Source organism: Microbacterium sp. KUDC0406 (genome assembly GCF_021582875.1).
GTDB lineage: Bacteria > Actinomycetota > Actinomycetes > Actinomycetales > Microbacteriaceae > Microbacterium.
On sequence record NZ_CP091138.1, the window covers coordinates 1,025,219 to 1,139,150 of the forward strand.

The 113,932-nt window shown below is 69.3% G+C and carries 105 protein-coding genes, 2 tRNA genes and 12 pseudogenes (2 of these 119 cut by a window edge); 70 read left to right on the forward strand and 49 right to left on the reverse strand.

Annotated elements, in window-relative coordinates:
• From aroC to nusB, 9 genes are all read left to right on the forward strand, one after another.
• Positions 1-546 carry the end of a chorismate synthase gene (gene aroC, locus L2X99_RS05215; protein ID WP_236124711.1) on the forward strand. The gene continues 681 nt to the left of window position 1, outside the view, so only the last 546 of its 1,227 coding nucleotides appear in the window; its start codon lies beyond the left edge, outside the window; the stop codon is at positions 544-546.
• A gap of 6 nt (positions 547-552) precedes the next feature.
• Positions 553-1,074, forward strand: a complete 522-nt coding sequence (locus L2X99_RS05220; RefSeq protein WP_236124709.1) for a shikimate kinase — start codon at positions 553-555, stop codon at positions 1,072-1,074.
• A complete protein-coding gene (gene aroB / locus L2X99_RS05225) occupies positions 1,071-2,150 on the forward strand; it encodes a 3-dehydroquinate synthase (protein WP_236124708.1) in 1,080 nt (359 codons plus the stop codon). The genes L2X99_RS05220 and aroB overlap by 4 nt, the downstream gene beginning before the upstream one ends.
• The gene (locus L2X99_RS05230; RefSeq protein WP_236135719.1) at positions 2,147-2,656 is read left to right on the forward strand and encodes a GNAT family N-acetyltransferase; all 510 of its coding nucleotides are present in this window, start codon (positions 2,147-2,149) and stop codon (positions 2,654-2,656) included. The genes aroB and L2X99_RS05230 overlap by 4 nt, the downstream gene beginning before the upstream one ends.
• A gap of 12 nt (positions 2,657-2,668) precedes the next feature.
• Positions 2,669-3,109 carry a type II 3-dehydroquinate dehydratase gene (gene aroQ / locus L2X99_RS05235; RefSeq protein WP_236124704.1) on the forward strand — a complete coding sequence of 147 codons (441 nt, stop codon included), beginning with the start codon at positions 2,669-2,671 and terminating at the stop codon, positions 3,107-3,109.
• Positions 3,110-3,126: 17 nt separating this feature from the next.
• Positions 3,127-3,804, forward strand: a complete 678-nt coding sequence (locus tag L2X99_RS05240; protein ID WP_236135720.1) for a tetratricopeptide repeat protein — start codon at positions 3,127-3,129, stop codon at positions 3,802-3,804.
• Positions 3,805-3,832: 28 nt separating this feature from the next.
• The gene (locus tag L2X99_RS05245) at positions 3,833-4,051 is read left to right on the forward strand and encodes a HEAT repeat domain-containing protein (protein ID WP_236135721.1); all 219 of its coding nucleotides are present in this window, start codon (positions 3,833-3,835) and stop codon (positions 4,049-4,051) included.
• A 183-nt stretch (positions 4,052-4,234) separates the two neighbouring features.
• A complete protein-coding gene (efp, locus tag L2X99_RS05250; RefSeq protein ID WP_236124701.1) occupies positions 4,235-4,798 on the forward strand; it encodes an elongation factor P in 564 nt (187 codons plus the stop codon).
• 2 nt (positions 4,799-4,800) lie between these two features.
• Positions 4,801-5,211 (forward strand): transcription antitermination factor NusB, encoded by a 411-nt coding sequence (nusB, locus tag L2X99_RS05255; RefSeq protein WP_236126904.1) that lies wholly within the window; start codon positions 4,801-4,803, stop codon positions 5,209-5,211.
• A 24-nt stretch (positions 5,212-5,235) separates the two neighbouring features.
• Here nusB and L2X99_RS05260 read toward each other — a convergent pair whose 3' ends face one another.
• Positions 5,236-6,222 (reverse strand): DUF4349 domain-containing protein, encoded by a 987-nt coding sequence (locus L2X99_RS05260; protein ID WP_236135722.1) that lies wholly within the window; start codon positions 6,220-6,222, stop codon positions 5,236-5,238.
• Positions 6,223-6,340: 118 nt separating this feature from the next.
• Here L2X99_RS05260 and L2X99_RS05265 point away from each other — a divergent pair, with 118 nt between their 5' ends.
• The 4 genes from L2X99_RS05265 to L2X99_RS05280 all read left to right on the forward strand — a co-directional run bounded on the left by L2X99_RS05265 (position 6,341) and on the right by L2X99_RS05280 (position 12,348).
• Positions 6,341-7,333, forward strand: a complete 993-nt coding sequence (locus L2X99_RS05265) for an SWIM zinc finger family protein (RefSeq protein ID WP_236124700.1) — start codon at positions 6,341-6,343, stop codon at positions 7,331-7,333.
• Positions 7,327-9,585, forward strand: a complete 2,259-nt coding sequence (locus L2X99_RS05270; protein ID WP_236124699.1) for a DEAD/DEAH box helicase — start codon at positions 7,327-7,329, stop codon at positions 9,583-9,585. Before L2X99_RS05265 ends, L2X99_RS05270 begins: the two co-directional genes overlap by 7 nt.
• 13 nt (positions 9,586-9,598) lie before the next feature.
• The gene (locus L2X99_RS05275; protein WP_236124697.1) at positions 9,599-10,690 is read left to right on the forward strand and encodes a DNA glycosylase AlkZ-like family protein; all 1,092 of its coding nucleotides are present in this window, start codon (positions 9,599-9,601) and stop codon (positions 10,688-10,690) included.
• 89 nt (positions 10,691-10,779) lie between these two features.
• Positions 10,780-12,348: a Rieske 2Fe-2S domain-containing protein gene (locus tag L2X99_RS05280; protein WP_236124695.1), complete on the forward strand. Its 1,569-nt coding sequence runs from the start codon at positions 10,780-10,782 to the stop codon at positions 12,346-12,348.
• A gap of 170 nt (positions 12,349-12,518) precedes the next feature.
• On the opposite strand, the gene L2X99_RS05285 is transcribed toward L2X99_RS05280, so the two are convergent.
• Both L2X99_RS05285 and L2X99_RS17820 read right to left on the reverse strand, forming a co-directional pair.
• Complete coding sequence (locus L2X99_RS05285; RefSeq protein WP_236124694.1) at positions 12,519-13,007, reverse strand: histidine phosphatase family protein; 489 nt, start codon at positions 13,005-13,007, stop codon at positions 12,519-12,521.
• 114 nt (positions 13,008-13,121) lie between these two features.
• Positions 13,122-13,250: a hypothetical protein gene (locus L2X99_RS17820; protein WP_268928552.1), complete on the reverse strand. Its 129-nt coding sequence runs from the start codon at positions 13,248-13,250 to the stop codon at positions 13,122-13,124.
• 176 nt (positions 13,251-13,426) lie between these two features.
• On the opposite strand from L2X99_RS17820, the gene L2X99_RS05290 reads away from it, so the two are divergent.
• The 30 genes and pseudogenes from L2X99_RS05290 to L2X99_RS05435 all read left to right on the forward strand — a co-directional run bounded on the left by L2X99_RS05290 (position 13,427) and on the right by L2X99_RS05435 (position 45,030).
• Positions 13,427-13,684 carry a hypothetical protein gene (locus L2X99_RS05290; protein ID WP_236124692.1) on the forward strand — a complete coding sequence of 86 codons (258 nt, stop codon included), beginning with the start codon at positions 13,427-13,429 and terminating at the stop codon, positions 13,682-13,684.
• Positions 13,681-14,085, forward strand: coding sequence for a type II toxin-antitoxin system VapC family toxin (locus L2X99_RS05295; protein ID WP_236124691.1), 405 nt, complete (start codon positions 13,681-13,683; stop codon positions 14,083-14,085). Before L2X99_RS05290 ends, L2X99_RS05295 begins: the two co-directional genes overlap by 4 nt.
• 58 nt (positions 14,086-14,143) lie before the next feature.
• Positions 14,144-14,674, forward strand: a complete 531-nt coding sequence (gene pyrR, locus L2X99_RS05300) for a bifunctional pyr operon transcriptional regulator/uracil phosphoribosyltransferase PyrR (RefSeq protein ID WP_236124689.1) — start codon at positions 14,144-14,146, stop codon at positions 14,672-14,674.
• Positions 14,671-15,651 carry an aspartate carbamoyltransferase catalytic subunit gene (locus L2X99_RS05305; RefSeq protein ID WP_236135723.1) on the forward strand — a complete coding sequence of 327 codons (981 nt, stop codon included), beginning with the start codon at positions 14,671-14,673 and terminating at the stop codon, positions 15,649-15,651. The genes pyrR and L2X99_RS05305 overlap by 4 nt, the downstream gene beginning before the upstream one ends.
• Complete coding sequence (locus tag L2X99_RS05310) at positions 15,648-16,949, forward strand: dihydroorotase (RefSeq protein ID WP_236124686.1); 1,302 nt, start codon at positions 15,648-15,650, stop codon at positions 16,947-16,949. The genes L2X99_RS05305 and L2X99_RS05310 overlap by 4 nt, the downstream gene beginning before the upstream one ends.
• Positions 16,946-17,452, forward strand: a complete 507-nt coding sequence (locus L2X99_RS05315; protein WP_236124685.1) for a PH-like domain-containing protein — start codon at positions 16,946-16,948, stop codon at positions 17,450-17,452. Before L2X99_RS05310 ends, L2X99_RS05315 begins: the two co-directional genes overlap by 4 nt.
• Entirely contained in the window at positions 17,449-18,660 is a 1,212-nt protein-coding gene (gene carA / locus L2X99_RS05320) for a glutamine-hydrolyzing carbamoyl-phosphate synthase small subunit (protein WP_236124684.1), read from the forward strand. Before L2X99_RS05315 ends, carA begins: the two co-directional genes overlap by 4 nt.
• On the forward strand, positions 18,660-21,959 hold the full coding sequence (gene carB / locus L2X99_RS05325) for a carbamoyl-phosphate synthase large subunit (protein WP_236124683.1): 3,300 nt from the start codon (positions 18,660-18,662) through the stop codon (positions 21,957-21,959). The genes carA and carB overlap by 1 nt, the downstream gene beginning before the upstream one ends.
• Before the next feature lie 15 nt (positions 21,960-21,974).
• Positions 21,975-22,813 (forward strand): annotated as a pseudogene (gene pyrF / locus L2X99_RS05330) (orotidine-5'-phosphate decarboxylase).
• 10 nt (positions 22,814-22,823) lie between these two features.
• Positions 22,824-23,714 carry a guanylate kinase gene (gene gmk / locus L2X99_RS05335; protein WP_442923514.1) on the forward strand — a complete coding sequence of 297 codons (891 nt, stop codon included), beginning with the start codon at positions 22,824-22,826 and terminating at the stop codon, positions 23,712-23,714.
• Between the two features lie 77 nt (positions 23,715-23,791).
• The gene (gene rpoZ, locus L2X99_RS05340) at positions 23,792-24,046 is read left to right on the forward strand and encodes a DNA-directed RNA polymerase subunit omega (RefSeq protein ID WP_116242108.1); all 255 of its coding nucleotides are present in this window, start codon (positions 23,792-23,794) and stop codon (positions 24,044-24,046) included.
• A gap of 87 nt (positions 24,047-24,133) precedes the next feature.
• Positions 24,134-25,330, forward strand: coding sequence for a methionine adenosyltransferase (gene metK / locus L2X99_RS05345; protein WP_236124681.1), 1,197 nt, complete (start codon positions 24,134-24,136; stop codon positions 25,328-25,330).
• 8 nt (positions 25,331-25,338) lie between these two features.
• Positions 25,339-27,309, forward strand: coding sequence for a primosomal protein N' (locus L2X99_RS05350; protein ID WP_236135909.1), 1,971 nt, complete (start codon positions 25,339-25,341; stop codon positions 27,307-27,309).
• A gap of 26 nt (positions 27,310-27,335) precedes the next feature.
• Positions 27,336-28,253 (forward strand): methionyl-tRNA formyltransferase, encoded by a 918-nt coding sequence (gene fmt / locus L2X99_RS05355; RefSeq protein WP_236124680.1) that lies wholly within the window; start codon positions 27,336-27,338, stop codon positions 28,251-28,253.
• The gene (locus tag L2X99_RS05360) at positions 28,250-29,692 is read left to right on the forward strand and encodes an RsmB/NOP family class I SAM-dependent RNA methyltransferase (protein WP_236135724.1); all 1,443 of its coding nucleotides are present in this window, start codon (positions 28,250-28,252) and stop codon (positions 29,690-29,692) included. The genes fmt and L2X99_RS05360 overlap by 4 nt, the downstream gene beginning before the upstream one ends.
• Positions 29,689-30,357: a ribulose-phosphate 3-epimerase gene (rpe, locus tag L2X99_RS05365; RefSeq protein WP_236124679.1), complete on the forward strand. Its 669-nt coding sequence runs from the start codon at positions 29,689-29,691 to the stop codon at positions 30,355-30,357. Before L2X99_RS05360 ends, rpe begins: the two co-directional genes overlap by 4 nt.
• Entirely contained in the window at positions 30,354-30,617 is a 264-nt protein-coding gene (locus L2X99_RS05370) for a phosphoribosyl-ATP diphosphatase (RefSeq protein ID WP_236124678.1), read from the forward strand. The genes rpe and L2X99_RS05370 overlap by 4 nt, the downstream gene beginning before the upstream one ends.
• A gap of 39 nt (positions 30,618-30,656) precedes the next feature.
• Positions 30,657-31,499: an ATP phosphoribosyltransferase gene (hisG, locus tag L2X99_RS05375; RefSeq protein WP_236124677.1), complete on the forward strand. Its 843-nt coding sequence runs from the start codon at positions 30,657-30,659 to the stop codon at positions 31,497-31,499.
• A pseudogene (hisF, locus tag L2X99_RS05380) lies at positions 31,499-32,259 on the forward strand (imidazole glycerol phosphate synthase subunit HisF). Before hisG ends, hisF begins: the two are co-directional and overlap by 1 nt.
• Positions 32,256-32,612 (forward strand): phosphoribosyl-AMP cyclohydrolase, encoded by a 357-nt coding sequence (hisI, locus tag L2X99_RS05385; protein WP_236124676.1) that lies wholly within the window; start codon positions 32,256-32,258, stop codon positions 32,610-32,612. Before hisF ends, hisI begins: the two are co-directional and overlap by 4 nt.
• A gap of 166 nt (positions 32,613-32,778) precedes the next feature.
• Entirely contained in the window at positions 32,779-33,192 is a 414-nt protein-coding gene (locus L2X99_RS05390) for a Trp biosynthesis-associated membrane protein (RefSeq protein ID WP_236124675.1), read from the forward strand.
• A 43-nt stretch (positions 33,193-33,235) separates the two neighbouring features.
• Entirely contained in the window at positions 33,236-33,466 is a 231-nt protein-coding gene (locus tag L2X99_RS05395) for a DUF6704 family protein (RefSeq protein ID WP_236124674.1), read from the forward strand.
• Entirely contained in the window at positions 33,466-34,242 is a 777-nt protein-coding gene (gene trpC, locus L2X99_RS05400; RefSeq protein WP_236124673.1) for an indole-3-glycerol phosphate synthase TrpC, read from the forward strand. The genes L2X99_RS05395 and trpC overlap by 1 nt, the downstream gene beginning before the upstream one ends.
• On the forward strand, positions 34,242-35,450 hold the full coding sequence (trpB, locus tag L2X99_RS05405; RefSeq protein ID WP_236135910.1) for a tryptophan synthase subunit beta: 1,209 nt from the start codon (positions 34,242-34,244) through the stop codon (positions 35,448-35,450). The genes trpC and trpB overlap by 1 nt, the downstream gene beginning before the upstream one ends.
• Positions 35,447-36,250 carry a tryptophan synthase subunit alpha gene (gene trpA, locus L2X99_RS05410; RefSeq protein ID WP_236124672.1) on the forward strand — a complete coding sequence of 268 codons (804 nt, stop codon included), beginning with the start codon at positions 35,447-35,449 and terminating at the stop codon, positions 36,248-36,250. The genes trpB and trpA overlap by 4 nt, the downstream gene beginning before the upstream one ends.
• A gap of 10 nt (positions 36,251-36,260) precedes the next feature.
• Complete coding sequence (gene lgt, locus L2X99_RS05415) at positions 36,261-37,265, forward strand: prolipoprotein diacylglyceryl transferase (protein ID WP_236124671.1); 1,005 nt, start codon at positions 36,261-36,263, stop codon at positions 37,263-37,265.
• 156 nt (positions 37,266-37,421) lie between these two features.
• Positions 37,422-41,923, forward strand: a pseudogene (gltB, locus tag L2X99_RS05420) (glutamate synthase large subunit).
• Positions 41,916-43,381: pseudogene (locus L2X99_RS05425) on the forward strand (glutamate synthase subunit beta). The pseudogenes gltB and L2X99_RS05425 overlap by 8 nt, the downstream one beginning before the upstream one ends.
• A gap of 57 nt (positions 43,382-43,438) precedes the next feature.
• Positions 43,439-44,887 carry a pyruvate kinase gene (gene pyk, locus L2X99_RS05430; protein WP_236135911.1) on the forward strand — a complete coding sequence of 483 codons (1,449 nt, stop codon included), beginning with the start codon at positions 43,439-43,441 and terminating at the stop codon, positions 44,885-44,887.
• Between the two features lie 59 nt (positions 44,888-44,946).
• Positions 44,947-45,030 (forward strand) — tRNA-Leu (locus L2X99_RS05435).
• Positions 45,031-45,191: 161 nt separating this feature from the next.
• Here L2X99_RS05435 and L2X99_RS18515 read toward each other — a convergent pair.
• Positions 45,192-45,494 (reverse strand): annotated as a pseudogene (locus L2X99_RS18515) (MarR family transcriptional regulator); the annotation flags it as partial.
• Between the two features lie 73 nt (positions 45,495-45,567).
• Between L2X99_RS18515 and L2X99_RS05440 the strand changes: the two are divergent.
• Together L2X99_RS05440 and L2X99_RS05445 are read left to right on the forward strand one after the other, a co-directional pair.
• Entirely contained in the window at positions 45,568-46,395 is an 828-nt protein-coding gene (locus L2X99_RS05440; protein WP_236124670.1) for an alpha/beta fold hydrolase, read from the forward strand.
• Between the two features lie 78 nt (positions 46,396-46,473).
• Entirely contained in the window at positions 46,474-47,091 is a 618-nt protein-coding gene (locus tag L2X99_RS05445; RefSeq protein WP_236124669.1) for an ANTAR domain-containing response regulator, read from the forward strand.
• Positions 47,092-47,178: 87 nt separating this feature from the next.
• On the opposite strand, the gene L2X99_RS05450 is transcribed toward L2X99_RS05445, so the two are convergent.
• On the reverse strand, positions 47,179-47,550 hold the full coding sequence (locus L2X99_RS05450; protein ID WP_442923515.1) for a hotdog fold thioesterase: 372 nt from the start codon (positions 47,548-47,550) through the stop codon (positions 47,179-47,181).
• Between the two features lie 96 nt (positions 47,551-47,646).
• Between L2X99_RS05450 and polA the strand changes: the two genes are divergently transcribed.
• From polA to L2X99_RS05475, 5 genes are read left to right on the forward strand one after another with little or no spacing between them, the layout of a single operon-like run.
• Positions 47,647-50,277 (forward strand): DNA polymerase I, encoded by a 2,631-nt coding sequence (gene polA, locus L2X99_RS05455; RefSeq protein WP_236124668.1) that lies wholly within the window; start codon positions 47,647-47,649, stop codon positions 50,275-50,277.
• A gap of 10 nt (positions 50,278-50,287) precedes the next feature.
• The gene (locus L2X99_RS05460) at positions 50,288-51,958 is read left to right on the forward strand and encodes a DUF885 domain-containing protein (protein WP_236135726.1); all 1,671 of its coding nucleotides are present in this window, start codon (positions 50,288-50,290) and stop codon (positions 51,956-51,958) included.
• Positions 51,959-51,999: 41 nt separating this feature from the next.
• Positions 52,000-53,352 (forward strand): MFS transporter, encoded by a 1,353-nt coding sequence (locus tag L2X99_RS05465; protein ID WP_236135727.1) that lies wholly within the window; start codon positions 52,000-52,002, stop codon positions 53,350-53,352.
• 32 nt (positions 53,353-53,384) lie between these two features.
• Entirely contained in the window at positions 53,385-54,143 is a 759-nt protein-coding gene (locus L2X99_RS05470) for an SGNH/GDSL hydrolase family protein (protein ID WP_236124666.1), read from the forward strand.
• A gap of 35 nt (positions 54,144-54,178) precedes the next feature.
• Positions 54,179-54,922 (forward strand): formylglycine-generating enzyme family protein, encoded by a 744-nt coding sequence (locus L2X99_RS05475; RefSeq protein WP_236124665.1) that lies wholly within the window; start codon positions 54,179-54,181, stop codon positions 54,920-54,922.
• A gap of 3 nt (positions 54,923-54,925) precedes the next feature.
• On the opposite strand, the gene L2X99_RS05480 is transcribed toward L2X99_RS05475, so the two are convergent.
• From L2X99_RS05480 to L2X99_RS05490, 3 genes and pseudogenes are all read right to left on the reverse strand, one after another.
• Positions 54,926-55,342: a GNAT family N-acetyltransferase gene (locus L2X99_RS05480; RefSeq protein WP_236124664.1), complete on the reverse strand. Its 417-nt coding sequence runs from the start codon at positions 55,340-55,342 to the stop codon at positions 54,926-54,928.
• Between the two features lie 17 nt (positions 55,343-55,359).
• Positions 55,360-56,606, reverse strand: a pseudogene (locus L2X99_RS05485) (MFS transporter).
• A gap of 85 nt (positions 56,607-56,691) precedes the next feature.
• Positions 56,692-57,243 carry a GNAT family N-acetyltransferase gene (locus L2X99_RS05490; RefSeq protein ID WP_236124663.1) on the reverse strand — a complete coding sequence of 184 codons (552 nt, stop codon included), beginning with the start codon at positions 57,241-57,243 and terminating at the stop codon, positions 56,692-56,694.
• Between the two features lie 77 nt (positions 57,244-57,320).
• On the opposite strand from L2X99_RS05490, the gene L2X99_RS05495 reads away from it, so the two are divergent.
• Positions 57,321-57,965: a hypothetical protein gene (locus tag L2X99_RS05495; RefSeq protein WP_236135728.1), complete on the forward strand. Its 645-nt coding sequence runs from the start codon at positions 57,321-57,323 to the stop codon at positions 57,963-57,965.
• A 90-nt stretch (positions 57,966-58,055) separates the two neighbouring features.
• On the opposite strand, the gene L2X99_RS05500 is transcribed toward L2X99_RS05495, so the two are convergent.
• The 5 genes from L2X99_RS05500 to L2X99_RS05520 all read right to left on the reverse strand — a co-directional run bounded on the left by L2X99_RS05500 (position 58,056) and on the right by L2X99_RS05520 (position 61,486).
• Positions 58,056-58,793, reverse strand: a complete 738-nt coding sequence (locus L2X99_RS05500) for an alpha/beta hydrolase (protein ID WP_236124661.1) — start codon at positions 58,791-58,793, stop codon at positions 58,056-58,058.
• A gap of 156 nt (positions 58,794-58,949) precedes the next feature.
• A complete protein-coding gene (locus L2X99_RS05505; RefSeq protein ID WP_236135729.1) occupies positions 58,950-59,735 on the reverse strand; it encodes a class I SAM-dependent methyltransferase in 786 nt (261 codons plus the stop codon).
• 17 nt (positions 59,736-59,752) lie between these two features.
• Entirely contained in the window at positions 59,753-60,235 is a 483-nt protein-coding gene (locus tag L2X99_RS05510; RefSeq protein WP_236135730.1) for an HIT family protein, read from the reverse strand.
• A gap of 43 nt (positions 60,236-60,278) precedes the next feature.
• Complete coding sequence (locus L2X99_RS05515) at positions 60,279-60,956, reverse strand: class I SAM-dependent methyltransferase (RefSeq protein ID WP_236135731.1); 678 nt, start codon at positions 60,954-60,956, stop codon at positions 60,279-60,281.
• On the reverse strand, positions 60,932-61,486 hold the full coding sequence (locus L2X99_RS05520; protein WP_236124657.1) for a GNAT family N-acetyltransferase: 555 nt from the start codon (positions 61,484-61,486) through the stop codon (positions 60,932-60,934). The genes L2X99_RS05515 and L2X99_RS05520 overlap by 25 nt, the downstream gene beginning before the upstream one ends.
• Positions 61,487-61,706: 220 nt before the next feature.
• On the opposite strand from L2X99_RS05520, the gene L2X99_RS05525 reads away from it, so the two are divergent.
• Positions 61,707-62,438 (forward strand): Type 1 glutamine amidotransferase-like domain-containing protein, encoded by a 732-nt coding sequence (locus L2X99_RS05525; RefSeq protein ID WP_236124656.1) that lies wholly within the window; start codon positions 61,707-61,709, stop codon positions 62,436-62,438.
• A gap of 82 nt (positions 62,439-62,520) precedes the next feature.
• Here L2X99_RS05525 and L2X99_RS05530 read toward each other — a convergent pair whose 3' ends face one another.
• Both L2X99_RS05530 and L2X99_RS05535 read right to left on the reverse strand, forming a co-directional pair.
• Positions 62,521-62,925, reverse strand: coding sequence for a TA system VapC family ribonuclease toxin (locus L2X99_RS05530; RefSeq protein WP_236126903.1), 405 nt, complete (start codon positions 62,923-62,925; stop codon positions 62,521-62,523).
• A 20-nt stretch (positions 62,926-62,945) separates the two neighbouring features.
• Positions 62,946-63,092, reverse strand: coding sequence for a hypothetical protein (locus tag L2X99_RS05535; RefSeq protein ID WP_236124655.1), 147 nt, complete (start codon positions 63,090-63,092; stop codon positions 62,946-62,948).
• Positions 63,093-63,385: 293 nt separating this feature from the next.
• Here L2X99_RS05535 and L2X99_RS05540 point away from each other — a divergent pair, with 293 nt between their 5' ends.
• The 3 genes from L2X99_RS05540 to L2X99_RS05550 all read left to right on the forward strand — a co-directional run bounded on the left by L2X99_RS05540 (position 63,386) and on the right by L2X99_RS05550 (position 65,409).
• Positions 63,386-63,625: a hypothetical protein gene (locus L2X99_RS05540; RefSeq protein ID WP_236124654.1), complete on the forward strand. Its 240-nt coding sequence runs from the start codon at positions 63,386-63,388 to the stop codon at positions 63,623-63,625.
• A gap of 251 nt (positions 63,626-63,876) precedes the next feature.
• Positions 63,877-65,241, forward strand: a complete 1,365-nt coding sequence (gene aspS / locus L2X99_RS05545) for an aspartate--tRNA(Asn) ligase (RefSeq protein WP_236135732.1) — start codon at positions 63,877-63,879, stop codon at positions 65,239-65,241.
• A gap of 24 nt (positions 65,242-65,265) precedes the next feature.
• Positions 65,266-65,409, forward strand: coding sequence for a hypothetical protein (locus L2X99_RS05550; RefSeq protein WP_236124653.1), 144 nt, complete (start codon positions 65,266-65,268; stop codon positions 65,407-65,409).
• A 46-nt stretch (positions 65,410-65,455) separates the two neighbouring features.
• Here L2X99_RS05550 and L2X99_RS05555 read toward each other — a convergent pair whose 3' ends face one another.
• The 8 genes and pseudogenes from L2X99_RS05555 to L2X99_RS05590 all read right to left on the reverse strand — a co-directional run bounded on the left by L2X99_RS05555 (position 65,456) and on the right by L2X99_RS05590 (position 71,584).
• Positions 65,456-65,911 (reverse strand): NUDIX domain-containing protein, encoded by a 456-nt coding sequence (locus tag L2X99_RS05555; RefSeq protein ID WP_236135733.1) that lies wholly within the window; start codon positions 65,909-65,911, stop codon positions 65,456-65,458.
• Positions 65,912-65,938: 27 nt separating this feature from the next.
• Entirely contained in the window at positions 65,939-66,592 is a 654-nt protein-coding gene (locus tag L2X99_RS05560) for a GNAT family N-acetyltransferase (protein ID WP_236124651.1), read from the reverse strand.
• 117 nt (positions 66,593-66,709) lie between these two features.
• A complete protein-coding gene (locus tag L2X99_RS05565; RefSeq protein WP_236124650.1) occupies positions 66,710-66,862 on the reverse strand; it encodes a hypothetical protein in 153 nt (50 codons plus the stop codon).
• Between the two features lie 116 nt (positions 66,863-66,978).
• Positions 66,979-67,503: a class I SAM-dependent methyltransferase gene (locus L2X99_RS05570; protein ID WP_236124649.1), complete on the reverse strand. Its 525-nt coding sequence runs from the start codon at positions 67,501-67,503 to the stop codon at positions 66,979-66,981.
• A 9-nt stretch (positions 67,504-67,512) separates the two neighbouring features.
• Positions 67,513-68,325: a TrmH family RNA methyltransferase gene (locus L2X99_RS05575; RefSeq protein WP_236124648.1), complete on the reverse strand. Its 813-nt coding sequence runs from the start codon at positions 68,323-68,325 to the stop codon at positions 67,513-67,515.
• Positions 68,326-68,329: 4 nt separating this feature from the next.
• Positions 68,330-70,676: pseudogene (locus L2X99_RS05580) on the reverse strand (ATP-binding cassette domain-containing protein).
• A 16-nt stretch (positions 70,677-70,692) separates the two neighbouring features.
• A complete protein-coding gene (locus L2X99_RS05585) occupies positions 70,693-71,103 on the reverse strand; it encodes a VOC family protein (protein WP_236126901.1) in 411 nt (136 codons plus the stop codon).
• Positions 71,104-71,113: 10 nt separating this feature from the next.
• Complete coding sequence (locus L2X99_RS05590) at positions 71,114-71,584, reverse strand: helix-turn-helix transcriptional regulator (RefSeq protein ID WP_442923516.1); 471 nt, start codon at positions 71,582-71,584, stop codon at positions 71,114-71,116.
• Between the two features lie 90 nt (positions 71,585-71,674).
• Here L2X99_RS05590 and L2X99_RS05595 point away from each other — a divergent pair, with 90 nt between their 5' ends.
• Positions 71,675-72,265, forward strand: a complete 591-nt coding sequence (locus L2X99_RS05595; RefSeq protein ID WP_236124646.1) for an HdeD family acid-resistance protein — start codon at positions 71,675-71,677, stop codon at positions 72,263-72,265.
• A 66-nt stretch (positions 72,266-72,331) separates the two neighbouring features.
• Here the strand turns inward: L2X99_RS05595 and L2X99_RS05600 are convergent, their stop codons facing one another.
• Positions 72,332-73,096, reverse strand: a complete 765-nt coding sequence (locus L2X99_RS05600; RefSeq protein WP_236135734.1) for an SDR family oxidoreductase — start codon at positions 73,094-73,096, stop codon at positions 72,332-72,334.
• Positions 73,097-73,701: 605 nt separating this feature from the next.
• Here L2X99_RS05600 and L2X99_RS05610 point away from each other — a divergent pair.
• The 3 genes and pseudogenes from L2X99_RS05610 to L2X99_RS05620 all read left to right on the forward strand — a co-directional run bounded on the left by L2X99_RS05610 (position 73,702) and on the right by L2X99_RS05620 (position 75,916).
• Positions 73,702-74,606: pseudogene (locus L2X99_RS05610) on the forward strand (SPFH domain-containing protein).
• 83 nt (positions 74,607-74,689) lie between these two features.
• A complete protein-coding gene (locus L2X99_RS05615) occupies positions 74,690-75,376 on the forward strand; it encodes a glycerophosphodiester phosphodiesterase family protein (RefSeq protein WP_329608136.1) in 687 nt (228 codons plus the stop codon).
• A 157-nt stretch (positions 75,377-75,533) separates the two neighbouring features.
• Positions 75,534-75,916 (forward strand): annotated as a pseudogene (locus L2X99_RS05620) (RNA polymerase-binding protein RbpA).
• Here L2X99_RS05620 and lnt read toward each other — a convergent pair.
• From lnt to L2X99_RS05665, 10 genes are read right to left on the reverse strand one after another with little or no spacing between them, the layout of a single operon-like run.
• The gene (lnt, locus tag L2X99_RS05625) at positions 75,917-77,446 is read right to left on the reverse strand and encodes an apolipoprotein N-acyltransferase (protein WP_236135735.1); all 1,530 of its coding nucleotides are present in this window, start codon (positions 77,444-77,446) and stop codon (positions 75,917-75,919) included.
• Positions 77,359-79,926: a DEAD/DEAH box helicase gene (locus tag L2X99_RS05630; protein ID WP_236135736.1), complete on the reverse strand. Its 2,568-nt coding sequence runs from the start codon at positions 79,924-79,926 to the stop codon at positions 77,359-77,361. Before L2X99_RS05630 ends, lnt begins: the two co-directional genes overlap by 88 nt.
• The gene (gene tatC, locus L2X99_RS05635; protein WP_236126900.1) at positions 79,923-80,684 is read right to left on the reverse strand and encodes a twin-arginine translocase subunit TatC; all 762 of its coding nucleotides are present in this window, start codon (positions 80,682-80,684) and stop codon (positions 79,923-79,925) included. The genes L2X99_RS05630 and tatC overlap by 4 nt, the downstream gene beginning before the upstream one ends.
• A 59-nt stretch (positions 80,685-80,743) precedes the next feature.
• Complete coding sequence (gene tatA / locus L2X99_RS05640; protein WP_236124644.1) at positions 80,744-80,986, reverse strand: Sec-independent protein translocase subunit TatA; 243 nt, start codon at positions 80,984-80,986, stop codon at positions 80,744-80,746.
• A gap of 35 nt (positions 80,987-81,021) precedes the next feature.
• The gene (locus L2X99_RS05645; protein WP_236124643.1) at positions 81,022-82,005 is read right to left on the reverse strand and encodes a helix-turn-helix transcriptional regulator; all 984 of its coding nucleotides are present in this window, start codon (positions 82,003-82,005) and stop codon (positions 81,022-81,024) included.
• Positions 82,002-82,121, reverse strand: coding sequence for a hypothetical protein (locus L2X99_RS18520; RefSeq protein ID WP_442923517.1), 120 nt, complete (start codon positions 82,119-82,121; stop codon positions 82,002-82,004). The genes L2X99_RS05645 and L2X99_RS18520 overlap by 4 nt, the downstream gene beginning before the upstream one ends.
• Positions 82,069-82,998: a helix-turn-helix transcriptional regulator gene (locus tag L2X99_RS05650; RefSeq protein WP_268928554.1), complete on the reverse strand. Its 930-nt coding sequence runs from the start codon at positions 82,996-82,998 to the stop codon at positions 82,069-82,071. Before L2X99_RS05650 ends, L2X99_RS18520 begins: the two co-directional genes overlap by 53 nt.
• On the reverse strand, positions 82,998-83,894 hold the full coding sequence (locus tag L2X99_RS05655; RefSeq protein ID WP_236124642.1) for a hypothetical protein: 897 nt from the start codon (positions 83,892-83,894) through the stop codon (positions 82,998-83,000). Before L2X99_RS05655 ends, L2X99_RS05650 begins: the two co-directional genes overlap by 1 nt.
• A gap of 10 nt (positions 83,895-83,904) precedes the next feature.
• A complete protein-coding gene (locus L2X99_RS05660; protein WP_236135737.1) occupies positions 83,905-84,915 on the reverse strand; it encodes a tRNA (adenine-N1)-methyltransferase in 1,011 nt (336 codons plus the stop codon).
• Positions 84,912-85,616 (reverse strand): HAD family hydrolase, encoded by a 705-nt coding sequence (locus L2X99_RS05665; RefSeq protein WP_442923518.1) that lies wholly within the window; start codon positions 85,614-85,616, stop codon positions 84,912-84,914. The genes L2X99_RS05660 and L2X99_RS05665 overlap by 4 nt, the downstream gene beginning before the upstream one ends.
• A gap of 60 nt (positions 85,617-85,676) precedes the next feature.
• Between L2X99_RS05665 and L2X99_RS05670 the strand changes: the two genes are divergently transcribed.
• Positions 85,677-86,522, forward strand: coding sequence for a PAC2 family protein (locus L2X99_RS05670; RefSeq protein WP_236135738.1), 846 nt, complete (start codon positions 85,677-85,679; stop codon positions 86,520-86,522).
• A 48-nt stretch (positions 86,523-86,570) separates the two neighbouring features.
• Here L2X99_RS05670 and L2X99_RS05675 read toward each other — a convergent pair whose 3' ends face one another.
• Together L2X99_RS05675 and L2X99_RS05680 are read right to left on the reverse strand one after the other, a co-directional pair.
• A complete protein-coding gene (locus tag L2X99_RS05675) occupies positions 86,571-87,398 on the reverse strand; it encodes an undecaprenyl-diphosphate phosphatase (protein ID WP_236124640.1) in 828 nt (275 codons plus the stop codon).
• A gap of 48 nt (positions 87,399-87,446) precedes the next feature.
• On the reverse strand, positions 87,447-88,742 hold the full coding sequence (locus L2X99_RS05680) for a M20/M25/M40 family metallo-hydrolase (protein ID WP_236135739.1): 1,296 nt from the start codon (positions 88,740-88,742) through the stop codon (positions 87,447-87,449).
• A gap of 111 nt (positions 88,743-88,853) precedes the next feature.
• On the opposite strand from L2X99_RS05680, the gene L2X99_RS05685 reads away from it, so the two are divergent.
• From L2X99_RS05685 to L2X99_RS05705, 5 genes are all read left to right on the forward strand, one after another.
• A tRNA-Leu gene (locus L2X99_RS05685) sits at positions 88,854-88,939 on the forward strand.
• Positions 88,940-89,802: 863 nt separating this feature from the next.
• On the forward strand, positions 89,803-90,501 hold the full coding sequence (locus L2X99_RS05690; RefSeq protein ID WP_236135740.1) for a hypothetical protein: 699 nt from the start codon (positions 89,803-89,805) through the stop codon (positions 90,499-90,501).
• Positions 90,498-91,220, forward strand: coding sequence for a GAP family protein (locus L2X99_RS05695; protein ID WP_236124638.1), 723 nt, complete (start codon positions 90,498-90,500; stop codon positions 91,218-91,220). Before L2X99_RS05690 ends, L2X99_RS05695 begins: the two co-directional genes overlap by 4 nt.
• The gene (locus L2X99_RS05700; protein WP_236124637.1) at positions 91,217-92,902 is read left to right on the forward strand and encodes a SulP family inorganic anion transporter; all 1,686 of its coding nucleotides are present in this window, start codon (positions 91,217-91,219) and stop codon (positions 92,900-92,902) included. Before L2X99_RS05695 ends, L2X99_RS05700 begins: the two co-directional genes overlap by 4 nt.
• An 11-nt stretch (positions 92,903-92,913) precedes the next feature.
• On the forward strand, positions 92,914-95,475 hold the full coding sequence (locus tag L2X99_RS05705; protein WP_236135741.1) for a LuxR C-terminal-related transcriptional regulator: 2,562 nt from the start codon (positions 92,914-92,916) through the stop codon (positions 95,473-95,475).
• Positions 95,476-95,508: 33 nt separating this feature from the next.
• Here the strand turns inward: L2X99_RS05705 and L2X99_RS05710 are convergent, their stop codons facing one another.
• The 4 genes from L2X99_RS05710 to L2X99_RS05725 all read right to left on the reverse strand — a co-directional run bounded on the left by L2X99_RS05710 (position 95,509) and on the right by L2X99_RS05725 (position 99,371).
• Positions 95,509-95,859, reverse strand: a complete 351-nt coding sequence (locus tag L2X99_RS05710) for an SHOCT domain-containing protein (protein WP_236124634.1) — start codon at positions 95,857-95,859, stop codon at positions 95,509-95,511.
• Between the two features lie 21 nt (positions 95,860-95,880).
• Entirely contained in the window at positions 95,881-96,324 is a 444-nt protein-coding gene (locus tag L2X99_RS05715) for a DUF6325 family protein (RefSeq protein WP_236124633.1), read from the reverse strand.
• Positions 96,325-96,395: 71 nt separating this feature from the next.
• Positions 96,396-97,493: a VIT1/CCC1 transporter family protein gene (locus tag L2X99_RS05720; RefSeq protein WP_236124632.1), complete on the reverse strand. Its 1,098-nt coding sequence runs from the start codon at positions 97,491-97,493 to the stop codon at positions 96,396-96,398.
• A gap of 135 nt (positions 97,494-97,628) precedes the next feature.
• On the reverse strand, positions 97,629-99,371 hold the full coding sequence (locus L2X99_RS05725) for a DEAD/DEAH box helicase (RefSeq protein WP_236124631.1): 1,743 nt from the start codon (positions 99,369-99,371) through the stop codon (positions 97,629-97,631).
• 103 nt (positions 99,372-99,474) lie between these two features.
• Between L2X99_RS05725 and L2X99_RS05730 the strand changes: the two genes are divergently transcribed.
• The gene (locus L2X99_RS05730; RefSeq protein WP_236124630.1) at positions 99,475-100,308 is read left to right on the forward strand and encodes an SGNH/GDSL hydrolase family protein; all 834 of its coding nucleotides are present in this window, start codon (positions 99,475-99,477) and stop codon (positions 100,306-100,308) included.
• A 36-nt stretch (positions 100,309-100,344) separates the two neighbouring features.
• On the opposite strand, the gene dxs is transcribed toward L2X99_RS05730, so the two are convergent.
• The 5 genes and pseudogenes from dxs to dut form a co-directional block, all read right to left on the reverse strand.
• Entirely contained in the window at positions 100,345-102,291 is a 1,947-nt protein-coding gene (gene dxs / locus L2X99_RS05735) for a 1-deoxy-D-xylulose-5-phosphate synthase (protein WP_236135742.1), read from the reverse strand.
• A gap of 139 nt (positions 102,292-102,430) precedes the next feature.
• Positions 102,431-105,312, reverse strand: a pseudogene (acnA, locus tag L2X99_RS05740) (aconitate hydratase AcnA).
• A gap of 111 nt (positions 105,313-105,423) precedes the next feature.
• The gene (locus L2X99_RS05745; RefSeq protein ID WP_236135912.1) at positions 105,424-106,167 is read right to left on the reverse strand and encodes a DUF3159 domain-containing protein; all 744 of its coding nucleotides are present in this window, start codon (positions 106,165-106,167) and stop codon (positions 105,424-105,426) included.
• A pseudogene (locus L2X99_RS05750) lies at positions 106,164-106,767 on the reverse strand (DUF3710 domain-containing protein). Before L2X99_RS05750 ends, L2X99_RS05745 begins: the two are co-directional and overlap by 4 nt.
• A complete protein-coding gene (gene dut / locus L2X99_RS05755; RefSeq protein WP_236124628.1) occupies positions 106,764-107,210 on the reverse strand; it encodes a dUTP diphosphatase in 447 nt (148 codons plus the stop codon). Before dut ends, L2X99_RS05750 begins: the two are co-directional and overlap by 4 nt.
• An 18-nt stretch (positions 107,211-107,228) precedes the next feature.
• On the opposite strand from dut, the gene L2X99_RS05760 reads away from it, so the two are divergent.
• Positions 107,229-107,708: a DUF3093 family protein gene (locus L2X99_RS05760; protein ID WP_236124627.1), complete on the forward strand. Its 480-nt coding sequence runs from the start codon at positions 107,229-107,231 to the stop codon at positions 107,706-107,708.
• 28 nt (positions 107,709-107,736) lie between these two features.
• On the opposite strand, the gene L2X99_RS05765 is transcribed toward L2X99_RS05760, so the two are convergent.
• Entirely contained in the window at positions 107,737-108,030 is a 294-nt protein-coding gene (locus L2X99_RS05765; protein ID WP_236124626.1) for a DUF4193 domain-containing protein, read from the reverse strand.
• A gap of 197 nt (positions 108,031-108,227) precedes the next feature.
• On the opposite strand from L2X99_RS05765, the gene sepH reads away from it, so the two are divergent.
• On the forward strand, positions 108,228-109,253 hold the full coding sequence (sepH, locus tag L2X99_RS05770; protein WP_236124625.1) for a septation protein SepH: 1,026 nt from the start codon (positions 108,228-108,230) through the stop codon (positions 109,251-109,253).
• Here the strand turns inward: sepH and L2X99_RS05775 are convergent, their stop codons facing one another.
• A complete protein-coding gene (locus L2X99_RS05775; protein ID WP_236135743.1) occupies positions 109,254-110,381 on the reverse strand; it encodes an alkaline phosphatase family protein in 1,128 nt (375 codons plus the stop codon). It abuts the gene before it with no gap.
• 66 nt (positions 110,382-110,447) lie between these two features.
• Here L2X99_RS05775 and L2X99_RS05780 point away from each other — a divergent pair, with 66 nt between their 5' ends.
• Together L2X99_RS05780 and L2X99_RS05785 are read left to right on the forward strand one after the other, a co-directional pair.
• A complete protein-coding gene (locus tag L2X99_RS05780) occupies positions 110,448-112,886 on the forward strand; it encodes a DNA gyrase/topoisomerase IV subunit A (RefSeq protein WP_236124624.1) in 2,439 nt (812 codons plus the stop codon).
• 144 nt (positions 112,887-113,030) lie between these two features.
• Positions 113,031-113,552, forward strand: a complete 522-nt coding sequence (locus tag L2X99_RS05785) for an AAA family ATPase (protein WP_329608171.1) — start codon at positions 113,031-113,033, stop codon at positions 113,550-113,552.
• A gap of 110 nt (positions 113,553-113,662) precedes the next feature.
• Here L2X99_RS05785 and L2X99_RS18210 read toward each other — a convergent pair.
• Positions 113,663-113,911, reverse strand: a pseudogene (locus L2X99_RS18210) (GIY-YIG nuclease family protein); the annotation flags it as partial.
• On the reverse strand, positions 113,865-113,932 hold the 3' end of the coding sequence (locus L2X99_RS05790; RefSeq protein WP_236126899.1) for a GNAT family N-acetyltransferase. The gene runs 421 nt beyond the window's last position; only the last 68 of its 489 coding nucleotides appear in the window; the start codon falls outside the window, past its right edge; it ends in the stop codon at positions 113,865-113,867. The pseudogene L2X99_RS18210 and the gene L2X99_RS05790, both read right to left, overlap by 47 nt.

The window sequence follows — 113,932 nt, forward strand, 5'->3', positions numbered from 1 at the left end:
GGTCTGCCCCCGGGGCTCGGATCGCATGTGCACTGGGACCGCCGGCTGGACGGGCGTCTCGCGCAGGCGCTGATGAGCATCCAGGCCATCAAGGGAGTCGAAGTCGGAGACGGTTTCGAGACCACCCGCCGCCGCGGCTCCGCCGCCCACGACGAGCTCTTCGAGGCCGATGGCGGCATCACCCGCGGTTCCGACCGCGCGGGCGGCACGGAGGGCGGCATGTCCACCGGCACCGTGCTGCGCGTGCGCGCCGGTATGAAGCCGATCGCCACGGTGCCGCACGCGCTGCGCACGATCGATGTCGCGACCGGCGAGCAGGCCACCGCACACCACCAGCGCTCCGACGTGTGCGCGGTGCCGGCGGCCGGGGTCGTCGCAGAGGCCATGGTCGCGATCGAGCTCGCGAACGCCGTGCTGGAGAAGTTCGGCGGCGACAGCGTCGGCGAGACCCGCCGCAATCTGCAGTCCTACCTGCAGGCGATCCCGGAGTCGCTGCGCACCGCGCCGGCGTCCGAGGCGGCCCTGATCGCACAGGACGGGGCCTGATCGCCGATGACGAGCTCGGCTGAACATCCGCTCACGCTGGTGCTGGTCGGACCGATGGCGGCGGGGAAGACCAGCGTGGGACGCCGGGTGGCGCGCGCCCTCGAGGTGCCGTTCATCGACACCGACAAGCGCATCGTCGCCGACCACGGCCCGATCCCGGAGCTGTTCCAGGCTCACGGAGAGGCGCACTTCCGCGCGCTCGAACGCGACGCGGTGGCCGCAGCGCTCCACGAGGGCGGCGTGGTGTCGCTCGGCGGCGGTGCGGTGACCGATGCCGGCACGCGGACGCTGCTGTCCGGGCATCCGGTCGTCTACCTGACGGTGACGGTGGCGGCCGTGGCCGCGCGGATCACCGGAAGCGGCCGGCCGCTGCTGGCCGGAGAGGATCCGGTCGCGCGCTGGGAGGAGATCTTCCAGGCACGGCGCGGATGGTACGAGGAGGTCGCCGACCTGACGGTCGACACCTCGAAGCGTCCGATGCGGAAGATCGCGGACGAGATCGCCCAATGGCGGAGGGAACAGGAATGAGCACGACGACGATCGGTGTCACGGGACGCGAGAACTATGAGATCACGGTCGGTCGCGACATCCTCGACCGGGTCGCCGCCGCGCTGGATCCCGCGGTGCGCAAGGTGCTCGTCGTGCACCCGCCGACGCTCTCCGCGCGCGCCGCGCAGCTGCGTGAGCGTCTCATGGCGGACGGCTCGCTCGAGGTGCTGCTCGCCGAGATCCCGGATGCCGAGCAGGGCAAGCGCGTCGAGGTGGCGGCCTTCTGCTGGCAGGTCATGGGCCAGGCCGACTTCACCCGCACCGACGCGGTGATCGGCTACGGCGGAGGGTCGGTCACGGATCTCGCGGGCTTCGTCGCGGCGACGTGGCTGCGCGGTGTGCAGGTCGTGCAGGTACCGACCACGGTGCTGGGCCTCGTGGACGCCGCAGTCGGCGGCAAGACCGGGATCAACACCGCCGAGGGCAAGAACCTGGTCGGTGCGTTCTGGGCCCCTCGTGCCGTGATCGGCGATCTCGACGAGCTGACCAGCCTCAGCGCGAACGAGGCGACCGCGGGCTATGCCGAGGTCGTCAAGGCCGGCTTCATCTGGGCGCCCGAGATCCTCGACATCATCGAGGCGGCGCCGGAGCGGGCGATCGATCCGGCGGCGGACGAGTTCCGCCGCACGATCGAACTCGCGATCGACATGAAGGCGAAGGTCGTCTCGGAAGACTTCCGTGAGGCCGGACTGCGCGAGATCCTGAACTACGGCCACACCCTCGGACACGCCATCGAGCACGCCGAGCGCTACCAGTGGCGCCACGGCGCGGCGATCTCGGTCGGCATGATGTACGCCGCCGAGCTCTCCCGGCTCGCGGGCCGGCTCTCCGACGAGGCCGTCGATCGGCACCGTTCGATCCTGGAGACCCTCGGCCTGCCGACGACCTACCGGTCGGGCGCCTGGTCGCAGCTGCTGGCGACCATGCAGCGCGACAAGAAGGCCCGCGGCGGCATGCTGCGCTTCATCGTGCTCGACGACATCGCCAAGCCGACCGTGCTGCAGGCACCGGACGAGTCTCTGATGTTCGCGGCGTACCAGGAAGTGGGCGCATGAGCTTCGCTGTCCGTCGCGTCGCGCCGGGGGAGTGGGCCGAGGTGCGCGCGCTGCGGCTGCGCGCTCTCGCCGACCCGGTCGCACACCTCGCCTTCCTGGACACCCTCGAGCACGCCTCGGAGCAGCCCGAGGAGTTCTGGCAGGACCGCACGCGCAATGCGGCGTCCGGCGATCAGGCGGCGCAGTTCGTCGCGGTCTCCGAGGACGGCGACTGGTTCGGAACGGCGACCGTGCTCGACAATCGTGATCGCCCCGGGGCGGGACTGGTCGTGGGAGTGTACGTCGCCGACGGGTATCGCGGCGCCGGGGCGATCGAGGGGCTCTTCGATGCCGCGGCGACCTGGGCGGGGCAGACCGGCCGCGCGGCGCTGTATCTCGAGGTGCACGTCGACAACCACCGCGCTCAGCGCGCTTACGAGCGCTGCGGTTTCGTGCGCACCGGCGAGATCACCACGCTGGACAACGGGCAGGAGTACGTGATGGTCCGCTCTCTCACCACCCGCTGATAGCGTGTGGTCGTGACTCAGCCCCACCGCCTGCTGCTCGTGAACGGCCCGAACCTGAACCTGCTCGGCACTCGCGAGCCGGGGATCTACGGCACTGAGACGCTGGCGGATGTGGAGCGGATCACGGCGGACGCCGCCTCCGCTCTCGGGTACGACGTGCGCGCCGTGCAGAGCAATCACGAGGGCGTGCTGATCGATGCGATCCACGCCGCCCGTGAGGACTGCACCGGTATCGTCATCAATCCCGGCGGCCTGACTCACACGTCGGTGGCGCTGCGGGACGCGCTGACCGGCGTCGGTCTGCCGTTCGCCGAGGTGCACATCTCGGACGTGTATCGGCGGGAGGAGTTCCGGCACTTCTCCTATCTGCACGATGTCGCCACTGTGCGCGTGGTCGGGCGCGGCGTGCAGGGCTACGCCGAGGCCGTGCGCGAGCTCGTCTCGAAGCTTTAGGAACGGAGCCGGACGTCATGTCACTCGACGTCGAGCTGGACCGCATCGTCGCCGCCAGGAACCGCGACGACATGCAGCCCACGATCGATGCGCTGCTGCCCTACCTCGAGACTCATCCCGGCGCGGCCCGCGTGCTGTACGAGGTCGGTGGCGCCTACGACACGGCAGGGGAGGAGGAGATCGCGCGGGGCTTCTACGAGCGCGCTCTCGACGCCGGGCTGCAGGGCGACGTCCTGCGGCGCTGCTACCTGCAGTACGGGTCGACGCTGCGGAACCTGGGCGAGCTGGAGCGGTCGCTCGAGGTCTTCGACCAGGGGCTGCGCGCCTTTCCCGGCTCGCCGTCGCTGGCGGTGTTCCGCACGCTGACCCTGCACGCTGCCGGCCGGGCGGATGCCGCGATCGCCGGCCTGCTCGAGGTGATCGCCGAAGAGGCGAGCGCGCCGGACCTTGACCGCTATCGCCTGGCGATCCGCCGGCAACGCGGAGTATATCGCCTCGCTCGGCGGCAACGACGTCTGACGGCTCATGGTGCAGGACTCGACCCCGCGGAGGAGGATCGTGACGGCGAGCGCTCGTCGCGGGAAGAGCGAGTTCGTCGGCAGATGCGTTCGGATCCTCGATGGCACGATCCCGGATGCGGAGCTTCTCGAGGTGCTCGGTGGGAGCAGCGCGCGTTCGGTGTTCGCCGGACGTGAAGGGGGCGTCGGCGGATACTGGCCCCGCGTGTGGGCTCTGCGGGCGTTCCTGTACGTCTGGGATCCGACCGCGGAGCCGGCGGTGCTGGCTGCCGGTCATGACGAGCACTGGCGCATCCGGGAGATGGTGGTGAAGGTGATCCGGGCGAACGCACTCACGTCCCGGGAATCGGAGCTTCTGCTCGAGCAGCTGACGACCGATGAGAACCATCGGGTGAGGACGGCTGCACAGCGCGCTCTCCGCTAGGGAATCGATGGGACCCCGGCGGCACGCCTGCTCAAGTATGGAACGTATCTTCGAATGGGGCAAGAGATCCGTCCCGTTCTCAGGCCGAATCTCGCGCATCCCGTAGAATCGACTCCTGGCCGACTCTCGAGCGCATCAGCGCGAGGCCGAACACACTTCGATAACGAACGGACTTCCACCAGCATGGCATCCACCGCAGACATCAAGAACGGCGTCGTCCTGTCGATCGACGGGCAGCTCTGGAGCGTCATCGAGTTCCAGCACGTCAAGCCCGGCAAGGGCGGCGCATTCGTGCGCACCAAGCTCAAGAACGTCGTCAGCGGCAAGACCGTCGACCGCACCTACAACGCCGGCACCAAGGTCGACATCCAGAACGTCGACCGCCGCGACTTCACCTACCTCTACACCGACGGCGACAGCTTCGTCTTCATGGACGTCGAGGACTACGATCAGCTCTCCGTCAGCGCTGCCACGGTCGGCGACGCGAAGAACTTCCTGCTCGAGAACCAGCAGGTGCAGATCGCGCTGCACGACGGCAACCCGCTGTACATCGAGCTCCCCGCGTCGGTCGTGCTCGAGATCACCTACACCGAGCCGGGCCTGCAGGGCGACCGCTCGTCGGCCGGGACCAAGCCCGCGACCGTCGAGACCGGCTACGAGATCCAGGTTCCGCTCTTCCTCGAGACCGGCACCAAGGTCAAGGTCGACACCCGCACGGGTGACTACCTCGGCCGCGTCAACGACTGATCTTGAGCGCACGGAGCAAGGCGCGCAAGCGCGCCCTCGACATCCTGTTCGCCGCAGACGTGCGCGACGAGGACATCGCGACCACGCTGGCCGCAGCGGCCAAGCGTGCTGCCAGCGAGCCGGCCCGCGAGGCCTCCTGGCTGTATGCGCGCGAGATCGTCGACGGCGTCGTCGACCACCGCGACGAGATCGACGAGCAGATCACCACGCACAGCCGTGACTGGCGACTCGAGCGCATGCCCGCCGTCGACCGAGCCGTGCTGCGCATCGCCGCCTGGGAGATCCTGTTCAACGAGCAGGTGCCCACGGCCGTCGCCATCGACGAGGCGGTCGAACTCGCCAAGGAGCTCTCCACGGACGAGTCCGGCGCCTTCGTGCACGGCGTCCTCGCACGCCTCGCCCGCGCCGCCTGACGGGTCTTCGACGCCCCGCGCCGGTCAGCGCGGGGCGTCGTGCTGTGCGGGCGGCTCCGTCTCAGCCGAGTCGGATGCCGCGGGGCCGGCGACCACGGGCGCGGCAGTCGCATCCTGCTCCCGAGCAGCCAGCCACGGCATCGCCTCGGCAGGAGCGGGTGTCTGCGGCGCCGGCATCCCCCTCCGCCGACGCCGTGACAGCCACAGCACGACGAGGACGATCGCGGCGATGACGACGAGCCAGGGCAGCAGGAACGCGAGCGCGATCCCGGCCGCAGACCAGAACCCGACGAACGCCGACCATCCGGCCGCGATCGCTTCGAGCGGTGTCTGCGGCACCGTCGACTGCGGCACGTACACCGACGTGAACGTCACGGTGACGGTGGCCATCGCCACCCGGTCGTCGAGATCGCGCTTCTGTGCGGTCAGCGACTCCAGCTCGCTCTGCCGCTCGGAGATCGCCTGCTCCAGCTCGATGAGATCGGACGTCTTCTGCGCCGAGCCGAGCCACTCGGTGTACCGGGCGATCGAAGTGCGCAGAGTCGTGATGCGGGCGTCGAGATCGCGCTGGGTCGCGCCCACCTCCTCGGCAGAGAAGGACGTCTCCGCCAGTTCGCCGAGCTTCTTCAGGGCGATGCGCGCATCCTCGAGCTCGTCGGCGGGAATCCGCAGGACGACTTCGGCCTGAGCCGCCGCGCTCTCTCCGCCTGCGTCATCGTGCCGCGCGTCGACCCGTCCGCCGGCGTCGATGGCGATCTTCGCGGCGGCGTCGGCCGCGGCGAGCGGATCGTCGGCCGTGAGCAGCATCCGTCCGGTCGTGACCACCGCCGAGTCCTGATCGACCGCTTCGGGAGCCTTCTCGTCGACGGCGCCGCCGGCATCCTGCCCGGCCTGCACACCGCCGCCTGCCGACCCGTCGGACGCCCCGTTCATCGCGGTGCAGCCCGCGGCGCCGAGCATCAGCGCCGAGAGGAAGACGACCGCCACCAGACTTCGCCGCAAGCTGTTCATAGCCACAGGCTAGGCGCGGTCCTCAGCCGGTGGGATCACGATCCGGCAAGGGTTGGGTAACGGCACGGCAACGAGCGGGAGTGATCGACTGTCGGCCGGTGCTGGCAGGATTGCACCCATGCCGTTCCCGCACATCGACGACGTGACTCTCAACCGCCACGTCGGCAGCGCGACGCTGCAGCGCGCACGGGACTACGCGCGGACCGGCATGGTGCTCTCCACCAGGTGGGATGCGGATTCCTCCGTGCTCAAAGCCACGGTGAAGGGCAGCAGCATCGGCGACTACGCGTGCGTGATCCGGGTGGACGCCGGCGCCGAGGTGCCGAGGATCCTCTCGTCGCGCTGCACCTGCCCGATGGCGTCGGCCTGCAAGCACGTGGCCGCTGCCGTGCTCAGAGCGGATCGCGAAGCACGGGCGCGCGAGGCGATCGTGGCGCCGGAGCAGCCGAGGCTCGAACCCTGGCGCCGCCTGATTCCCGAGTCCCGCGGCTCCGCACGCGTACGCACGCCACTGGCCCTCGGCTTCGAGCTGCGCGTGCACGAGCGCAACGCCAATCCGTGGTCGACCAGGCGCACGACCGCAGCCGATCCGCGTGCCCTCGCCAAGGGCGAGGCCCACGTGCGACTCGCCATGCGACCCTACGTCGCCAGCCCGCGCACGGGCGCCTGGATCAAGGGCGAGGTGGGCTGGGAGTCCTTCCGGCATGCCTCGACCTCCTACCCGATCGCACAGCACCGCTGGTTCGGCGACCTGCTCGCCCTGGCACGCGACTCGCTGCTGTCCGGGACGGCCGGCGAGTGGATCCTCGTCGACCACGTCGAATCCGACGTCTTCCTCGATCACCTGGCCAGGGCGGATGCGGCGGGCGTACCGCTCATCGCCGTGCACAAGCACACCGATCTCCGGCTCGCGGACACCGCCTCCGCGCACGTGCAGGTGGAGCGCACCGATGACGGCCTGCTCCTGCGCGCAGCCGCGCGGGTCGACGGCGCAGAGGCCGAGCACGTGCGCCCCATCGGCCGGGCGGGCTTCTACACCTGGCGGGTCGCGGGTCGCCGCGTGGAGGTGGCACTGGCCGCGGGCCCCTCTCCGACCCGATGCGCATGCTGATCGCCGAGGGCGGTGCACTCGCCGTTCCCGCTGCCGACGAGGAGGACTTCTTCGCCGAGGCCTACCCCTCGCTGAGCAGGGCCACCACGCTTGCGGCCGGCACGGGTGTCGTCCTGCCGGAGGTCGCGAAGCCGACTTCTGTGCTCTCCATCGCGTTCCGCGGCGGTCACACCGCCGACCACCGGCTGAGCTGGCGGTACGGACGACGCGGCGGAATCCCCGTCACCCCGAGTGATGACCCGGTGCGCGATGCGGATGCCGAGGCCGACGAGCTGCGCGCCGTCGAGAGCATCTGGGCAGCGGCATCCGATCTGCCGTTCGCGCCGAGCGGCACCGTCCGTGAACTCGACACGGCACGACTGATGAGCGAGGTCGTGCCGGCGCTGGAAGAGGCCGGCATCGAGGTGATCATCACCGGCGACCGGCCGGTCTACCGCGAGCTCAGCGGCGAGCCCGAGATCACGGTGTCGACGGTGGAGAGCACCGACCCGGACTGGTTCGACCTCGGCTTCCTCGTGAAGATCGACGGCCGCACCATTCCCTTCGAGCCGCTGTTCACCGCGCTCAGCCTGCGCCGCAAGAATCTGCTCCTCGTCGACGGCAGTCACTTCTCGCTCGCGCATCCCGCACTGGATCGGCTGCGCGAGCTGATCGACGAGGCGGCGACCCTGGGCGAGTGGGAGACCGGGCCGCGGATCAGCCGGTACCAGACAGCGCTCTGGGATGACTTCGAGGACCTCGCCGACCAGTCTGAACCGGCGGTGTCGTGGCGGGCGACGGTCGACGCTCTGAGAGCGGAGAGCGGGGTGCCGGCGCGGGCGACCCCGGACGGACTGCGGGCGCGGCTGCGCCCCTATCAACAGGCCGGGCTCGAATGGCTCGCGTTCCTGCGGCAGCACAGGCTCGGCGGCATCCTGGCCGATGACATGGGTCTGGGCAAGACCCTGCAGCTGCTCGCCCTCGTGCAGCATGCCCGTGAGACGGGAGAGGAGCGCCCGTTCCTCGTGGTCGCACCCACCAGCGTGCTCTCCGCCTGGCGCGACGAGGCGGCGCGATTCGCGCCGGGGCTGCGGGTGCGCGTGGTGGAGACGTCGAAGCCGTCAGCCGTTCGCGACGCCGCGTCCTCCGCCGACCTGGTCGTCGCCTCGTACGCGGTGGTGCGCCTGGCCGAGCACGTCTTCCGCGATCGCGAGTGGGCAGGGCTGATCCTCGACGAGGCGCAGTTCGTGAAGAATCCCGCATCGCAGCAGCATCAGGCGGTGGCGGCGATCCCGGCCGATGTGACGTTCGCCGTCACCGGCACCCCGCTGGAGAACAGCCTGATGGACCTGTGGGCACTGTTCCGTCTGACCGCACCGGGTCTCTTTCCGTCCAAGCGTCAGTTCCGCGAGGACTACGTGCAGCCGATCGAGAAGGGCAAGGTGCCCGAGAACGCGGAGGGTGCGGAGTTCCGGGCCGGTCGCCTCGCGCGATTGAGACGCCGCATCCGGCCGCTCATGCTGCGCCGCACCAAGGATCTGGTGGCCGCCGAGCTGCCCGCCAAACAGGAGCAGATCCTGCACGTCGAACCGAGCCCGGCCCATCGCGCCGTGTACGACACCGTGCTGCAGCGCGAGCGGCAGAAGATCCTCGGGCTGCTGAAGGACCTGGACCGGAACAGATTCATCGTGTTCCGCTCGCTGACCATGCTGCGCATGCTCGCGCTCGCCCCCGGGCTGATCGATCCTGATGACGCCGCAGTGGGCTCACGCAAGCTCGACGCCCTCGTCGAGCGAGCCGAGGAGCTGCGTGCCGAAGGGCATCGTGCACTCGTGTTCAGCCAGTTCACCTCGTACCTCGATCTGGCGGAGCAGCGGCTGAGGGATGCCGGTATCGCATACAGCCGACTGGACGGCGCCACGCGGAAGCGCGGCGATGTCGTGGACGGGTTCCGCGGCGGCGATCAGACCGTGTTCCTGATCAGCCTCAAAGCGGGCGGGTTCGGGCTCACCCTCACCGAGGCCGATTACGTGTTCCTGCTGGATCCGTGGTGGAATCCGGCCGCCGAGGCGCAGGCGATCGACCGGACGCACCGCATCGGCCAGCGTGAGCAGGTGTTCGTGTACCGGATGATCTCGACCGGCACGATCGAGGAGAAGGTGCTCGCTCTGCAGCAGCGCAAGGCTCGGCTGTTCACCGCCGTGATGGACGACGACGAGCTGTTCGCGAAATCGCTCACCGCCGACGACATCCGGGCGCTGTTCGAGGACTGAGCGGAGACTCTGCATGACTGTGACACTGACCAAGGACGAGGCGCGGCGTCTCATCGTGCGCGCGGCCCTGCTCGACGCGGAGCGCCCCGGCGACATCGTCGAGGTGGCCGAGCAGATCGGGTACATCAAGATCGACCCCACCGCGACGATCGCGCCCTGTGAGCACACGATGGCCTGGTCGCGGATCGGCTGGTCGTATGAGCCGGGGCAGCTGAAGAAGGCGGCGGAGGACGATCGGCAGCTGTTCGAGTACAACGGGGCATTCCTTCCCGTCTCGCTGCTCCCCGCCATGCTCCCGGGCATGACCGAGGCCTCGCTGCGGGAGAGCGCCCGATCCTGGCTGGCGGCGAACGACGGGTTCCGCCGCGATGTGCTGGCGCGGCTGCGCGCCGAGGGACCGCTGCTGGCGAGCGAGATCCCCGACACGGCTCAGGTCACGAAGGCCCCCGACGGGTGGACCGGATCGAACCAGGTGCCCATCATGCTCGACGTGCTCTCCCAGACGGCCGAAGTTGCCGTGGTCGGTCGCGAGGGCCGGTCGCGACGCTGGGATCTCGCGGAGCGCGTCTACCCGCAGGAGCAGGACGTTCCGGTGCTCAGTGCAGGGGAAGCCGCTGAGCAGTGGTCGTCCCGTCTGCTGCAGGCGGCAGGGCTCGCACGTCCGTACAACTGGTGGAACGGGGTCTCGAAGACGTCGGGCGAGGCCGCATCCGTCGAGGGGAGCACCGTGCGCTTCCGTATCGACCCCGAGGCACTCGGGGCGCTCGAGGAGCCGGATCGAGGCGGACGGGTCGCGTTCCTCAATCCCTACGACAGCCTGCTGTTCGACCGGCGGCGCCTCGAGGAGGTGTTCGAGTTCACCTACGTGCTCGAGCAGTTCAAGCCGAAGGCGCAACGCGTCTACGGCTACTTCGCCCATCCGATCCTGTTCGGGGATCGGTTCATCGGCATGCTCGACGCCGAGCACGACCGCGCGGGTGAAGTGCTGCGCGTGAACGCGGTGCACGAGTTCTTCCCGTGGGAAGCGGATGAGCACGAGCTCGTCAGGGCCGAGATCCAGGAGCTCGCGGACTGGCTCGGCGTGCCGGTCACAGGGCTCGCCTGAGCCCCGCCGGTCCGGATAGCCACGGCCGGTCTCTGCTGCCTCAGAAGTGCGCGCCGGTAGAATCGACGGGTCCAAGCTGGAGGAGAGACATGCGGATCACGGGACTCGGCCACGCCGGAATGCTCATCGAGACGGTCGGCGGGAACATCATCTGCGACCCCGTGCTCGGGCCCTCGTTCTACGGCTCGTGGTTCCCGTTCCCCGACAACAGGGGCCTGGACTGGGCGGAGATCGGCAAGAAGGCCGACTTCCTGTACATCTCGCACCGGCACCGGGATCACTTCGACCCGCGACTGCTCGAGAAGTACATCCGCAAGGACATCGAGGTGCTGCTGCCCGAGTACGTCACCGACGACCTCGAGGTCGACATCCGGGCGCTCGGCTACGACAACATCACCTACGCGCCGGCCGGCGGGGTGATCGAGCGCGGTGACCTGAAGATCATGATCACGCCCCTGCGCGCCCCCAGCGACGGCCCCATCGGCGACTCCTCACTGAGCGTGGACGACGGCACCGCATCGATCCTGAACCAGAACGACTCGCATCCGCTCGACTTGGAGAAGCTGCTGAGCTTCGGCAAGCCCGAGGCCTACTTCACGCAGGTCTCCGGGGCGATCTGGTGGCCGATGGTCTACGACCTGCCGCAGGACGCCAAGCAGAACTTCGCGAAGCTCAAGCGCGATGCCCAGAACAAGCGCGCGATGTACTACATCGAGAAGGTGGATGCCCCGCACGTCTTCCCGATGGCCGGTCCGCCGATGTTCCTGCGCGACGAGCTGTTCCAGTACAACGGCACCGGGCAGAACGACGACTCGATCTTCACCGATCAGAAGGAGTTCCTCGCGCACCTGAAGGAGCTCGCGCCGCAGTACGACGGGCAGCTGTTCATCCCCGGCACGGTGGTCGACATGAACCACGGCGAGCTGACGGTGACGCAGAGCCTCTACTCGGAGGCCGAGATCGCGCACATCTTCGACGAGAAGTGGGACTACCTCGAGGAGCAGCGCGCGTCGCGTCAGCAGGAGATCCGCGACGAGGAGGCCCGCCGCGCTCCGGCGCTCTCCGCGGAGGAGATCCTCGCCGAACTGAAGGCCTGGTGGGAGCCGCTGCTGAAGAAGTCGCGCACCATCCGCAACGGCGTCGGCGGCAACGTCCGCTTCCGGATCGGCGACCTCGACATGGTCGTCGACTTCCCGCGCGCCAAGGTGCGCGAGTACGCCGGCGAGGAGTGCATCTACTGGTACACGATCCCCGCCGACTTGGTGTCGACGAACATCCGCGACCAGGAGATCGACTGGTCGAACTCGATCTTCCTGTCGATGCAGTTCTCGGTGGGCCGCAGCGGCAAGTTCAATGAGTTCCTCACCACGTTCCTGAAGTGCCTCTCCGTCGACCGCATCGAGTACGTCGAGAACTGGTACTCCGAGCAGACCGACCAGACCGAGGACGCCCAGATCGGCGACTGGGTCGTGCAGCGCCGCTGCCCGCACCTGCGCGCTGACCTCACCCGCACGGGCAAGATCGAGGACGGCGTGCTCACCTGCTCGATGCACGACTGGAAGTGGGACCTCAAGACCGGCAAGTGCCTGACCACGGCCGGGCACGAGATCCGCTCCGAGCACTGCCCGCTCACCGAGGAGGCGCTCCGCGCCGGATGAGCGGTGCCGACACCGGCATCCGGCTGCTGACTTCCTGATGTTCCAGCGGATCAATCCCGCGGTGGACTGAGGCGGACGGTGGGATTCTGCCCGAGACCCCGAGTCCCGCATGAGACCCACGTCCAGGACGCGGGTCTCAGGCGGAACTCGAAGTCTCGGCAGGATCTCGCTCAGCCTGTCGGTGGCCGCCCCAACCTGGTGCGACGGATGAGCACTATCCGCCCCTGACCATCCGTGAGGACCGCGCGTACTCGGGGGAGCGGGAGGTCGAGCTCCACGACGTCGGGGAACCGCAGCGACTCCCAGAACTCGACCGCGGCATCGCCCGACTCGATCAGACCCTGCGCGGTCATCCAGGCCGTCAAGGCCATGCCGTGGGTTCCGACGACGAGGTGCTCGGCGGGGTGCGCGAGCAGCCCTTCGTGAAAGCGCTGCGCGACGGCATCCGGCTTCTCCCAGCCCGCGTGCCGCTCGTCCAGCCGCCCGGCGACCCAGGCGCGACGCGCCGAGCGGAAGTCGTCGTGCACCTGCTCCTCGCGATCGACTTCGCGGAAGCGGGCGTCCACTGCGACCGCGGCGGCCGGCACCCGGGTCGCAAGCGCCGTGGTCTGCAGCGCCTTCAACTCGGGGCTCGAGACCGCTGAACCGTCGAGGAGCAAGGCGGATGCCGCAGCGGCACCCTCGGCGCTGAGGTGCCAGGCATCCGGCGATGCCGTCGGCGTCGACCTCCGGCATCGCGTGCCGGAGGAGAGTGAGGCGGTGCGGCGCGTTCATCAGAGTGCCAACCCGTGCAGGTACAACGCCGGCCCGCCACCGGGGTCTCCGGAGAGCTCCCAGTGCAGTTCGGCGCCGTCGGGGCGACGAAGGCGGCCCGTTTCGAAGGGCTCGATACGCGGGTGCACGTCCTGCATCCTACGGCGCGGCCGCGAGCCACCCGTTCACACATGAGATGACCCTTCTGCGCAGCAGCGCCGTGGCGGAGCGGGTGGCTCGTGCGCCGAGTGGGTGTCTCGTGCGCGAGCGTGTGGCTCACGCTGCGGCCCTGTACCACTTGCGGCCAGGGCGGTACACTCGACCCATGGCGACCACACTGCCGCGGATCCAGGTGACGCAGACGCCGGAGCTCGCCGCGGGGCTCGAGCTGGCGGCGAAGGAGTGGCCGGGCGCATCCCGGTCCGAGCTTGTCGCGCGCCTGGCGGAGATGGGCACGGAGGGTCTTGCGGCAAAGCGCGCCGCACGCCGTGCGGAGAGACGGAAGGTGCTCGAAGAGACCCGCGGCAAGTTCCAGTACCCGTCCGGTTACCTGGAGGAGCTGCGCAAGGACTGGCCGGAATGATCGTCCTCGACGCGAACATCCTCGTCGCGTACTGGAGCACCGACGACGCACACGCCGACGCCGCGTTCGAAGTGCTCGACACGGAAGACGACCTCGTACTGCATCCCGCGACTCTCGCAGAGACGCTCGTCTGGCCAGTTCGCCGTTCCGAGGAACAGGCCGCGCTCACCGATCTCACCAGGCTTGGCATCGAAAGACACGAACCGCTGCCCGACGAACCGTTGAACGTCGCACGCCTGCGAGCAGAGACCCGACTGAAGCTTCCCGACGCCTATGTGCTGGCAACGGCGATCGCCCACGAAGCGACGCTCGCGACCTTAGACGCGAGGCTCGCATCGGCCGCCCGCGCGCGCAGCGTCGCGGTCATTGGTATACCAACGGCGAGCGGTCCGAGTCGTTAGAATGGAGCCATCACCCATCCTTTAAGCCCGTCCTGTGAGGCGGAGAAGGGAGAGGCGGATGGCCGCACGCTCTGTGCTGCAAGAAGCCGATATCGCGCGCGCTCTGACGCGCATCGCCCATGAGATCCTCGAGTCCAATCGAGGAGCGGACGGTCTGGTCCTGCTGGGCATCCCGACCCGCGGCGTCACTCTCGCAGACCGGCTCGGACCGATCATCTCCGAGATCGCCGGTGCCGACATCCTGGTCGGGTCGCTGGACGTCACGCTGTTCCGCGATGACCTGGCGAAGCATCCGACCCGCACGCCGAAGCGCACCGAGATCCCCGACGAGGGCATCGACGGCAAGACCGTGGTCCTGGTCGATGACGTGCTCTTCTCCGGCCGCAGCATCCGTGCGGCCCTCGATGCGATCCAGTCGATCGGCCGTCCCGCGGTCATCCGGCTGGCCATCCTCGTCGACCGCGGCCACCGCGAGGTCCCCATCCGGCCCGACTTCGTCGGCAAGAACATCCCGTCCTCCCGGCAGGAGCGCGTCAACGTGCACCTGCGCGAGCTGGACGGCACCGATGAGGTGACGATCGAAGCATGAGGCATCTGCTCGACACCCGCACACTCGATCGCGAGACCGCCCTGCGGATCCTCGACGTCGCCGAGGACATGGCCGATACCCAGTCCCGCCAGGTCAAGAAGCTGCCGACCCTGCTCGGCAAGACCGTGGTCAACCTCTTCTTCGAGGACTCCACCCGCACGCGCATCTCGTTCGAGGCCGCCGCGAAGCGCCTCTCCGCCGATGTGATCAACTTCGCCGCCAAGGGGTCCAGCGTCTCGAAGGGCGAGAGCCTGAAGGACACCGCGCAGACCCTGCAGGCGATGGGCGCCGACGCGGTCGTCGTCAGGCACTCCGCCTCCGGCGCCCCGCAGACGCTCGCCACCAGCGGCTGGATCTCGGCCGGCGTCGTGAACGCCGGCGACGGCATGCACGAGCATCCGACGCAGGCGCTGCTCGACGCCTTCACCATCCGCAAGCGCCAGTTCGGGGCCGACAGCCGCGGACGCGACCTCAGCGGCCTGCGCATCGTCATCGTCGGCGACGTGCTGCACTCGCGCGTCGCGCGCTCGAACGTGTGGCTGCTGACGACACTCGGGGCGCGCGTGACCCTGGTCACCCCGCCGACCCTCATTCCGCAGAACGTCTCGCTGTGGCCGGTGGCGGTTCGCTACGACCTCGACGAGGCTCTTGCCGAGGGACCGGATGCGGTGATGATGCTGCGGATCCAGATGGAGCGCATGCACGCGGCGTTCTTCCCGAACGAGCGCGAGTACACCCGGCTGTGGGGCCTCGACGCGGTACGCGTCGCCGGGCTTCCGGAGACCAGCATCGTGATGCATCCCGGGCCGATGAACCGAGGGCTCGAGATCTCCAGCGAGGCGGCGGACTCGGCCGGCTCGACCGTGCTCGAGCAGGTCGCCAACGGCGTCTCGATCAGGATGGCCGTGCTGTACCTGCTGCTGGCGGGGGAGCGCGACGGAGACAGCACCGAGAACGACAGGGGAGCAGCACGGTGACCGAGACCATCGTCATCACCGGCGCCGCGCTGAACGGCGCGAAGACCGCGGACATCGTGATCGAGGACGGCCGCATCGCCGAGATCGGCAGCGGTCTGAGCCGCGCCGGCGCCCGCGTCGTCGACGCGGCCGGGCTGATCGCCCTGCCCGGCCTGGTCGACCTGCACACGCACCTGCGCGAGCCGGGCTTCGAGGCCTCCGAGACCGTGCTCACCGGAACCCGGGCCGCGGCTGCGGGAGGATTCACCGCGGTGTTCGCGATGCCGAACACGTCGCCGGTCGCCGACACCGCCGGCGTCGTCGAGCAGGAGCTCGCGCTCGGCGAGGCGGCCGGCTACGCCACCGTGCAGCCGATCGGCGCAGTGACCGTCGGGCAGAAGGGCGACCGCCTCGCTGAGCTCGGCGCGATGGCCTCGTCCCGCGCGAAGGTCCGCGTCTTCAGCGACGACGGCTTCTGCGTCTGGGACCCGCTGATCATGCGCCGCGCCCTGGAGTACGTGAAGTCGTTCGACGGCGTCATCGCCCAGCACGCCCAGGATCCGCGCCTCACCGAGGGCGCCCAGATGAACGAGGGCACCGTCTCGGCCGAGCTCGGCCTGGCCGGCTGGCCCGCAGTCGCCGAGGAGTCGATCATCGCCCGCGACGTGCTGCTTGCCGAGCATGTCGGCTCGCGACTGCACGTCTGCCACCTGTCCACCGCCGGCTCCGTCGATCTGATCCGCTGGGCCAAGAAGCGCGGCGTGGCCGTCACGGCCGAGGTCACCCCGCACCATCTGCTGCTGACCGACGAGCTGGTCCGCGGTTACGACGCGCGGTACAAGGTCAATCCGCCACTGCGCCGCGAGGAGGATGTTCTGGCCGTGCGCGAGGGCCTCGCCGACGGCACGATCGACATCGTCGCCACGGACCACGCTCCGCACCCGTCCGAGAACAAGGCCTGCGAGTGGCAGGCGGCGGCCAACGGCATGGTCGGCCTGGAGAGCGCCCTGCGCGTCGTGCACCAGTCGATGGTCGAGACCGGTCTGCTGGACTGGGCCGGCGTGGCCCGGGTGATGAGCCAGGCGCCCGCCGCGATCGGTCGCCTGGAGGGCTTCGGGGCGCTCGAGGCGGGCGCGCCCGCCCACGTCACGCTCTACGACCCGCGGGTGGCCGGGGTGTTCACCGAGGCCGACCTGCATGGTCGCAGCCGCAACTCGCCCTACCTCGGCCGCGACCTGCCAGGTCAGGTGCGCTGGACGATCCACGGCGGCCGCACGACCGTCGCGGACGGTGTTCTCGTGGAAGAGCTGGGCGCGTGACCCGCGATCTCGCCGTCCTGCTGGTCGTCCTGCTCGCGGTCGTCGTGGTCGGCGCGATGCTGTTCGCCTGGCGACGACGACTCCGACGAGACTCGGATCTCACCGCACCACTCGGCGTGCCGGAGCACGCCGAGGTGACGGAACGTGCGGAGGTGCTCTACGTCGCCACGACCCGGCACGACCAGCCCCTGGAGCGTGTCGCGCTCAAGCCCCTGGAGTACCGGGCGCGCGGCGAGCTGGTGCTCACCGACCGCGGCGTGGCACTGAGCCTGGACGGAGCGCCGACGGTGTTCCTCGCCTCTTCGCTGATCGTCACCGCCGATCTCGCCACAGTCGCCATCGACCGTGTGGTCGAACCGAACGGACTCATCCGCGTCGTCTGGCGCGAATCCACCGGCACCCTTCTCGATTCCTTCCTGCGCGTCGCGAACAGCGGCCCGCAGCACGTCCTCGCCGAGCTGCAGCGCCTGTGCGCCGCACCGGAGACAGGAGCATCCGCATGACCCATTCGACAAGCTCAGGGACCGCTCTGAACACCGATCGCGCCGTCCTCGTCCTGGAGGACGGCTCCCGCTTCCCCGGGCGCGCCTACGGCGCCCGCGGCACCACCCTCGGCGAGGTCGTCTTCGCCACCGGCATGTCCGGCTACCAGGAGACCCTCACCGACCCGTCCTACGCCGGCCAGATCGTGCTGCAGACCGCGCCGCACATCGGCAACACCGGTATGAACGACGAGGACCCCGAATCCCGGCGAATCTGGGTCGCCGGCTACATCGTGCGCGACCCTTCGCGCGTGGTCTCGAACTGGCGTGCGGACTCCTCGCTCGACGATGTGCTCGTCCGCGACGGCATCGTCGGCGTCAGCGGCGTCGACACCCGGGCGATCACCCGGCACATCCGCTCCGCGGGCTCCATGCGCGGCGGGATCTTCTCGGGCGCCGACGCGGCGCTCGACGCCGACGAGCAGCTGCGCCGCGTCACCGAGGCGCCCGAGATGGCCGGACAGAACCTGTCTGCGGCGGTCTCCGTCACCGAGACGCAGATCACGCCGGCCGTGGGGGAGCGCATCGGCAACCTCGCCGTACTCGACCTCGGCGTCAAGCAGGCCACCCTCGACAACCTCGCCGCACGCGGATTCGACGTGCACGTGCTGCCGCAGTCGTCGACGTTCGAGCAGATCATGGCGATCGATCCCGTCGCCGTGTTCTACTCGAACGGCCCCGGCGACCCCGCCGCTTCCGACGGCCAGGTGGGCGTGCTGCGCGAGGTTCTCGACGCGAAGCTGCCGTACTTCGGCATCTGCTTCGGCAACCAGCTGTTCGGCAGGGCGCTCGGCCTGGGCACCTACAAGCTCACCTTCGGCCACCGCGGCATCAACCAGCCGGTGCTGGACAAGGCCACGGGCCGCGTCGAGATCACGGCGCACAACCACGGGTTCGCCGTCGAGGCGCCGCTGGAGGGCTCGTTCGACAGCCCGAACGGCTACGGCCAGGTCGAGGTCAGCCACATCGGCCTGAACGACCAGGTGGTCGAAGGCCTCAAGGCTCTCGACATCCCGGCGTTCTCGGTGCAGTACCACCCCGAGGCGGCGGCCGGGCCGCACGACGCCAACTACCTCTTCGACCGCTTCCGCGACCTGGTCGTCGCGAACAGGGAATCGGTTCCTGAGCCAGTCGAAGGACAGGGACCCACTCAGGAAGGCACCAAGTAATGCCCAAGCGCGACGACATCCAGTCCGTCCTCGTGATCGGCTCCGGCCCGATCGTGATCGGTCAGGCCTGCGAGTTCGACTACTCCGGCACCCAGGCCTGCCGTGTGCTGCGCGAGGAGGGCGTGCGCGTCATCCTGGTCAACTCGAACCCGGCGACGATCATGACCGACCCCGACTTCGCCGATGCGACCTACATCGAGCCGATCACCCCCGAGGTCATCGAGACGATCATCGCCAAGGAGAAGCCGGACGCGATCCTGCCGACCCTGGGCGGTCAGACCGCCCTGAACGCGGCCATGGCGCTGCACCACCAGGGCATCCTCGAGAAGTACGGAGTCGAGCTCATCGGCGCGAAGGTCGATGCGATCGAGAAGGGCGAGGACCGCCAGATCTTCAAGCAGCTCGTCCTGGACGCCGGAGCGGATGTCGCGGACTCGGTGATCTGCCACACGATGGACGAGCTCCTCGCCGGCGCCGAGAAGCTCGGATACCCGCTGGTGGTGCGCCCGAGCTTCACCATGGGCGGCCTCGGCTCCGGCTTCGCCTACGACGAGGAGGACCTTCGGCGCATCGGTGGCGCAGGCCTGCACGACTCGCCCACGAACGAGGTGCTCCTGGAGGAGTCGATCCTCGGCTGGAAGGAGTACGAACTCGAGCTCATGCGAGACACGGCCGACAACACGGTCGTGGTCTGCTCCATCGAGAACGTCGACCCGGTGGGCGTGCACACCGGCGACTCGATCACGGTGGCCCCGGCGCTCACGCTCACGGACCGCGAGTACCAGAACATGCGCGACATCGGCATCGACATCATCCGCGCGGTCGGTGTCGACACCGGCGGCTGCAACATCCAGTTCGCGGTGGACCCGGCGAACGGGCGCATCATCGTCATCGAGATGAACCCGCGCGTCTCGCGCTCCAGCGCGCTGGCCTCGAAGGCCACCGGCTTCCCGATCGCGAAGCTGGCCGCGAAGCTCGCACTCGGCTACCGTCTCGACGAGATCCCGAACGACATCACCGGAGTCACCCCGGCGAGCTTCGAGCCCACCCTCGACTACGTCGTGGTCAAGGTGCCCCGGTTCGCCTTCGAGAAGTTCCCGGCCGCCGACCCGACCCTCACCACGACCATGAAGTCGGTGGGCGAGGCGATGGCGATCGGCCGCAACTACGCGACCGCGCTGCAGAAGGCGCTGCGCTCTCTCGAGAAGCGCGGATCGAGCTTCCACTGGGGCGCCGAGTCCCGCAGCGCCGACGAGCTCCTGGAGATCTCGAGGACTCCGACGGACGGCCGGATCGTGACGCTGCAGCAGGCGCTGCGCAAGGGCGCGACCGTCGAGCAGGCCTTCGACGCGACGGCCATCGACCCCTGGTTCCTCGACCAGATCGTGCTCATCAACGAGGTCGCCGAGACGGTGCGCACGGCCGCCGAGCTCGATGCGGACACGATCCGCCACGCCAAGGAGCACGGCTTCTCGGATGCGCAGCTCGCGGAGCTGCGCGGCATCACCGAGCAGGAGGTGCGCGGAGTCCGCCACGGACTCGGCATCCGGCCGGTGTACAAGACGGTGGACACCTGCGCCGGTGAGTTCCCCGCGCTGACGCCTTACCACTACTCGAGCTACGACTTCGAGACCGAGGTGGCGCCGTCGGAGCGCACGAAGGTCGTCATCATCGGCTCCGGCCCGAACCGCATCGGCCAGGGCGTCGAGTTCGACTACTCCTGCGTGCACGCCTCGTTCGCGCTGTCGGATGCCGGGTACGAGACCGTCATGGTCAACTGCAACCCCGAGACCGTGTCGACCGACTACGACACCTCCGACCGGCTGTACTTCGAGCCGCTGACGCTGGAGGACGTGCTCGAGGTCCTCGACGCGGAGGCGGCGAGCGGCCGCATCCTCGGTGTGGTCTGCCAGCTCGGCGGGCAGACTCCGCTGGGCCTGGCGAAGGGCATCGAGGCGGCCGGATACACGGTGCTCGGAACCAGCCCGGCGGCGATCGACCTCGCCGAGGAGCGCGAGCTGTTCTCGCAGCTGCTCGATCGCGCCGGGCTCGTCGCACCGCGCAACGGCACGGCGATCGATGTCGAGGGCGCCGTGCGCGTCGCAGAGGAGATCGGCTATCCGGTGCTGGTGCGTCCGAGCTTCGTGCTGGGCGGGCGCGGCATGGAGATCGTGTACAGCACCGAGGCGCTGCGCGACTACTTCGTGCGCACCGCCGGCGAGGTGATCATCGAGGAGGGCAAGCCGCTGCTGGTCGATCGCTTCCTCGACGACGCGATCGAGATCGATGTCGACGCTCTGTACGACGGCACCGAGCTCTTCATCGGCGGCGTCATGGAGCACCTCGAGGAGGCCGGCATCCACTCCGGTGATTCGAGCTGCACCCTGCCGCCCATCTCGCTGGGGCGCACCGAGATCGACCGGGTGCGTGCCGCGACGCTGGCGATCGCCGAGGGCGTGGGCGTGCGCGGACTGCTCAACGTGCAGTTCGCCGTCAGCGCCGGTGTGCTCTACGTGATCGAGGCCAACCCGCGTGCCAGCCGTACGGTGCCTTTCGTCTCGAAGGCGCTCGGCATCCAGCTCGCGAAGGCCGCCAGCCGGATCATGGCCGGGGCCACGATCGCCGAGCTTCGCACGGAGGGGCTGCTGCCCGAGCAGGACGGCTCCCGCATTCCGATGGACGCGCCGGTAGCGGTCAAGGAGGCGGTGCTGCCGTTCAAGCGGTTCCGCACCAAGGACGGGCGCACGGTCGACTCCGTGCTCGGCCCGGAGATGCGCTCCACGGGTGAGGTGATGGGCATCGACAAGGACTTCCCGACCGCGTTCGCGAAAAGCCAGGCAGCAGCCTACGGCGGAACTCCGACCTCGGGCACCGTGTTCATCTCGGTCGCCGACTCGGACAAGCGCGCGGTGATCCTGCCCGCCCACCGGCTCAGCCAGCTGGGCTTCCGCATCCTCGCGACCGAGGGCACCGGCGAGATCCTGTCCCGCAACGGCATCCCGGTCGACGTGGTGCAGAAGTACGGCGAGTCGCAGGAGTCCGGAGCGACGAACATCGTGGACCTCATCAACGAGGGTGCGGTGGACATCGTCGTGAACGTCCCCGACGGGGGAGCGGCACGGGCGGACGGGTACGAGATCCGGGCGGCGGCGGTCGCCGCCGACAAGGCGCTGTTCACCACCATCGCCACCCTGGGCGCCGCGGTGAGCGGGCTGGACGCGACCGGTGACGGCTTCGAGGTCCGCAGCCTGCAGGAGTACGAGCTCGACCGGAACACCTCCGGTCGCCCCGCGAGCTGAAGCGAGACGAAACGCATGAACGACAAGCCATTCGGCGTCCGGCTGCGGACGGCGCTCGACGAGCACGGACCGCTCTGCGTCGGCATCGACCCCACGCGTCGCTGCTCGACGCGTGGGGGCTCGGGCAGGACGCCGACGGCGTGCGCGAGTTCGGCCTGCGCGTGGTGGATGCCGCGGCGGGCCGGGTCGGCGTGCTGAAGCCGCAGGTCTCGTTCTTCGAGCGCTTCGGCTCTCGCGGCTTCGCCGCGCTGGAAGACGTGATCACCGCCGCCAGAGCTGCCGGGCTGCTGATCCTCGCCGACGCGAAGCGCGGCGACATCGGTTCGACGAACGAGGGCTACGCGGATGCCTGGCTCGAGGCGGGGTCGCCGCTGGAGTCGGATGCCGTGACGCTGAGCCCCTATCTGGGAGTCGGCGCCCTCGATGCCGTGCTCGAGCGGGCGCGCAGCACAGGTAAGGGCGTCTTCGTGCTCTCCGCGACCAGCAACCCCGAGGCGGCGACGCTGCAGTCGGCGACGAACCTGGACGGCACCAGGGTGGCTGCCTTGGTCGCCCGCCAGGCGACCGCCGGCGACGCCGGCGACTCCCTCGGACCGATCGGTCTCGTGATCGGGGCGACCGTCGACCGAGCGGCGTTCGGCCTCGACGATGAACTGCTGCGTGCGGTGCCGGTGCTCGCACCCGGTTTCGGGGCACAGGGCGCCACGCCGGAGGATCTGCCCGCACGATTCGGCCCGCTCGCGCGCAATGTGCTCGCGAGCGAGAGCCGCAGCATCCTGAGTGCGGGGCCGGACGGAATCGCTGTCAGAATGGAGGAGACCGCGCGACGCTACCAGGAGGTGCTGGGTGCCTGAGACCCGTTCGATGCCCGAGGTCGATCGGAGCGCGGCCGCCCGCCGCGCCGTCGAGCGACGCCGGGCTCGCGCCTCGCTGAAGCGCGATCTCGCCATGCGCGTCGTGACGCCGCAGGAGGTGCTCCGACGGGCGTCGGCCGATGCGGCATCCGTCGCCGGTTCGCTGCGGATCACGGACTTCCTGATCGCCCTGCCCGCGATCGGTGCGGGCAAGCGCGATCAGGTGCTGCACGACCTGCACATCGCACCGGTCAAGCGCCTCGGCGGTCTCGGTGTGCGTCAGATCGCCGACCTCACGAACTGGCTGGACGGACGGTTCCCGCCGCACACACCGCGGTCCGGTCGCAGCCGGCTGCTCGTGCTCGCCGGGCCCACCGCCGTCGGCAAGGGCACCGTCGCCGCGCACATCCGCGCTCACCACCCGCAGATCCACCTCTCGGTGTCGGCGACCACGAGGTCGCCGCGACCCGGCGAGGTCGACGGCGTGCACTACTACTTCGTCGACGACGCCGAGTTCGACCGGCTGATCGCCGAGGACGAACTGCTCGAGCACGCCACCGTGCACAACAAGTACCGGTACGGCACGCCGCGCGGCCCCGTGGACGCCGCACTGGGCGAAGGCCGGACGGTGCTGCTCGAGATCGATCTGCAGGGCGCCAGGCAGGTGCGGGCCGCCGAACCGTCTGCGACGCTGGTCTTCCTGCTGCCTCCCTCGTGGGACGAACTGGTCAACCGGCTCATCGGCCGCGGCACGGAGGACGCCGAGGAGCGGGCGCGCCGGCTGCGCACGGCGAAGGCCGAACTCGCCGCCCAGAACGAGTTCGATTACCGCGTCGTGAACGAGGACGTCGCCACCGCGGCGCAGGAGGTCGTAGACTTGACCACGGCATTCGCGCGCTGAGTGCTTGAGCGCGCCCGCCCATCAACTTCGCGACACGTCGCATCCACGACATCGTCGCCTGATCAGGAGGTCCCACTGTGGCCGGTAACAACCAGGGCATCATCGATCCCCCCATCGACAATCTGCTGGATCGTGTCGACTCCAAGTACGAGCTGGTCATCTACGCGTCCAAGCGCGCGCGTCAGATCAACGACTACTACTCCGACCTGCACGAGGGGAACCTGTTCGACAACGTCGGCCCGCTGGTCGACTCGTCCGTCGAGGACAAGCCCCTCACGATCGCTCTGCACGAGATCAACGAGGACAAGCTCCGCATCCGTCACGCCGAGTGAGCTGACTGGAGAGCCGCCGGCATCCCGTCGTGGGGTGTCGGCGGCTCCCTGCATACTGGCCGAGTCCGCCGAACCGTTGGAGCATCGATGAGCGCGCTGCGCCTTTTCACGTCCGAATCCGTCACCGAGGGACACCCCGACAAGATCTGCGACCAGATCTCGGACAGCATCCTCGACGGCCTCCTGGCGGTCGATCGCGATTCTCGCGTCGCGGTGGAGACACTGGTCACCACAGGACTCGTACACGTCGCGGGTGAGATCCGCACCGAGGGGTACGTCGACATCCCGACCATCGTCCGCGACGTGGTCAACGGCATCGGCTACACCTCGAGCGACACGGGTTTCGACGGCTCGTCGTGCGGTGTCAGCGTCTCGGTCGGCGAGCAGTCCTCCGACATCGCCCACGGCGTCGACGAGGCCGCCGAGAGCCGCGACGGCGGATCGGCCGACCCTCGCGACGCCCTCGGCGCCGGCGACCAGGGCATCATGTTCGGCTTCGCCACCAACGAGACCCCGCAGCTCATGCCGATGGCGGCCTGGACCGCGCACCGGATCGCCGAGCGCCTCGCCGAGGTCCGCCGCTCCGGCGAACTGCCCTTCCTGCGCCCCGACGGCAAGACCCAGGTCACCCTGGGGTACGAGGGCTTCACCCCGAAGACCGTCGACGCGGTGGTGCTCTCGACGCAGCATCTGCCCGGTGTCACGCAGGACGAGCTGAAGGCCCAGGTGCGCGAGCACGTCATCGACCCGGTGCTGGCGCAGACCGGCCTCGACCTCGCGACCGACCTGAAGTACTACATCAACCCGGCCGGCCCGTTCGTCATCGGAGGTCCGAAGGGCGACGCCGGACTCACCGGCCGCAAGATCATCATCGACACGTACGGCGGCGCAGCCAGGCACGGCGGCGGCGCCTTCAGCGGCAAGGACCCCTCCAAGGTCGACCGCTCTGCCGCGTACGCGATGCGCTGGGTGGCGAAGAACGCCGTGGCCGCCGGCCTCGCCGACCGCATCGAGGTGCAGGTCGCGTATGCGATCGGCGTGGCGCATCCGGTCGGTCTGTACGTCGAGACCTTCGGCACCGGCAGCGTCTCGGACGAGGTCATCACGCGCGCCGTCAGCGAGGTGTTCGACCTGCGTCCGCAGGCGATCATCGAGGAGCTCGACCTGCTGCGCCCGATCTACGCGCAGACCGCCGCCTACGGGCACTTCGGGCGCGAACTGCCGGAGTTCACCTGGGAGCGCACGAACCGCGCCGAAGATCTGCGGCGCGCCGCCGGCCTCTGAGGTGCACCCTGTCCTCGGTTCCTGAGCCTGTCGAAGGACGGCGCATCGCACGGGTCCTGATCGATTCCCCGCTGCCGCAGCTCGACCGGCTGTTCGACTACGCGCTGCCGCAGGAGCTCGGCGAGGTGCCCGCCGGGGTCCGGGTGAAGGTACCGCTGCGCACGGCGGGCCGGGTCGTCGACGGGTACGTCGTCGAACTCGCGGTCGAAGAGGACCCCTCGCGCGCCCTCGCCGAGGTCGAGAGCGTGGTCTCACCGGTCGTGGTGCTGCCCGCGCGGCTGCACCGGCTGGCGCGGCGCGCCGCCGACAGGGCTGCGGGGGCGGCCTCCGACATCCTGCGGCTGGCGATACCCAAGCGGCAGGTGCGCGTCGAGAAGGCGTGGGACGCCGATGTCCCTGCTCCCGAGGTCGCGCCCGCCGCGCTCCAGCGCGCCGAGCAGGTTCTCGCGCGGTACGCAGGGCTCGGCAGGGTGCTCGAGGAGGGCGGCAGGGCAGCCGTCGAGACCATCGCCGAGATGGAGGGATCGCTGCCGCACTCGGCGAGGCTGCTCGCCGCCGTCGCCACGACTGTTCTGGCATCCGGCCGCTCGGCGATCCTCGTCGTACCGGACAAGCGCGACGAGGACAGGCTCCTCGAAGCCCTCGCCGAGATGCTGCCGGACGAGGCGGTCGTGCGTCATGACGCCAGGCAGACGAACCCCGACCGGTACCGTGCGTTCCTGCGCACGCTCGCCGACGCGCCCTGCGTGGTCGTCGGCAACCGCTCCGCCGTCTACGCACCGGTGGCCGCGGGCGTCGTCGTGATCTGGGACGACGGCGACCCGCTGCTCTCCGAGCCGCTCACGCCGTACGTGCACGCGAGGGATGCTGCTCTGGTCCGTCAGGAGCAGGAGGGCGGCGCCCTGCTGTTCGCGGGGCACTCCCGCACCACCGACGTCGAACGCCTCGTGCACGGGGGCTGGATGGCCGAGGTGCGTGCGGTGCGTCGCTCCTCTCCGCGCGTCGTGCTGAGCCCTCCGCAGGAGCTGGAGCAGGGTGGCCAGCGGATGCCGTCCAGCGCATTCCTCGCCGCGCGGGAAGCCGCTGCGGACGGGCCGGTCCTCGTGCAGGTCGCACGCCCCGGGTTCGCGCCCTCGCTGGTGTGCGGGCAGTGCCGCGCGCCCGCGCGCTGCACGCACTGCGGCGGCCCGCTCGGCGCCCGCCGCCGCGGCGCCGTGCCGGTGTGCGGATGGTGCGGCCGGTCCGCGAACGGCTGGCGGTGCCCTGCGTGCGAGGCCACGCAGGTGCGCCTGGCGTCCTCGGGCAGCGAGCGCACCGCCGACGAGCTCGGGCGTGCGTTCCCCGGTGTGCAGGTGATCGTGTCCGACGGGAGTCATCTCGTCGAGCGCGTGCCCGCGGGGCCGGCTCTGGTCATCGCGACGCGCGGCGCCGAGCCCGTGGCGGATGGCGGATACCGGGCGGTCGTGCTGCTGGACGGCGCGCGCATGCTGCAGGCGCCGGAGCTGCGCATCGGGGAGTCCTGCCTGCGCTGGTGGTCGAACGCCGCCGCGCTTGCCGCCCCCGGAGCCCCCGTCCACCTGGTCGGCGTCGACGGTCCGGTCGCGCGGGCTCTCGCGACCTGGACGCAGGCCGGATACGCGCGCTCCGAGCTCGAGGCACGCGCCCCGCTGCGGATGCCGCCGGTGTATCGCGTCGCGCAGCTCGACGGTCTTCCGGCCGTCGTGCGCCCCGCGCTCGAAGCGGTCGGCGCCATCGGGCTGCCTCCCGACGCTGTGCTCGGACCGGTGCCTCTCGGCGACGCCGAATCCATCGGCGACGAGGGCCGGGTGCGCGCGCTGGTGCGCTTCGGGTACGCCGCAGGCACGGAGGTGGCGGCGATGCTGCGCGCCGCCGTCGTCACGGATGCGACCCGCAACCGCCGAGCCCGGGGACGGGCCGGGCTGAGCCTGCACCTCGATATCCTCGAACCAGACATCTGACGCCCCTCACCCTCCGGAGCACCTTCATGCGCCTCGTCTTCGCCGGCACCCCCGAAGCGGCGGTCCCCGCACTGCGGGCACTCGCCCCGCTGCACGACATCGTGGCGGTCGTCACGCGCCCCGACGCACCGCTCGGGCGCCGTCGCGTGCTGACGCCGTCGCTGGTGGCCCAGGCCGCTGAGGAACTCGGCATCCCCGTGATCAAGGCTGCTCGGCTGGACGCCGAGGCGACCGCCGCGATCACGGAGCTGCGGCCGCAGCTCGGTGTGATCGTCGCGTTCGGCGGCCTCGTCCGCGAGCCGCTGCTCTCCGCTCCGGAGCACGGCTGGATCAACCTGCACTTCTCGCTGCTGCCGCGCTGGCGCGGCGCCGCCCCGGTGCAGCGCGCGCTGATCGCGGGTGACGAGGAGATCGGAGTGAGCGTGTTCCGTCTCGTCCCCGAGCTGGATGCCGGCGACGTGTACGGCATGCGCGCTGTGGAGCTGCCGGCGCACACCACGGCAGGCGATGCGCTGCAGATCCTCGCCGCGGACGGTGCCGCCCTCACGGCCGAGGTCGTGGCGGGAATCGCCGCGGGAAGGGCTGAGGCGGTCCCGCAGTACGGCGAGCCGACCTTCGCGCCCAAACTCGTCCTCGACGACGGCCGGCTGGACTGGGCACGGCCGCTCGAGGAGGTCTATGCGCGATTCCGCGGCATCACGCCGGAGCCGGGCGCACACACCGAGGTCGCGGGCGCCCGGCTCAAGATCCTCGAGGCGGTGCCGGCGCCGGATGCGGAGCCGCTGGAACCCGGGCGGATCGCAGGCGAGAAGCGTCGCATCCTGATCGGCACCGAGACGGCACCGCTCGCCGTGACCCGCGTGCAGCCCGCGGGCAAGGGGGCGATGCCCGCCGCGGACTGGTGGCGCGGTCAGCGCGACGAGACTCTGCGAGCGGGCGCATGAGCGGCCAGGAGCGCCGTCCGCAGCGCGGCCGCAGGCCGCAGCGGTCCGCCGACCGTCGCGGTGCCGACCGAACCGTGCAGCCCGCCCGCGCCGTCGCGTACGGGGTGCTGCGCGCGGTCACCCAGTCGGACGCCTACGCGAATCTGCTGCTGCCGAGCAGCATCGCCGAGGCGGGCCTCGATCAGAAGGACGCCGCACTCGCCACCGAACTCACATACGGCACGCTGCGGCGCCGGGGGACCTACGACGCGATCATCGCCGCCGCAGCCGGCCGTCCCGCGTCCGAGATCGACCCGGCCGTGCTCGACGCGCTCCGTCTCGGCGCGCATCAGCTGCTGTCCACCCGCGTCGCCGGGCACGCGGCGGTGAACGAGTCGGTGAATCTGGTCGCCTCGGAGCAGGGGAGAGGGGCGGCGGGCTTCGCCAACGCGGTGCTCCGCCGCATCGGCCGGGACACCCCCGGCGCCTGGCAGCGGGCGATCGAGGATGCCGCGCGCTCCGACGACGAACGGCTCGCGCTGCGCACCTCGCACCCGGTGTGGATCATCCGGGCACTTCGGCGCGCCCTCGCCGCTGAGGGCCGGGCGGACGAGCTCGACGAGCTTCTCGCCGCCGACAACGCCTCGCCCGAGGTGACACTGGCCGCACTGCCCGGTCTGGCCGATCCGGGCGAACCGCGCCGCCCGTACGCGCCGACCGCGTACGGGTCCCCCGGGGGCGACCCCCATCGCATCGTGGCGGAGGCGAAGGGCACTGTCCGGGTGCAGGACGAGGGCTCGCAGCTCGTCGCACTGGCCCTGGCAGCGGTGCGCCCGGTCGTCGAGGGGGAACGTTGGCTCGATCTGTGCGCGGGCCCGGGCGGCAAGACCGCGCTCCTGGCGGCGATCGCCCAGGAGCGCGGTGCGGTCCTCGAGGCCAACGAGATCGTGCCGGCTCGTGCCGGGCTGGTCCGCAGCGCGCTGCGCGCGGTACCCGGAGACGTCGTGGTCCATGAGCAGGACGGCCGCATTCTCGCGGCATCCCGCCCCGATGCGTTCGATCGCATCCTCGTCGACGCACCGTGCACCGGTCTCGGTGCGCTGCGTCGCCGGCCGGAGGCGCGCTGGCGCAAGACGCCGGCGGATGTCGCTGAGCTGGTCGCTCTGCAGACCGAGCTTCTCACCGCTGCGGTCTCCGCACTCGCCCCGGGTGGAATCGTCGCCTACGTGACCTGCTCGCCGCACCTCGCGGAGACCACCGGCGTGGTCTCGGAGGTGCTGCGCGACAGTGCCGAACTTGTGGAGATCGACGCCCGCGCGATCCTCTCCGACGTCTCCCGCTCGCCGATCGACCTGCCGAGCGACGGCAGCGGGCGCGTGCAGCTGTGGCCGCACCGCCATGGCACCGACGCGATGTTCCTCGCGCTGCTGCAGCGCCTTCCCGAAGGAGAGAGCCGATGAATCCGCGCATCAATCCGAGCATCCTCGCCGCCGACTTCGTCAACATGCAGTCCGAACTGGCCCGCATCGCCAGTGCCGACTTCGCACACGTCGACGTGATGGACAACCACTTCGTGCCGAATCTGACCTTCGGGCCGCAGATGGTGGAGCGCATCCAGGAGACCAGCCCGATCCCGCTCGACGTGCACCTGATGATCACCGACCCCGAGCGCTGGGCCCCTGGCTACGCCGAGCTCGGCGCGGCGAGCGTGACGTTCCACCTCGAGGCGGCTGACGACCCTGTGGCGCTCGCGCGCCGGCTGCGGCAGATCGGTGCTCGCGCCGGCGTCGCGATCAAGCCCGGCACGGCGGGGGAGCCGCTGTACGACATTCTCGACGAGTTCGATCAGATCCTGGTGATGACCGTCGAGCCGGGCTTCGGCGGCCAGGGCTTCATGCCCGAGACCATGCCCAAGCTCCGTGCACTCCGAGAGGAGGCGACGCGCCGGGGCGCCGACGTGTGGCTGCAGGTCGACGGGGGCATCTCCTTCGACACCATCGGGCAGGCCGCCGAAGCCGGGGCCGACACGTTCGTCGCGGGTTCGGCGGTGTACGGCGCCGACGACGTCGAGGCGGCCGTCACAGGTCTTCGGGACCGGGCACGCACGGCTAGTCTGGAATCGTGAAGACTTTCGACGAGCTGTTCGCCGAGCTGACCGAGACGGCGCGGACCCGCCCCGAAGGATCGGGGACGGTCGCGCAGCTCGACCGTGGCGTGCACGCCATCGGCAAGAAGGTCGTCGAGGAGGCCGCCGAGGTGTGGATGGCCGCCGAGTACGAGTCGAAGGACGACGCTGCCGAGGAGATCTCGCAGCTGCTGTACCACCTGCAGGTGATGATGCTGGCCAAGGGCCTTGACCTCGAGGACGTCTACCGACATCTCTGAGCGCGTCCGAAACAGACCCGTTCGACTCGAAGGATCCCCATGCTCCGCATCGCCGTTCCGAACAAGGGCTCGCTGTCCGAGACAGCAGCCGAGATGCTCGCGGAGGCCGGCTACACCGGCCGTCGTGACCCGAAGACCCTGCACGTCATCGACGCCGACAGCGACGTCGAGTTCTTCTACCTCCGTCCCCGTGACATCGCGACCTACGTCGCATCCGGCGCCCTCGACGTGGGGATCACCGGACGCGACCTGCTGCGCGACGTGCGACAGGATGACGCCCGTGAGATCGAGCAGCTCGGTTTCGCCCGCTCGACGTTCCGCTTCGCCGCGCCGCCCGGGAAGTACTCGACCGTTCAGGACCTCGAGGGTGTGCGCGTGGCATCCGCCTATCCGGGCCTGGTCGACGACTTCCTGCGCGAGCAGGGCGTGAACGCCGTCCTCGTCCCGCTCGACGGCGCTGTGGAGTCGGCCGTCAGGCTCGGCGTCGCGGATGTGATCGCCGACGTGGTGGAGACGGGCACGACGCTGCGGCAGGCGGGTCTGGAGATCTTCGGGCCGGTGATCATCGAGTCCGAGGCTGTCCTGATCAGCAGACCGGGCGAGGTTCCCGGCACGTCGCGCCTGCTGCGCCGTCTGCGCGGCGTCATGGTGGCCCGTCGCTACGTGCTCCTGGACTACGACCTCCCTGCGAGCCTGGTGGATCAGGCGACGGCCATCGCCGGCGGGCGCGAATCCCCGACGATCTCCCCGCTGCGCGACCCGGAGTGGGTGGCGGTGCGCGTGATGATCCCGCGCAAGGGCATGAACCAGGTGATGGACGACCTGTACGCACTGGGCGCGCGGGCGATCCTCGTCACCGCGATCCACGCAGCGAGGCTCTGATGGCACTCGCCTCCCGCGTCATCCCCTGCCTGGACGTCGCCGCCGGCCGCGTCGTGAAGGGCGTCAACTTCCAGAACCTGCGCGATATGGGCGACCCCGTCGAGCTGGCGGCGCACTACGCCGCGCAGGGCGCCGACGAGATCACCTTCCTCGACGTCACCGCGACCGTGGATGCCCGTGCCACGACCTACGACGTCGTGCAGCGCACCGCCGAGCAGGTGTTCGTGCCGCTCACGGTCGGAGGCGGCGTGCGCAGCACGGAGGACGTCGCCCGCCTGCTCGGTGTCGGCGCCGACAAGGTCGGCGTGAACTCCGCCGCGATCGCGCGCCCCGATCTGGTCGACGAGATCGCCGATCGCTTCGGCGCGCAGGTGCTGGTGCTCTCCTCGACGTCAAGCGCGCCGGCGGCACGCCCTCGGGATTCGTCGTCACGACGCACGGCGGCCGCACCGAGACGACGCTGGATGCTGCGGTCTGGGCCCGGGAGGCCACCGAACGCGGTGCCGGCGAGCTGCTGGTCAACTCGATCGACGCCGACGGCACCAGGGACGGATTCGACCTGGAGCTGATCCGGCTGATGCGCGAGGTCGCCTCGGTGCCGGTGATCGCCTCCGGCGGCGCGGGCCGGGTGTTCGATTTCCCGCCCGCGATCGCCGCGGGTGCGGATGCCGTGCTCGCCGCGAGCGTGTTCCACAGCGGACTGCTCACGGTCGGCCAGGTCAAGGACGCGCTCCGCGACGAGGGCGTGGTGGTCCGGTGAGCGTCGACGAGCAGGTCGCGAACGTGGCGTGGAACGCCGACGGGCTCGCCCCGGTGATCGTGCAGCAGTGGGACACGCGCGAGGTGCTCATGCTCGCCTGGGTGGATGCCGAGGCGCTGCGACGAACGCTCACCACGGGACGGGTCACGTACTGGTCGCGCTCGCGCCGGGAGTACTGGCGCAAGGGCGACACCTCGGGCAACATCCAGATCGTGCGCGGCGCGCAGATCGACTGCGACGGCGACACGATACTGCTGCAGGTGGACCAGACCGGCGCGGCGTGCCACACAGGGACGCGCACGTGCTTCGACGGCAGGGACCTCGACGCCGTGATCGGAGGCGAGCAGGCGTGAGTGCCCGTGGCCGCCTCATCGCCGTGCTGGGCTTCCTGCTCGCCGGAGGAATCGGCGTGATCTCGGCCACCCAGACCTGGCTCACCGTGACCCGCGTCGACGGCTCGGAGCCGATCCTCGTGGCAGGCTCCGACGCCGTCGCTCTGCTGGCCCCCTGTCGCTCGCGGTGCTCGCACTCGGCGCGGCGCTCTCGATCGTCGGATCCGTACTCCGCTACATCTTCGCCGCCCTGGCGGCCGGGGCAGCCGTCGTGCTCGGGATCGCCACGCTTCCGCTGGTGACCGCACCGCCGCTGACCGTCGTCGCCGGCGTCGTCGCCGAGAAGACCGGCCTGGCGGGCGACGACGCGCTGCACGACCTCGTCGCGGCGATCACGCCGACGGCCTGGCCGGCGATCGCGCTGTGCTGCTGGGTGCTGCTGCTCGCGGCCGCGGTGTTCACCGCCGTGACCGCGCGGCGCTGGAAGAGCGGCGGACGCCGCTACCGCACCGACGATGCCCCGCACGAGACGACTCAGGGGCCGCTCGACGCCGTCGACTCCTGGGACGACCTGTCGCGTGGCACCGATCCGACCCGCTGATCCCGATAGACTGACCGTACGCCGACCACCCCGGAGGAAGAACATGAGCAACTCGATCGCAGACCCTGGACACGGACATTCGCCTGCCGCGTGGGCCGCGGTCGTGATCATGCTGGTGGGCTTCGCCCTCGGCACGCTGTTCTTCTGCCTCCACCAGCCCGCTCTGGTGTGGGCCTCCGTCGTCGTCATCGTCATCGGCCCGATCGTGGGCTGGGCGATGGCCAAGGCCGGCTACGGGGTGAACGGGCCCAAGTACTCGCCGAAGGCGCACTGATGGTCCTCGCCGACCTCACGGCCGGCGCAGTCGAGGATGCAGAGCGTCGCGCACTGACCCGGCCCCTGGCCGACGTCGAGCGCGACGCACTCGCGCGCCCCGCCGCTCGCGACGCTGTCGCGGCACTGGCACCCGCCGAGCGGGTGAAGATCATCGCCGAGGTCAAGCGGGCCAGCCCGTCACGCGGTGCCCTGGCCGAGATCCCCGATCCCGCCCACCAGGCCGCCCTCTACGAGCGGGGCGGCGCCTCGGCGATCAGCGTGCTCACCGAGGAACGCCGGTTCGGGGGCTCGCTCGCCGATCTCGAGGCCGTCACCGCCCGGGTGTCGCTGCCGGTGCTGCGCAAGGACTTCATCGCCACGCCCTACCAGGTGCTCGAGGCCCGTGCGGCGGGTGCCGACCTGGCGCTGCTCATCGTCGCGGGTCTGCCCGCGAAGACTCTGCGTGAGCTCTACGCGCTCATCCTCGAGCTGGGGATGACCCCGCTCGTCGAGACGCACGATGGAGAGGAGCTCGAGCAGGCGATCGACCTGGGTGCGAAGCTCATCGGCATCAACGCCCGCAATCTCAAGACGCTGGAGCTTGACCGCGATCTGTTCGGCCGTCTGGCGGATCGGATCCCTGCGGGCTCCATCAGGATCGCCGAGTCCGCGGTGCTCGCACCCTCGGACGTCGCGCGTTACCGTCAGGCGGGCGCCGACGTGGTGCTCATCGGCGAAGCGCTCGTGACCGGCGACCCCGTCGCCACCCTGAACAGCTTCCTGGAGGTCGGATGATGAGTCTGCGCGACCAGCCCGGTCCCTTCTTCGGAGACTTCGGCGGGCGCTACATGCCCGAGTCCCTCATCGCCGCGATCGATGAGCTCACCGAGGCGTACCACGCGGCGATCGCCGACCCCGGGTTCCGGGCCGAGCTCGCGCAGCTGCTGAGCTCCTACGCGGGCCGGCCGTCCGCGCTCACCGAGGTGCCCCGTTTCGCGGAGCACGCCGGGGGAGCGCGGATCTTCCTCAAGCGTGAGGACCTGAACCACACCGGTTCGCACAAGATCAACAACGTGCTCGGACAGGCGCTGTTGACGAAGAGGCTCGGCAAGACCCGCGTGATCGCCGAGACCGGCGCCGGTCAGCACGGCGTCGCCACGGCGACCGCCGCGGCCCTGTTCGGCCTGGAGTGCACGATATACATGGGCGAGGTCGACACCGAGCGGCAGGCGCTCAACGTCGCCAGGATGCGGCTGCTCGGGGCCGAGGTCGTGCCGGTGACGACCGGCTCCCGCACCCTGAAGGACGCGATCAACGACGCGTACCGCGACTGGGTGGCCAGCGTCGAGACCACCAACTACATCTTCGGCACGGCGGCCGGCCCGCATCCGTTCCCCGCGATGGTGCGCGACTTCCAGAAGATCATCGGCGAGGAGGCCCGCGAGCAGCTGCTGGCCGACGCCGGACGGCTGCCCGATGCCGTCATCGCGTGCGTGGGCGGCGGATCCAACGCGATCGGCATGTTCGACGCGTTCCTCGACGATGCATCGGTGAAGCTCTACGGCGTCGAGGCGGCCGGCGACGGCGTCGACACCCCGCAGCACGCGGCATCCATCGAGCGCGGACGGCCCGGCGTGCTGCACGGCTCGAAGACCTACGTTCTGCAGGACGAGGACGGCCAGACCATCGAATCGCACTCGATCTCCGCCGGGCTCGACTACCCGGGCGTCGGACCGGAGCACGCCTGGCTGGCCGACATCGGGCGGGCGGAGTACATCCCCGCGACCGATGACGAAGCCATGCAGGCGCTGCGGCTGCTGAGCCGCACCGAGGGGATCATCCCCGCCATCGAGTCCGCGCACGCCCTGGCCGGCGCGCTGCGCATCGGACGGGAGCTCGGGCCCGACGGGCTCATCGCGGTCTGCCTCTCCGGGCGAGGCGACAAGGACATGGACACCGCGGCGCGATACTTCCATCTCTACGACGAGGGGAGCGCCGAGTGAGCCGCGTCGAGGACGCCATAGCCAAGGCGCACAACGAGGGACGCGGCGCATTCGTCGGCTATCTGCCGGTCGGCTACCCCGATCTGGAGACCAGCATCCAGGCCGCGATCACGCTCGCGCGCAACGGTGCGGACGTCATCGAGCTCGGCCCGCCGTACAGCGACCCCGTGATGGACGGCCTGGTCATCCAGGAGGCCACGCAGCACGCGCTGGCCGCCGGGTTCAAGATACGCGATCTCTTCACCGCGGTGAGGGCGATCACCGACGCCGTCGACGTTCCCGTCCTCGTCATGACGTACTGGAACCCCGTGCTGCAGTACGGCGTCGACCGCTACGCGGACGATCTGCTCGCCGCCGGCGGCGCAGGTCTCATCACGCCCGACGTCACGCCGGAGGCGGCAGGGGAGTGGATCGCCGCGAGCGAGCGGACCGGGCTGGATCGGGTCTTCCTGGCGGCGCCGACCTCCACAGACGAGCGTCTCGATCTCGTCGTCTCGTCATCGACGGGCTTCGTGTACACGGTCTCGACGATGGGCATCACCGGTGAGCGCGCCGAGCTCGACCGCGCCGCGCGCATCCTGGTCGAGCGCCTGAAGGCGCACGGCGCGAACAACGCCTGCGTGGGCATCGGCATCTCGAACGCCGGGCAGGTGAACGGCGTCGCCGAGTACGCCGACGGTGCGATCGTCGGCACGGCGCTGGTGCGCGCACTCCGCGACGGCGGTCTGGAACGCCTCGCCGAGGTCACCCGCTCCCTCGTCGCGGGCACGCCGTCCGCACAGTTCTCCCTCGACAATTAGAATCGGTCTCATGTCCCTCAGCACCTTCTCCGGCGTGCTCGCCAGCATCCCGAGCCCTCCGAACAACAGCTTCCCGGTCGGACCGCTGACGATCCACTACTACGCCCTGTGCATCATCGCGGGCATCATCGCGGCGGTCCTGCTGACAAACCACCGCCTCACCAGGCGCGGTGCCGAGAGGTGGGTCGTCATCGACATCGCGATCCTCGCGGTGCCGTTGGCGATCATCGGCGCACGGATCTTCCACGTCCTCACCCACCCGAACTTCTACTTCGGACCGGGCAAGAACACCTGGAACCCGTTCGAGCCGGGCTCGGTCTGGGCGATCTGGGAGGGCGGCATCGCCATCTTCGGGGCACTGATCGGCGGTGCCGTCGGCGCATGGCTGGGCTGCAGGTGGACCGGCATCCGGTTCTGGACCTTCGCCGACGCGCTCGCGCCGGGCATGCTGCTGGCACAGGCCATGGGCCGCTTCGGCAACTGGTTCAACCACGAACTGTTCGGCCTGCCGACCGACCTGCCCTGGGGCCTGGAGATCGAGCAGAGCAACCCCGCCTTCCCGCCGGGACTCGCTGAGGGCACCCTGTTCCACCCCACATTCCTGTACGAGGTGATCTGGAACGGACTCGGCGTGATCTTCCTGCTCTGGGCGGGCAAGGCGCTGCGTCTGCAGTGGGGCAAGCTGTTCGCCCTCTACCTGATCTGGTACAGCGCCGGACGCATCGTCTGGGAATCGATCCGGATCGATCCGAGCGAGATCATCCTGGGCCTGCGCAGCAACGTCTGGGCCGCCATCATCGGCGTGATCGTGGGCATCGTGATCATCATCGTGCAGACCCGCCGTCACCCCGGCGTCGAGCCCTCGCCGTACATGCCGGGGCGCGCGCCCAAGGCTGAGGTACAATCGGACGACCCCGACTCCTTCGTCGACGTGAGTGAGCCTCCCGCCGAAGCGATCAACACCGGAGCCACCGCCACCAGCACGGCTCCGAGCATCGAAGAAGCCGCCCGATAAGGCACCTTCGCCCCCACGGGGACAAATCGCACTGAAAGCGGGCCAACGTCGTCCCCGGTCTCATCCGAGAGCAGTGTCAACTGAGATACGAGGACGGTGACTGGTGTACTTCCAGCCTCCCTACGGCGCCTCCGGCGCCTACCCCCGAAGCAGGGGATGTACGATCCGGCGTTCGAGAAGGACGCGTGCGGGCTGGCGATGGTGGCCACGCTGCGCGGAACACCGGGACACGACATCATCGCCCTGGCGCTGGAAGCGCTGCGCAACCTGGAGCATCGCGGTGCGATCGGCTCCGACGCGGGAACCGGCGACGGAGCCGGGATCCTCACCCAGATGCCCGACGCCTTCCTCCGCGCGGTGACCGACTTCGACCTTCCTCCGGTCGGCGAGTACGCCGCAGGCCTCGCGTTCCTCCCTCGGGAGTCGAGCGCCCGCCGCGAGCAGAAGGCCGGCATCGAGCGCATCGCCGCCGACGAGGGCCTCACCGTGCTCGGCTGGCGCGTGGTGCCGACCGCGAACGAGAACCTCGGCAAGCTGGCCGACGAGGCACGACCCGCCTTCGAGCAGCTCTTCGTGTCGGGCCCCGGGTCATCCGGCATCGTCCTTGACCGGATCGCCTACCGCCTCCGGAAGCGCGCAGGACACGAACTGGGCGCCTACTTCGTCTCGCTGTCCGCCCGCACGCTCGGGTACAAGGGCATGGTCACCACCCTCCAGCTCGAGCCGTTCTACCCCGACCTGCAGGACGAGCGGTTCGCCTCCGAGCTCGCTGTCGTGCACTCGCGGTATTCCACGAACACCTTCCCGTCCTGGCCGCTCGCGCAGCCGCTGCGCATGCTGGCTCACAACGGCGAGATCAACACCGTCGGGGGCAACCGCAACTGGATGCGTGCCCGCCAGTCGCAGCTCGAGTCCGAGCTGCTCGGCGACATCCGCCCGCTGCTGCCGATCTGCACTCCGGGAGCCAGCGACTCGGCATCCTTCGACGAGGTGCTCGAGCTGCTCACGCTCACCGGTCGCAGCCTGCCGCACGCGATCATGATGATGGTGCCGGAGGCATGGGAGAAGCAGGCCGATCTCGATCCCGACCTGCGCGCCTTCTACGAGTACCACTCGCACCAGATGGAGCCGTGGGACGGTCCTGCCGCGCTGATCTTCACCGACGGCACGCTCGTCGGTGCGACTCTGGACCGAAACGGGCTGCGCCCAGGCCGGTGGACCGAGACCACCGACGGGCTGGTCGTCATCGGCTCCGAGACCGGCGTGCTGGAGTTCGAGCCGGAGCGCATCAAGCGCCGTGGCCGGCTGCGCCCCGGCCGGATGTTCGTGGTGGACACCGCTCAGCATCGCATCGTCGAGGACGAGGAGATCAAGCGCGATCTGGCCACCCTGCATCCGTGGCGCGAGTGGCTGGACGACGGCGCGCTCCGGCTGCCGGATCTGCCCGACCGCGAGCACATCATCCACCCCGCGGCGTCGATCGTGCGCCGCCAGCGCACCTTCGGCTACACCGAGGAAGAGGTGCGCATCCTGCTGACCCCGATGGGGCAGAACGGGGCCGAGCCGATCGGCGCGATGGGCTCGGACACCCCGATCGCCGTGCTCAGCGAGCGTCCGCGCCTGCTGTTCGACTACTTCACCCAGCAGTTCGCGCAGGTCACGAACCCGCCGCTGGACGCGATCCGCGAAGAGGTGGTCACCAGCCTTCGCCTCGGTCTCGGCCGGGAGCGCAACCTGCTCAGCTGGGGACCGGAGCACGCGCAGAGCGTGACGCTCGACTTCCCGGTGATCGACAACGACGAGCTCGCCAAGATCCGCCACATCGACCGGGTGGTCCCGGGTCGCTGGACCGCGACCATCAAGGGCCTGTACCACTTCGATGCCGGCCCTCACACGCTCGCGGAGCGCCTCGAGCAGATGTGCGCCGAGGCGGATGCCGCGATCGAGGCCGGTGCGGAGTTCCTCATCCTCTCGGACCGCGACTCGAACAAGGACCTCACCCCGGTGCCGTCCCTGCTCATGGTCGCGGCGGTGCACCACCACCTGATCCGTCGTGAGAACCGCATGAAGGTCGGCCTGATCGTCGAGGCCGGTGACGTGCGCGAGGTGCACCACGTCGCCACGCTGATCGGCTACGGCGCCTCCGCCGTGAACCCGTATCTGGCGATGGAGACCGTCGAGCACCTCGTGCGCACCGGCTTCATCACAGATCTCGAGCCCGAGCAGGCGGTTCACAATCTCATCCACGCGCTGGGCAAGGGCGTGCTGAAGATCATGTCCAAGATGGGCATCTCGACGGTGTCGTCTTACGCCGGCGCACAGGTCTTCGAAGCGGTCGGCCTCAGCCAGGAGCTCGTGGACGCCTACTTCACCGGCACCACGACCCGCCTGGGCGGGATCGGCATCGAAGAGGTGTTCGCCGAGAACCAGGCCCGTCACGACTACGCCTACCCCGAGGATGCCGCTGCCACCGCGCACGAGCGGCTCTGGACCGGCGGCGAGTACCAGTGGCGCCGCGACGGCTCGCCGCACCTGTTCAATCCTGAGACGGTGTTCCGCCTGCAGCACTCCACCCGCACGCGCCGATACGACGTGTTCCGCGACTACACCCACCGGGTCGACGATCAGGCGAAGGAGCTGAAGACCCTGCGCGGCCTGTTCGAGCTGCGTACGGGGAGCGACCCCCGGTGCCGATCGACGAGGTCGAGCCCGTGTCCGAGATCGTGAAGCGCTTCTCGACGGGGGCGATGAGCTACGGCTCGATCTCCCGCGAGGCGCACGAGACTCTCGCCGTCGCGATGAACCGCCTCGGCGGCAAGTCCAACACCGGCGAGGGCGGCGAGGACCCCGACCGTCTGGTCGACCCCGAGCGCCGCAGCGCGATCAAGCAGGTCGCGTCCGGGCGGTTCGGCGTCACCAGCCAGTACCTCGCCGAGGCCGACGACATCCAGATCAAACTCGCCCAGGGCGCCAAGCCCGGCGAGGGCGGTCAGCTGCCGCCGGGCAAGGTCTACCCCTGGGTGGCACGGACGCGTCACGCCACCCCCGGTGTCGGGCTCATCTCTCCGCCGCCGCACCACGACATCTACTCGATCGAGGATCTCAAGCAGCTGATCTTCGACCTGAAGCGGGCGAACCCGCAGGCGCGCATCCACACCAAGCTCGTCAGCCAGTCCGGTATCGGAGCGGTCGCCGCGGGCGTCGCTAAGGCGCTCAGCGACGTGGTGCTGGTCTCCGGCCACGACGGTGGAACGGGCGCCAGCCCGCTCAACTCGCTCAAGCACGCCGGCACGCCGTGGGAGCTCGGCCTCGCCGAGACGCAGCAGACGCTCATGCTCAACGGCATGCGCGACCGCGTCGTCGTGCAGGTCGACGGGCAGCTGAAGACCGGTCGTGACGTCATCATCGGCGCCCTGCTCGGCGCGGAGGAGTTCGGCTTCGCCACGGCGCCGCTGGTGGTCAGCGGCTGCATCATGATGCGTGTCTGCCATCTCGACACCTGCCCGGTGGGCGTGGCGACGCAGAACCCGGTGCTGCGGGAGCGCTTCACCGGCAAGCCGGAGTTCGTCGTGAACTTCATGGAGTTCATCGCCGAGGAGGTGCGTGAGCTGCTCGCCGAGCTGGGCTTCCATTCGATCGAGGAGATCGTGGGTCGCACTGACCTGCTGCGCACAGATGCCGCCATCCGGCACTGGAAGGCCGACGGCCTCGACCTCGCGCCGATTCTGGAGGGTCCTGCGTTCCCCGCCCACGAGCCGCGCCGCAGCGGGCGGTCTCAGGACCACGAGCTCGACAAGCACTTCGACGTCGAATTGATCCGCATGTCGCATGACGCGCTGCAGTACCGCGACCCGGTGATCGTCGAACTGCCGATCCGCAACACCGAACGCGCGGTGGGCACCATGCTCGGCCACGAGGTGACCACGAGGTACGGCGCCGAGGGCCTGGCCAAGGAGACCATCGACGTCACCCTGCACGGCACCGCAGGGCAGTCGCTCGGTGCGTTCCTGCCCTCGGGCATCGCCCTGCGTCTCGAGGGTGACGCGAACGACTACGTCGGCAAGGGACTCTCCGGCGGCGACATCACGATCCGTCCGCCACGAGGCGCGAGGTTCGAGCCGCACAGCAACGTGATCGCCGGCAATGTGATCGGCTACGGCGCGACAGCGGGAACGATGTTCATCTCCGGCGTGGTCGGGGAGCGGTTCCTGGTGCGCAACTCCGGGGCGACCGCCGTCGTCGAGGGCGTCGGCGATCATGCACTGGAGTACATGACAGGCGGAACCGCCGTCATCCTCGGTCCCACAGGCCGCAACCTCGGCGCGGGGATGTCGGGGGGCGTGGCCTACGTGCACCGCCTGGACACCGCGCAGGTCAACGCACAGTCGCTGCAGAGCGGCGAGCTCCGGCTCGAGCCGCTCGACCGGGCGGACCTGGAGCTGCTGCGCGGACTGCTGGTCGAGCACATCGAGCGCACGGCCTCGCCGATCGCGCAGAGCATCCTCGACGGCTTCGACGCCGCCGCGGACGAATTCACCAAGGTGCTGCCGCGCGACTTCGCGGCGGTGCAGAGCGTACGCCAGGAGGCGGAGCAGGCGGGCATCGATCCCGACGGCGACACCGTCTGGCACCGGATCCTGGAGGTGACCGGTGGCTGATCCCAAGGGCTTTCTCAAGGTGACCGAGCGGGAGCTGCCCGCTCGGCGCCCCGTGCCGGTGCGCATCATGGACTGGAAAGAGGTCTACGAGAAGGGCGACAGCGCCGTGCTGCGCCGGCAGGCGAGTCGCTGCATGGACTGCGGCGTGCCGTTCTGCCACTCCGGGTGCCCGCTGGGCAACCTCATCCCGGAGTGGAACGACCTCACCTGGCGCGGAGAGGACCGCACCGCGATCGAGCGGCTGCATGCCACGAACAACTTCCCGGAGTGGACCGGGCGGCTCTGCCCCGCGCCCTGCGAGAGCGCCTGCGTGCTGAGCATCAACCAGCCCGCCGTGACGATCAAGCGGATCGAGCAGTCGATCGCCGACCAGGCCTTCGACAGCGGCTGGGTGCAGCCGCAGCCGCCGGCCCGCCTGACCGGCAAGACCGTCGCCGTGATCGGCTCCGGGCCCGCCGGACTCGCCGCCGCTCAGCAGCTCACCAGGGCCGGGCACACCGTCGTCGTGTACGAGCGGGACGACCGCATCGGCGGCCTGCTGCGCTACGGCATCCCGGACTTCAAGATGGAGAAGCAGCATGTCGACGCGCGCCTCCGTCAGATGGAGGAGGAGGGCACGCGTTTCCGGGCCGGAGTCGAGGTGGGCACCGACATCGGCTGGGACGAGCTGCGCGCCCGCTACGACGCCGTGCTCGTCGCGACCGGCGCCACGGTTCCGACGGGAACTGCCGATCCCGGGTCGTGACGCCGACGGCGTGCACTTCGCGATGGAGTACCTCGTGCAGTCGAACAAGGCGACCGCGGGGACGAGGTCCCCGGGCAGATCACTGCCGAGGGGCGGCACGTCATCGTCATCGGCGGCGGCGACACCGGCGCGGACTGCATCGGGACCGCGCACCGACAGGGCGCGCTGAGCGTCACGAACCTCGCGATCGGGCGCCAGCCCGCCGACGCTCGTCCCGACCACCAGCCGTGGCCGATGATGCCGACGCTGTTCGAGGTGTCCTCCGCGCACGAGGAGGGCGGAGAGCGCGTCTACCTCGCCTCGACCGTGGAGTTCCTCACCGACGATGCGGGCCGGGTGCGGGCGCTGCGCGTGGCCGAGACCGAGTACGTCGACGGCCGTCGCATCCCGCGCAGCGGCACCGAGCGCGAGATCCCCGCGGACCTGGTGCTGATCGCGATGGGCTTCACCGGCCCCGAGACCGACACATTCGCGGGGGTGCCTCGCCGGTGCAGACCGAACGCGGTACCCTTCGTCGAGACGCCGATTACCAGTCGACCGTCCCCGGTGTGTTCGTCGCAGGAGACGCCGGGCGCGGACAGTCGCTGATCGTCTGGGCCATCGCCGAGGGCCGCGCAGCGGCCGCGGCGATGGATCGTCATCTGATGGGCTCCACGGTGCTGCCCGCACCGGTGGCCCCGACGGATGTCGCGATCGGCGTGCAGCCCGCGTAGGCTGGCGGCGGCAACGTCGCCGATATTTCCGATCCCCCTTCTACCCTGGAGATGCTGTTGAGACGCGCGAAGATCGTCGCCACACTGGGCCCCGCCACATCCACCTATGAGACCGTGCGTGCGTTGATCGACGCCGGCGTGGACGTCGCGCGGCTGAATCTCAGCCACGGCGACTACACCGTGCACGACGCGAACTACGCGAACGTGCGTCGCGCCGCCGAGGACTCAGGCCGTGCGGTCGCCGTCCTGGTCGACCTGCAGGGCCCGAAGATCCGCCTCGGCAAGTTCGAGGACGGCCCGTACGAGCTCGCCGTCGGCGACATCTTCAAGATCACCACCGAGGACATCGTCGGCAACCGCGAGATCTGCGGCACCACCTTCAAGGGCCTGCCCCAGGACGTGAAGCCCGGTGACTTCCTGCTGATCGACGACGGCAAGGTGCGCGTCGAGGTCGTCGAGACCGACGGCGTCACCGTGACCACGCGCGTCGTGGTCGCGGGTGCGGTGTCGAACAACAAGGGCATCAACCTGCCGGGTGTCGCCGTCAGCGTCCCCGCGCTGAGCGAGAAGGACGAGGCGGACCTGCGCTGGGGCCTTCGGATCGGTGCCGACATCATCGCGCTCTCGTTCGTGCGGGATGCCGCGGATGTCACGCGCGTGCACGAGATCATGGCCGAGGAGGGCGTCAAGATCCCCGTCATCGCCAAGGTCGAGAAGCCGCAGGCGGTCGACAATCTCGAGGAGATCGTCGACGCGTTCGACGGCATCATGGTCGCCCGCGGCGACCTCGGCGTCGAGCTGCCCCTCGAGGCCGTGCCGATCGTGCAGAAGCGCGCCGTCGAGCTGGCACGGGCCATGGCGAAGCCGGTGATCGTCGCCACGCAGATGCTGGAGTCGATGATCTCGAGCCCTGTTCCGACCCGGGCCGAGACCTCGGATGTCGCGAACGCGGTGCTCGACGGGGCCGATGCCGTGATGCTCTCGGGCGAGACGAGCGTGGGGGAGTACCCCGTCGTCGTCGTGGAGACGATGGCGCGCATCATCGAGTCGACCGAGGAGCACGGCCTGGAGCGCATCCAGCCGCTGCGCAACAAGCCCCGCACGCAGGGCGGCATCATCACGCTCGCCGGCGAGGAGGTCGCGGAGTTCGTGGAGGCGAAGTTCATCTGCGTCTTCACCCAGTCCGGCGACTCTGCGCGTCGCATGTCGCGCCTTCGTCCGCGCATCCCGATGCTCGCGTTCACGCCCGAGCCCGGCATCCGGCGTCGTCTGGCCGTGTCGTGGGGCATCCGCACCGCGCTCGTCGACGTCGTGGAGCACACCGACCTGATGTTCCACCAGGTGGACGAGTACCTGCTCGGCAACAAGCTGGCCGTCGAGGGCGACAAGGTCGTCGTGATCTCCGGGTCCCCTCCCGGGATCATCGGCTCGACCAACGACATCCGCGTGCACCAGGTCGGGGATGCAGTCGGCGGAGCGGCACCGGTCTACAAGTCCAAGAACTGATCGTTCGGAAGGGGCGGGACTGCGGTCCCGCCCTTTTCCGTGCGCTAAAGTCGGTCAGGGCCGGCGTGGCGGAATGGCAGACGCGGAGCACTCAAAATGCTTTGTCGAAAGACGTGTGGGTTCGAGTCCCACCGCCGGCACCACTGTGATGCAGGTGCTCGGAAAGCACCTCCAGCGCCGCTGAGACCGTGTGCAGCCCTTCTGCGCCATCGGATCCGAGTGCGGCTTTGAGAGCGTCGTCGATGGTGGTCGCCCGGATTTCCCTCACACGCTCCGACAGTTCGGGGGCCTGCCTCACGCGGACTCGACGCCGGTCCTGTGGATCCACGGACGTCTCCACGGAGCCGGCGTCCTTGAGTCGGGCGACCGCCGACGACACCTGGCTCTGCGGCAGCGCCGTTCGGGCCACGATCTCGCTCACGGTCGTCTCGGGATTGTCCGCGATGTCGGTGGCGACGATGAGCGTGGTCCTTGCGCTGCCGGCGTAAGGAGCGCTTCCGCCGGGTGGCTGGGGCAGGGCATCCTCGGCGATCTTCATCAAGGTCCTCGCCAGCAGAAACAGCTCGACTCCGTTCACCCTCAGAAGCATACATCTCGCTCGATACATCGCACTAGATATATCGAACTCGATGCGATAGCGTGCTGGTGACCGCTCAGCGTGCGCGGTCGGAGGAGGCAGAATGTCCACGACATCCGGAGCGCTCGCAGTGCGCGGCGCAACGCTGCACTACCAGGTCCGCGGAACCGGGCCGGTGCTGCTGATCTCGCAGAGCGGGGAAGGAGACGCCGACCGCAGCAACGACCTGATCGCGGAACTCGTCGACGCATTCACCGTCGTCACGTACGACCGCAGAGGCTTGTCGCGCAGCCGGTTGGACGACCCGCACCGGGGCCCGACGATGGCGGACCACGCCGACGATGTGCACCGGCTGCTGGGCGAACTCACCGACGGCCCTGCGCACATGCTGGGATGCAGCCTCGGCGCCGTGATCGGTCTGCATGTCGCGACCGAGCACCCCGAGCAGATCGGGACCCTGATCGCTCACGAACCCGTCGCACCGCGCCTGCTGCCCGCCGCTCAGCGGGAGCGTCACGAAGACGAGCTCGCACACCTTCAGCGCCTCTACCTGCAGGAGGGGCTCGGTGCGACCCTCCCCGAGATCGCCAGAACTCTGGGAATCGACCCCGCGGGCGAGCGCGAGCCCGACCTCTCTCCGCAGCCGATGAATCCGCAGCGCCTCGCGAACTTCGATCAGTTCATCCGGCACGACTTCACCGCGATCATCCGCGACACGCTCGACACGGCGGCGCTGCGCGAGGCGAGCACGCGCATCCTGCCCGCGACAGGACGGACGACGCCGCGAAGCGTCTTCGATCATCTGGCCGCCGCGGCGCTCGCCTCGCTGCTCGGTCGCACACTGCTGGAGGCGCCCGGCGGGCACAACGGCAACACCACCCATCCGCGTGCCTACGCACGCTGGCTTCGCCGAGTCCTCGAGGAATCGTGAACGGCGCAGCAGGTCGAGTTGGGGCGTTCAGCCACGGCCGGGAGCAGTTCCGCAGCTTCCTCCGATAGGATTTTCTCCGTGACTGAAGAGCAGCAGCCTGAGCAGCCCACGGCATCCGCCCCGCGACGCGTCGTCGTCGCCGAGGACGAGTCGCTGATCCGCCTCGACATCGTCGAGATCCTCCGCGACAACGGATTCGATGTCGTCGGCGAGGCCGGCGACGGCGAGACCGCCGTTCAGCTCGCCACCGAGCTGCGCCCCGACCTGGTGGTCATGGACGTGAAGATGCCGCAGCTCGACGGCATCAGCGCCGCCGAGAAGCTGCACAAGAACAACATCGCTCCGGTCGTGCTGCTGACCGCCTTCAGCCAGAAGGAGCTCGTGGAGCGCGCCAGCGAAGCAGGAGCGCTCGCGTACGTCGTGAAGCCGTTCACGCCGAACGACCTGCTGCCCGCGATCGAGATCGCGCTGGCGCGTCACGAGCAGATCATCACGCTCGAGGCCGAGGTCGCCGACATGGTCGAGCGCTTCGAGACCCGCAAGCTCGTCGACCGCGCCAAGGGCCTGCTGAACGAGAAGATGGGGCTCTCCGAGCCCGAGGCGTTCCGCTGGATCCAGAAGGCGTCGATGGACCGCCGTCTGACGATGCAGGACGTCGCCAAGGCGATCATCGAGCAGCTCGCTCCCAAGAAGTGAGTCGGCTGCGGGTCAACGCCCCGAAGCGGCGGTGACGCGAGCCGACTCAGGGTGAGCGAGCGGAGCGAGTCGAGACCTCGGTCCGCATCAGTCTGCGAGTGTCTTGATCATGTTCGTGATGCGGATGGTCGAGCAGCGCCGCCCCTGATCGTCGCTGACGACGATCTCGTGCACGGTGATGCTGCGCCCCAGGTGCAGCGGAGTGCACACGCCCGTCACCGTGCCGCTGGTGGCGGATCGCGTATGCGTGGCGTTGATGTCCACGCCCACGGCGAGCCTGCCGGGACCGGCGTGCAGATTCGCGGCCATTGATCCGAGTGACTCGCCCAGCACGACGTACGCGCCTCCGTGCACGAGGCCGACCGGCTGCGTGTTGCCCTCCACGGGCATCGTGGCGACGCTGCGCTCGACCGAGAACTCGGTGAACTCGATGCCCATCTTCTCGGCCAGCGCACCCATCCCGCGGCGGGTGGCCCACTCCAGGCCATCTGTCGTGCTGGTGTCGCTCACGCATCCTCCTCGGCGAGTGTCGTCGGCCCTCGTTAGGCTGAGGGAGTGACGGACTCCGCAAAGCCTACCCTCATGGTCGTCGACGGCCATTCGCTCGCCTATCGCGCCTTCTTCGCCCTTCCGGTCGAGAACTTCACCACGCGCGACAACCAGCACACGAATGCCATCTACGGGTTCCTGTCGATGTTCGTGAACCTCATCAAGGCCGAGCAGCCGACGCACCTCGCCGTCGCGTTCGACACGTCCCGGCACTCGTTCCGCACCGACGAGTACCCGGAGTACAAGGCCACCCGCTCCGAGACCCCGAACGAGTTCCGCGGCCAGATCCCGCTGCTGCAGGACTGCCTCGCCGCGATGTCGGTGCCGGTGCTCACCAAGGAGGGCATCGAGGCCGACGACATCCTCGCCACGCTCTCGACGCAGGGCGCCGCGCTCGGCTACGACGTGCTCGTCGTCTCCGGCGACCGCGACAGCATTCAGCTCGTGAACGACGAGGTCACGCTGCTGTATCCGTCGGTGCAGGGCGTCTCGCAGCTGAAGAGGTACGACCCCGCCGCCGTGCAGGAGCGCTACGGCGTGCGTCCCGAGCAGTACCCCGACGTCGCCGCCCTCGTCGGCGAGACAAGTGACAACCTGCCGGGCGTCCCCAAGGTGGGCGAGAAGACCGCGGTCAAGTGGCTGACCCAGTTCGGCACGCTCGACGAGCTGCTCGAGCGGTCGGGCGAGATCAAGGGCGTCGTCGGCGGCAACCTGCGCGAGCACATCGAGGATGTGCGCCGCAACCGCAGACTGAACCGACTCCTCACCGATGTCGAGCTGCCGGTCGGGCCGGCCGACCTCGCGGTCGCACCGATCGACGCCCAGGCGGTGCGCGACATCTTCGCCCGTCTCGAGTTCCGCACACTGCTGCCGCGCGTCTTCGAGGCCGCCGGCGCGCACGATGAGGATGCCGAGACCGCATCGACCGTCGACCTGCCCGAGGCCGTCCAGGCGAGCGCCCCAGAGATCGCCACCTGGCTCGCCGCGCAGGACGGCGAGGTCGCGGTCGCTCTCGTTCCGGCGACCCACCCCACCCGCATCGGGGTGGCGACGTCGACCGAGCTCCGCGAGGGCGATTGGAATCAGTCCGCAGCAGACGCGCTGCGCGGCTGGCTGGAGTCCGACGCGGCGAAGGCGCTGCACGACGCGAAGCCGCAGGTGAAGGCTCTCACCGCCGCCGGCATCCGCCTGGGTGGCCTCGCCTACGACACCAGCCTGGCCGGCTGGCTGCTGCGGCCGAGCTTCCCCGACAAGACCCTCGGAGACCTCGTCGAGCGCTACCTGGGCGAGAGACTGCCCGAGTCCGACCCCTCGCAGCTGGTCCCCGAGACCGATGGCGCCACGCCGTCGCAGGAGGCATGGTTCACACTGCGCACCGCGGATGCGCTGCGCGACGAGGTTCCCGACTCCGTGGCATCCGTGCTCACCGACATCGAGCTGCCCACGCTGCTGACGCTCGCCGACATGGAGGTCGCCGGTGTGGCGGTCTCGCACGACGTGCTCTCCACGTTCTCCGCCGAGCTCGGCGCCAGGGCCGAGGGCATCGCTCAGGATGCGTACGTCACGATCGGCCGCGAGGTGAATCTGGGATCGCCGAAGCAGCTCCAGGAGGTGCTGTTCGAAGAGCTCCAGCTGCCGAAGACGCGCAAGACGAAGACCGGGTACTCGACGGATGCCGCCTCACTGGCCGACATCCAGGAGAAGAGCCCGCACATCTTCCTGGAACAGCTCTCGCAGCACCGCGAGGCGACCAAGCTGCGCCAGATCATCGAGTCGCTCGACACGGCGATCCGCGACGACCACCGCATCCACACCACTTACGTGCAGACCGGCAGCCAGACCGGCCGCCTGTCCAGCACCGACCCGAACCTGCAGAACATCCCGGTGCGCACCGAGGAATCCCGCCGCATCCGCAGCGCGTTCGAGGTCGGCGAGGGGTACGAGACGCTGCTGACGGCCGACTACTCGCAGATCGAGATGCGCATCATGGCGCATCTCAGCGGCGACGAGGGCCTCATCGAGGCCTTCAACTCCGGCGAGGACCTGCACCGCTTCGTCGGCTCGCGGGTGTTCGGCGTCGACCCCGCCGAGGTCACCTCGGCCATGCGCACGAAGGTCAAGGCGATGTCGTACGGCCTGGTCTACGGCCTGAGCGCCTTCGGTCTCTCCAAGCAGCTTCGCATCGAGCAGTCCGAGGCCAAGCAGCTGATGACCGAGTACTTCGCCCGGTTCGGTGCGGTGCGCGACTATCTGCGCGCCTCGGTGATGGCCGCGAAGGAGGTCGGCTACACCGAGACGATCTTCGGCCGCCGTCGTCCGTTCCCCGACCTGTCCAGCCCGAACCGGGTGCTCCGCGAGAACGCCGAGCGTGCGGCCCTGAACGCCCCGATCCAGGGCAGCGCCGCCGACATCATGAAGATCGCGCTGTTCCGCATCCACGACGACCTGCTGACGCGTCAACTGTCCTCGCGTGTGCTGCTGCAGATCCACGACGAGCTCGTGGTCGAGGTCGCGCCGGGGGAGTGGGATGACGTCGAGGGCATCGTGCGCGACCGCATGGGGGGTGCCGCCGAGCTCTCCGTCCCGCTCGACGTCCAGGTGGGTCGGGGCCGGGATTGGAACGAGGCCGCGCATTAGGCTCGTATCCATGACTGATTCACGCACGCCCTCTGCGATCGACCAGGTCGCCGAGGAATGGGTCGACGAACTCGTCGATCTGTCGCCGGTGCTGGCGACCTACATCGGCCGCAACGAGGCGAACGGCAAGCTCGACGACCTCAGCCCCGAGGGGCACGAGCGGGGGATCGAGGCGACACGCCGCACGCTCGCGGCACTGCAGAAGCTCGACCCCGTCGACCACATCGACGAGGTCACCAAGGCCGATCTCTCCTCGCAGCTGGAGCTCGACATCGAGCTGCACGACGCGCAGTGGCAGCTGCGCGACGTCAATGTGATCGCCTCCGCCGCGCAGGATTTCCGGCAGGCGTTCGATCTGATGCCCACGGCGACCACCGACGACTGGTCGGTCATCGCCGACCGCCTCGCCGCCGTTCCTCAGGCGCTGCGCGGCTACACGGCCACGCTGCGCGAGGGCATCTCCCGTGGCGTCGTGCCCGCACGACGCCAGGTGGCCGAGGTGGCGACTCAGATCACGCGCTACACGGCCGACGACGGCTTCTTCGCCTCGTTCGTGGCCGGAGCAGCACCCGACGACGGCCAGCTGCCCGCCTCTCTGGCCCGCACGCTGTCCGACAACGCCGGCGCCGCACGGGTGGCCTACGACCAGCTGCGCGACTTCCTCGCCACTGAGCTGGCCCCGGCGGCCGGTGATGACGACGCGGTCGGGCGGGAGCTGTACGCGCTGAACTCGCGCCGTTTCCTCGGTGCCACGATCGACCTCGACGAGACGTACGAGTGGGGGCGTGAAGAGCTCCGGCGCATGATCGCCGAGCAGGAGTCGATCGCGAACGAGATCCTGCCCGGAGCGACGGTCGAGCAGGCCGTCGCGCACCTCGAGGCCGACGCGTCGCGCAAGCTCGTCGGCACGGAGGCGCTGCAGCAGTGGATGCAGCAGACCAGCGACCGCGCGATCGCCGAGCTGGGCGCCACGCACTTCGACATCCCGGAGCAGATCCGTGAGCTGGAGTGCATGATCGCCCCCACACAGGAGGGCGGGATCTACTACACCGGGCCGACCGACGACTTCTCGCGTCCCGGCCGCATGTGGTGGTCCGTGCCCGAGGGCGTGACCGAGTTCGACACCTGGCGAGAGCTCACCACCGTGTACCACGAGGGCGTTCCCGGCCACCACCTGCAGATCGCTCAGGCCACGTACAACCGCGCCGAGCTGAACAGCTGGCGCCGCCTCCTGGCGGGCACCTCCGGCCATGCCGAGGGCTGGGCGCTGTACGCCGAGCGGCTGATGGAGCAGCTCGGCTACCTCGACGATCCGGCCGACCGTCTGGGCATGCTCGACGGACAGCGCATGCGCGCGGTCCGCGTCGTGCTGGACATCGGCGTGCATCTGCGCAAGCCGCGCCTGGACGGCGAAGGCGTGTGGGATCACGACTACGCGCTCGAGATGATGCGCCGCAACGTGAACATGTCCGACGAGTTCCGTCAGTTCGAGGTGAACCGCTACCTCGGCTGGCCGGGTCAGGCACCGTCGTACAAGGTGGGTCAGCGCATCTGGGAGCAGGTTCGTGACGCGTATCGCGCGGAGCGCGGCGAGGACTTCTCGATGAAGGAGTTCCACAAGCGGGCGCTCGACATGGGCGGCGTCGGTCTCGACACGCTGCGCACCGCGCTGCTCGGCTGAGGCGCACGGCTCGGGCCGCGGTGCCACCCTAGGATGAGGGCATGCCCGACACCGTCGTCCCGAGCCGCCGCTCCCTGGCGTCGCGCCTCGACGCGCTCCCGCTCACGCGCCGCCACATCAGAGTCCTCACGGGCTCCGGCATCGGCTGGGCGCTGGATGCGATGGACGTCGGGCTGATCTCGTTCATCATCGCCGCTCTCGCTCAGCAGTGGGCACTGACTCCGACGCAGCTGGGCTGGATCGCCTCGGTCGGCTTCATCGGCATGGCCATCGGGGCCGGCGTCGGCGGACTGCTCGCCGATCGGTACGGACGCAGGCAGGTGTTCGCGCTCACGCTGCTGGTGTACGGCATCGCGACGGGCGCCAGCGCTCTGACCGCCGGGGTGACGGGCCTGCTCATCCTGCGCTTCGTCGTCGGTCTGGGGCTCGGCGCCGAACTGCCGGTCGCGTCGACCTATGTGAGCGAACTGGTGCCGGCGCGCATCCGCGGTCGTCTGATCGTCGTGCTGGAGGCCTTCTGGGCGGTCGGCTGGACGGCGGCTGCGCTGATCGGCTTCTTCATGATCCCGGCATCCGAGGACGGCTGGCGCTGGGCCTTCGCGCTCGGCGCGATCCCCGCTCTCTACGCGGTGATCGTGCGCTGGAGCCTGCCGGAATCGCCGCGCTGGCTCGCCGGACGCGGACGGATCACGCGTGCGCAGCGGATCGTCGAGGCGTTCGAGAAGGATGCCGGCATCGTTCTGGCGCCGGCGATCAACAAGGAGCCCGACACGCGCCCGGTCGCTGTGACGACGTCCGCCAGGCTCGCGACGCTGTGGAACCGGGAGTTCCGGCTGCGCACGACGAGCATCTGGCTGGTGTGGTTCTGCGTGAACTTCGCCTATTACGGCGCATTCATCTGGATCCCCAGCATCCTCGTCGCCGCGGGGTACGACCTGGTGCGCTCCTTCGGCTTCACACTGATCATCACGCTTGCACAGCTGCCGGGCTACGCCGTCGCCGCCTGGCTGATCGAAGTATGGGGACGCCGGACGACCCTCTCGGTCTTCCTGATCGGATCGGCTGCGTCGGCCGTGCTGTTCGGCACCGCCGGCAGCACCGGCATGATCATCGCCGCGGGAATGGCGCTGTCGTTCTTCAATCTCGGCGCCTGGGGCGCCCTCTACGCGGTCACACCGGAGATCTATCCGACCTCACTGCGCGGCACGGGCGCTGGATGGGCGGCCGGCGTCGGCAGGATCGCGTCGATCTTCGCGCCGGTGCTGGTGCCGACCATGCTCGCGGCGGGGGGACCGGCTCTGGCCTTCACGATCTTCTCGGCGTTCTTCGTCGTCGCTGCAGTCGCGGCCTGGGGCCTCGTCGACCGCCGGGGCGCGCGACTCGACGACCGCTGACCGGTCCTGCGAACTCGCAATAGGCTGGACGGATGGCAGCAGTGCGTTTCGTGGCGATCGGAGACTCGTTCACCGAAGGCGTGGGTGACGAGCTTCCGGACGGCCGGGTGCGCGGCTGGGCCGACATCGCCGCGCAGGGCTGGGCCGATGCCGCAGGCGAGCCGATCGAATACGCGAATCTCGCGATCCGGGGCAGGCTGGCCTGGCCGATCGTCGAGCAGCAGCTCGAGCCGGCACTCGCGCTGCGTCCGACGCACCTGTCCTTCAACGCCGGCGGCAACGACATGCTCCGCCCGAAGGCCGACATCGAGCACATCGCCGATTCATTCAGCCGCGTGCTGCGACGCTGCGACCAGGAGGGCGTCACCATGATCGTGCTCTCCGGCGCGAACCCGAGCGGTCAGCTGCCGATGGGGGCGATGATCCAGCGCCGTGGCGACGAGCTGTCCGCAGCGGTGCTGCGGCGCTTCGAGGACCGGCCCGACGTCCTTCGCGCACTCAACTGGCCCGACGCGGAGCTGTCGACCGCGCCGTACTGGTCGGAGGACCGGCTGCACATGAACGCCAACGGCCATCACCGCGTGGCCGCACGGGTGCTGCACGCACTCGGGTACGAGCCGCCCGCACAGTGGTGGGCGGCCCATGAGCACGGCCCTGTCGGGCCCGCCGGTCTGCAGTACTATCGCGAGTTCGTCGGGCCCTGGGTCAGGCGGCGGCTCACCCGAACCTCGTCCGGCGATGGCCGGGCGGCGAAGTACGCGAACTGGGTCGAACGGACGCCGAGTCGATGAGCAGGGCCGGGCAGCATCGGCCGCGGTACTGAGCCATGGATCTCTGGGAGATGCGCCGGCTGGACGGCGGCGCCGTGACCCTGCACGACGCCCGCCGGAAGGAGCACCGGACGGTGCGGCTGGAGCCGTTCGAGATCGGTGCGTTCGCGGTGACACAGGAGCAGTTCGCCGAGGTGCTCGGCGTCCCCGCCACGCATCCGCGCCACCCAGCATCCGATCTGAGCTGGCTCCGTGCGATCCGATTCTGCAACGCTGCTTCGGACTGGGAGGGACTGGACCCCGCGTACTCCTTCGACGGTGAGGACGTGACCTGGCACGTCGACAGCGACGGCTACCGCCTTCCCACCGAGGCGGAGTGGGAGTTCGCCTGCCGCGCCGGATCCACCGGCCCGCAGTACGGCCCTCTTCCGGAGATCGCCTGGACGGGCGCGGACGGCGTTCGAACTCCGCAGGACGTCGGATCCCGGCTGCCGAACCTCAACGGGCTGTTCGACACCCTCGGCAACGTGTGGGAGTGGTGCTGGGATCTGCTCGACCCGGCACGGTACGACGACTACCGGGTGTTCCGCGGCGGAGGCTTCGCCGACGACGCCTGGAGCGTGCGCGCATCGGTCCGTCGCGGAGGCGGCCCGCGGATGCACCACGACGACGTCGGCATGCGGCTGGCGCGCGGCGGGTTCGATGCCGTTGGCGAGGCACAGGGCTGGTCCGCACGCGCGGATGTCGAGCGCGGCGGGCGCGGGGGAGCCAGGCCGTTCGGCTGGACGCCGCGGAGCTGAGGCTCAGGCCGTCGAACGGATCATGTACCGGTTCGGGTCCTCTGACGGCGCGAAGCCGTACTGGGCGTAGAGACCGTGCGCGTCGGCCGTGGCGAGGACGATGCGCCTGACGGATGTCCGCCCGATGTCGGCGATCACGCCCTCCACGAGCATCTTGCCGACGCCGTTGCCGCGCTCGGCGGAATCGACGAACACATCGCAGAGCCATGCGAAGGTCACCGCATCCGTGACGACCCGGGCATACGCGACCTGCCTTCCCGAGTCGTCGACGACGGCGTAGTTGCGGGAGCCGTCGATCGCGGCATCCTGAGTCTCACGGGCCCGTCCCGCCGCCCAGTAGGACTGCTCGCTCAGCCAGGTGTGCACGCGCTCACGGTCGATGTCGGCGAGGTCCGAGGAGAAGCGGTATCCGGAGATCATGCTTCATCCTATGGAGGTCAGGCTCTGCGGCGTTCCGGATCGAGCCCCATGCGGATGCGGGTGCGCTTGCGCTCGATGCTGATGAACGTCACCCCGAGAGCCCACAGCGGAAGCTGAGTGAGGAACGCCCAGCGGAACGCCTCCAGCGTGTAGGTGTCGGGAGTGCCGGCGCCCTGCAGGTCGAGGGTGACGCCGATCAGGAAGATCGCGATGAGCGCGGCGAGGAACCCGCCGGAGTTGGTCAGTCCGGTGGCGGTGCTGAGGCGGTGGGCAGGGTTGTGCGTGCGGGCGTGATCGAACGCGATCATGGATGCCGGTCCGCCGGCGCCGAGCGCGATGACCAGCGCGATCAGCAGCCACGTCGGGGCGGGGCCGGGCCAGAGGATGACGGCGAGCCAGGCGAACGCCTGCACGGCGACGATCGGAATGACCAGGGCGCGGGACCTGCGCGTGGGGATGCGGCGGGACAGTTCACCGAGCAGCGGCCCCAGAGCCATCGCGACCACGACGTTGAGCGACAGCAGCGAGGCCGCGGCGGCATTGGTCAGCCCCTCGCCGGCGGTGAGGAAGGGCATGCCCCAGAGCAGCAGGAACGCCGTGCCTGCGAACGGAGTGGTGAAGTGCGACCAGAAGGCGAGCCTGGTGCCGGGGTGCGACCATGCGGCGCGGATGCCCGTGCCGGTGTCGACCGCTGAGGTGACCACCCGGATCGCACCGGTGTCGGTGTTCACCGACACATCGGCCGTCCGCTCCGGTGGGCGGTTGCGGATCACCGCCCACACGAGGATCGCGAACAGCACGCCCAGCCCGGCGATGCTGCCGAACGTGATCGACCAGGATGTCGCGTGCAGCAGTGCGGCGAGCGGGATGAGGGCGAGCAGCTGCCCGCACTGTCCGACCAGGCCGGTGAGCTGCACCATGAGCGGACCGCGCTGTGCGGGGAACCAGGTGGCGACCAGGCGCAGGACGGCGGGGAAGACGGCGGCGTCGCCGGCGCCGAGGAGCATGCGGGCGACCAGGGCGATGCCGATGCTGGGGAGACGGCCATCACCAGCTGGCCGGCCGCCATGAGCAGCATCCCGATCGCCATGATCGGTCGGGCGCCGTAGCGGTCCAGCAGAACGCCGATCGGGATCTGCATGCCGCCGTAGACGGCGAGCTGCACGACGGCGAACAGCGACAGGGTCGCGGCATCTGCGCTGAACCGGTCCGCGGCGTCGACACCGACGGCGCTCAGGGACGCGCGGTTGGTGATCGCGAGCATGTATGCCGCGACTCCCACGCCCCAGATGAGCCAGGACCGCCAGCCGGGAGTGGAGACAGGGAGAGCGCGCGTCACTCCATCGACTCTAGTCCTGAAGATCTGCCGGGACGCGGGACCAGATCACCAGGTCGACGCGACCGTCATCGGTGAAGCCCGCGTTGCGGGCGGTGCCCTCACGATGGAAGCCGGCCTTCTGCGCGGTACGCAGTGACGCCCCGTTCCCCGGCGCGATGCGCAGCTCGATGCGCTGGAAGCCGTGCTCGTTCAGCAGAGCGCGCGAGAGCTCATCGACGGCGCGGGGCATCAGTCCCCGCCCGCGGTAGGGCGCAGCTGTCCAATACGAGAGCTCGCAGGTCATCGCCCGCCAGTCGACGCGCTTCGCGTCGATGCTGCCGGCGAGTGCGCCGTCGATGCGGATCGCCCGGACGATGCCGCGACCGCTCTCGCGCATCTGCTCCGCGGTGGCGGTGCACCACTCCTCGGCGACCGCGAGCGGGTAAGGATCGGGCAGAGGCAGCCAGCGCCGCAATGCCGTGTCTGTGAATGCCTCGACGAGCGCCGGGGCGTCATCGATGCTCAGCGCGTCGACGCGGAGTCCGTCGGCTGTGGTCAGTGCGATGTCGGCGATGGCGGGCACGGCTTCAGTCTGCCGGATGACCGGTCACGTCGGAGCGGATGGTGCTCCTGTACTGTCGCCGTATGCGTCGTCCCCGAATGTTCAGGTCTTCGGGCGCGGCCGTCCTCGGGGGTCTCCTCGTCGTCGCGCTCGCCGCCTGCGGCAGCAGCGCACCGACGGATGAGGAGCTGGCGGGCGCGGAGGCAGCTCGGCCGGCCGGCATCCAGACGCTCGCGGCGATCGAGATTCCCACGCCGACCGGTTGGGAGCAGATCGCGGAGCGCAACGTCGACGCATGCGGATCCATGACGAACGATCGCGGCGGTTTCGACGATGCACACATCAACGGGTATTCCTGCGCTGTCGTGCGCAGAACGTTGTATGTGCGGGCGGACGGGGCCGCCACGAGCCGTGATGACGAGGCGGCTTGGTCTGCGACCGCTGAGCTCGCGCAGAACATCCCCGAACTGCATCTCAGTGACCGGGTGCCGAACGCCAACGGCTTTCTGACCGTCGACGGGCGGCGGGTCAGAGCCGAGGCATTCATCACCGAGGGCGAGAACGCCGATATCGACATCCTGCCGCTGTGGCACCGGAACGAGACCATCGTCACCGACGAGACGAAGCTCGTCGATCAGTTGGGCGAGCAGAACCGCGCAGGCGACAACGTGCTGCAGCTGACGGTCACCGTGCCGTACTTCGAGTACTTGCGACCCGAAGAGGAAGAGTCCTACGTGCCATGATCCACGACACCTCACTGGACGTCGTGACGAAGGAGGGCGCTCACGGACGGTCATCGCTGACCGTCCGTGAGCTCTGATGCGCGGGACCGATCAGCTCAGATGCCGCGCGAAGAATGCGGCCGCGTGCGCGCCGGCGGATGCCGGGACGCCGGTGTGCCCGCCCATGTTGGCCAGCAGCGCCTTCTCCTCCGATCCGAAGGCGTCGAACAGATCCAGCGCCATCTGACGGTCATTGCCCTCGTCATCCCACTGCAGCAGGACGTGCAGCGGAATCGTGACGTGCCGGGCCTCGGCCATGATCGAGCGCGGCACGTAGCTGCCGGCGAACAGGCTCGCGGCGACGAGTCGGGGTTCGACCACCGCGAGGCGGACGCCGATGGAGATGACGCCGCCCGAATAGGTCACAGGACCGCGCAGCTCCGGCAGCTGCAGCAGCTCGTCGATGGCGTGTTGCAGTTCGGGGACGCCCTGCTCGACGAGCGGGAGGATGAGCCTGTCGACGATGTCGGAGGTGACGGTTTCGCCCGCCGCGAGTGCCTGCCGCAGATCGATGCGCGCCTGATCGACGACCGGCAGGTTCGGCCGCTCGCCGGTTCCGGGGAGCTCGATCGTCGCGCAGGCGAACCCGCCGGCCGCCGAGTACTGTGCGCGTCCCCGCAGGCGTGGACGCATCCGCGCGATGCCGCCCGGGTGGCCTAGCAGCGCGAGCGGAACGGGCGCGTCAGCAGTCGCGGACGGGGGAGTCCAGAGGATGCCGGGGATGTCACCCAGCAGGAAGTCGCGTTCGAGGACGCCGTCCTCGAGGAGGTTCTCTGAGGTGAAGTTCATGATCGTGCCTTTCGGGAGCTGAGATGGCGCTCCCGGACGATCTATCGCCCGACCGTGACCCCGGAGGGGAGCACCCATGTCGTCGTGTTCACGGATACCACCTCCTCGCTCTGTCGCACGGCCGGTACAGACTAGCAGTACACGGCGCACCTGACCTCAGGGCAATGCATGGACGAGCACCAGCGACCCCTCGAAACTGGTCTGGGTGCGCAGCGCGCCGTGCCGGTGGTCCCAGGCCCCGGAGGCGATCGCCGCACGCAGGGCCTCGGTGTACTCCTCGTCCTGGGCGGGGGAGAGGAAGCTCCACGCCGAGCATGCGGCTCGTGCCGAGCGGTCGAGGAGAGCTTCGGGGCGGCCGTAGTACGCCTCGTTGAATCCGTCCGTGCAGTCCCACGGGATCGGCACCGGATGCACCGACACTTTGCCGCCGAGGCCGTCCCGCAGCCGGTCCATCGACGGGTACCGCCGCCGCTCGGTCTCGATCACGCCCGGCGCGTACTCGGCCAGCCACGACCGGTCGAGCAGATCGGGATCGCATGTCAGGACGACGACGGCGCCACGCGTCACCCGGCGAACCTCGGCGAGTCCTGCCTCGAGGTCGCCCCACTGATGCACTGAGAACGTCGTCATGGCCGCGTCGAAGGCATCGTCGGCGAACGGCAGCTGCTCCGCGACGGCGTCGACGGCGCGGCTCAGATGCGATGGTCGCTGACTGCGCATGGTCGCGGACGGCTCGACCGCCGTCACCTCGAGGTCGGCAGGTTCGTAGTTGCCGGCGCCGGCTCCGACGTTGAGAACCGTGCGAGCATCCCCGAGCGCCGTGCGGATGGTCTGCGCGATCCGCGGATCCGGGCGTCGGTACGAGTCGTACCCGGTGCCGAGCACACCGTAGTCGGCGTCCCCGGCGCTGCCGTCGCGTGTGCGTGTCTGATCGCCTGTCATGGTCCGGTCCCTCTCGTTCAGTCGAACGTCGTCGGCATGCCGAGCTGTTCTCGGAGCCGCTGGGCGAACGGCGCCCGTGCTTCGGGCGCCACCCACCGCGCCTCATCCTGGCGCTGGTAGAGGCGGTCGTTCGCATGCCGCGGGAACACGTGCACATGCAGATGCCACACGTCTTGCCCGCCGGCCGGTTCGTTGTGCTGCCGGATCGAGGTGCCCTCGCATCCGTACGACGAGCGGATGCCCACGGCGACGCGCTGTGTCAGGTCCCAGACGGCCTGCCCGTCGGCGGGGGAGAGGTCGTAGAGGTTCTCGACGTGCGTCCGCGGGATGACGAGGACGGCGCCGGGGTTGACCGGCCACCACTTCGGAGCTATCCGGGCGTAGGCGCGCTGCGTGACCGCCACGATGTCGGACGGTAGGTTGCGCTCGTTGAAGACGCCCTGCTGGATGTCACAGAACGGACACGGGTAGTCGGCAGGCTCATGTGTCGTCGGAGACATCGCCTGCACTTCCATCGAGGTCCTTCCATCCGGTCTTCCGAGGCTACTCCGCGTGATGGACCTCCCCTCGCAGCGGTGCGGTCCAGTACGCCGTGTAGCGCCAGAACAGTCGACGACGCATTCGGATGCCGGGGAGCTCCCCGGCCGCCACCGCGTGGATCTCGTCGAACGTCTCCAGAGGTTCTGCGGTGGGTGCACGCATGGATGCCGGGGGAGCGGTCGCCGGATGGGGATGTCTCAGGAGCCCGACGATCGGATTGACCGCGAGTGACACCAGCGATCGAAGCGCGTCTGCAGACGCTTCACTCGCCACACCGACGATCAGGATCCGACCTCCGGGGCGCAGCGCTGCCCGGGCCTGTGCCAAGGTGGCCCGCAGCGGCATGTGATGCAGCGAGGCCACGAACACGATGAGGTCGTAGGAGCCATACGGCTCGTCGCCGAATCTGCGCTGTTCGATGCATACCCGGTCGGATGCGGCGAATCGTCGTGCAGCCACCCTGGCCGTCGCGAGGTCCGGTTCGATGCCGATGACCTCTGGGAGGATGCCGGCGAGTCGGGCGGCGAGGTTTCCGGTCCCGCATCCGACATCCACCGCCGTCCGCCCGCCGGCGCGGCGAACCGCTCGGGCGTGTCGCAGGACGAACCACGCATAGGCGTCGTTGTGCGACCACGGGTGCGCGGCATTGAATCGGTTCAGTGCCGTAAGGATCCGTCCCATTCGCCGAGGCTAACGGGGGAGAGGTCGTGCCATCTCCAGGACGGCGCCCGGCGCGAACTCGTGCACGCGGGAACGCCCTGTGGGCGAGAATCCGTGCCGGGCGTAGAAACGTCGGGCCGGTGTGGAGCCGTCGTAGACATACGGTCGGAGCCGCGCCGCCTCTCTTCCAGGGCCCAGTCCAGCACGTGAGCGAGGAGGCGGTCCGCCACGCCGGCGGCCTTCCCACGATGATCCGGAAGCACGTACACGCCGGTGAGGACGGGGTCTGCGCCATCATCATCGTGGCTCTGCGCGGACATCATTCCGACCCATCGGCCGGAACTGCGCTCGATCGCGACGACCGAGGCGGCATCCTCCTGCTCGCCGCGCCGTGCGCGGAGGCGCCAGTCGTCATCGGTCATCGCCAGCGTCGTCTCCAGCGTCGCGCCGTACGAGATCGGATGCTCGGTCGCGTTCTCGACCCGGAACGCGCGCACCAGCGGATGGTCGGATTCCCGCGTGCTGCGGAGGAGGTAGGGGTCGCTTGTCATCGTGGCGATCCTATCGGCGGCGGGGACAGGGGAGTGGTCGCCCTGCGCGTCAGCCCTAGCCACGTGATCCCCCGACAGGCTGCGCCTAAGCTCGTCAGATGACCTCTGATTCGAACGGTGCGAGTGCCGGTCTCTGCAGGATCTCGCGCGAGATCCGTCCCATGGACCGGTCCGGCGATGCGGCAGCGTCTCCCGCCAACGCAGCAGGACGTGATGCCGCGTGAGCGTGCACCTCATCGGCGGCGGTGCGACCACGAGCGCGGACGCGCCACTTCATGCGCCGTTCGTGGCCGAGGCGGCACAGCGAGCGAGCCAGGCAGGTCGAGCACGGCCGCGCATCGCCGTGATCTCGCTGCACCCCGAGGCCGAGGAGAAGGCGGCGGATCTGGGTGCGCTTCTGGCCGAGGCCGGCACGGGCCTCGAGATCGAGACGCACCTCACCGCTGGTGGGCCGGACAAGCCGATCGGGATCGACGCGATCACTGACGTCGACGGCGTCGCAGTCGGAGGTGGCGTCGTCGAGGACGTGCGCGCGGGGCTCGAGCCGATGTTCGGCGAATTGCGCCGACTGGTCGCAGATGGCTTGCCGTACCTCGGCGTCTCGGCCGGCGCGATGATCGCGGGAGAGAGGTCGTTCGGAGGCGGGCCGCGCATCGCCGGCGTGACAGTCTCACCCGAGGACCCGGATGACCCCGATGACGGCTACGAGTTGGAGATCGAGGACGGTATCGGTCTCGTGGATGCGGCCGTCGAGGTGCACGTGGCCCAGCGCGGCATGTTGTCCCGGCTGGTCGTCGCCGTCGAGTCCGGTCTGGTCGCGAACGGGCTCGGCATCGACGAGCGCACGGCCGTGATGATCGGCGACGATGGATTCCGAGTCCAGGGCAGTGGCAGGGTCTGGCGCGTGTCGTCGGCCGAAGGCGGCGTGCTGGTCTCCACGATCGACGCCTGAGGACGCCGGCCACATCATCCGGGGAGCGGGCTGCTCTTCTTAATCTGACATAATGTGCATTATCGGCGAAGCCAGGGGCCCATCAGCTCCACAGCTCGACGAACGATCGTTCCTGCGGGCGCAGGGATCGTTGGATGCCGGAATCGAAGGTTGCCAAGACGGCGTTGTTCGCTGCAGCGACGTTCACCAGATGCAGATCAGTGACCTGTCGATGACCGCGCAAGACACCGCCAGCAACAACCCACGTCGTCGGCGATACGTCACCCGAGATCCAAGACCATCCCTCGGCGCGACGGAGCGCGCGAACCTGCTCCAGCGCTTGCACGGCGGGCACCGGTCGCCCGATCACCGACTCGGTCATCATTAGCCGCAGCAGACCGATCTCGGTGATCGATGTTGTGCTCCAGGACTCCGTGGACGCGAAGCGCTCGTGTGCGAGGTCATGATGGACGTGATCTGTCCAGGTCAGCGCCAGAAGCACGTTCACGTCGAGCAACCGTCGAATCGTCACCAGTCGTCCAGATGCTCAGCGACCAGTTCATCGGTGATGACGTGCCCTGGTGATCCGGCCATCACTGGGATCCCGTTCCGCATCCTCGGGGCGGCCTCGTTGAAGTGCTCCAGGCCGAACTCGGCCATCTCGTTCAGCTCCATCTCAACGGATGACCCGTGTCTGATGGCACGCCTTTCGAGCGCCTTCAACAGTGCCGGAGCAATGAGCCTCTCCAGACCGCTCTCCGCTTCATACGGAACGAGACGCGCAATGGGCCTGCCGTGGTCGGTGACGGTGATCTGCTCTCCCCGCGGACGGCGACGAGATGCCGGCTGAGGCCATCTCGCAACTCGCGGACTCCGACGTTCATTTCTCCTCCAAATGTGGCGCTTTATGCAATTGTAGCCACAACCTGTGGGATGCATGACGACACCTGCCCGATACCGTTGACGACGTGACGCAGTCAGAATCCCCCGTTGAACTCCAGACGACGAATGCGGATGCCTGGTCGGACCTCTCCGGCGACTATGAGCGCGCCCGCGGCCGGGAGGACTCGCTCGACAGACTCGTCGAGTGGCCCGCGCAGCGCGCGATGCTCGGCGACGTCAGCGGATGTTCCATCCTCGACCTCGGCTGCGGCAACGGCGGAAAGATCGCCGAATTGGTGCGCGACGGAGCTGTCGGCGGCGACTGAGCCACAGCTGTCCGAGGACGACGCCCGCCGCTTCCCGCATAAGAAGTCCTGGATGGACAAGCACCTCGGCATCCTGGTCTTCCGGCTCCGCCCCGTCACCGCGGCGGGTTGACGCGTTTTCCGAGTGGCGCACCTTTTCGACTAGTCTCAGTCCCAGCCACAGCGAGGACTGACAACCCTCAGCTCTGCAGGAGCAGCTGCGCTCGCGCGTCCGGCGTCACCGACGAGAGGCCGGCGATACGTCGGCGAAGGTGTGGTGGCACAGCGATCTAGCCCCCGCCCGCACCTCCAGGGCTTCCACATCCTGGAGGAAACATGAGATCGCCCGCACCACCACGCACCCTCGCCGCAGAGCTCACCCGCGCCGAACCCGGCTCCGAGGTTCGACTGCAGGGCCATGTGCACCGCAGACGGGAACTCGCGACTGTCAGCTTCCTGATCATCCGCGATCGCTCCGGTCTCGCGCAGGTCGTCCTACGCCCCGAAGAGATCGATGCGACCGAGCTGCCCCGGAGGAGACGATCGTCGACATCGTCGGGATCGTCACCGCGAACCCGCACGCCCCGGGCGGCGTGGAGCTGACCACGCCCGTCGTATCGCTGCTCGGCGAGCCCGCCGCGACTCCCCCGGTCGAGCTCTGGCGTCCGGAGTTGACAGCCGGTCTGCCGACGCTGTTGGACAACGCCGCAGTGAGCTGGCGTCACCCGGCTCAGCGGGCCAAGTGGGAGATCGCCGCGGCAAGCCTGCAGGGCTTCCGCGCCACGCTCGACGCCGCAGGCTTCACAGAGATCCAGACGCCCAAGCTCGTGGCATCCGCCACCGAATCGGGAGCCAACGTCTTCCCCGTCGACTACTTCGGACGCCCGGCGTTCCTTGCGCAGAGCCCGCAGTTCTACAAGCAGCAGCTCGTCGGCGTCTTCGAGCGCGTCTACGAGGTCGGACCGGTGTTCCGCGCCGAGCCGCACGACACGGTCCGGCACCTGTCGGAGTACGTCTCGCTGGACGTCGAGTTCGGCTTCATCCACGACCATCACGACGTGCTCGCCATGCTCCGCACCGTCCTGGCCGGGATGATTGAGGCGATCCAGACCCGTGCCGCCGACGCCGTCGCCCTGCTGAAGCTCCGGATGCCCGTGATCCCCGACGAGATCCCTACGATCCACTTCTCCGAGGCGCTGCAGCGCGTCGGCGCTCCCGCAGACGAGCCGGACCTCGCGCCGGAGCACGAGCGGATGCTGGGCGACTGGGCCATGCAGGAATTCGGCAGCGACGTGCTCGCGGTCGAGGGCTATCCGATGCGGAAGCGCCCGTTCTACACGCATCCGCAGCCCGACGACGCCCGATGGAGCAACAGCTTCGACCTCATCTTCCGCGGGCTCGAGCTCGTGACCGGAGGGCAGCGCCTGCACCGGTACGGCGACTACATCGAAGCGCTCACCGCGCGCGGTGAGTCGCCCGCGGCATACGAGGAGTACCTGCAGGCGTTCGCGCACGGGATGCCGCCGCACGGCGGTTTCGCGATCGGGTTGGAGCGCTGGGTCGGCCGCCTGCTCGAGGCGCCCAACATCCGGGAGGTCACGCTCTTCCCGCGGGATGTGCACCGTCTGACGCCGTGAGGTCGGGGCTGGGCTGGGGATCGGATGCCGGTTCTCAGCCCAGTCCCCGCTCCCCTGGTCTCCGCGGAACTGCGCGTCACCTACGTCAGCGGATCCTGCGGCAGTGTCGTGATGGAACGCGCATCCGCGCAGTGGATCATGAACGAGTACTCCGAAGAGGACTGCTGAGTAGGACTGCTGAGCATAACGCGACGCTGCCTCTCGGCCCGGCTGCTCACACGCCCGCGCCGAGCCCGGCGGATCCACTCGCTCGCTGCGGCCGGGTAGAGCGGAACGGCGAGCTCGGTGTCGTCGAGCGGACGCCAGACGACCGGAACCACCGACCCGTCGGACTCCGTGAGCGTTCCGCCTTCAGCAGGCGGCTCGGGATACAGTCGTCCGCTGTACAGCGCGACGATCTCGTGCCCGAGCTCTCCGTCCAGCCGAAAGATATTTTCGACCATTCCCAAAAGAAGAGATCGCGGATCTCGGCACCGAGCTCCTCATCGACCTCGCGGATGACCGCTTCGCGGTGAGTCTCGCCCAGTTCGACGCTTCCGCCGACGAAACGGTCGTAACCCTCGGGGTTCTCCTTCGACGACGCGTTCCTGCTCACGAGATGTCGAGTGCCGTCGGCGTTCGGGGCGACGAGCATGGCCTTCACACGGATGTAGGAGCGATCGATCGACATACCCTCATCATTCCGTGTCCGTGGCGCTCAGGACTCCTGCCGATCCAAGCCGATGAACGAACGGAACGCCTCGACCCCGGTCACCACGATCGGCTCCCCGCGCACGAGGTCCTCGGGCGCCAGCACCAGCCGCTGGTTGACGGCGGACTCGCCACGACGGTTGAGACGCTGCCGGCCGTCCGGTCGGTAGCCCACTTTGCGGCTCACAGCGAGGGATGCCGGATTGTCTGCGAAGGCCGCCGAGGTGATCTCCTCGGCATCCAGGTGGTCGAAGACGAACGCGCAGATCGCCTGCCGCATCCGTGTGCCGATACCGCGGTCGTGGTGCGCGAGACCCAGCCAGGACCCGGTCTCGCCGGTGCGCGTCACCAGGTAGTCGTGCGTCGTGAACCCCTGAGTGCCGACGATCTCGCCCTCGTACTCGACGGCGAGATCGAGCGCCCAGGCATTCGTCGACCATCTCGTGCGTGTCCCCCAGTGATACTGCACGAAATTCGTCGGCAGTCTGTCCGGCGACGCATCCGTCCACGGGTAGGAGAACGGCATCCGGTTCGGATCGTGCACGCCGGCTGCGGCCACGTCGATCAAGGTCGGCAGCACATCATCGGTGATCGGTCGCAGTACGAGGGGCCCGGCCTCGATCCGTAGTCCGAACGGCGGGAACGCGTCTCTCAGATCCATGCCGACCACTCTGCCGTATCCGTGCCGTCTATTGCGCGCGGTACTCGGCCCGCGCGATCCGCCACCTACGCAGCCCGGCGGTTGATCGCGTCGACGCGGGCACGGAGCCCGTACCGGTCACGGCACCCGCGCTATCGCCAGCAGGTGCGCGCTCTGATCGCGGATGCCAGGTTCAGCGGATGCCGCGCGAGCGATGAGCATGGCGGCGTCCTGCACGTCCTGATCCGGATCGCGCACCACCTCGAGGAACAGGCCTGCGGGACCTTCCACGCCGACGACGTCGAAGACGTCAAGTCCTGCCGCCTCGACCTCGGACTGCAGCTCCTCGGCGGTGTGGAAGTGACCGGCGGGGAAGCGCAGCCCCGAGACCGGCGTGCCGTCGGCGATCAGAGCGCCCCACTCCCCGGGATCGGCGACGGAACGTCCCGAGCCAGAGAGGCGGCGCCGAACGCGACATATCGCGACAGTCCGGCCGCGAGAACCATCCCGCCGGAGCGCACGACTCGGGCCGCCTCACGGATCGCGGTGAGCCGATCCTCGAGGGATGCCAAGTGGTACAGCGGCCCGAGCATCAGCGCCGCATCGAACGAGGCGTCCGCGTACGGCAGTTCGCGCGCATCCCCGATACGCGCGCTCACACCGGCCTCGAGCGCGCTCTCGACGTGGCGCGGAACGGGCTCGACCAGCTCGACAACGTATCCGACGCTCTGCAGGGCCGCGGCGTGCACGCCCGAGCCGCCGCCGATGTCGAGCACGCGGCCTGTCGGCACGTGTTCGCGGATGAGCTCCTGCGTGCGACGGAACTCCAGCGGTCCCTGCGCCGAGCGCGTTGTCAGCCGCACGCTCTCATCGAAGACATCGCCGTAGTAGGTCTGGATCCGCGCGTCGATGTCACTCTGAGAAGGCGTCATGAACGGATGCTAGCGAGTCGCACGCTGGCGCGCGGCCTCGTAGAGCATGAGCGTCGCCGCGTTCGAGGCGTTCAGCGAGCTCGCCGATCCTCGCATCGGCACGCGGACGGTGACATCCGCTGCTTCGCGCCAGCCGCGCGACAGACCGACCGTCTCGTTGCCGATCAGCACCAGGGTGGGCTGCGTGAAGTCGTAGTCCCAGACATCGACCTCGCCGTGCTCGTCGGTCGCGACGACAGACACCGGAACACCCCCGGCACGGACGTCGGCGATCCAGTCCAGCACCGGCCCCTGCGACGCCGCCCGCACCGCCGGCGTCGCGAAGAGCGATCCCGTAGACGAGCGCACCGACTTCGGGTCGTACGGGTCGGCGGCGTGCCCCGACACCACGAGTCCGTGTCCGCCGAAAGCATCGAGCGAACGCAGGATCGCGCCGACGTTCCCGGGCTGCGTCGGCCGGTCGAAGACCATCCCGAGGAAGTCAGCGGGCGTCGGGATGCGAGAGAAGTCATCCTCCGGCATCCGCACGATCGCGATGGCCTCGGCCTCGCCGTCCTCCTTGCCGGAGAGCTCCGCGAGCAGCTCGGGGCTCATCGCGATGCCCTCGGACGCCTGCGCGACGACGTCCTTCGCCCAGGGCGACAGCTTCCGCTGCCCGTCGAACACCGCGGTCTCGATCGTCCAGCCATGCGCGATGGCCTGATTGATCGGGCGCACGCCCTGCACGATGAAGCGTCCATCGCGCAGCCGGCGGTTGCGGTTGTGCAGCAGCGCCTCGATGAGCTGGAAGCGCGCGTTCCTGGTGGAGATCTTCAGTGTCACCCGCTCAGGATCCCACGTACTGGGCGAGGTGCTCGCCGGTCAGCGTCGACCTGTCCGCGATCAGCTGCGCAGGAGTGCCCTCGAACACGACCTTCCCGCCGTCGTGCCCGGCTCCCGGCCCCAGATCGATGATCCAGTCGGCGTGCGCCATCACCGCTTGGTGATGCTCGATGACGATGACGGTCTTGCCCGAGTCGACCAGCCGGTCCAGCAGGCCGAGCAGGTTGTCGACATCTGCGAGGTGCAGACCGGTCGTGGGCTCGTCGAGCACGTAGACGTCACCTGCCTCCGCCATCTGGATCGCGAGCTTGAGCCGCTGACGCTCGCCACCCGACAGCGTGGACAGCGGCTGACCGAGTGTGAGGTACCCGAGGCCGACGTCAGCCATCCGGTCCAGCATCTTGACGACCGCGGGATCTTGGCCTCTCCCCCGGCGAAGAACCCCTGCGCCTCGCGCACCGGCATCTCGAAGACCTCGACGATGTCCTTGCCTGCGAGCCTGTACTCCAGCACGGCGGGCTGGAACCGCTTGCCGCCGCAGTCCTCGCACGGCGTCTCCACTGTGTCCATGAAGCCCAGCTGCGTCACGATGACACCTGACCCCTTGCACGACGGGCAGGCGCCCTCGCTGTTCGCGCTGAACAGTGCCGGCTTCACGCCGTTCGCCTTCGCGAACGCCTTGCGGATCGGCTCGAGCATTCCGGTGTAGGTGGCGGGATTGCTGCGCCGGGATCCCTTGATCGCCGTCTGATCGATCGACACGACGCCCTCGCGCCCCGCCACCGAGCCGTGGATCAGGGAACTCTTGCCCGACCCGGCGACGCCGGTCACGACTGTGAGCACCCCGAGTGGGATGTCCACGTCCACTTCCTGCAGGTTGTTCTCGTCAGCGCCACGCACCTCCATGACGGCATCCGCCTCGCGCACGCTGTCCTTCACGGATGCCCGGTCGTCGAGATGCCGGCCGGTGAGAGTGTCGCTGGCGCGAAGTCCCTCGACGGTCCCCTCGAAGCTGATCTCGCCGCCCGCCCTGCCCGCGCCAGGTCCGAGATCGACGACATGATCGGCGATCGCGATGGTCTCCGGCTTGTGTTCGACGACCAGCACCGTGTTGCCCTTGTCGCGCAGCTTCAGCAGCAGTCCGTTCATGCGCTGGATGTCGTGCGGGTGCAGGCCGATCGTCGGCTCGTCGAACACGTACGTCACGTCGGTGAGCGAGGATCCGAGGTGCCGGAGCATCTTGATCCGCTGCGCCTCTCCCCGCTCAGCGTGCCCGAGGGGCGGTCCAGGCTCAGATAGCCCAGGCCGAGCATCACGAACGCATCGAGATTGGCGCTCAGCGCCGTCAGCAGCGGGCCGGCACCGGGCTTGTCGAGGCCGCGCACCCACTCCGCCAGGTCGGTGATCTGCATCCGGCAGGCGTCGGCGATGCTGACGCCGTCGATCTTCGACGAGCGGGCCCCCTCGGTCAGCCGTGTGCCGTCGCACTCGGGACAGATCGTGAACACCGCGGCCCGCTCGACGAAGCGGCGGATGTGCGGCTGCAGAGCGTCGAGATCCTTCGAGAGCATCGCCTTCGTGATCTTCGGTATCAGCCCCTCATAGGTGATGTTGATCCCGTTCACCTTCACCTTGGTGATCTCGCCGTAGAGGAAGTTGTGCCGCTGCTTCTCGGTGAACGACGAGATCGGCTTGTCGGCCGGATAGAACCCCGACCCGGAGAACTGCTTGACCATCCAGCCGTCTGCCGTGTACCCGGGCACCAGGATGGCGCCGCCGTCGAGCGAGCGGCTCTCGTCGACGACCTGAGTGAGGTCGACGTCCGAAACCGTGCCTCGTCCCTCGCAGCGCGGGCACATGCCGCCCAGATAGATGGCGTCCTTGACGATCTTCTTCTCACCCTTGGGCCCGGTCATCACGCCGCTGGCCTTCTGGGTCGGGGTGTTGAACGAGAACGCCGTGGGGCCGCCGATGTACGGCTCGCCGAGCTTCGAGAACAGGATGCGCAGCATGGCATTCGCGTCGGTCACCGTGCCGACGGTCGAGCGCGGGTTCGCGCCGAGTCGTTCCTGATCGACGAGGATCGCCGTGGTCAGCCCCTCCAGCACATCGACGTCGGGTCGCGGGATCGAGGGCATGAAGCCCTGCACGAACGCGCTGTAGGTCTCGTCGATCATACGTCGCGACTCCGCGGCGATGGTGTCGAAGACGAGAGAACTCTTCCCCGAGCCCGAGACGCCGGTGAAGACGGTGAGCCTCCGCTTGGGGAGGACGACGCTGACGTCCTTCAGATTGTTCTCACGGGCCCCCTCGACACGGATGCTGTCGTGGGCGTCGGCGATGCTCGTCATCGTCGTCCTCTCCGGCTCAGGCTGCCTGCTGCAGACGCACCATATTGCCCGCGGGGTCGCGGAACGCGCAATCGCGGATTCCGTAGGGCTGGTCGATCGGCTCCTGCACCACGTCGGCGCCCTTGGCCTCGATCGCGGCGAAAGCCTCGTCGAGATCGGTCGTGGCCAGCACGATCCCGCCGAAGCTGCCCTTGGCCATGAGCTCGAGGATCGTGGTGCGCTCGTCATCGTTGATGCCGGGGTCGACCGCCGGCGGAGTCAGCACGATCGCCGTGTCGGGCTGACCGACCGGTCCGACCGTGATCCATCTCATCTGCTGATAGCCGATGTCCTTGCGCACCTCGAAGCCGAGAATGTCCCGGTAGAAGGCGAGGGATGCCTCGGCATCGGTGTGCGGCAGGAAGCTGGCGTTGATCGTGATCTCCATGTCTTCGAAACTACGCATCGCCGCCGCCATCCGCTTCTCGATTCCTGATCGGCCGGATCGCCTGCTTCTCGACCCAGGACGGGATGCCGGGGCCGAGACCCGGATCCTCCCGGTACGCACTGGGCGGTCTGCCGACGAGCTCTGAGAAGCGGGTGCTGAAGGTGCCGAGCGAGGAGAACCCGACCTCGAAGCACACGTCGGTGACAGACAGGTCGCCGCGGCGCAGCAGTGCCATGGCGCGCTCGATGCGCCGTGTCATGAGATAGGAGTACGGCGATTCCCCGAAGGCCTGTTTGAAGCGCCTGCTGAGGTGCCCTGCGGACATGTGGGCTCCCCTGGCCAGCGCCTCCACGTCGAGCGGCCGTGCGTACTCCCGGTCGATCCGGTCGCGCACCCCGCGCAGGATGGCCAGTTCGCGGAGTCGCTGGTCGTCGGCGGAGGTCACATTCCGATCGTGGCATGCAGCGCCGACACGCGCCATAACCCTGCGTGACGCGCCTTCCACGATTTGGAAACCGCACCCGCTACGCTGGACACATGCCTCACAGGAGGTTCCCAGAAAGGAAACATCATGTCTGATGCTCTGTCGGAAGCGAAGGGCTTCGTCAAGTCCGTCCGGGTCTTCCTCGCCGTCTCTGGCGCGATCGCGCTCATCGCCGGCCTCATCCTGCTGATCTGGCCGGGGAAGTCGGCCGTGATCGTCACCGCGATCATCGCGGCCTACCTGATCGTCGCCGGTCTCGTCTACATCGCGCTCGGCATCTTCTCCAAGGAGAAGGGCGGCTGGTCCCGTGTCGGCCACATCGTGCTGGGCCTGATCTACATCGTCGCCGGTGTGATCGCCTTCACCAACCTCGCCGCCGCCGCCGCGACGCTCGCGTTCGTGGTCGCGATCCTGATCGGTGTCAGCTGGATCATCGACGGCATCGTCTCGCTCAGCCTGCTGGGCAAGTCCGGGTCGAAGGTCTGGACCATCATCTACTCGATCCTCAGCATCGTCGCCGGAATCGTGGTGCTCTTCTCGCCGCTGTACGCCGCCGTCGTGCTGTGGTGGATCCTGGGCATCGCCCTGGTCGTCCTCGGCATCGTGCAGATCGTCCGTGCGATCACGCTCGGCAAGGACGCCAAGGACATCGAGGACACGCTCAAGAGCGAGGTCTGATCCGTCCTTCATACGCAGGTGGCCCCGTCCGTTCGGACGGGGCCACCTGCGTATGCGGATGAGGGATCACTCGGCGACGAACCCCGACGTGTCGCCCACCAGACGGGTGTTGTCCGCCGGGACCGGATCGACGGCGGCCTGCGCGACCTCGGCGGCGAACTCCGAGACGTTGTAGAGCTTGCCGGCCGACTCACGGCGCTCCGAGATCGCCCCCGGGTTCATGCGCTCCAGGAGGGTCGCGGTGATGGTGCCCTCGATCATGTCGCCGGAGACGACCGTGAACCCCACGCCCGCCTCGGCCAGGCCGGGGATGAGTTCGCGCAGCGCATCCTCGCCGGCGCGCTTGGACTTCGCGACCGGCTCGTACTCCGGCATGGTCGGCGTCGTGCGGATGAAGTGCGCCTGATGGCTGGTCACGAAGACCACCCGCGCCCCTTCGCCCAGCAGCGGTCGTGCCTGCTCCAGCACGTCGACCTGGGCGTCACGGTTGAGCTTCAGCGCGTAGTCCTCGGCCATGCCGGACTCCATGCCGCCGGAGGCGTTCAGCACCAGGATGTCGAGGCGGCCGAACTCGCTCTCGACCTTCGCGAACATCTCACCGACGGATGCCGGATCGGTGAGGTCCGCAGCGACCACGAGAGCCCTGCGGCCCAGCGCGCGCAGCTCGGTCGCGAGCTTCTCGGCGCGGGGCGCCTTGTTGCGGTAGTTGATCACCACATCGGCCCCCGCCTGCGCGAAATAGCGGACGGTGTCGGCTCCGATGCCCCGCGACGAGCCGGTGACGAGAGCCACCTTGCCGTCGAGGGAGCCAGCGGGAAGAACGTCGGTCACTGGTACTCCTTGAAATGCTCTGTCTCGCCGCGACCGCGACGATCTCACCCTACATCGGAGGGGCCCGCCGACCCCGCCGGCACCGTGATAGGTTCGCACCAACAGGAAGGGCGACCATGATCGAGATGTTCGAGCAGTGGGCGTGGATCGGCTGGCTGGTGCTGATCGCGGTGTTCCTCGTCATCGAGATGCTGTCCCTCGACTTCACCTTCCTCATGCTCGCCTTCGGCGGCGCCGTCGGCCTCATCACCGACCTGATCGGCATGCCGATCTGGCTCCAGGTGATCATCGCCGGCATCGCCGCGGCCCTGTTCATCCTCTTCCTGCGCCCACCACTGCTGCATCGGCTCAGGCGCGGTGAGGATCCGACCAAATCGAACGTCGATGCCCTGATCGGCCTGCACGGAACTGCGCTTGCCGACATCACCCGCGTCAGCGGCGAGGCGAAGCTCGGCAACGGCGACACCTGGACGGCACGCAGCGCGACCGACGCCCCGATCCCCGGGGCGGGCGCATCGAGGTCGTCGAGATCACCGGGGCGACGGCCGTCGTCCGTCCCCTCAGCGAATAGGAGAACCGTGGACGATTCGTTCATCCCCACCGCGATCGGATGGATCCTGGCGATCGCGGTCATCATCTTCGTGGTGGTGACCGTCGCCCGGGCGATCCGCATCATCCCGCAGGCGACCGCCGGCGTCGTCGAAAGACTGGGCCGCTATCACAAGACCCTCTCCCCGGACTGAACATCCTGGTGCCCTTCATCGATCGGCTGCGCCCGCTCATCGACATGCGCGAGCAGGTCGTGTCGTTCCCACCGCAGCCCGTGATCACCGAGGACAACCTCGTCGTGTCCATCGACACCGTCGTCTACTTCCAGGTCACGGACGCCCGGGCCGCGACGTACGAGATCGCCAACTACCTCGGTGCCGTGGAGCAGCTCACCACCACCACGCTGCGCAACGTGGTCGGCGGGCTGAACCTCGAAGAGGCCCTGACCAGCCGCGACGAGATCAACGGCCAGCTGCGCGTGGTCCTCGACGAGGCCACCGGCAAATGGGGCATCCGAGTCGGTCGTGTCGAACTGAAGGCCATCGACCCGCCCGTCTCCATTCAGGACTCGATGGAGAAGCAGATGCGCGCGGAGCGCGACCGGCGCGCCGCCATCCTCACCGCCGAGGGGTCCAAGCAGTCGCAGATCCTCGAGGCGGAGGGTCAGCGCCAGGCCGCGATCCTGAAGGCGGAGGGCGACAAGCAGGCAGCCGTGCTGCGAGCCCAGGGCGAGGCGGAGGCGATCAACAACGTCTTCACCGCCATCCACCAGGGCCAGCCCGACGACAAGCTGCTCGCGTACCAGTATCTGCAGATGCTGCCGAAGGTGAGCGAGAGCCCCTCCAGCAAGCTCTGGATCATCCCGAGCGAGCTGACGGAGGCGCTGAAGAACTTCGGCACGGCGTTCACTCCGCGCCCCGGGGAGGGCCCGTCGACGCCGCCGACGCGACCCGGCGCGTGACGCACCCCTACTTCGCCGGTACACGGTCTCCCCGCGTCCTCGCCCACCGTGGTCTCGCGATCCCGGAGGGTGAGGACACGGCTGTGTGGGAGAACTCCGCAGGCGCCTTCGCTCAGGCGGTGACGGCCGGCGCCTCATACATCGAGACCGACTGCCAGGTGACCGCCGACGGCGACGTCGTGCTGTTCCACGACGACACACTGCAGCGCCTCACCGGCGATGACCGCGCGGTGTCCACCGTGCGCACCGCCGAGCTGCGTGACGTCTTCGCTGAGCACGGCGGTCTCCTGACGGTGGACGAAGCCCTCGATGCCTTCCCCGAGACCCGTTTCAACATCGACGTCAAGACGGATGCGGCGGCCGGGCCCATCGGCGCCCTCATCGCACCGCACACCCGGCGCGTGCTGATCACCAGCTTCTCGGACTCCCGCCGACGCCGGGCTCTGGAGTCGACTCGGCAGGCGGGCGCGATGGAGCGCCCCGCCACTTCCGGCGGGCGGGCCTCGATCGTCGCGCTGCGCGCGCTGTCCGCCCTGCGCGTCTCCCCGGGCGCGGCCCTGCGCGAGGTCGACGCGGTGCAGATCCCCATCGCTCAGGGCTCGTTCCGCGTGCTCACTCCCGCACTCCTCCGCGCTGCGCACAGACACGGCGTGGAGGTGCATGTCTGGACGGTCAACGACCCCGCCCAGATGCGCGAACTCGTCGATCTCGGTGTGGACGGCATCATCAGCGATCATGCCGACATCGCGCTGCGCACCATCGGTTTCTGAGCGAGCGAAGCGAGACGAGGGCACCTTCCTGAGCCCTCCGCGATCGAATCTGCCGCAGGCCCTGGGATTCCACTGTGAAAAGCTCTAGGATTCAGGCCCTGTGGATGATCCGCACAGCCAGGTTCGTTATACCTGACAGCGACGAGAGGACCACACAATGGCAGATCGCAGCCTGCGCGGCATCCGACTCGGCGCCCAGAGCCTACAGAGCGAAGAGGGCGTCGTATTCATGGAGCGGAGCGCCACCACCTACGCGTGCCCGGCATGCGGGCACGAGACCACCCTGATGTTCGCGGCTGACGCCGAGCCCCCGCAGACGTGGGAGTGCCGCTCCTGCGGCGCCGACGCGCTGCTCGAGGTGGACGGCACGCCCGTCACCCCGCGGAGGACGAGGCGAAGACAGCCCGCACGCACTGGGACATGCTGCTCGAGCGCCGCACTCGCGCCGAGCTCGAAGAGCTGCTCGAGGAGCGGCTCGCCTACGTCCGCGCCCGTCGTGGCGCCGGCGACGACCCGACCCGCCAGAAGATCGGCGCCTGATCAGCCTCTGCGCCGCCGGGCGAGGATTCCGCTGAGCACGAGTCCCGCGATCCCGCCCGCCAGGAGCACCAGCTGAAGCCAGGGTCCGACGAGGACCCCCGCTGTGAGGCCGGTGCGCAGCTCGACATCATCGAGCAGCGCACCGGCCTCGTCCGCGCCGAGGGTCGACAGGGTCGACCCGTCCGGACGGATGATCTGACTGGTGCCCACCGTGGAGATGTTGACGACGCTGCGTCCGGTCTCGATCGCACGGGTGCGCGCGAAGGCGAGTTGCTGCAGGTTCTCGTCGGTGCCCCGGAAGTCGGCGTTGTTCGTCTGGAACACCAGCACCTGCGCACCCCCGGAGACGCCCTCGCGGATCACCTCGTCATAGATCACGTCGAAGCAGATCGCCAGACCGACGGGCACGTCGCCGACCCGCATCAGCGGCGGGTTGCTGCCCGGCGTGTACTCGCGCTGCAGCAGCCCGATCAGGTCGGGGACGATGGCGTTGTAGAACTCGCGGTTCGGCACGTACTCGCCGAACGGCACCGGATGCCGCTTGTCGTGGATCTGGTCGGCAGTTCCGTCCGCGTTCCACAGGAACGACGTGTTGAAGATGTCCTCACCGCGCTCGGTGGCGGTGTTCGCGAGCAGCGGCGCACCGGCCTGCGCCACGACGCGGGTCAGCCGGCGTGCCGTGCCCGGGTCCTGGAACGGATCGTAGCCGGCCGAGCCCTCAGGCCAGACCACGAGATCCAGGTCCTCACCGTAGAGAGGCGCGGTGGCATCCATCTGGGCGTCGATCACCGAGTACGGCTCACGATGGTCGAAGTAGCCGGTCGGTCCGTTGCCCTGCACGGCGCCGATGCGCATGTCGCCGGCGACGGACGTCGGGAACAGCGGGGTGAGCAGGAGCACGAGGACAAGAGCCGCCGGAGCGATGAGCCGCACCGGGCGCCGCCATGCACCGGTTCTGACGAACTCGATCAGCAGGGCTGTCGTGGTGACGATCAGAAAGCTCAGGCCGCTCACTCCGAGCCAGGAGGTCACGGACCCGAGCGGGCTCCCGGACTGGGTCATCCCGAGACGTGCCCAGGGGAACCCGCCGTAGGGCCAGTTGCCCAGGAACAGCTCCTGGCCTGTCCAGAGCGCCCCGACGAGCACCGGGAGTGCGAACAGCCGCGCGCGCGGCCACGCGCGCGGCACCCAGCGGTACGCCAGCGCGATCGGCAGGAGAGCCACGGCGGTGAGCGCGCCTTCGACGACACTCAGCGCACCCCACGGAATCACCCCGAGGTAGCGGCTGGTCCACGACACCAGCAGCCCGAAGAAGAGCAGGCCGTAGACGAGCCCGACCAGGATCGCGCTCCACGCCCGTCGCCCGATCAGCGCGAGCAGCAGCAGAGCCACTCCGGGGAACACCAGCGGCCAGATCGCCGGCTCCGGGAACGCCACCCGCATCAGCAGGGCGGCCAGCGCTGCGGTGGGCAGAGCGAGCCAGAGCGGCAGCAACGGCTGCGGCCGCCGATCGCGGTCGAACTCGGGCATCCGCTGCTACACCCCGAGTAGGCGACGATGCCGCGGCGTACCCCGTCAAGGGCCCGCCGCGCCGTGCGGGCGAGGTCCCCGTCCTCGGCGACGATGGAGAGCTGGTCGAGCAGGTCGATCGTCTGCTTCGCCCACCGCACGAAGTCGCCGGCGGCCATGTCGGCGTCGATGAGCACCCGGTCGAGCATCCCGCCCCGCGCCCACTCGTGCATCGCGGCCGCGAGACCCGGCGCGAGCGCCTCGGTGCCGGGAAGACGGTGCTCCTGCTCGAGGTCATCCAGTTCTGCCCACAGCTCGGCTGTGCGGTCGTACGCGATGCGGAAGGCGCCGCGGGGCATGCTGCGCTCCCCCGCGTTCTGCTCATCGCGACGAGGCTCGTAGACCAGGCAGCAGGCCATCGCGGCGAGCGACGGCGCATCCAGCTGCTTCCACAGCCCCCGACGCAGCGACTCCGCGACGAGGAGGTCCCGCTCACCGTAGATGCGGCGCATCGTGCGCCCGGCATCCGTCAGCGCGAGGTCGTCGCCCGAGCCCGTGACGTACCCGACCGCCTCGAGGACCTCCAGCACGCGATCGAAGATGCGCGCGACGGTGCCGGTGCGGTTCTCGATCTGCCGTCGGGTGCGGTCGGTCTCGCGCTTGAGCTTCCAATACCGCTCCGCCCAGCGGGCGTGCGCCTCCCGGTCGGGACAGGAATGGCAGGGGTGCCGCTGCATCCGGGTGCGCAGCTGCTGGATCTTCTTCAGCCGCTTGTCGCGCACCGCGCGCGGTGCACCGGCATCCTTCCGGTTCTTCTTCTCGAGATCGCTGAGCTCGCGCCGGATGCCGGCGTACTCCGTGAAGTCGCCGTGCTCGCACGTCATCGCCTCGACGTATCCGGCCAGCGACGTCTCGGCCTCGCGCACCTGACGAGCAAGGCCGACGACGGCGCGGTCGGCCTGGAACTGCGCGAATGACGACTCCAGGATCTCCCGCGCTCGCACCCTGCCGAAGCGGTCGACGAGGTTGACCGCCATGTTGTAGGTCGGACGGAAGCTGGAGTTCAGCGGATACGTGCGACGGGATGCGAGTGCGGCGACGGCCTGCGGGTCCATGCCCTCGGTCCACTGCACGACCGCGTGGCCCTCGACGTCGATGCCGCGACGTCCGGCGCGGCCGGTGAGCTGGGTGTACTCCCCCGACGTGATGGCGACGCGGGCCTCGCCGTTGAACTTCTCCATCTTCTCCAGCACGACGGTGCGGGCGGGCATGTTGATCCCCAGCGCGAGCGTCTCGGTGGCGAACACCGCCTTCAGCAGCCTGCGCTGGAACAGCTCCTCCACGACCTCCTTGAAGGCGGGCAGGAGCCCCGCGTGGTGGGCGGCGACGCCGCGCTCAAGATCATCGCGCCACTGCCAGAAGCCGAGCACGTCGAGGTCCTCGTCCTGCAGCGCCCGGGTGCGGTCGTTCACGATCTCGCGGATCTCCGCCCGCTCCTCGCCGGTGGTCAGCCTGAGGCCCGAGCGCCGCACCTGCTGCACGGCGGCATCGCAGCCGACCCTGCTGAAGATGAAGAAGATCGCCGGCAGGAGATTCGCGTTGTCCAGGAGCCGTACGACTTCAGGACGGTCCATCCGCTCGATCCGCCGGACGTTCGCCGAGCGCACCGGGCGCTTCCCTCCTCGGGGCGGCCGCTGCGCCTGACGTCCGGCGTGGCGCGCGCTGCGGTATTCCTGCGCGCGACGGTTGTCGTCGTACCGCGACCCGGTGAACGACCGGATGCGCATGAGCTCCTGGTTCACCTGTGCTGTGGCGATCCCCGCCCTGTCGTCGAACAGCGGCAGCAGATCGTCGCGGACGAGAACGTGCTGCTCCAGAGGCACCGGTCGCGTCTCGGAGACGATCACGTCGGTGTCTCCGCGCACCGTGTCCAGCCAGTCGCCGAACTCCTCGGCGTTCGACACCGTGGCGCTGAGCGACACCAGCCTCACCTGCGGGGGCAGGTGCAGGATGACCTCTTCCCAGACCGGCCCGCGAAAGCGGTCGGCGAGGTAGTGCACCTCGTCCATCACGACGAACCGCAGTCCGGTGAGTGCCGGCGAGTCGGCATAGAGCATGTTCCGCAGCACCTCGGTGGTCATCACGACCACCCGAGCATTGCCGTTGATGTTCGTGTCACCGGTGAGCAGCCCCACCTCGTCCTCGCCGTAGACCTCGACGAGCTCGCGGAACTTCTGGTTCGACAGCGCCTTCATCGGCGTCGTGTAGAAGGCCTTGTCGCCGGCGGCCTGCATCGCGAGGTGGATCGCGAACTCGCCGACGATCGTCTTGCCCGCACCGGTCGGGGCAGCCACCAGCACGCTGCGCCCCGACTCCAGCGACTGGCATGCCGCCACCTGGAACGGGTCCAGCTGAAAACGCTGCTGCCCGGCGAACGCCGACGTCTGCGGATGGTCGCGTCGGTCGTTCGCCTCGGCGAAGCGATCCGCGGCCGAGGTCATGCGGGCAGATCGGGGTCGAGCCCCATCGCGATCATGCGCTTGCGCTTCCGGCGGTCGAAGATCAGGGCCAGCCCACCGGCGGCGAAGTAGAGCACCGTCAGGATGCCGGCCAGCAGGAACATGCTCACGACATCAGCGGGTGGCGTCGCGACAGCGGCGAACACGATCGCCACCAGGATGGCCCAGCGCCAGCCCTTGAAGATCGCCCTGCCCGAGATGATGCCGGCCATGTTCAACCCGATCATGAACACCGGCGTGACGAACGAGATGCCCACCACGATCATCAGCTTGAAGATGAAATCGTAGTACTGACGCGCATCCATCACGTTGGTGCCGCCCTCGGGGGTGAACCCGACCAGCATCTCGATGACGTGCGGGCTGACGATCATCGCGGTGTAGCAGCCGGCGAAGAACAACGGGATCGCCGCACCGACGAAGCCGATCGTGTACTTCACCTCTTTGCGGGTGAGTCCGGGCATGATGAACGCCCAGATCTGCCACAGCCACACCGGCGCGGCCAGTGTCAGCCCGATCGCGAACGCGATGCGCATGCGCAGGTCGAACGACGACGTCACCGTCGCGAAGTTCAGCGACACGAACTTCATCCCCCGTGCATCCTGCAGATCGATGATCGGTCGCGAGATGAAGTGGATGATCGGGTCCGTCACGAGGAACGCCACGATCATCGCGACGATGATCGTGATAGCCGCGATCGTCAGCCTTTTACGGAGTTCGCGCAGGTGCGCGCCGAGCGACATCCGACGGTCGTGGCGAGGCTGTTCCTCGACGGGCGAGGAATCAGTCACTGCCACCGCCGTCAGCTGGTCTTGTCAGCGCCGGACGGTGCGTCCTTCTGCGGTCCGGTCGAACCGCTCTCGGGCGTCGCCTCGGTCTGTGCGGCGGTCGTGGTGTCGTCGTCCTTCATCGCCTTCATCTCGCCCTTGAACACACGGGCGGACTGTCCGACGCTCTTCGCCAGGGCGGGCAGCTTCGCCGCGCCGAAAAGAAGCAGGACAACGATGAGAATGGCGAGCAGGTGCCATCCGGTCAGGCCAGCCATAGAAGTCTCCTCATTGATGGGTAGTGGCGTTCAGTCTACCCGTGGTCGGGAGACATCGGGTCACGGTACAGCGCCAGTCCGGACTTCGCCCAGTCCAGAGTGGCTGCACGCGCCGCAGCAGGCTCGAGAACCTGCATCCGGCCGGCGAACCGCGCCGCGAAGCGCTTGATCCCGCGCGGGTCCGCCATGCGCAGGCGCAGCGTGATGTCTCCGCCCCCTCGCGAGATCTCCTCGGAGCGGAATCCGCTCAGCAGCGGTGCCAGACCCTCCGGGATGCGGACGGTCACCGTGTCCTCGGACGGCGTCGTCCCGAACGCGTCGGGCACCCCATCCGCGGCGTGGGTGATCGCGATGTCGGTCGGGCGTGCGTCGCTGACCCGGTCGAGGTGGAAGGTGCGCATCGCCTCACGAAGATGGCACCACCCCTGCAGATACCACTGCCCGTTGGTGATGAGCACCTGCACCGGGTCGACCGTGCGCACCGTCGGAGCGGCATCCGGCGCCTGATAGGTGAACGACACGGCGACGCCGTCGCTGAGGGCGCGGGAGACGACCTCCTGCACCTCCCCCACCTGACGCGGGGCGACCACGACGTCGGCGGGCGCATCGACCGCACCGCGAGCGAGCTTCGCGAGCAGCCCGGTCACGAGTCCCGAGTCGGAGACCGCGGGCACGGCGGCCACCATCTGGAGCCCCGCCAGCAGTGCCGCGGCCTCACGTGCGGTGAAGCGCGGTACGCGGCGCAGCGCCACGTCGTTCGTGATCTCGATCACATCCTGCTCGTCGAGCAGATCCCAGTCGATGTCGAACATCTCCTGCGGCTGCTGCCAGTAGCCGTCCTCACCGGGCAGGCCGATCACCGTGAGCTTCTCGACCATCGCACGCATCTCCTGCGTGCTGACGCCGAACTCGGCGGCGGCCTCGGCCAGCGACACCTGGCCGCGCTCGAGCAGGTACGGCACCAGCGTCAGGTAGACGCGCACCCGGTCGGCGGCGAGCAGCGGCTTCGGATCGCTCATGCGCGCTCCCCCTCGGAATCGCCATGCACGGCGAGGATGGCCCCCAGCCGCGCGACGACCGCGTCACGAAGCTCCGGCGGCTCGACCACGCGCACCTCCGGTCCGTACGAAGCCAGTTCGTCGGCGAGGATGTCGCGATCGACGTAGGACACACGGATCCCCTGCACCGCCGGGAACGGCACGCCGCCCCAGCCGCAGAGCGGCCTCGGTGCCGGGCTCGATCTCCAGCAGCGCGGAATGCGTGGCGGCGACCTTCTCGAGCCCGGCCAGCGCCCGCTCCCCCGCACCCTCACGGAGTGCGGGATCGAAGGACTGCGCCGTGACCTTCACATCGCCGGCGATGCGGCTGAGCAGGAACGTGCGCTCCGCCTCGGCGTCCACATCGATGCCGTAGACGTGCCAGCGGGCCTCGTAGTCGAGCAGCGCGAGCGGGCGGAGCCGGCGGCGCCGCGGCTCCTCATCGCCGGGCTTGAGATAGTCGAAGGCCACGACCCGGGAGCGCTCGATCGCCTCCTGCAGGGGCGCGAATGCGGTGTCGCGCACGGTGATGCGCGGCGCGAAGCCGATGATCGGCTCATCGCCGTCGATGCCGAGGGCACGGATCTTGCGCACGCCCGCCTGCGCGTCGGACGATGCGGACTCGGCGCTCCACACGCTGCCGGCGAGGCGCAGCACGGCGAGTTCGGCGGGGCTGAACGCGATGTCGCCGGGAAGGTCGTACTCCTCCTGGGGGATGCGATAGCGGGCTTCGCGCAGATCGTTGGGGTCGGCGGCGTCGCCGATCGTCTCGATCCGCACGCCGAGAGTGCGCAGCTGGTCCTTGTCGCGCTCGAACATCTTCTCGAGCGCATCCGCCTTCGCGCCGGCCTCGGCACGCTGCCGGTAGCCCGAGACGCTGTCGAGGATCTGCTGCTTCGTCAGGCCGATCCGCGTGGCCATCAGCGCCACGATCAGGTTGGTGAGGCGCTCCTCCGCCGGGATCGTGGCGGCCATCACTTGCTCGCGGGCACCGAACCGAGGATGTCGACGACGTATGCCACGGCCTGCGCATCGCCCTCGCCGGGCACGACCACGAGGATCTGGGATCCGACGTTCGCCGCCTGCACGGCCGCGGCCACCTGCTTCGGCAGCTTCGTGAGATCCGCTTCGGGAAGCTGGCCCCAGTTGCTCTCAGCGACCTTGCGATCGTTCCAGCCGACCGCCGTGTACGCGAAGAACGGCTGGTCGTCGCCCACCTTGTCGCCGTCACCGGCGATCAGGGTCTGCGTGACCGTCTTCGTCGGCGCCTTGCTGTCGGGGATGATGATGCCGGGGCGGCCGTCTGCCGGGTTGCGGACCACGGTGGGGACGCCGCGCGCGTCATTGAAGACATCGCCGCCCTCGGCCCTGGAGAGCATGGTGCTCTCGATGTCGAAGACGCCGATGACGCTGTCGCCCTTGTCTGTGGTGGGTGCGGCGACCACCACCCGGCTGCCGCCGGTGGCGCATTCCAGCGCCTTGCCGAGCTTGAGGTCCGGCAGACCCTGCTCGATCGTGCTGATGGTGAACAGCTGGCCCTGATCGCCGAAGCCGACGTTCTGGATCATCTCGCCGGTCTCGCCGGAGTAGAGTGCGAACGCGCCGACGAAGACCTGGTTCTCGTCGACCAGCGGCTGTCCCTCGCCGGCCTCGGCGTCGAAGAAGGAGACCTTCTTCGTCTGGAGCGGTCCGACGAGCGTCACCTTCGGCTCGGTGCCGAGGTCACCGCTGACGGACACGTCCTCATCGATCCCGTGCACGGAGCCGCTGCGGTCGCACGGCGCTCCGGCGAAGGTCGGCGCGGCCGAGCATCCGGTCAGAGCGACAGCGGACAGGGCGAGGGCGGCGAGAGCAGCGGACGTTTTACGCACGCGCTCCAGTCTATTCCGTCGCCGCGTCCGATTCGCGCGCCGACGCGGCCGTGCGCGCGCCGTCCGCCGCCTTCTGCGCTTCCCGGACGCGTTTGCGCAGATTCTTGTCGGTGATATCCCGGTCCCCGACAGCACCAGGAGTCCACAGTTCGACGTCCTCGTCCGAGAAGCTCGTCTTGGACGCTCGCCTGCGAACCTCGGGAGGGATCGCCCCCGGCGCCAGACGGCGCGCGGTGAGCAGGAAACCGGTATGCGCGACCATGCGGTGGTCGGGTCTCACGGCGAGACCCTCGACGTGCCAGCCGCGCACCATCGTCTCGGAGGCCTCAGGATCGGTGAACAGTCCTGTGCCGCGGATGTACTCCGCGACACGGGACAGCTGCGTGGCCGTCGCGATGTAGCAGATCACCACGCCGCCGGGAGTGAGCGCGTCGGCCACGGCATCCATGCAGTCCCACGGGGCGAGCATGTCGAGTACGACGCGGTCGACCGTCGCCGGTTCGAACTCCGCACCGAGCTGCTCGGCCAGATCGCCGACCACGACGCGCCAGGTGTCCGGAGTCTCACCGAAGAACGTCTGCACGTTCGCCATCGCGACCTCGGCGAAGTCCGCCCGGCGCTCGAACGACGTCAGTGCGCCGTCCGGGCCGATCGCACGCAGCAGGGCGAGCGACAAGGCGCCCGAGCCCACGCCCGCCTCGATCACGGTCGCGCCCGGGAAGATGTCGGCCTGCATCACGATCTGCGCGGCGTCCTTCGGGTACACGATCGCCGCGCCGCGGGGCATCGACATCGCGAAGTCCCGCAGCAGCGGACGCAGTGCGAGGTAGTCGTGGCCGGAGCTGTTCGCGACGACGGAGCCGTCCGGCAGCCCGATCAGATCGGCATGCCGCAGTACGCCGTGGTGCGTGTGCAGCTCCCCGTCTGCCCGCAGGGTGATGGTGTGCATCCGGCCCTTGGGACCCGTCAGCTGCACGCGATCGCCCTCGCGGAACGGCCCGCTCGGCCGTGACGCGCTCATCGGGCGACCTCCGCCGTGTGCCGCGCGTGCACGGCGATGACATCCTCCGCGGTGCGCGTCGCGAGGCTCTCCCAGATCACATGCGCTCCGAGGCCGTCGAGCGGGATCAGGTTCGGCACGGCGATGGTGACGGCACCGGACGCGACACCGGCCGTGACACCGGTACGGGAGTCCTCGATCGCCACCGTGTCCTCGATGTCCACGCCGAGCAGCTCCGCGGCGCGCAGGTAGGGCTCGGGATGCGGCTTCGGCAGAGCGACGTCGTCGCCGGCGACGACCAGGTCGAACGCCTCGAAGTCGATCAGATCGACCACATCGGAGGCCATCCTGCGCAGCGACATCGTCACCAGCGCGGTGCGGATGCCGGCGGCACGGAGGTCGGCGAGCAGCTCGCGCGCACCGGGGCGGAACGGCACGCCCTTCGTGCGCAGAGCATCGGCGACGCTGTCGGTGAGCCGGTCCACGATCGCCTGCTCTTCGAGGTCGACGCCGGCGGCCTGGAACACCTTCGCGCTGTCGAGGAGGCCGGCGCCGATCAGCTGCAGGGCCTGCTCGTGCGTCCAGGTGCCGCCGTACGACTCGACGAGCTCCGTCTCGGCAGCCATCCAGTACGGTTCGGTGTCGATCAGAGTTCCGTCCATGTCCCACAGGACGGCACTGGGTCGGCTGTCGGCAGAGGATGTCGTGGTCACTGCACCAATGGTACCGGCGCCACGGCGCGCGCTCGTGCCCCTGCCCCCTTCGGCGACTAGCCTTGAGAGATGGACGTCCTCGGCTCGCGCATCATCGTCGCCGCCTTCGACGGCTGGAACGACGCCGGCGAAGCCGCCACCGGTGCCCTCGCCACGCTCCGTGAGAGCGCCGAGTTCCGCACCGTGCACGCCGCCGACCCCGAGCTCTACTTCGACTACCAGTACACCCGTCCCGCGACCCGGACGGATGCGCAGGGGCGTCGCGAGCTGACCTGGCCGGAGGCCACGCTGTCCCGTCCCGCGGACTCTGGCGCCTCCCCGGAGGTGTGGCTGCTCACGGGCTCCGAGCCCGCGCGCACCTGGCAGGCGTTCGCGTCGGAGTTCATCGACGTCGCCCTGCGCGACGACGTGACCGGATTCGTGACGATCGGCGCCATGCTGTCGGACGTGCCGCACACCCGTCCTATCTCGGTGTTCGCCTCGAGCCAGAACGAGCAGGTGCGCGAAGCGCACGGACTGGAGCGCTCCAGCTACGAGGGGCCGGTCGGCATTCTCAGCGTGCTCGAGCACTTCGCCGAGCGCGCGGGCATCCCCACCGCGAGCCTGTGGGCGAGCGTGCCGCACTACGTGGCATCCGCCGCCCCCTCGCCCAAGGCGACCCTCGCACTTCTCGACCGGCTCGAGGAGCTCACCGCGATCGGTGTGCCCCGCGAGCATCTGCGCACCGAGGCCGCCGCCTGGGAGGCGTCGATCGACGCCGCCGCGGCGGACGACGACGACATGAGCGAGTACATCCGACAGCTGGAGCGCACCCGCGACACCTGGGACTCCCCGGACGCCTCCGGCGATGCGATCGCGCAGGCGTTCGAACGCTACCTGCGCCGCCGCGGCGACGGCCCGGACCAGAAGCGCTGAGCCGCTCCTGAGCGGAGCCGGTCCGCCACGGCGGCCCGGCCGATCCGGTCAGGCCGCGATCGTCCCGGTGGCCAGCAGCACGATGAGCACGCCGCCGAGCAGGATGCGGTAGATCACGAACGGCAGGAAGCTGCGCTTCGAGATCCAGTTCATGAAGAACGCGATGACGCCGAGCGCGACGACGAACGCGATCGCGGTCGCCGCGATCGTCTCGGGCATCGTGAAGTACTGACCCGGCGCATCCCAGCTCTTGGCGAGCTGGAAGAAGCCGCTGCCGAACACCGCCGGGATCGCCAGCAGGAACGCATAACGGGCGGCGGCGGCGCGCTCGTAGCCGAGGAAGAGCCCCATCGTGATCGTGCCGCCGGAGCGCGAGACGCCGGGAATGAGTGCGAGTGCCTGTGCGAAGCCGTACGCGATGCCGTGCGGGTAGGTCAGCTCGTTGAGCGTGCGGCGCTTCGCGCCGACGTGGTCAGCGATGCCGAGCAGAATGCCGAACACGATCAGCATGACGGCGACGATCCAGAGCGAGCGCAGCACGGTCTCGATCTGATCCTGGAACAGCAGCCCGAGCACGACGATCGGGATGCTGCCGAGGATGATCAGCCATCCCATCCGGGCATCCGGATCGTTGCGCGGCAGTCGCCCTGCGAGCGACAGCGCCCAACTCCTGATGATCCGCACGATGTCGCGCCAGAAGAACACGACGACGGCCGCCTCGGTGCCGATCTGCGTGATCGCGGTGAAGGCCGCGCCCGGGTCCTCGCCCGAGCCGAGGAACGTGCCCACGATGCGCAGGTGCGCACTGGAGGAGATCGGCAGGAACTCGGTGAGTCCCTGGACGATGCCGAGGAGGAGTGCTTCGAGCAGGTGCATGCACAGGTCTTTCGTGACAGAGCGATGCCGGCCCCGGTGGTGGCCGGGTCAGCAGGTGCGGAACAGGTCGGCCAGCACGCGCTGACCGAAGCTCAGTGAGTCTACGGGCACCCGCTCGTCGACTCCGTGGAACATCCCGGTGAAGTCCAGGTCGGCGGGCAGCTGCAGCGGCGCGAAGCCGTAGCCCGTGATGCCGATCGAGGCGAGTGCCTTGTTGTCGGTGCCCGCGCCGAGCAGATACGGGATCACCGGCACACCGGGGTCGTGCGCGCCGAGGGCGGCGACCATCGCCTCGACCAGCTCCCCCCGGAACGGCGTCTCCATGCCGATGTCGCGCACCACGATCTCGATCTCGATGTCGTCGCCGACGAGACTCTGCAGCTCTGCGAGCACCTCGTCCTCTGTGCCCGGAAGCGTCCGGACGTCGATCAGGGCCTCCGCGCGCTCAGGAATGACGTTGTGCTTGTACCCCGCCTGCAGCACCGTCGGGTTGGCGGTGGTGCGGAATGTGGAGGCGAGGAACGCCTCGGCCGGACCCGCCGCGGCGGCCAGCGCATCGGGGTCGTCGGCGCTCCGTCCGGTCAGATCGGACAGTCGCGCCAGCAGCGCCTCCGTGGTCGGCGTGAGGCGGATCGGCCAGCGGGTCCGCCCGATGGTCGCGACCGCCTCGGAGAGCCGTGTGAGAGAGTTCTCCGGATGCAGCCGGCTGCCGTGTCCGGCACGTCCCCGCGCGACGAGCCGGATCCAGATCAGGGCCTTCTCCCCCACCTGAAGCAGGTAGGCGCGGCGGTCGTCGACGGTGATCGAGTAGCCGCCGACCTCGCTGATCGCCTCGGTCGCGCCGGCGAACCACTCCGGGCGCTCCTTCACGACGAGCGCGGAGCCCTCGACGCCGCCGTTCTCCTCATCGGCGAAGAACGCGAGCACGAGATCGCGCTCCGGCTGCTCGCCCGCCCGGAGCAGGTCCCCGACGGATGCCAGGATCATCGCGTCCATGTTCTTCATGTCCACGGCCCCGCGGCCCCACAGCATGCCGTCGCGGATTTCACCGGCGAACGGGTCGACGCTCCAGTCGTCCGCCACCGCGGGGACGACATCGAGGTGGCCGTGCACGACCAGCGCCGGGCGGCTGCGATCACGACCGGGGACGCGGGCCATCACGTTGGTGCGTCGCGGGATCGGCTCGAAGTACTCCGGCTCCAGGCCGAGGGACTCCAGGTGGGCGCCGACGTACTCAGCCGCCTCCCGCTCGCCGTTGGCTTTGCCGCCACCCCAGTTCGACGTGTCGATGCGGATCAGGTCGCGGGCGATGCGCGCGACCTCGGGCAGCGGCGTGGAGGACATGGCTCCAGGCTATCGAAGTCGAGGGGCGCGCCCGGGGCGCGCCCTGGTTCGTCCCCGCCACCGGAACGTGCTAATCTCGATCTTCGGTTGGAGACAGCCGAAAACCCACCTTGCGCGGGTGGCGGAATAGGTAGACGCGCTAGCTTGAGGTGCTAGTGCCCGATAAGGGCGTGGGGGTTCAAGTCCCCCTCGCGCACAGAATGAGAAGGCCCGGATCCCGGAGGATCCGGGCCTTCTTCGCATCCGGCCCGCCGACACGTTCACCCTTCCAGGATGAACCTCTTCTGACGGCACCCCGCACTCCGGCAGGATGTCGGTGTACCGGCGCAGCGCCGGTCGGGTCACGGGAGGATTCGCATGGCTGACAATGACGAGCTGGACGATCTGCGTCGCCGCGTGGCGGAGCTCGAAGCCGAGAACGACGGGCTCCGCGCCGAGCCGCCGGCCGTGAGGCGCCGGCGGAATCCGACCCGCAGCATCCTCTCGGCGGTGGCGCTCGTGCTCGCGATCCTGCTGGCACCGGTCGCCGTGCTCGGCACCTGGGCGCGACTCGAACTCGTGGACACCGATCGCTTCGTGGCCACGTTCGCGCCGCTGGCGGATGATCCGCAGGTGCAGGCGTTCGTCGCCGACCAGGCGGTGACCGCGATCGAGGACAACGTCGACATCGACGGGATGGTCGCCGATCTCGCAGACGGACTGAAGAGCCTCGATCTGCCGCCGCGCGCACAGGCCGCGATCGGACTCCTGCAGGCCCCCGCCGCGGACGGGATCCGTTCCGTGATCAGCACGACGGTGGACAGGCTCGTCGCCTCCGACGCGTTCTCGGACATCTGGGAGACGGCGCTGCGTGAGACGCACTCCCGCGCGATCGCGATCGTCCAGGGGCAGCCCGGAACCGCGCTCACGCTGTCGGACGACGGCACCATCTCGCTCGACCTCGGAACGCTGATCGACAGGATCAAGACGCAGCTGAAGGAGAACGGATTCGGCTTCGCCGACTCGATTCCCTCGATAGACAAGTCGATCCCGCTCGTCACCGGCGGATTCCTTCACCCTCGTGCGCACCCTGTACCAGGTCGCGATCGCCGCCGGCTACTGGCTGCCCTGGGTCGTGCTCGCGCTGCTGGCCGCAGGGATCGCCCTGGCACGCAACCGCTCGCGCACACTGCTGCTGACCGGCATCGGACTGTTCGTGTCGTTCCTCTCGCTCAGCGCGGGCTTCGGCATCGGCCGGCTGTTCTTCATCGGGACCGTCAGCCCGTCGATCATGCCGTCGGGCACCGCACAGGTGCTCTTCGCGCAGGTGACCGAGATGATGCAGTCCGTGCTCGCTGCGCTCATGGTGCTGTCGGCGTTCATCGTTGTCGGCGCATGGATCACCGGCCGCTCCCGCCCCGCGACGGCGCTGCGCACCTCCGGCAACGCCGTGTTCGCCAAGGCGCGGGAGAGCGCGGACCGCAGCGGGCTGAACACCAGGGGCTTCGGCGCGGCGCTGGACCGCTGGCGTCCGGCGATCATCGTGATCGTGATCGCGCTGGCTGTGACGATCCTGCTGCTGACCCGGCCCGTGAGCATCGGATCGGTCGTCTGGACCGTCGTCGCCGTCCTCGTCGCTCTGCTGCTGCTGGAGGTGCTCCGCCGGCCGGCAGGCACCGCGTCGGCCGCAGAACAGGCGGTCTCCGACCCGGCGGACGCGGACGCCACCCTCGCGGCGACAGCCGCTGAGGTCGCGCAGGAAGAGGATGCCGTGCGGTGATCACCGTCATCTGGCAGCTGCTGCCGATCGCTCTCGGGGTCATGGTCAGCCCCATCTCGGTGATGGCGCTGCTCGGCATCCTCGTCTCCACGCACGCCCGCCGCAACGGCACGGCGTTCGCGATCGGCTGGGTGCTGGCCACCGGCGGCAGCCTGCTGCTGTGGACCCTGCTGCTGGGCTGGCTGGGCGTCGGCGACGGATACGGTTACGGCGGCGGACTCACCGGCGTCGTCCTGCACGCCCTGATCGGCCTGCTCTGCATCGGGGCCTCCGTCTGGACCTACCGCCGCTCCCACGGGATCCTGGTGCGGATGGGCGCCGCTCGCACGCCGGACGAATTGACCGCCGCCACCCCGCAGCTGCCCGGTCTGCTCCGTGACGTCGACCACTACAGCATGCTGCATTCGTTCGCGCTGGGCATCACCGTCTTCGTCTTCAACCCCGTGAACATGTCGCTGCTGATCGCGACGGCACTGAGCCTGCTCGACGCGGACATCTCCCACCAGAGCGCGATCGGCATCGCCATGGGGTTCGTGGTCGCCGCCGCGCTGCCGGTGATCGCTCCCGTGCTCGTACTGTGGCTGCGCGGAGCGGACGCACCCTTCGTCGGCCGCATGCGCACGTGGGTGATGAACAACAACGGCTACATCAGCGCCGGTCTGCTGATGCTCATCGGCTTCCTGCAGCTCACCCGCGCCCTGGAGGGAATCGTGTCATGAGCATCCGCTCCGCACTGCGCCGCTGGACCGCCCGCTTTGGTGACCGGAGCACCGTCGGAGGCGACATCAGAGCGGGCGTCGCGCTCGGCGTCGAGAGCGTCCCCGACGGACTGGCGGCCGGCGTGCTGGCTGGTGTGAGCCCGCTCTACGGGCTGTACGGCTACATGCTGGGCACACTCGGCGGCGCGCTCACCACCGGCTCCGTGTTCATGACGGTGCAGGCCACCGGCGCGATGGCGGTGATCATCGGCGATGTTCCGGAGGTACGGGGCGACGACGGCGCCGGCGCGATGGCGATGCTGACCCTGATCGCCGGAATCGTGATGCTGGGCCTGGGCATCGCCCGCCTGGGAAGCCTGGTGCGATTCATCCCCAGCGCGGTCCTGATCGGATTCATGAACGCCGTCGCGATCAACATCATCCTCGGCCAGCTCGACAACATCACCGGATTCGAGAGCACGGGAGCGAACCGCATCACGCGGCTCTTCGACACCGTGCTGTCGATTCCGCAGTTCAGCTGGCCCACCGTGCTCGTCGGAGCCGTCACGATCGTGCTGATCCTGCTGCTCGAGCGAACGCCGCTGGGCGCACTCGCCCTCGTCGTCGCGGTGATCGCGGGGTCGCTGCTCGCCCTGGTGCTCTCCTCCGACGACGTCGCCACGATCGGCGACATCGCCGAGGTCACCCGCTCCCTGCCCGTGCCCGTCGTCCCTGATCTCGGCCTGATCGGAGCGCTGATCGTTCCCGGTGTCTCGATCGCGCTGGTCGGCCTGGTGCAGGGTGCCGCAATCTCCGGGGCGATCCCGAACCCGGACGGCAGATATCCGGACGCCTCGGCGGACTTCCGTGGACAGGGCATCGCCAACATCGCCTCCGGGCTGCTGCGCGGGATGCCCGTCGGCGGCTCCATGTCCGCCACCTCGCTGGTCAGAGCGGCCGGAGCGAAGACCGCCTTGGCGAACCTGACAGCCGGTATCGTCATGATCCTCACGCTGCTCGCGTTCGGGCCGCTCATCGAGTACATCGCGATGCCCGCCCTGGCTGGACTGCTCATCCTCGTGGGCGTCCGCACCCTGAAGATCCATCAGGTGCTGCTGGTCTGGCGCACCGGCCCGACGCAGATCTCCGTGTTCCTGGTGACCTTCGTGCTGACCCTGCTCATCCCGCTGCAGTACGCGGTGCTCGCCGGCGTCGGTCTCTCGGTCGTGCTGCACATCGCCCGGCAGTCGAACCGCGTGCGCATCGTTCGCTGGCAGTTCGATGAGCCCGGCGGACGACCGCTCGAGGTGTCGCCGCCCGCGGTCCTCCCGGGCGATGAGGTCGTCGTCCTGTCGCCGTACGGAAGTCTGTTCTTCGCCGCTGCGCAGGCGTTCCGCGCCCAGCTCCCCACGCCGACCGATCAGTCCGGCGGCGCGACGGTGATCATCCGGCTGCGCGGCTCCGAGGAACTCGGCGTCACGTTCCTGACCATGGTGCGCGACTACGCCGATGAGCTCGCCGCACACGGCGCGACCCTGATGCTCTCCGGCGTCGGCAGACGACTGCAGGACCAGCTGGATGCCACCGGGGTGGGTGCGCGGGTCGGCGGGGGCAACGTCATTCCTGTGCGTCCGAGAATCGGCGATTCGCTGGCCGAGGCACTGTCCATCGTCGCGTCCAGGAAGGACGGCGGCGCCCGATAGCATCGGTGTCGATGGTCTCCCCCGCCGGCGCATCGCTGCGCTCCTATCGTTTCCGTCCGCCGAACCCGCAGAGCGGCCAGTTGTCGCGCCCGCGGTTGACGGACATCCTGGAGGCGAAGACAACCGCCCATCCGACCACTCTCGTGATCGCACCGAGTGGGTACGGCAAGACGTCGGTCGCGGCCGAGTGGGCAGCGACGCACGAAGGACGAGTGGCCTGGCTGACCCTCGGCCCGTTCGATGTCGACGGCGGGCATCTGGGCGCGAGTGCGCTCCTGGCGCTGCAGGCGCTCGCGCGCTCCACCGGCGCTCCCGATCTGGCCGGGCTGCTGTCCTTCGACGCCGGAGGGCTGAGCCCGTCCGCGTCCTTCGACCTGATCGACGAGGCGCTGGTCGACCTGGACGAGCCGATCCACCTCGTGATCGACGATGCGCACCGCGCGGAGGACGGGCTGAGCACCGGTCTGCTCGGCGCGCTTCTCGAGGGCGCCTGTGAGTCGCTCCGTGTCGTCGTCGTCGGCACCAGCTACGTCGAGATCGCCTTGAGCCGGCTCGTGCTGCAGTCGCCGGGCGCGGTGATCCGGTCGGGTGATCTCGCCTTCGACGTCGCCGAGATCGAGCGCCTCCAGCCCCCGGGACAGCAGCCGTTCACCGCGGAGGCGGTTCTGGGCGAGACGGGAGGCTGGCCGATCGCCGTGCGTGCCATGCAGGTGGCCGGTGCCAGGCCCGATGGCGCCGGGGAAGGCCAAGACACCGTCCTGCGGCGCTACATCGACGAGCATGTGCTCGGGGCGCTTCCCGACGACATCGAGGAGTTCGTCCGCAGTACGGCTCTGTGCGGGATGCTGACGTCGGAACTCGCCACGGCGATCACCGGGAACGCGGACGCCGGAGAACTTCTCGAGCGCTGCGCGACCATGGGCCTGTTCCTCGATCGCTTCGAGACGCCGAGCGGCCCGCTGTACCGCTGGCACGACGTGATCTCACGGCAGTGCGATCGCATCCTGGAGCAGCACGACCCGGACGCTCGTCGTACGATCCTCCGGGCCGTCGCGATGCACCTGGCGACCACGGATCCGCTCACGTCCGCCAGGTACTGGATGCGGGCCGACGACACGGATGCAGCGGTGCAGACGATCCTCGCGCGCTGGCCCCGGCTCGTGGTCGGCTCCGAGGCGGGTTCTCTGGACCGCTGGTGCGCGGCACTGCCCCTCCCCTTCGGCGACGATCCCCGCATCCTGACGATCCGGGCCTGTGTGCAGGATGTGATCGGTCATCGCGATGTCGCGAGGATGCTCTGGGCGCGCGCCGAGGCGAGCGCCGCCGGACACGAACCGGCCACAGATCTCGAAGAGCTGCGGGCGCGGGCGCGGCTCTTCCTGCTCGATGATCGTGCCGAGCTGATCGAAGCCGGAGCCGCGGTACGCGCCCAGCTGGAGGCGCCGGACAGGGTGGAGCTGGGCGACCGTGCCGCTCTGCAGTATCTGCTGGGCTGGAGCGAGCTTCGCTGCCGCACCTCCCCCGCTCTCATGGTCCAGTTCTTCTCCACCGCCGCCACCGATGCCGCCGCGGCGGGGGATCACACCCTCGCGCGACGATCGCTCGGTCACCTCGCGCACTCGCTGGCCTGGGCCGGAAGGTTGCGCGAGGCCGATGACGTGCTGGCCCAGCGTCTGGAGCTCGTCGACGAAGGCTCGTGGGCGAGCTACGCAGGCGGCAGCGCGGCGACCGCCGCCGCCTTCGCCGCCTACTGGCGCGACGACCAGGAGCAGGCCATCGCTGCTGCGCAGCGCGCCATCCGCAGCGGCGGCGCGGCGATCTCGTTCCCCGGTGCCGCACGCCTGGTCCTGGCGTTCGCCGCCGCAGCCTCGCGCGATCCGCAGGCGTGCCAGCGGGCCGCGCGTGAGGTTCAGGGTCTGCCGACCGAGACACTGCAGGGAATCGAGTGGCAGTCGTTCCGGCATGCCGCCTTCGCGACGCTCAATGAGGCCGCAGGACGACGCGAGCTGGCGCTGAAGATCGTCGCGAAGTACGAGAACGCGACGGACCTCCCCCTCATCACGGTGGTTCTCGCAGGAATCGCCTCACGTGCAGGGCACCCGCGGACGGCCGAGCAGATGCTGCGCCGGCTCGAAGCCTACGACGCCATCTCGTACGTGCGCGTCTCCCGGCTGCTCGCGGAGGCGGTGCTGCTGTGGCGCGAGGATCGTCGCTCGCCGGCGCGAGTGCTCGTGGAGGAGGCGCTCGAAGTCGCTGCGCCCGAGCAGCTGCGCCGTCCGTTCGCCGCCGCCGGACTCGACGCCCGCCAGCTGCTGACCGAGCAGTTGGCCTGGGGCACGTCACACGATCAGTTCCTCACCGGCTGCCTCACGGTCCGTGAGGCGAGTGGTCCGCTGCAGTCGCTGTCCGACCGCGAACGCGACGTGTTCGCCCAGCTGCGCAGCACCAGGACGATGCAGGAGATCGCCGATGCGATGGGAGTCTCCATCAACACGGTCAAGACGCATCAGCGGGCGATCTATCGCAAGCTCGGAGTCGCGTCGCGACGCGAGGCGGTACGGCTGTTCACCTGACCGCCTCGCGCCTCGCGCTTCGCGCGTTGCGGTTCAGCTGAGCAGCTTCGACTTCGCCGCCGCGAATTCCTCATCGGTGAGCGCACCCGCGTTGTGCAGGTCCGCGAGCTTGAGCAGCTCGGCGGTCACATCGACGGGAGCGGCCGCGGGCGCAGCCGCGACAGGAGCCGGAACCGCGGGCGCGACCGCCGCCTGGGCAGCCACCGCTGCCTGCGCGGCCTGCTCCATCTGCTGCTGCTGGAAGGCGTCCGCGGCCTGCTGCTGCTCGGCCGCTGCCGCCCGCCGATTCATCTGACGGTTCTCCATGGCGTTCGCGGTGCCGGCCACGACGGCCGTCCGCGCGGCGAGCCCGACGAGACCGGGGCGTCCCACACGTCTGATCATGATGATCCTCCTCTGCCCGGACTAGTCGTCCGAGGCCATTCCGACGATGGTATTGACGACGGGCGCGGGAATGCGCTCCGTCGCGATGACGACGCTGCCGTCCCCCGCGAGCTGCTCGGCGAGCTCTCGCGCCCAGAGGAGTTCGAGGGCGACGACGGCTGCCGCGCCGCCGGCAGGGATCCCTTCGGCAAGAGCCTGCAGGTCATCCTCGCCGGCGAGGCCGGGAAGGTGCACCACGAGATCGGCGAGCTCGTACGCCTCGACGTCGATCTCCTCGTACTTCACCGCGCCGCTCTCGCTCTTGGACACCACGACGAAGTCGAGCAGGCGCACGACGCCCGCTCGGATCTGCGCGGCGAGGGCGTGCAGCAGCCCCGGCGACGGGGATGGAGACGCGAGGGAGATCACATTCAGCTCGACCGGCCCGTACTGCGCCGGCGAGATGGAGCCGTTGTTGGTCATCATGGCGCCATGGTGGCACCCGTGATCCCCGGCTGCGCGCCGGCTCATCCGGTGCGGGTGAGCCGACCAGGACGTCAGGCCACGCCGACGCCGAACAGCAGACCGAGCACATACGTGACAGCGGCTGCCCCGAAGCCGATGGCGAGCTGCCTCAGGCCACGGCGCAGCGGCGGTCCGCCCGAGAGGATGCCGACCATCGCGCCCGTGCTGAGCAGCGCGATGCCGACGAGCACCAACGCGGTCACGATCGCGGCCGATCCCTGCAGCCCGAAGATCCAGGGCAGCACGGGGATGATCGCTCCCGACGCGAACAGCAGGAAGCTCGAGAGCGCGGCCGACCACGCGCTGCCGACGATCTCGTGGTCCTCCCGTGCGGCGTGGGTTCCGATCGGGCCGGTCGCCGAGCGGCGCGCGCCGGCCTGGGCCGCGCGGACGATCCGCTCCGCCCGGGCCAGCGCCTCGTCGTGCTCCATGCCCCGCGCCCGGTAGACGAGTGCGAGCTCGTTCGCATCGATGTCGAGGTCGGCGGCCGTCGCATCCGCGTCGTCGTTGTCCTCGGTGGCGGCGAGCAGCTCGCGCTGGGACCGCACGGAGACGAACTCACCGGCGCCCATCGACAGCGCGCCCGCAAGCAGCCCTGCGATGCCGCTGAACAGCACGAATCCGGCGCTCACCCCCGTCGCGCCGATGCCGAGCACCAGGGCGAGGTTCGACACCAGGCCGTCGTTCGCGCCGAAGACCGCGGCCCGGAACGAACCGGACAGCCTCCGCCGACCGCGCGCGGCCAGACCGCGGACGACCTCGTGGTGCACCTTCTCGTCGGCACGCATCGCCGGTGTGGCGTACGCCTCGGTGTCGTACGGCGAGCGTGCCTCCGCCGACTGCGCCAGCGCGAGCACGAAGATCGAGCCGAACCTGTTCGCCATCCACCCGAGCATCCGGGATCGGATTCCCGCGCGCGGCAGTCTCGCCGGCTCCTCGCCCAGCAGGTCGAGCCAGTGCTGCTCGTGCCTGCGCTCGGCATCAGCGAGCGACAGCAGGATCTCGCGCTCCTCCCCGATGCGCCGGCCGGCGAGCCGTTCGTACACGGCTCCTTCGGCGCGCTCCTCGACGAGATAGCGCGCCCAGCGTTTCCGGTCGGCGTCTGTGGGCGCTGGTGCGGGCGCGGTCATGGAACCTCCGGTCGAGCGGGAACACCCCACGCTATCGGCGCCGGCATCGCGGAACCCCACGGAACCGAGGATTCGGAGCATTTCGGGCAGCCGAAGCGGCCCCGCACGTCGCTGAGTCTCCGACGGGCTCCGCGATCAGGAGCGAACCCGCTTGCGCAGCACCTCGATGCGCGCCTGCAGCTGCGTCACCGTCGCCTGCGCGACCGCAGGTCCGCCGCACACCCGCCGCAGTTCGGCGTGCACCGCCCCGTGCGGCTCGCCGCTCTGCCTGGCGTACAGCCCGACCAGGCTGTTCAGCAGCTGGCGCTGCTCGCGCAGCGTGCGGTGCAGCGGAGCAGGGAGCGTGGTGGTCGTCTCCGGCCCCTGGGAGGCCTCCCTGGCCTCGCGCAGCTTGGACTGACGGGCGCTGCGCTGCATGAGGAGCTCATGCACGTGCTCCGGCTCGAGCAGGCCGGGCAGGCCGATGAACTCCTCCTCCTCCGGGGTGCCCGGTTCGGCGAGCTGGCCGAAGTCCTTGCCCTCGAAGACCACCCGGTCGAAGTGCGCGATCGACGAGATCGCCTGATAGCTGAACTCCTGGGTGAGCGCGTCGGATGCCTCGTCCTCGCGATTCGCGCTCTCCAGCAGCGAGTCGTCGAGGCCGTCGTCGTCCTTGTCCCTGCGGTCGAGCGCGTGGTCGCGCTGCCGCTCCATCTCGTTCGCGAGCGTCATCAGCACCGGCACGTTGGGCAGGAAGACGCTGGCGGCCTCGCCGCGTCGCCGCGCGCGCACGAAGCGGCCGATCGCCTGCGCGAAGAACAGCGGCGTGGAGGACGAGGTCGCATAGACGCCGACTGCGAGCCGCGGCACGTCCACTCCTTCGGACACCATGCGCACCGCCACCATCCAGCGCCGGTCGTTGTCGCTGAACTTCTCGATCCGCTCCGATGCCGAGGCATCGTCGGAGAGCACGACCGTGGGGTGCTCCCCCGTCAGGCCGTGCAGGATCTTCGCGTAGGCACGGGCCACGGTCTGATCCGTGGCGAGCACCAGACCACCGGCATCCGGCACATGATGGCGGATCTCGGTGAGCCGGCGATCCGCGGCGGAGAGCACCGCCGGCATCCACGACCCCTCGGGGTCGAGCGCCGTGCGCCAGGCCTGGGAGGTGATGTCCTTGGTGTTGTCCTGACCGAGATGCGCCTCGAGCTCGTCGCCGGCACTGGTGCGCCAGGTCATCTTCCCGGAGTACATGTGGAACAGCACCGGGCGCACGACGCCGTCGGCCAGAGCACGGCCGTAGCCGTACCGGTAGTCGGTCACCGACACGCGTGATCCGGAGTCGTCGGGGTGGTACTCGACGAACGGAATCGGCGCGGTGTCGCTGCGGAACGGCGTGCCCGAGAGCAGCAGCCGCCGCTCGGCCGGCCCGTAGGCGTCGCGGATCGCGTCGCCCCAGCTCAATGCGTCGCCGCCGTGGTGCACCTCGTCGAGGATGACGAGGGTCTTCGCATCCTCGGTGAGGTGCCGGTGCACGGAGGACTTCGCCGCGACCTGCGCATAGGTGACGACCACGCCGTGGTAGTGCCGTGCCGGTGCCCAGTGGCTGTTCCGGAACCGCGGGTCGAGACGGATGTGCACACGTGCCGCCGCATCCGCCCACTGGGTCTTCAGGTGCTCGGTCGGAGCGACCACGATCACCCGGTTCACCTCGCCCATGCGCAGCAGCTCGACGGCCAGGGTCAGGGCGAACGTCGTCTTGCCCGCGCCGGGGGTGGCGGCGACCAGGTAGTCGCGCTGATCCCTCTGGAAGTAGTCCTCCAGTGCCTCCCGCTGCCAGGCTCGGAGCTTGTCCGCTGTTCCCCACGGGGCGCGCTGGGGGAAGGACGGGGAGAGCATCGCCTCAACGATAGTCGAGGCCGGGGACATCCTCGGCGCACGCGATAGGCTCTCATGCGGCGCGCTCGGCATCCCGGTCGCGCTCCGCGTGAAGGAGAGTTCGATGGCCGATCAGGAATCGTCCCGCACCCCGTACATCGCCAACGAGGGCGTCCACCCCTGGCACCGATTCGTCGCGATCGGCGACTCGTTCACCGAGGGCATCGGCGACCCCGACCCGCACCTCCCCGGCGGGCACCGCGGCTGGGCGGATCGCGTCGCCGAGGTGCTCGCACAGGACTCCGACGACTTCGCCTACGCCAACCTGGCTGTGCGCGGCAAGCTCATCGCCCAGATCGTCGCCGACCAGATCGAGCCGGCCGTCGCACTCAAGCCCGACCTCATCTCGATCTGCGCCGGCGGCAACGACGTCATCCGCCCCGGCACCGACCCCGACGACATCGCGACCCAGCTGGAGGGCGCTGTCGCCAGGCTCTCGGCCAGCGGTGCGGCGGTGGTGCTGTTCACCGGAATCGACACCGGCTTCACCCCGGTGTTCCGTCCGTTCCGCGGCAAGGTCGCCATCTACAACGAGAACGTCCGCGCGATCGCCGACAGGTACGACTGCATCGTCGCGGACCAGTGGGCGCTCAAGGTCGTGCAGGATCCGCGATTCTTCGATGACGACCGGCTGCACTACAACGCACTCGGCCATCACGAGATCGCGCGGATGGTGCTGCGCGCGCTGAACGTGCCGAACGACCTGCAGGCCATGCAGCCCGACCCCGTGCCGGTGCGCACCTGGCGCGAGGCACGCGCCGAGGACATCGGCTGGGCGCGCGAGCACCTCGTCCCCTGGGTGCTGCGCCGACTGCGCCACCAGTCCTCCGGCGACAATGTCGAGGCGAAGCGGCCGGACGCGGCCCCCGTGGTGCTGCCCGTCGAACCTCCGGTGTGAGCGGCACCGCCTCCCGCTCCCCGCGCGGACTCGTCCTCAGCGCAGGTTCGGATTGAGCGGCAGCTCGATCGCACCGGTCTCGCCGGCCTGACGGGCCATCGGCACGCGCCTTCCCAGCACCTGGGCGACGACGTCGTGCGCGATCCTGGGCGCCGTGAGCCCTGCGTCCTCGAGGATCTGCTCCCGCGAGGCGTGATCGATGTACGCATCCGGCACGCCGAGCTCGTCCACCGCGGTGTCGATGCCGGCCTCGCGCAGCACCTGCCGCACCCGCGTGCCGATGCCGCCCACCCGGATGCCGTCCTCCATCGTGATCACGAGGCGGTGCCGGGCGGCGAGCTCCACGATCGACGGCTGCACGGGAATCGCCCAGCGCGGGTCGATGACGGTCGCACCGATCCCCTGCGCGCGCAGCCGCTGCGCGACGTCCAGCGCCACCGATGCGAACGGGCCGATGCCGATCAGCAGCACATCCTCGGTCTCGTCCCGGGACAGCACGTCGACGCCGTCGTGCAGACGCTCGAGTGCGGGGATGTCGTCGGGGACGGCCCCCTTGGGGTAACGGATCACGGTCGGGGCGTCGTCGACCGTGACGGCCTCCTCCAGCACCTCCCGCAGGCGGGTGCCGTCCCGCGGCGCGGCGATGCGGATGCCGGGGACGATCTGCAGCATGGAGAGGTCCCAGATGCCGTGGTGGCTGGGACCGTCGGGGCCGGTCACTCCTGCGCGATCGAGCACGAACGTGACGCCGGCCCTGTGCAGTCCGACGTCCATCAGCACCTGGTCGAGCGCGCGGCCCATGAACGTCGCGTAGATCGCGACCACGGGATGCAGACCGCCGTACGCCAGCCCCGCGGCGGAGGCGACGGCGTGCTGCTCGGCGATCCCCACGTCGTAGACGCGATCCGGGAAGCGCTCGGCGAACCGCGCGAGCCCGGTGGGGCGCAGCATCGCTGCCGTCATCGCGATGACGTCGTCGTGGCGGGAGCCGACGTCGACCAGCGCGTCGGCGAAGACGTCCGTCCAGGCGTGACCGGCCGACTTCGCCAGCGAACCGCCGGTCTTCGGGTCGATGCGCCCGACCGAGTGGAACTGGTCCGCGTCGTCGTCGAGGGCAGGCTGGTAGCCGCGCCCCTTCTCGGTGATGACGTGCACGATGACCGGCGCGCCGAATCCCTTCGCCAGCCGCAGCGTCTCCTGCAGAGCGGCGATGTCGTGGCCGTCGATCGGGCCGAGGTACTTGATGTCGAGATTGGAGTACAGCGCCGCGTTGTTCGTGAACCGGCTCAGGAACCCGTGAGTGCCGCCGCGGACGCCCCGGAACAGCGCACGGCCGAACGGGCCGAAGGACCGGAACAGCCGGTCCGACCTGTGATGCAGATCGCGATACGCAGCGGCTGTGCGGACCCGGTTCAGATAGCGCGACATCCCGCCGATCGTCGGCGCATAGGATCGGCCGTTGTCGTTGACGACGATGACCAGATTGCGGTCGTTGTCGTCGGAGATGTTGTTCAGCGCCTCCCAGGTCATCCCGCCCGTGAGCGCACCGTCACCGACCACCGCCACCACGTGACGATCCGCACGCCCGGTGGCGGTCAGTGCACGGGAGACACCGTCCGCCCAGCTCAGCGAACTGGAGGCGTGCGAGGACTCCACGACGTCGTGCGCGCTCTCGGAGCGCTGCGGATAGCCGGCGAGGCCCCCTCGCGAACGCAGTTCGCTGAAGTCCTGGCGGCCGGTGAGCAGCTTGTGCACGTAGGACTGGTGCCCGGTGTCGAAGATGATCGGATCGTCGGGCGACGAGAACACGCGATGCAGGGCGATCGTCAGTTCGACGACGCCGAGGTTCGGCCCCAGATGACCGCCGGTTCTGGCGACGTTCTCGATGAGGAAGGTGCGGATCTCGGCGGCCAGCTCGTTCAGCTGGGCTGGTGAGAGTCGATCGAGATCCCGGGGTCCGGTGATGCTCGGCAGGATCGGCATCGACGCTCCTCTTCGACTCGTGTGGTGTTCCGCGCGGCGGCGCAGAACGCCTCTCATTCTATCCGCCGACCTGAATGCGGGCCGGGACGCGACGGGGCTCGGACGGCGAACCGTCCGAGCCCCGCGCATGTTCCTTCGATCAGACCAGCGAACGCAGCACGTACTGCAGGATGCCGCCGTTGCGGTAGTAGTCCGCCTCACCCGGGGTGTCGATGCGCACCACGGCGTCGAACTCGACGGGCTGCTTGCCCTCCGGCGAGTACTCGCTCGGGGTGGCGGTGACCTTGACGGTCTTCGGCGTGGTGCCCTCGTTCAGCTCGGTCAGTCCGGTGATCGAGATGACCTCGGTGCCGTCCAGACCCAGATCCTCCCAGGACTTGCCCTCGGGGAACTGCAGCGGCACGACGCCCATGCCGATGAGGTTCGAGCGGTGGATGCGCTCGAAGCTCTCCGCGATGACCGCCTTGACGCCCAGCAGCGTGGTGCCCTTGGCCGCCCAGTCGCGGGACGAGCCCGAGCCGTACTCCTTGCCGCCGAACACCACGAGCGGGATGTCCTGCGCCTGGTAGTTCATGCTCGCGTCGTAGATGTACGCCTGGGGACCGCCCGGCTGGGTGAAGTCGCGCGTGAAGCCGCCCTCGATCTGCTGACCGTCGTTGACGGCCTTGACCATGGTGTTCTTCAGGCGGATGTTCGCGAACGTGCCGCGGATCATCACCTCGTGGTTGCCTCGACGCGAACCGAAGGAGTTGAAGTCCTTGCGGTCCACCCCGTGCTCGGTCAGGTACTGCGCCGCCGGGGTGCCGGGCTTGATGGCACCGGCGGGCGAGATGTGGTCGGTCGTGACCGAGTCGCCGAGGGCGGCCATCACGCGCGCGCCGGTGATGTCGGCGACCGGGGTGAGCTCCATGGTCATTCCGTCGAAGTACGGCGCCTTGCGCACGTAGGTCGAGTCGTCGTCCCACTCGAAGATCGGGCCGGTCGGGGTCGGCAGGCTGGTCCAGCGCTCGTCGCCGTCGAAGACGGTGGCGTACTGGTTGATGAACTGCTCGCGCGAGATCGACGAGTCGATGATCTCCTGCACCTCTTCGGAGGTCGGCCAGATGTCCTTCAGGAAGACGTCGTTGCCCTCGGTGTCCTGTCCGAGCGCGTCGTTGTCGAAGTCGAAGTGCATCGATCCGGCCAGCGCGTACGCGATCACCAGCGGCGGCGAGGCCAGGTAGTTCATCTTCACGTCGGGGCTGATGCGGCCCTCGAAGTTGCGGTTGCCGGAGAGCACCGCGGTCACGGCCAGGTCGTGCTCGTTGACGGCGGCCGAGACCTCGTCGATCAGCGGACCCGAGTTTCCGATGCACACCGTGCAGCCGTAGCCCACCGTGTAGAAGCCCAGTCCTTCGAGGTCGGCGGTCAGGCCCGACTTCTCGTAGTAGTCGGTGACGACCTTCGAGCCGGGCGCGAGGGTGGTCTTCACCCACGGCTTCTGCTTGAGACCCTTCTGCAGCGCCTTCCGGGCAACCAGACCGGCGGCGACCATCACCGACGGGTTCGACGTGTTCGTGCACGACGTGATCGCGGCAAGCGTCACGGCACCGTTGTCGAGGATGTAGTCGTCACCGGCGGGCGAGGTGACCGGCACGGGCTTCGACGCGTGCGCCGGGGCGCCACTGCTGATGTGCACGGGGCGCGTGCTCGTCACCTCGTCCCCGGGGACCTGACCGGGGTCGGATGCCGGGAACGAGTGCTTCGACTCGAGATCGACGATGTCGTCGGACGTGCTCGGCGTGGCGTAGTTCAGGATGTCCTTCTCGAACTGCTCCTTCGCCTCGGACAGCAGGATGCGGTCCTGCGGGCGCTTCGGGCCGGCGATCGAGGGCACCACAGTGCCGAGATCGAGTTCGAGGTACTCGCTGAACACCGGCTCGTTCGCGGCGTCGTGCCAGAGACCCTGCTCCTTGGCATAGCTCTCGACGAGGGCGACGGCCTCGTCGGTGCGACCGGTGAGGCGCAGGTAGTCGAGGGTGACCTCGTCGACCGGGAAGATCGCCGACGGTCGATCCGAACTCCGGCGACATGTTGCCGATGGTGGCTCGGTTGGCGAGCGGCACGGAGGCCACGCCCGCGCCGTAGAACTCGACGAACTTGCCGACGACGCCGTGCTTGCGCAGCATGTCGGTGATCGTGAGCACGACGTCGGTGGCCGTGACGCCGGCGGGGATCTCACCGGTGAGCTTGAAGCCCACAACACGCGGGATGAGCATGGACACGGGCTGGCCGAGCATCGCGGCCTCCGCCTCGATACCGCCGACGCCCCAGCCCAGCACGCCCAGGCCATTGACCATCGTGGTGTGCGAGTCGGTGCCGACGAGGGTGTCCGGGTAGGCCCGCAGCACGCCGTCGACGGTGCGGTCGTAGACGACCTTGGCCAGGTGCTCGATGTTCACCTGGTGCACGATGCCGGTCCCCGGAGGGACGACCTTGAAGTCGTCGAACGCGGTCTGGCCCCAGCGCAGGAACTGATAGCGCTCGCCGTTGCGCTCGTACTCGATCTCGACGTTGCGCTGCAGGGCGTTCTCGGTGCCGAACAGGTCGGCGATGACCGAGTGGTCGATGACCATCTCGGCCGGCGAGAGCGGGTTGATCCTGCTCGGGTCGCCGCCGAGCGCGGTGACGGCCTCGCGCATCGTGGCGAGGTCGACGATGCACGGCACGCCGGTGAAGTCCTGCATGAGCACGCGCGCGGGCGTGAACTGGATCTCGGTGTTCGGCTCGGCCGTGGCGTCCCACGAGCCCAACGCCTCGATCTGCGCCTTCGGTGACGTTCTTGCCGTCCTCGGTGCGGAGCAGGTTCTCGAGCAGCACCTTCAGGCTGAACGGGAGCTTCTCGTGCCCGGCGACGGTGTCGATCCGGAAGATCTCGTAGTCGGTGCTGCCGACCGTCAGGGTGCTCTTCGCACCGAAGCTGTTCACCGTGGACACGTATCCGTCTCCTTCTAATGGGATGGGAGCGACAGGCGACTCCATCTTGCTCGCCGTGCATACGCGATGGCTAGCAAGGCGGGCCTTACCAGTCTGCGCCGCCGCGCGCATTCGCGGAAGCGTGAGATTTATCTTGATGTCAAGATAAATCTAGCACTATTCGGAGGCGCTCTCGTCTGCCGCGCCGACCTGCCGCCCCTGCGGATAGAGGGCTCTGGCGACGAGCCAGGTCACGGCGACGAGCGGGGCGAACAGTGGGAGCCCCATCACGATCTTGAGCGTGCCGAGCAGCGCGACGTCACCGGCGAAGTAGAGCGGCAGCTGCACGGCGAGACGCGCGAAGAACACGGCGGCCCACGCGATGCCGAGCCAGAAGAAGGTGCGTCTCCTGCGCCGGTCGCTGCGCCAGGCGAGGCCGTCTCCCATGAGATAGCCGACGATCAGCCCGATCAGCGACCAGCCGATCAGAGCGGAGATCAGGTACGCCGTTCCGTACAGCGAGTTGGTGATGAAACCGGGGACGAAGTTGTCCTCGCCGCGCCCGGTCCACAGCGCGAGCGCCGCGGCGGCACCGGCGGCGATCAGCCCCCCGAAGGCGGCTCCCGACGGAGACCGCTGTATCAGCCGGACCGCCGTGAACACCGCGGCGAGTCCGACCGAGCCGACCAGGGAGATCCACAGCGGCTCCGGCTTCAGCGTGTAGACCACGACGAAGACGAGCCCGGGGAGGACGGACTCGACGATCCCCCGCCATCCGCCCATGGCGCGCCAGACGACATGACCCGTGCTGGTGCTCTGATCGGCGTCGAGCCCCATCCGGCGGGCCGCATCGCCGAACGCGGTGCTCAGCGCATCGGGTGCGGGCTGCTGCGGGTCGTCCTGGTCTGCGGCGTCGCTCACGCCGAGCCCGGAGTCGAGGGCATCCGGAGCGGGATCAGGTCGCGGGGAGGCATCGGCGACGCACCGCGGACCACGACGATCGAGCGGAACAGGTCCTCGATCTGCTCCGCGGCCTCGGGATCGGATGCCGCCGGCTCCGCCGATGACCCCGCGCAGGAACCAGCGCGGGCCGTCGACGCCGACGAAGCGGGCCAGGCGCAGGCCAGAGCCCTCGGCCGCTGTGCCCGGGACCTCGGCGAGCAGCTCCTTGCCGAGGGTGCCCTCGCGCTCCTCCGCACGGCCGCCCTGGGAGCGGATCTGATCACGCAGCTGCACGCGCGTCTCGTCCCACAGGCCGCGGGTGCGCGGTGCGGCGAACGGCTGCACCTGAAGAGACGAATCGGCGTAGTCGAGACCGACGGCGACGATGCGCTTGGACTGCTCCTCGACCTCGAGGCGCAGATTCAGGCCCTCGCGCGGCAGCACCTTGATGCCGCCGAGATCGATGTAGGGCCGGACCGGGTTCGCCTCGGAGTCATCGAAGGGACCGGCGGTCGCCCGGTCGGCGGGGGCGGACTTCAGCATGTCCGCGCTGAGCTCCTGCTCATTGTTCTCAGTCATCGTTCTCCCTGGGTGTACCCGGTGGATCCGAAGCCGCCGTCTCCGCGGACGCTCTCGGGCAGCTCGTCCATCGGGATGAAGTTCGCGCGCGCCACGGGCATGACGATCAGCTGCGCGATGCGGTCTCCGACCGCCACATCGTACGCGCTCCGGCTGTCCGTGTTCAGCAGGCTCACTCTGATCTCGCCCCGGTAGCCGGCGTCGACCGTGCCGGGCGAGTTCACCACGGTGATGCCGTGCTTCGCCGCCAGTCCGCTGCGCGGCACGACGAAGGCCGCATACCCCTCGGGCAGGGCGATGCGCACTCCGGTGCCGACCAGCGCCCGCTCCCCCGGCTCCAGCCGGACCGCCTCGGCGGCGACGAGATCGGCCCCGGCGTCACCGGGATGCGCATAGCCGGGCGCCTGGGCGGCGATAATGGGGATGTCCACGGATTCGGTCACCTGACGAGGCTAATGCAGATGAACACCCCCGCCGCACGTCCCCGCTACCGGGAGCGCCTCGCACCGAGCCTGTGGATGCTGATCACGATCGCGCTGGCCGGTCCGATGGTCGCGCTGGTGTTCGTCCCGGTCGGGGCGACGCTCGCACTCGCGCTCGGCGGGACCGTCTCGCTGCTGCTCGTGATCGCCAGCATCCTGCTCTCCCCGGTGATCGAGGTGGACGGCACCGTGCTGCGTGCAGGACGCGCGCACATCGACGTGCGCTGGCTCGCAGGCGCCTCGCCGCGAACGGGTGACGACGCCCGCCGCGCACGCGGACCGGAGCTGCCCCACGACGGATGGCACCTGCTGCGCGGCGGCATCGACGGAGTGGTGGTCGTGCCGCTCACCGACCCCGACGACCCGCACCGGGTCTGGACCCTCTCGTCACGGACCCCCGACCGCCTCGCTGCGGCGATCCGCGCGGCGCGTCAGGAAACAGAACGCGCCCCGATCTGACGATCGGGGCGCGAAGGACGTACAGCGGTCAGGCAGCGCATTCCTTGCAGATGGGGCCCTCGGGGCCCTCGTGGTCCAGCTGCGAGCGGTGCTTCACGAGGAAGCAGCTCATGCAGGTGAACTCGTCCTGCTGAGCGGGGAGCACGACGACGTCGAGCTCGACATCAGACAGGTCCGCGCCGGCGAGTTCGAACCCGGGGTTGTCCGAGTCCTCGTCGTTGCTGGAGCCGGCACGATTATCCGGCACGCGCTCCTTCAGGGCTTCGATCGACTCGGAGGAGTCGTCTTCGCTCTTGCGGGGCGCGTCGTAGTCGGTTGCCATGCGGGAGATCTCAACTTTCACAGTGGTGTGCGGGGTCACCGTCGGGTGTGCGGCGGCCATAGTTTGCACGACCTCGGATGATTTCGCAAATATCCGGGGACGCGACCGGGAAAACTCACGGCGCGCCCACGGTATTCCCAGGGGCTATGCGTGCGCCGTGACACCATGAACGCACACCCATCCTGAGGGGCATTCGCATGGAAAACGTCACCATCGTCGGCGCTGAATCGGGCGTGCTCGTGCTCGCCACCGAATCGGGCGAGCGCTTCGCGCTGCCCATCGATGATCTCCTGCATCGCGAGATCCGTCGCGCGTCCCGGGATGCCGATGCCGCGCCCGCGCGGCTCGCCGCCAGCCCGCGCGACATCCAGACCCAGATCCGCGCCGGACTCTCCGCCGCCGAGGTGGCGGAACTCCTCGGCGTGAGCGTGTCGGACGTGGAGCGCTTCGAGGGTCCTGTGCTCGCCGAGCGCGAGCACATCATCGGTCAGGCGCTCGCGGTTCCCGTGCTCATCGGCAGCGAGGTCGAGCCCGACGCGCAGCCCACATTCGGCTCCGCCGTGAGGGCGAAGCTGGCCGACGCACAGGCGACGGACGAGCGCTGGGCGAGCTGGAAGGACGAGTCCGGGTGGGTGGTCAAGCTCGCCTTCGTGTCGGAAGAGGTCGAGCACGATGCGCGCTGGAGCTTCGATCCCCGCCGCAGCCTGCTGTCCCCGCTGAATGCGGACGCCACCCAGCTCTCCCGTCAGGGCTCCCTCCCCGAGGGACTCATCCCGCGCCTGCGCGCCGTGGAGACCGAGAAGGTGTCGCCGTACAAGGACGACTCGCGCTTCGACTCCGGCGCCTTCGGTCCGCGTCTGGTCCCTGCACCGGAGATCGCCGAGATCGATGAGGACGAGGCTCCGGCCGGCCGAGCATCGGCCGCAGTGCAGGATGCCGCGGCTCGGCACGCTCCCGCCGACTCCCAGACCAGCGCCGAGACCGCCGATCTGCTCGAGGCCCTTCGCCGCCGGCGAGGTCAGCGCGAGACGGCCCCGGCGCTCGATGACGTCGAGAACGAGAACGAGACCGGTCCGATCGCGCTGTTCGAGTCCCTGGACGAGGACGATGCCCCCGATGCACCCGCGGAGCAGCCGGATCAGGACGGCGCCGCGCGTCGTCGGCGGCGCAACTCGATGCCCTCCTGGGACGAGATCGTCTTCGGCGCGCGCACCGACGAGTGATCAGCCGGCGTAGCCGCCGAGCCTGAGATACGGCACCTGCCACTCCTCCGGCGTGAGCGCACCGTGCTGACCGATCATCGTGCGCCCTCGCTGATCCTCGGCCGCGCCGTCGTAGACTGCCCTGTTGCCGCGCGCGATCACGAGGATGTCGCCGATGCGGGAGGCGGCGGCGGCGGAGACCGCGGGCCCGAACAGCCCTGCAGCAACGGCGTCATCACGGGTGAGCACGTCCGCGAGCCCCTCCAGGTCGCGGCGCCAGCGTGCCAGGATGCCGGGTGCAGGAGCATCCGGCTCGAGGTAGACGTGCAGCATCCGGGGCTCTCCCCCGATGTGCCGGACTCCGTCGTGCCAGCCGTCGGCCTCGTCCAGGACGACCTGTCGATGTGCGGGCACGTCGACCATTCCGTGATCGGCGGTGACCAGCACGCCGACGCCGGGAGGTGCCGGAAGACGCAGCGCCGCATCGACGTCCTCGAGAGCCGCCACCCACTCGGCCGAGTCCACACCGTGCTTGTGGCCGGCTTTGTCCGTCTCGGGCAGGTAGCAGTACACCAGAGCGCCGGGGTTCCGCTCCGCGAGATCCCAGGCCGACGCAACCCGCTCGGCGGGACGCCCCGCGGGCACGAAGGCGGCCCCGCGCAGCGTGGCGTGCGTGAACCCGCTGTGGGCGTGACCGGCGAAGCCGACCGCGAACGCGGGGTGCCCGGCGGCGACGGCCCGCTCGAACACGGTCGGCTGCGCCTGCCAGGTGAGCGGATCGACCCCGGCGCTCTCCCATTCGGTGAGCTGATTGACCAGCACGTCTCGATCCGGATGACGGACGCGGTAGCCGACGAGGCCGTGCACTCCGGGCATCTCGCCGGTCAGCAGCGTGGTCAGCGCTGCGGCGGTCGTCGTGGGGAAGACGGATGCCGCGGTGTCCTTCTTCGCCATCGCCGCCGTCAGCGTCCTGGCGTGCCCCGCGTGCGCGCGCAACGGTATCGCCCCCAGCCCGTCCACGACCACGAGCACAGCCGAGGAGACCGGACGAAGCGTCTCGGACTCTCCGCGCAGTGAGGCGAGCAGGTCGGGCGCCACCCCGGCGATGCTGCGCGCCTGCGCGGGCCCGGCCGGTAGCATGAGAGTCATCGCCGCCAGTCTTCCACAGGCGGCGACGCTGAATTCGTTGTCCAGGAAGTCACAGCCGAAAAGAACATGGCCCGAACCACTCCTCCCGAACCGGTCGACGAGCGCATCCAGGACATCGATCTCTCGCAGGAGATGCAGGGTTCCTTCCTGGAGTACGCGTACTCGGTGATCTACTCGCGCGCTCTGCCCGACGCCCGCGACGGCATGAAGCCCGTCCAGCGACGCATCCTCTACCAGATGGCCGAGATGGGGCTGCGCCCCGACCGCGGTCACGTCAAGAGCGCCCGCGTCGTGGGCGAGGTGATGGGAAAGCTGCATCCGCACGGCGACTCGGCGATCTACGACGCACTGGTGCGCCTCGCCCAGGACTTCGCTCTGCGGGTGCCCCTGGTCGACGGCCACGGCAACTTCGGCTCGCTCGATGACGGACCAGCGGCGTCGCGGTACACCGAGGCACGGCTCGCGGCATCCGCCCTTTCGATGACCGAGAGCCTCGACGAGGACGTCGTCGACTTCGTACCCAACTACGACGGCCAGTTCCAGCAGCCCGCCGTGCTGCCGGCGGCGTTCCCGAACCTGCTCGTCAACGGGGCGAGCGGCATCGCGGTCGGCATGGCCACCAACATGGCGCCGCACAACCTCATCGAGGTGGTCGCCGCCGCCACGCATCTGCTCGAGAACCCGGATGCCTCGACAGAGGAACTGATGGAGTTCGTGCCGGGTCCGGACTTCCCGTCCGGCGGCATCCTGATGGGGCTGGACGGCGTCAAGGACGCGTACATGACCGGCCGCGGCGCGTTCAAGCTCCGCGCGAAGACGTCTATCGAGTCGCTCGGTCCGCGCAGGACGGGCATCGTCGTCACGGAGCTGCCGTATCAGGTCGGCCCGGAGCGTGTGATCGCGAAGCTCAAGGACGCGGTGAACGCGAAGAAGCTCCAGGGCATCAGCGATGTGCAGGACCTCACCGACCGCAAGAACGGTCTGCGCCTGGTCATCTCGGTGAAGACGGGCTTCGACCCGGCGGCCGTGCTGGAGCAGCTGTTCCGGCTGACCCCGCTCGAGGACTCGTTCTCGATCAACAACGTCGCGCTGGTGGAGGGGCAGCCGCGCACGCTCGGCCTCAAGGAGCTGCTGCGCGTCTACCTGGCGCACCGCATCGAGGTCGTCACCCGGCGCAGCCAGTACCGACTGGCCCGCCGCAACGAGCGTCTGCACCTGGTGCGCGGCCTCCTGCTGGCCATCCTCGACATCGACGAGGTCATCCAGGTCATCCGCTCCTCCGACGACTCCGAGACCGCGCGCGCCCGCCTGCAGCAGGTGTTCGACCTCGACGAGATCCAGGCCGAGTACATCCTCGAACTGCGGCTGCGCCGGCTGACGAAGTTCTCCCGTCTCGAGCTCGAGACCGAGCGCGACAAGCTCATGGCCGAGATCGCCGAACTCGAGACACTGCTCGGCGATCCCGCGCTCCTGCGCGCACAGGTCGCGCAGGAGCTGGATGCCGTGGCCGAGACCTTCGGCACACCGCGGCGCACCCTGCTGCTCAACGCGGCACCGCCGAAGCAGCGCTCCGCCAAGTCGGCCGCAGAGCTGCAGATCGCGGATGCCCCGACGACCGTGCTGCTCTCCACGACCGGCCGTGCCGTGCGCGTGGACCTCGAGCCGGGCGCGACGATCGCGACTCCTGCGAGGCGCAGCAAGCACGACGGCATCATCGCGCGCCTGGATACCACCACGCGCAGCGAGATCGGCGCGGTCACCAGCGCGGGCCGGGTCGTGAGGTTCACGCCGGTGGACATCCCCGCTGTGCCCGCGACCTCGGTCGGCCTGGGTGCCGGCGTGCGGATCGCCGACTATCTGGGCATCACGGACCGGTCCGAGCGCGTGCTCGCGCTGATCCGGTTCGACGACGACACGCCCGTCGCGCTCGGCACGAAGGACGGCGTGGTCAAGCGCGTCGTCCCCTCGGCGCTTCCCGTGCGGCCGGAGCTCGAGATCATCGGTCTCAAGCCGAAGGACGCCGTCGTGGGCGCCGCGCCGGCGCCGGAGGATGCAGAGCTCGTCTTCGTGACCTCCGATGCGCAGCTGCTGCACTTCGCCGCATCCGGCGTCCGTCCACAGGGCGCGCCGGCAGCCGGCATGGCGGGTATCAAGCTCGGCGCCGGCGCCGAGGTCATCTCATTCACTGTGGTGTCCTCACCGGAGGATGCGGTCGTGGTGACCGTCTCGGGGGCCGAGGGGATGCTGGCCGGCACCGACAACGGCCGCGCGAAGGTCTCGCTGTTCTCCGAGTTCCCCGGCAAGGGGCGGGCGACCGGCGGTGTCCGTGCGCACGCCTTCCTGAAGGGCGAAGACCGGCTGCGGCTCGCCTGGGTGGGTACAGAGCCCCGTGCGCTCGGCACCGACGGCGCTGCGCGTCAACTGCCCGAGTCCGGCGCGAAGCGCGACGCGTCAGGTCAGCCCCTCGAGTCCGTGATCGGCTCGGTGGGCACTGCGATCGGTTGAGCGAGTCTGGGTCGCTGAGCCTGTCGAAGCGTCGCCCGCTCCCACCCGTTGAGTCTGTCGAAGCGTCGCCCGCTCCCACCCGCTGGGTCGCTGAGCCTGTCGAAGCGCCGTAACCAACTGCGCGACGAGTGTGACACTGGACTCATGCCCCATACGGGATCAGCGCACACCCGCCTCATCGTGCTGCGCGGCGACTCCGGATCCGGCAAGACGACGACCGCAGTCGCGCTCCGCCCCCTGCTCGGTGACAAGACGGCGCTGATCCATCAGGACTATTTCCGACGTGAGGTTCTCTCCGGAAGCGACAAGCTGACCCGAGCGGCCGATGCCGCCGCGCTCATCGATGCCACCGCTCGGCAGGCGCTCGACCTCGGCTATGACGTCATCCTCGATGGGGTCTTCAACCTCCGTGACTACGCGGAGCGGTTTGAGAATCTCTGGCGGGACCATGCCGGCCTCACACGCATCTACCAGTTCGACCTGGACTTCGATGAGACGGTGCGACGCCACGAGACGCGCGAGCTGCGCCACGCCTTCACCATCGACGACATGCGTCGCTGGTATGACGGCTGGGAGCCGCTCACGTTCATCGAGGAGGGCAGGATCGGCCCCGAGGAGTCCCTCAGCCAGATCGTCGACCGGATCGTCACCGACTTGAGCTCCTGACCGCGGGGTCGCTGGGCTGCAGGGCCCGTCGAAGCGTCGCCTCGCCTCCCGGGCCGACAGCCGCCTGGGTCGCTGAGCGTGAAGGGCGCGGCCCAGGCATCGTCGTGATTGTGCTGCCACACGCGAGCCTCAAGGTCGCCATTGGTACTGCCTGTGTAGGAGCTGCCGTCGCGGCAACGGAGGATGTACGTCCACGCCATCACTCCATCGTGCTGCGTGGAGAGCACAGATGGGGCGGGTGTGGATAACCTTGGCCGCTTCGACAGGCTCAGCGACCCAACAGGGGCCCGACCAGGGGCCGCTTCGACAGGCTCAGCGACCCAACAGGGGGCGAGCAGGATGCGCTTCGACAGGCTCATCGACCCACGGTGAGACCTCGC

Bases quoted from the DNA above. Each gene is read 5' to 3' on its own strand.
- L2X99_RS05220 (WP_236124709.1), top strand. From the start codon at position 553: ATGACGAGCTCGGCTGAACATCCGCTCACGCTGGTGCTGGTCGGACCG.
- aroB (WP_236124708.1), top strand. From the start codon at position 1,071: ATGAGCACGACGACGATCGGTGTCACGGGACGCGAGAACTATGAGATC.
- L2X99_RS05230 (WP_236135719.1), top strand. From the start codon at position 2,147: ATGAGCTTCGCTGTCCGTCGCGTCGCGCCGGGGGAGTGGGCCGAGGTG.
- L2X99_RS05240 (WP_236135720.1), top strand. From the start codon at position 3,127: ATGTCACTCGACGTCGAGCTGGACCGCATCGTCGCCGCCAGGAACCGC.
- efp (WP_236124701.1), top strand. From the start codon at position 4,235: ATGGCATCCACCGCAGACATCAAGAACGGCGTCGTCCTGTCGATCGAC.
- L2X99_RS05260 (WP_236135722.1), bottom strand. From the start codon at position 6,222: ATGAACAGCTTGCGGCGAAGTCTGGTGGCGGTCGTCTTCCTCTCGGCG.
- L2X99_RS05265 (WP_236124700.1), top strand. From the start codon at position 6,341: ATGCCGTTCCCGCACATCGACGACGTGACTCTCAACCGCCACGTCGGC.
- L2X99_RS05270 (WP_236124699.1), top strand. From the start codon at position 7,327: ATGCTGATCGCCGAGGGCGGTGCACTCGCCGTTCCCGCTGCCGACGAG.
- L2X99_RS05275 (WP_236124697.1), top strand. From the start codon at position 9,599: ATGACTGTGACACTGACCAAGGACGAGGCGCGGCGTCTCATCGTGCGC.
- L2X99_RS05280 (WP_236124695.1), top strand. From the start codon at position 10,780: ATGCGGATCACGGGACTCGGCCACGCCGGAATGCTCATCGAGACGGTC.
- L2X99_RS05290 (WP_236124692.1), top strand. From the start codon at position 13,427: ATGGCGACCACACTGCCGCGGATCCAGGTGACGCAGACGCCGGAGCTC.
- L2X99_RS05295 (WP_236124691.1), top strand. From the start codon at position 13,681: ATGATCGTCCTCGACGCGAACATCCTCGTCGCGTACTGGAGCACCGAC.
- pyrR (WP_236124689.1), top strand. From the start codon at position 14,144: ATGGCCGCACGCTCTGTGCTGCAAGAAGCCGATATCGCGCGCGCTCTG.
- L2X99_RS05305 (WP_236135723.1), top strand. From the start codon at position 14,671: ATGAGGCATCTGCTCGACACCCGCACACTCGATCGCGAGACCGCCCTG.
- carA (WP_236124684.1), top strand. From the start codon at position 17,449: ATGACCCATTCGACAAGCTCAGGGACCGCTCTGAACACCGATCGCGCC.
- carB (WP_236124683.1), top strand. From the start codon at position 18,660: ATGCCCAAGCGCGACGACATCCAGTCCGTCCTCGTGATCGGCTCCGGC.
- gmk (WP_442923514.1), top strand. From the start codon at position 22,824: ATGCCCGAGGTCGATCGGAGCGCGGCCGCCCGCCGCGCCGTCGAGCGA.
- metK (WP_236124681.1), top strand. From the start codon at position 24,134: ATGAGCGCGCTGCGCCTTTTCACGTCCGAATCCGTCACCGAGGGACAC.
- fmt (WP_236124680.1), top strand. From the start codon at position 27,336: ATGCGCCTCGTCTTCGCCGGCACCCCCGAAGCGGCGGTCCCCGCACTG.
- L2X99_RS05360 (WP_236135724.1), top strand. From the start codon at position 28,250: ATGAGCGGCCAGGAGCGCCGTCCGCAGCGCGGCCGCAGGCCGCAGCGG.
- rpe (WP_236124679.1), top strand. From the start codon at position 29,689: ATGAATCCGCGCATCAATCCGAGCATCCTCGCCGCCGACTTCGTCAAC.
- hisG (WP_236124677.1), top strand. From the start codon at position 30,657: ATGCTCCGCATCGCCGTTCCGAACAAGGGCTCGCTGTCCGAGACAGCA.
- L2X99_RS05395 (WP_236124674.1), top strand. From the start codon at position 33,236: ATGAGCAACTCGATCGCAGACCCTGGACACGGACATTCGCCTGCCGCG.
- trpC (WP_236124673.1), top strand. From the start codon at position 33,466: ATGGTCCTCGCCGACCTCACGGCCGGCGCAGTCGAGGATGCAGAGCGT.
- trpB (WP_236135910.1), top strand. From the start codon at position 34,242: ATGAGTCTGCGCGACCAGCCCGGTCCCTTCTTCGGAGACTTCGGCGGG.
- lgt (WP_236124671.1), top strand. From the start codon at position 36,261: ATGTCCCTCAGCACCTTCTCCGGCGTGCTCGCCAGCATCCCGAGCCCT.
- L2X99_RS05440 (WP_236124670.1), top strand. From the start codon at position 45,568: ATGTCCACGACATCCGGAGCGCTCGCAGTGCGCGGCGCAACGCTGCAC.
- L2X99_RS05450 (WP_442923515.1), bottom strand. From the start codon at position 47,550: ATGGGTGCGCTGGCCGAGAAGATGGGCATCGAGTTCACCGAGTTCTCG.
- L2X99_RS05460 (WP_236135726.1), top strand. From the start codon at position 50,288: ATGACTGATTCACGCACGCCCTCTGCGATCGACCAGGTCGCCGAGGAA.
- L2X99_RS05465 (WP_236135727.1), top strand. From the start codon at position 52,000: ATGCCCGACACCGTCGTCCCGAGCCGCCGCTCCCTGGCGTCGCGCCTC.
- L2X99_RS05470 (WP_236124666.1), top strand. From the start codon at position 53,385: ATGGCAGCAGTGCGTTTCGTGGCGATCGGAGACTCGTTCACCGAAGGC.
- L2X99_RS05475 (WP_236124665.1), top strand. From the start codon at position 54,179: ATGGATCTCTGGGAGATGCGCCGGCTGGACGGCGGCGCCGTGACCCTG.
- L2X99_RS05480 (WP_236124664.1), bottom strand. From the start codon at position 55,342: ATGATCTCCGGATACCGCTTCTCCTCGGACCTCGCCGACATCGACCGT.
- L2X99_RS05495 (WP_236135728.1), top strand. From the start codon at position 57,321: ATGTTCAGGTCTTCGGGCGCGGCCGTCCTCGGGGGTCTCCTCGTCGTC.
- L2X99_RS05500 (WP_236124661.1), bottom strand. From the start codon at position 58,793: ATGAACTTCACCTCAGAGAACCTCCTCGAGGACGGCGTCCTCGAACGC.
- L2X99_RS05505 (WP_236135729.1), bottom strand. From the start codon at position 59,735: ATGACAGGCGATCAGACACGCACACGCGACGGCAGCGCCGGGGACGCC.
- L2X99_RS05510 (WP_236135730.1), bottom strand. From the start codon at position 60,235: ATGTCTCCGACGACACATGAGCCTGCCGACTACCCGTGTCCGTTCTGT.
- L2X99_RS05515 (WP_236135731.1), bottom strand. From the start codon at position 60,956: ATGGGACGGATCCTTACGGCACTGAACCGATTCAATGCCGCGCACCCG.
- L2X99_RS05520 (WP_236124657.1), bottom strand. From the start codon at position 61,486: ATGACAAGCGACCCCTACCTCCTCCGCAGCACGCGGGAATCCGACCAT.
- L2X99_RS05535 (WP_236124655.1), bottom strand. From the start codon at position 63,092: ATGGAGCTGAACGAGATGGCCGAGTTCGGCCTGGAGCACTTCAACGAG.
- L2X99_RS05550 (WP_236124653.1), top strand. From the start codon at position 65,266: ATGCCGGTTCTCAGCCCAGTCCCCGCTCCCCTGGTCTCCGCGGAACTG.
- L2X99_RS05555 (WP_236135733.1), bottom strand. From the start codon at position 65,911: ATGTCGATCGATCGCTCCTACATCCGTGTGAAGGCCATGCTCGTCGCC.
- L2X99_RS05560 (WP_236124651.1), bottom strand. From the start codon at position 66,592: ATGGATCTGAGAGACGCGTTCCCGCCGTTCGGACTACGGATCGAGGCC.
- L2X99_RS05570 (WP_236124649.1), bottom strand. From the start codon at position 67,503: ATGACGCCTTCTCAGAGTGACATCGACGCGCGGATCCAGACCTACTAC.
- L2X99_RS05585 (WP_236126901.1), bottom strand. From the start codon at position 71,103: ATGGAGATCACGATCAACGCCAGCTTCCTGCCGCACACCGATGCCGAG.
- L2X99_RS05590 (WP_442923516.1), bottom strand. From the start codon at position 71,584: ATGGCGCGTGTCGGCGCTGCATGCCACGATCGGAATGTGACCTCCGCC.
- L2X99_RS05595 (WP_236124646.1), top strand. From the start codon at position 71,675: ATGTCTGATGCTCTGTCGGAAGCGAAGGGCTTCGTCAAGTCCGTCCGG.
- lnt (WP_236135735.1), bottom strand. From the start codon at position 77,446: ATGCCCGAGTTCGACCGCGATCGGCGGCCGCAGCCGTTGCTGCCGCTC.
- L2X99_RS05630 (WP_236135736.1), bottom strand. From the start codon at position 79,926: ATGACCTCGGCCGCGGATCGCTTCGCCGAGGCGAACGACCGACGCGAC.
- tatC (WP_236126900.1), bottom strand. From the start codon at position 80,684: ATGTCGCTCGGCGCGCACCTGCGCGAACTCCGTAAAAGGCTGACGATC.
- tatA (WP_236124644.1), bottom strand. From the start codon at position 80,986: ATGGCTGGCCTGACCGGATGGCACCTGCTCGCCATTCTCATCGTTGTC.
- L2X99_RS05645 (WP_236124643.1), bottom strand. From the start codon at position 82,005: ATGAGCGATCCGAAGCCGCTGCTCGCCGCCGACCGGGTGCGCGTCTAC.
- L2X99_RS05650 (WP_268928554.1), bottom strand. From the start codon at position 82,998: ATGGCCGCCACGATCCCGGCGGAGGAGCGCCTCACCAACCTGATCGTG.
- L2X99_RS05660 (WP_236135737.1), bottom strand. From the start codon at position 84,915: ATGAGCGCGTCACGGCCGAGCGGGCCGTTCCGCGAGGGCGATCGCGTG.
- L2X99_RS05670 (WP_236135738.1), top strand. From the start codon at position 85,677: ATGGACGTCCTCGGCTCGCGCATCATCGTCGCCGCCTTCGACGGCTGG.
- L2X99_RS05675 (WP_236124640.1), bottom strand. From the start codon at position 87,398: ATGCACCTGCTCGAAGCACTCCTCCTCGGCATCGTCCAGGGACTCACC.
- L2X99_RS05680 (WP_236135739.1), bottom strand. From the start codon at position 88,742: ATGTCCTCCACGCCGCTGCCCGAGGTCGCGCGCATCGCCCGCGACCTG.
- L2X99_RS05700 (WP_236124637.1), top strand. From the start codon at position 91,217: ATGAGCATCCGCTCCGCACTGCGCCGCTGGACCGCCCGCTTTGGTGAC.
- L2X99_RS05705 (WP_236135741.1), top strand. From the start codon at position 92,914: ATGGTCTCCCCCGCCGGCGCATCGCTGCGCTCCTATCGTTTCCGTCCG.
- L2X99_RS05710 (WP_236124634.1), bottom strand. From the start codon at position 95,859: ATGATCAGACGTGTGGGACGCCCCGGTCTCGTCGGGCTCGCCGCGCGG.
- L2X99_RS05715 (WP_236124633.1), bottom strand. From the start codon at position 96,324: ATGATGACCAACAACGGCTCCATCTCGCCGGCGCAGTACGGGCCGGTC.
- L2X99_RS05720 (WP_236124632.1), bottom strand. From the start codon at position 97,493: ATGACCGCGCCCGCACCAGCGCCCACAGACGCCGACCGGAAACGCTGG.
- L2X99_RS05725 (WP_236124631.1), bottom strand. From the start codon at position 99,371: ATGCTCTCCCCGTCCTTCCCCCAGCGCGCCCCGTGGGGAACAGCGGAC.
- L2X99_RS05730 (WP_236124630.1), top strand. From the start codon at position 99,475: ATGGCCGATCAGGAATCGTCCCGCACCCCGTACATCGCCAACGAGGGC.
- dxs (WP_236135742.1), bottom strand. From the start codon at position 102,291: ATGCCGATCCTGCCGAGCATCACCGGACCCCGGGATCTCGATCGACTC.
- L2X99_RS05760 (WP_236124627.1), top strand. From the start codon at position 107,229: ATGAACACCCCCGCCGCACGTCCCCGCTACCGGGAGCGCCTCGCACCG.
- L2X99_RS05765 (WP_236124626.1), bottom strand. From the start codon at position 108,030: ATGGCAACCGACTACGACGCGCCCCGCAAGAGCGAAGACGACTCCTCC.
- sepH (WP_236124625.1), top strand. From the start codon at position 108,228: ATGGAAAACGTCACCATCGTCGGCGCTGAATCGGGCGTGCTCGTGCTC.
- L2X99_RS05775 (WP_236135743.1), bottom strand. From the start codon at position 110,381: ATGACTCTCATGCTACCGGCCGGGCCCGCGCAGGCGCGCAGCATCGCC.
- L2X99_RS05780 (WP_236124624.1), top strand. From the start codon at position 110,448: ATGGCCCGAACCACTCCTCCCGAACCGGTCGACGAGCGCATCCAGGAC.
- L2X99_RS05785 (WP_329608171.1), top strand. From the start codon at position 113,031: ATGCCCCATACGGGATCAGCGCACACCCGCCTCATCGTGCTGCGCGGC.